General features: G+C 33.7%; 105 protein-coding genes and 2 riboswitches (2 of these 107 cut by a window edge). Of the genes, 36 read left to right on the top strand and 69 right to left on the bottom strand.

All coding sequences use genetic code 11. The features are described 5' to 3' along the window. The 15 genes from rlmN to ACWGOQ_RS03220 all read right to left on the bottom strand — a co-directional run. A protein-coding gene (rlmN, locus tag ACWGOQ_RS03290; RefSeq protein WP_452057128.1) for a dual-specificity RNA methyltransferase RlmN crosses the window boundary here: on the bottom strand, positions 1 to 755 show its 5' portion. Its footprint begins 286 nt before the window's first position; only the first 755 of its 1,041 coding nucleotides appear in the window; its start codon is at positions 753 to 755; its stop codon lies off the left edge, out of view. Positions 756 to 843: 88 nt separating this feature from the next. Next, positions 844 to 1,815, bottom strand: a complete 972-nt coding sequence (locus ACWGOQ_RS03285) for a chalcone isomerase family protein (RefSeq protein WP_452057127.1) — start codon at positions 1,813 to 1,815, stop codon at positions 844 to 846. A gap of 365 nt (positions 1,816 to 2,180) precedes the next feature. After that, complete coding sequence (queA, locus tag ACWGOQ_RS03280; protein WP_452057126.1) at positions 2,181 to 3,230, bottom strand: tRNA preQ1(34) S-adenosylmethionine ribosyltransferase-isomerase QueA; 1,050 nt, start codon at positions 3,228 to 3,230, stop codon at positions 2,181 to 2,183. A 79-nt stretch (positions 3,231 to 3,309) separates the two neighbouring features. Further along, positions 3,310 to 4,530 carry a 3-phosphoshikimate 1-carboxyvinyltransferase gene (locus ACWGOQ_RS03275; protein WP_452057125.1) on the bottom strand — a complete coding sequence of 407 codons (1,221 nt, stop codon included), beginning with the start codon at positions 4,528 to 4,530 and terminating at the stop codon, positions 3,310 to 3,312. Further along, positions 4,530 to 4,784: a hypothetical protein gene (locus ACWGOQ_RS03270; protein WP_452057124.1), complete on the bottom strand. Its 255-nt coding sequence runs from the start codon at positions 4,782 to 4,784 to the stop codon at positions 4,530 to 4,532. Before ACWGOQ_RS03270 ends, ACWGOQ_RS03275 begins: the two co-directional genes overlap by 1 nt. Further along, positions 4,784 to 5,110 carry a nucleotide pyrophosphohydrolase gene (locus tag ACWGOQ_RS03265; protein WP_452057123.1) on the bottom strand — a complete coding sequence of 109 codons (327 nt, stop codon included), beginning with the start codon at positions 5,108 to 5,110 and terminating at the stop codon, positions 4,784 to 4,786. The genes ACWGOQ_RS03270 and ACWGOQ_RS03265 overlap by 1 nt, the downstream gene beginning before the upstream one ends. 2 nt (positions 5,111 to 5,112) lie before the next feature. After that, on the bottom strand, positions 5,113 to 6,306 hold the full coding sequence (locus tag ACWGOQ_RS03260) for a DUF3858 domain-containing protein (protein WP_452057122.1): 1,194 nt from the start codon (positions 6,304 to 6,306) through the stop codon (positions 5,113 to 5,115). A 23-nt stretch (positions 6,307 to 6,329) separates the two neighbouring features. Beyond that, on the bottom strand, positions 6,330 to 6,782 hold the full coding sequence (dtd, locus tag ACWGOQ_RS03255) for a D-aminoacyl-tRNA deacylase (RefSeq protein ID WP_452057121.1): 453 nt from the start codon (positions 6,780 to 6,782) through the stop codon (positions 6,330 to 6,332). 51 nt (positions 6,783 to 6,833) lie between these two features. Continuing rightward, positions 6,834 to 7,787 carry a ribosome small subunit-dependent GTPase A gene (gene rsgA, locus ACWGOQ_RS03250; protein WP_452057120.1) on the bottom strand — a complete coding sequence of 318 codons (954 nt, stop codon included), beginning with the start codon at positions 7,785 to 7,787 and terminating at the stop codon, positions 6,834 to 6,836. A 50-nt stretch (positions 7,788 to 7,837) separates the two neighbouring features. Next, positions 7,838 to 8,920 carry a chorismate mutase gene (locus ACWGOQ_RS03245; protein ID WP_452057119.1) on the bottom strand — a complete coding sequence of 361 codons (1,083 nt, stop codon included), beginning with the start codon at positions 8,918 to 8,920 and terminating at the stop codon, positions 7,838 to 7,840. A 42-nt stretch (positions 8,921 to 8,962) separates the two neighbouring features. Beyond that, complete coding sequence (locus ACWGOQ_RS03240) at positions 8,963 to 9,811, bottom strand: prephenate dehydrogenase (protein WP_452057118.1); 849 nt, start codon at positions 9,809 to 9,811, stop codon at positions 8,963 to 8,965. Positions 9,812 to 9,832: 21 nt separating this feature from the next. Next, complete coding sequence (locus ACWGOQ_RS03235) at positions 9,833 to 11,020, bottom strand: pyridoxal phosphate-dependent aminotransferase (protein ID WP_452057117.1); 1,188 nt, start codon at positions 11,018 to 11,020, stop codon at positions 9,833 to 9,835. After that, positions 11,017 to 11,847: a prephenate dehydratase gene (locus ACWGOQ_RS03230; protein ID WP_452057116.1), complete on the bottom strand. Its 831-nt coding sequence runs from the start codon at positions 11,845 to 11,847 to the stop codon at positions 11,017 to 11,019. Before ACWGOQ_RS03230 ends, ACWGOQ_RS03235 begins: the two co-directional genes overlap by 4 nt. 465 nt (positions 11,848 to 12,312) lie before the next feature. Continuing rightward, the gene (kbl, locus tag ACWGOQ_RS03225; RefSeq protein WP_452057115.1) at positions 12,313 to 13,500 is read right to left on the bottom strand and encodes a glycine C-acetyltransferase; all 1,188 of its coding nucleotides are present in this window, start codon (positions 13,498 to 13,500) and stop codon (positions 12,313 to 12,315) included. A 59-nt stretch (positions 13,501 to 13,559) separates the two neighbouring features. Further along, positions 13,560 to 14,534, bottom strand: coding sequence for an NAD-dependent epimerase/dehydratase family protein (locus ACWGOQ_RS03220; RefSeq protein WP_452057114.1), 975 nt, complete (start codon positions 14,532 to 14,534; stop codon positions 13,560 to 13,562). A 184-nt stretch (positions 14,535 to 14,718) separates the two neighbouring features. On the opposite strand from ACWGOQ_RS03220, the gene ACWGOQ_RS03215 reads away from it, so the two are divergent. After that, on the top strand, positions 14,719 to 15,180 hold the full coding sequence (locus tag ACWGOQ_RS03215) for an Lrp/AsnC family transcriptional regulator (RefSeq protein WP_452057113.1): 462 nt from the start codon (positions 14,719 to 14,721) through the stop codon (positions 15,178 to 15,180). A gap of 74 nt (positions 15,181 to 15,254) precedes the next feature. Then, positions 15,255 to 16,148: a gliding motility-associated ABC transporter ATP-binding subunit GldA gene (gldA, locus tag ACWGOQ_RS03210; RefSeq protein ID WP_452057112.1), complete on the top strand. Its 894-nt coding sequence runs from the start codon at positions 15,255 to 15,257 to the stop codon at positions 16,146 to 16,148. A gap of 24 nt (positions 16,149 to 16,172) precedes the next feature. Here the strand turns inward: gldA and ACWGOQ_RS03205 are convergent, their stop codons facing one another. From ACWGOQ_RS03205 to ACWGOQ_RS03095, 23 genes are all read right to left on the bottom strand, one after another. Beyond that, entirely contained in the window at positions 16,173 to 16,577 is a 405-nt protein-coding gene (locus tag ACWGOQ_RS03205; protein WP_452057111.1) for a response regulator, read from the bottom strand. An 89-nt stretch (positions 16,578 to 16,666) separates the two neighbouring features. Further along, entirely contained in the window at positions 16,667 to 17,071 is a 405-nt protein-coding gene (locus ACWGOQ_RS03200) for a response regulator (protein ID WP_452057110.1), read from the bottom strand. Further along, on the bottom strand, positions 17,058 to 20,579 hold the full coding sequence (locus tag ACWGOQ_RS03195) for a PAS domain-containing protein (RefSeq protein WP_452057109.1): 3,522 nt from the start codon (positions 20,577 to 20,579) through the stop codon (positions 17,058 to 17,060). Before ACWGOQ_RS03195 ends, ACWGOQ_RS03200 begins: the two co-directional genes overlap by 14 nt. Before the next feature lie 307 nt (positions 20,580 to 20,886). After that, positions 20,887 to 21,636, bottom strand: coding sequence for a head GIN domain-containing protein (locus tag ACWGOQ_RS03190; RefSeq protein WP_452057108.1), 750 nt, complete (start codon positions 21,634 to 21,636; stop codon positions 20,887 to 20,889). After that, entirely contained in the window at positions 21,633 to 22,730 is a 1,098-nt protein-coding gene (locus tag ACWGOQ_RS03185; protein WP_452057107.1) for an acyloxyacyl hydrolase, read from the bottom strand. The genes ACWGOQ_RS03190 and ACWGOQ_RS03185 overlap by 4 nt, the downstream gene beginning before the upstream one ends. A 49-nt stretch (positions 22,731 to 22,779) precedes the next feature. Then, complete coding sequence (gene metF / locus ACWGOQ_RS03180; protein ID WP_452057106.1) at positions 22,780 to 23,733, bottom strand: methylenetetrahydrofolate reductase [NAD(P)H]; 954 nt, start codon at positions 23,731 to 23,733, stop codon at positions 22,780 to 22,782. Between the two features lie 34 nt (positions 23,734 to 23,767). Beyond that, positions 23,768 to 26,488, bottom strand: coding sequence for a methionine synthase (gene metH, locus ACWGOQ_RS03175; RefSeq protein WP_452057105.1), 2,721 nt, complete (start codon positions 26,486 to 26,488; stop codon positions 23,768 to 23,770). 3 nt (positions 26,489 to 26,491) lie between these two features. Next, the gene (locus ACWGOQ_RS03170; RefSeq protein WP_452057104.1) at positions 26,492 to 27,493 is read right to left on the bottom strand and encodes a homocysteine S-methyltransferase family protein; all 1,002 of its coding nucleotides are present in this window, start codon (positions 27,491 to 27,493) and stop codon (positions 26,492 to 26,494) included. Between the two features lie 143 nt (positions 27,494 to 27,636). Further along, a riboswitch (SAM riboswitch) is annotated at positions 27,637 to 27,744 on the bottom strand. A gap of 630 nt (positions 27,745 to 28,374) precedes the next feature. Beyond that, the gene (locus ACWGOQ_RS03165) at positions 28,375 to 28,941 is read right to left on the bottom strand and encodes a DUF998 domain-containing protein (protein ID WP_452057103.1); all 567 of its coding nucleotides are present in this window, start codon (positions 28,939 to 28,941) and stop codon (positions 28,375 to 28,377) included. 99 nt (positions 28,942 to 29,040) lie between these two features. Continuing rightward, the gene (locus ACWGOQ_RS03160; RefSeq protein WP_452057102.1) at positions 29,041 to 29,361 is read right to left on the bottom strand and encodes a 2Fe-2S iron-sulfur cluster-binding protein; all 321 of its coding nucleotides are present in this window, start codon (positions 29,359 to 29,361) and stop codon (positions 29,041 to 29,043) included. Between the two features lie 81 nt (positions 29,362 to 29,442). Further along, a complete protein-coding gene (locus ACWGOQ_RS03155; RefSeq protein ID WP_452057101.1) occupies positions 29,443 to 30,498 on the bottom strand; it encodes an NAD(P)/FAD-dependent oxidoreductase in 1,056 nt (351 codons plus the stop codon). Then, positions 30,485 to 31,087: a precorrin-2 dehydrogenase/sirohydrochlorin ferrochelatase family protein gene (locus tag ACWGOQ_RS03150; protein ID WP_452057100.1), complete on the bottom strand. Its 603-nt coding sequence runs from the start codon at positions 31,085 to 31,087 to the stop codon at positions 30,485 to 30,487. Before ACWGOQ_RS03150 ends, ACWGOQ_RS03155 begins: the two co-directional genes overlap by 14 nt. A gap of 21 nt (positions 31,088 to 31,108) precedes the next feature. After that, positions 31,109 to 31,876, bottom strand: coding sequence for a uroporphyrinogen-III C-methyltransferase (cobA, locus tag ACWGOQ_RS03145; RefSeq protein WP_452057099.1), 768 nt, complete (start codon positions 31,874 to 31,876; stop codon positions 31,109 to 31,111). Between the two features lie 51 nt (positions 31,877 to 31,927). Continuing rightward, positions 31,928 to 34,018, bottom strand: coding sequence for a ferredoxin-like domain-containing protein (locus ACWGOQ_RS03140; protein WP_452057098.1), 2,091 nt, complete (start codon positions 34,016 to 34,018; stop codon positions 31,928 to 31,930). Positions 34,019 to 34,127: 109 nt separating this feature from the next. Then, positions 34,128 to 35,375, bottom strand: coding sequence for a sulfate adenylyltransferase subunit 1 (locus ACWGOQ_RS03135; RefSeq protein ID WP_452057097.1), 1,248 nt, complete (start codon positions 35,373 to 35,375; stop codon positions 34,128 to 34,130). 79 nt (positions 35,376 to 35,454) lie between these two features. Continuing rightward, positions 35,455 to 36,432 (bottom strand): sulfate adenylyltransferase subunit CysD, encoded by a 978-nt coding sequence (gene cysD, locus ACWGOQ_RS03130; protein ID WP_452057096.1) that lies wholly within the window; start codon positions 36,430 to 36,432, stop codon positions 35,455 to 35,457. A gap of 3 nt (positions 36,433 to 36,435) precedes the next feature. Beyond that, positions 36,436 to 37,062 (bottom strand): phosphoadenosine phosphosulfate reductase domain-containing protein, encoded by a 627-nt coding sequence (locus ACWGOQ_RS03125; protein WP_452057095.1) that lies wholly within the window; start codon positions 37,060 to 37,062, stop codon positions 36,436 to 36,438. A gap of 26 nt (positions 37,063 to 37,088) precedes the next feature. Continuing rightward, positions 37,089 to 37,340 (bottom strand): DUF2061 domain-containing protein, encoded by a 252-nt coding sequence (locus tag ACWGOQ_RS03120; protein WP_452057094.1) that lies wholly within the window; start codon positions 37,338 to 37,340, stop codon positions 37,089 to 37,091. A 203-nt stretch (positions 37,341 to 37,543) separates the two neighbouring features. After that, on the bottom strand, positions 37,544 to 38,722 hold the full coding sequence (locus ACWGOQ_RS03115) for a trans-sulfuration enzyme family protein (RefSeq protein ID WP_452057093.1): 1,179 nt from the start codon (positions 38,720 to 38,722) through the stop codon (positions 37,544 to 37,546). Beyond that, entirely contained in the window at positions 38,719 to 39,144 is a 426-nt protein-coding gene (locus ACWGOQ_RS03110) for an OsmC family protein (RefSeq protein WP_452057092.1), read from the bottom strand. The genes ACWGOQ_RS03115 and ACWGOQ_RS03110 overlap by 4 nt, the downstream gene beginning before the upstream one ends. An 8-nt stretch (positions 39,145 to 39,152) precedes the next feature. After that, positions 39,153 to 41,567 carry a bifunctional aspartate kinase/homoserine dehydrogenase I gene (gene thrA, locus ACWGOQ_RS03105; protein WP_452057091.1) on the bottom strand — a complete coding sequence of 805 codons (2,415 nt, stop codon included), beginning with the start codon at positions 41,565 to 41,567 and terminating at the stop codon, positions 39,153 to 39,155. A 12-nt stretch (positions 41,568 to 41,579) separates the two neighbouring features. After that, entirely contained in the window at positions 41,580 to 42,542 is a 963-nt protein-coding gene (locus ACWGOQ_RS03100) for an alpha/beta fold hydrolase (RefSeq protein WP_452057090.1), read from the bottom strand. 84 nt (positions 42,543 to 42,626) lie between these two features. Next, positions 42,627 to 43,916: an O-acetylhomoserine aminocarboxypropyltransferase/cysteine synthase family protein gene (locus tag ACWGOQ_RS03095; RefSeq protein WP_452057089.1), complete on the bottom strand. Its 1,290-nt coding sequence runs from the start codon at positions 43,914 to 43,916 to the stop codon at positions 42,627 to 42,629. Between the two features lie 122 nt (positions 43,917 to 44,038). Continuing rightward, a riboswitch (SAM riboswitch) is annotated at positions 44,039 to 44,144 on the bottom strand. Positions 44,145 to 44,517: 373 nt separating this feature from the next. Between ACWGOQ_RS03095 and metK the strand changes: the two genes are divergently transcribed. The 6 genes from metK to ACWGOQ_RS03065 all read left to right on the top strand — a co-directional run bounded on the left by metK (position 44,518) and on the right by ACWGOQ_RS03065 (position 51,538). Then, complete coding sequence (gene metK, locus ACWGOQ_RS03090; RefSeq protein WP_452057088.1) at positions 44,518 to 45,774, top strand: methionine adenosyltransferase; 1,257 nt, start codon at positions 44,518 to 44,520, stop codon at positions 45,772 to 45,774. 173 nt (positions 45,775 to 45,947) lie between these two features. Further along, the gene (locus ACWGOQ_RS03085; protein ID WP_452057087.1) at positions 45,948 to 46,310 is read left to right on the top strand and encodes a hypothetical protein; all 363 of its coding nucleotides are present in this window, start codon (positions 45,948 to 45,950) and stop codon (positions 46,308 to 46,310) included. A gap of 197 nt (positions 46,311 to 46,507) precedes the next feature. Continuing rightward, on the top strand, positions 46,508 to 46,858 hold the full coding sequence (locus ACWGOQ_RS03080) for a hypothetical protein (RefSeq protein ID WP_452057086.1): 351 nt from the start codon (positions 46,508 to 46,510) through the stop codon (positions 46,856 to 46,858). Positions 46,859 to 47,106: 248 nt separating this feature from the next. Beyond that, on the top strand, positions 47,107 to 47,550 hold the full coding sequence (locus tag ACWGOQ_RS03075) for a hypothetical protein (protein ID WP_452057085.1): 444 nt from the start codon (positions 47,107 to 47,109) through the stop codon (positions 47,548 to 47,550). Continuing rightward, complete coding sequence (locus ACWGOQ_RS03070) at positions 47,532 to 48,566, top strand: hypothetical protein (protein ID WP_452057084.1); 1,035 nt, start codon at positions 47,532 to 47,534, stop codon at positions 48,564 to 48,566. The genes ACWGOQ_RS03075 and ACWGOQ_RS03070 overlap by 19 nt, the downstream gene beginning before the upstream one ends. Positions 48,567 to 48,637: 71 nt before the next feature. Then, positions 48,638 to 51,538, top strand: a complete 2,901-nt coding sequence (locus tag ACWGOQ_RS03065) for a patatin-like phospholipase family protein (RefSeq protein WP_452057083.1) — start codon at positions 48,638 to 48,640, stop codon at positions 51,536 to 51,538. A 121-nt stretch (positions 51,539 to 51,659) separates the two neighbouring features. On the opposite strand, the gene ACWGOQ_RS03060 is transcribed toward ACWGOQ_RS03065, so the two are convergent. The 6 genes from ACWGOQ_RS03060 to ACWGOQ_RS03035 form a co-directional block, all read right to left on the bottom strand. After that, the gene (locus tag ACWGOQ_RS03060) at positions 51,660 to 52,082 is read right to left on the bottom strand and encodes a DoxX family protein (RefSeq protein ID WP_452057082.1); all 423 of its coding nucleotides are present in this window, start codon (positions 52,080 to 52,082) and stop codon (positions 51,660 to 51,662) included. Between the two features lie 90 nt (positions 52,083 to 52,172). Continuing rightward, positions 52,173 to 52,682: a DUF302 domain-containing protein gene (locus tag ACWGOQ_RS03055; RefSeq protein WP_452057081.1), complete on the bottom strand. Its 510-nt coding sequence runs from the start codon at positions 52,680 to 52,682 to the stop codon at positions 52,173 to 52,175. Positions 52,683 to 52,694: 12 nt separating this feature from the next. Then, complete coding sequence (locus ACWGOQ_RS03050) at positions 52,695 to 52,826, bottom strand: hypothetical protein (protein ID WP_452057080.1); 132 nt, start codon at positions 52,824 to 52,826, stop codon at positions 52,695 to 52,697. A 628-nt stretch (positions 52,827 to 53,454) separates the two neighbouring features. Continuing rightward, positions 53,455 to 54,654, bottom strand: coding sequence for a hypothetical protein (locus ACWGOQ_RS03045; protein ID WP_452057079.1), 1,200 nt, complete (start codon positions 54,652 to 54,654; stop codon positions 53,455 to 53,457). A 115-nt stretch (positions 54,655 to 54,769) separates the two neighbouring features. Beyond that, positions 54,770 to 54,940 carry a hypothetical protein gene (locus ACWGOQ_RS03040; protein ID WP_452057078.1) on the bottom strand — a complete coding sequence of 57 codons (171 nt, stop codon included), beginning with the start codon at positions 54,938 to 54,940 and terminating at the stop codon, positions 54,770 to 54,772. Between the two features lie 944 nt (positions 54,941 to 55,884). After that, positions 55,885 to 56,991 carry an alkene reductase gene (locus ACWGOQ_RS03035; protein WP_452057077.1) on the bottom strand — a complete coding sequence of 369 codons (1,107 nt, stop codon included), beginning with the start codon at positions 56,989 to 56,991 and terminating at the stop codon, positions 55,885 to 55,887. A gap of 267 nt (positions 56,992 to 57,258) precedes the next feature. Between ACWGOQ_RS03035 and ACWGOQ_RS03030 the strand changes: the two genes are divergently transcribed. From ACWGOQ_RS03030 to ACWGOQ_RS03020, 3 genes are all read left to right on the top strand, one after another. Further along, positions 57,259 to 57,555, top strand: a complete 297-nt coding sequence (locus ACWGOQ_RS03030; protein WP_452057076.1) for a hypothetical protein — start codon at positions 57,259 to 57,261, stop codon at positions 57,553 to 57,555. Positions 57,556 to 58,043: 488 nt separating this feature from the next. Continuing rightward, positions 58,044 to 58,829 carry a hypothetical protein gene (locus tag ACWGOQ_RS03025; RefSeq protein ID WP_452057075.1) on the top strand — a complete coding sequence of 262 codons (786 nt, stop codon included), beginning with the start codon at positions 58,044 to 58,046 and terminating at the stop codon, positions 58,827 to 58,829. 6 nt (positions 58,830 to 58,835) lie between these two features. Further along, complete coding sequence (locus tag ACWGOQ_RS03020; RefSeq protein WP_452057074.1) at positions 58,836 to 59,450, top strand: deoxynucleoside kinase; 615 nt, start codon at positions 58,836 to 58,838, stop codon at positions 59,448 to 59,450. A 77-nt stretch (positions 59,451 to 59,527) separates the two neighbouring features. On the opposite strand, the gene ACWGOQ_RS03015 is transcribed toward ACWGOQ_RS03020, so the two are convergent. Then, entirely contained in the window at positions 59,528 to 59,815 is a 288-nt protein-coding gene (locus ACWGOQ_RS03015) for a hypothetical protein (RefSeq protein ID WP_452057073.1), read from the bottom strand. Positions 59,816 to 60,041: 226 nt separating this feature from the next. Between ACWGOQ_RS03015 and ACWGOQ_RS03010 the strand changes: the two genes are divergently transcribed. Next, on the top strand, positions 60,042 to 60,698 hold the full coding sequence (locus ACWGOQ_RS03010) for a DUF2461 domain-containing protein (RefSeq protein ID WP_452057072.1): 657 nt from the start codon (positions 60,042 to 60,044) through the stop codon (positions 60,696 to 60,698). Here ACWGOQ_RS03010 and ACWGOQ_RS03005 read toward each other — a convergent pair. After that, complete coding sequence (locus tag ACWGOQ_RS03005) at positions 60,695 to 61,942, bottom strand: 3-deoxy-D-manno-octulosonic acid transferase (RefSeq protein ID WP_452057071.1); 1,248 nt, start codon at positions 61,940 to 61,942, stop codon at positions 60,695 to 60,697. The two genes, ACWGOQ_RS03010 and ACWGOQ_RS03005, sit on opposite strands and share 4 nt — an antisense overlap. Before the next feature lie 209 nt (positions 61,943 to 62,151). Between ACWGOQ_RS03005 and ACWGOQ_RS03000 the strand changes: the two genes are divergently transcribed. From ACWGOQ_RS03000 to ACWGOQ_RS02970, 7 genes are all read left to right on the top strand, one after another. Beyond that, positions 62,152 to 63,960: a T9SS type A sorting domain-containing protein gene (locus ACWGOQ_RS03000; RefSeq protein WP_452057070.1), complete on the top strand. Its 1,809-nt coding sequence runs from the start codon at positions 62,152 to 62,154 to the stop codon at positions 63,958 to 63,960. Positions 63,961 to 64,105: 145 nt separating this feature from the next. After that, the gene (locus ACWGOQ_RS02995) at positions 64,106 to 65,275 is read left to right on the top strand and encodes a DegT/DnrJ/EryC1/StrS family aminotransferase (RefSeq protein WP_452057069.1); all 1,170 of its coding nucleotides are present in this window, start codon (positions 64,106 to 64,108) and stop codon (positions 65,273 to 65,275) included. A gap of 54 nt (positions 65,276 to 65,329) precedes the next feature. Next, positions 65,330 to 66,514 carry a hypothetical protein gene (locus ACWGOQ_RS02990; protein WP_452057068.1) on the top strand — a complete coding sequence of 395 codons (1,185 nt, stop codon included), beginning with the start codon at positions 65,330 to 65,332 and terminating at the stop codon, positions 66,512 to 66,514. A gap of 113 nt (positions 66,515 to 66,627) precedes the next feature. Beyond that, positions 66,628 to 68,229: a DEAD/DEAH box helicase gene (locus tag ACWGOQ_RS02985; protein WP_452057067.1), complete on the top strand. Its 1,602-nt coding sequence runs from the start codon at positions 66,628 to 66,630 to the stop codon at positions 68,227 to 68,229. 126 nt (positions 68,230 to 68,355) lie between these two features. After that, the gene (locus ACWGOQ_RS02980; RefSeq protein WP_452057066.1) at positions 68,356 to 69,309 is read left to right on the top strand and encodes an alpha/beta hydrolase family protein; all 954 of its coding nucleotides are present in this window, start codon (positions 68,356 to 68,358) and stop codon (positions 69,307 to 69,309) included. A 150-nt stretch (positions 69,310 to 69,459) separates the two neighbouring features. Further along, entirely contained in the window at positions 69,460 to 70,734 is a 1,275-nt protein-coding gene (locus tag ACWGOQ_RS02975) for a metal-dependent hydrolase family protein (protein WP_452057065.1), read from the top strand. Positions 70,735 to 70,828: 94 nt separating this feature from the next. Then, on the top strand, positions 70,829 to 71,278 hold the full coding sequence (locus ACWGOQ_RS02970; protein ID WP_452057064.1) for a TlpA family protein disulfide reductase: 450 nt from the start codon (positions 70,829 to 70,831) through the stop codon (positions 71,276 to 71,278). Positions 71,279 to 71,293: 15 nt separating this feature from the next. Here ACWGOQ_RS02970 and ACWGOQ_RS02965 read toward each other — a convergent pair whose 3' ends face one another. After that, positions 71,294 to 72,442, bottom strand: coding sequence for a T9SS type B sorting domain-containing protein (locus ACWGOQ_RS02965; protein ID WP_452057063.1), 1,149 nt, complete (start codon positions 72,440 to 72,442; stop codon positions 71,294 to 71,296). A gap of 278 nt (positions 72,443 to 72,720) precedes the next feature. Here ACWGOQ_RS02965 and ACWGOQ_RS02960 point away from each other — a divergent pair, with 278 nt between their 5' ends. Both ACWGOQ_RS02960 and ACWGOQ_RS02955 read left to right on the top strand, forming a co-directional pair. Next, complete coding sequence (locus tag ACWGOQ_RS02960; RefSeq protein WP_452057062.1) at positions 72,721 to 72,873, top strand: hypothetical protein; 153 nt, start codon at positions 72,721 to 72,723, stop codon at positions 72,871 to 72,873. Positions 72,874 to 72,885: 12 nt separating this feature from the next. Continuing rightward, entirely contained in the window at positions 72,886 to 73,182 is a 297-nt protein-coding gene (locus tag ACWGOQ_RS02955; RefSeq protein WP_452057061.1) for a hypothetical protein, read from the top strand. Between the two features lie 162 nt (positions 73,183 to 73,344). Here the strand turns inward: ACWGOQ_RS02955 and fabD are convergent, their stop codons facing one another. From fabD to ACWGOQ_RS02920, 7 genes are all read right to left on the bottom strand, one after another. Beyond that, on the bottom strand, positions 73,345 to 74,226 hold the full coding sequence (gene fabD, locus ACWGOQ_RS02950) for an ACP S-malonyltransferase (protein ID WP_452057060.1): 882 nt from the start codon (positions 74,224 to 74,226) through the stop codon (positions 73,345 to 73,347). 79 nt (positions 74,227 to 74,305) lie between these two features. Beyond that, positions 74,306 to 75,061: a LytR/AlgR family response regulator transcription factor gene (locus ACWGOQ_RS02945; protein WP_452057059.1), complete on the bottom strand. Its 756-nt coding sequence runs from the start codon at positions 75,059 to 75,061 to the stop codon at positions 74,306 to 74,308. Further along, positions 75,045 to 77,018 carry a tetratricopeptide repeat protein gene (locus tag ACWGOQ_RS02940; protein WP_452057058.1) on the bottom strand — a complete coding sequence of 658 codons (1,974 nt, stop codon included), beginning with the start codon at positions 77,016 to 77,018 and terminating at the stop codon, positions 75,045 to 75,047. The genes ACWGOQ_RS02945 and ACWGOQ_RS02940 overlap by 17 nt, the downstream gene beginning before the upstream one ends. A 136-nt stretch (positions 77,019 to 77,154) precedes the next feature. After that, a complete protein-coding gene (locus ACWGOQ_RS02935; protein ID WP_452057057.1) occupies positions 77,155 to 79,506 on the bottom strand; it encodes a T9SS type A sorting domain-containing protein in 2,352 nt (783 codons plus the stop codon). A gap of 87 nt (positions 79,507 to 79,593) precedes the next feature. Continuing rightward, positions 79,594 to 81,900 carry a cellulase family glycosylhydrolase gene (locus ACWGOQ_RS02930; RefSeq protein ID WP_452057056.1) on the bottom strand — a complete coding sequence of 769 codons (2,307 nt, stop codon included), beginning with the start codon at positions 81,898 to 81,900 and terminating at the stop codon, positions 79,594 to 79,596. Positions 81,901 to 82,055: 155 nt separating this feature from the next. Next, on the bottom strand, positions 82,056 to 82,907 hold the full coding sequence (locus ACWGOQ_RS02925; protein ID WP_452057055.1) for a fructosamine kinase family protein: 852 nt from the start codon (positions 82,905 to 82,907) through the stop codon (positions 82,056 to 82,058). Positions 82,908 to 82,913: 6 nt separating this feature from the next. Beyond that, positions 82,914 to 83,858 (bottom strand): dihydrofolate reductase, encoded by a 945-nt coding sequence (locus tag ACWGOQ_RS02920; RefSeq protein WP_452057054.1) that lies wholly within the window; start codon positions 83,856 to 83,858, stop codon positions 82,914 to 82,916. A gap of 80 nt (positions 83,859 to 83,938) precedes the next feature. Here ACWGOQ_RS02920 and ACWGOQ_RS02915 point away from each other — a divergent pair, with 80 nt between their 5' ends. Together ACWGOQ_RS02915 and ACWGOQ_RS02910 are read left to right on the top strand one after the other, a co-directional pair. Then, positions 83,939 to 85,021 (top strand): aminotransferase class V-fold PLP-dependent enzyme, encoded by a 1,083-nt coding sequence (locus tag ACWGOQ_RS02915; RefSeq protein WP_452057053.1) that lies wholly within the window; start codon positions 83,939 to 83,941, stop codon positions 85,019 to 85,021. A 101-nt stretch (positions 85,022 to 85,122) separates the two neighbouring features. Next, positions 85,123 to 85,419 carry an isoamylase early set domain-containing protein gene (locus tag ACWGOQ_RS02910; RefSeq protein WP_452057052.1) on the top strand — a complete coding sequence of 99 codons (297 nt, stop codon included), beginning with the start codon at positions 85,123 to 85,125 and terminating at the stop codon, positions 85,417 to 85,419. Between the two features lie 24 nt (positions 85,420 to 85,443). Here the strand turns inward: ACWGOQ_RS02910 and ACWGOQ_RS02905 are convergent, their stop codons facing one another. From ACWGOQ_RS02905 to ACWGOQ_RS02865, 9 genes are all read right to left on the bottom strand, one after another. Beyond that, entirely contained in the window at positions 85,444 to 85,725 is a 282-nt protein-coding gene (locus ACWGOQ_RS02905) for a DUF427 domain-containing protein (protein WP_452057051.1), read from the bottom strand. A 24-nt stretch (positions 85,726 to 85,749) separates the two neighbouring features. Then, a complete protein-coding gene (gene egtD, locus ACWGOQ_RS02900; protein WP_452057050.1) occupies positions 85,750 to 86,724 on the bottom strand; it encodes an L-histidine N(alpha)-methyltransferase in 975 nt (324 codons plus the stop codon). Between the two features lie 9 nt (positions 86,725 to 86,733). Beyond that, complete coding sequence (gene egtB, locus ACWGOQ_RS02895; RefSeq protein ID WP_452057049.1) at positions 86,734 to 87,900, bottom strand: ergothioneine biosynthesis protein EgtB; 1,167 nt, start codon at positions 87,898 to 87,900, stop codon at positions 86,734 to 86,736. Positions 87,901 to 88,003: 103 nt separating this feature from the next. After that, a complete protein-coding gene (locus ACWGOQ_RS02890; RefSeq protein WP_452057048.1) occupies positions 88,004 to 88,429 on the bottom strand; it encodes an energy transducer TonB in 426 nt (141 codons plus the stop codon). 26 nt (positions 88,430 to 88,455) lie between these two features. After that, complete coding sequence (locus ACWGOQ_RS02885) at positions 88,456 to 89,280, bottom strand: thymidylate synthase (protein WP_452057047.1); 825 nt, start codon at positions 89,278 to 89,280, stop codon at positions 88,456 to 88,458. 158 nt (positions 89,281 to 89,438) lie between these two features. Beyond that, positions 89,439 to 91,142 carry a NupC/NupG family nucleoside CNT transporter gene (locus ACWGOQ_RS02880; protein WP_452057046.1) on the bottom strand — a complete coding sequence of 568 codons (1,704 nt, stop codon included), beginning with the start codon at positions 91,140 to 91,142 and terminating at the stop codon, positions 89,439 to 89,441. Between the two features lie 48 nt (positions 91,143 to 91,190). Next, complete coding sequence (locus ACWGOQ_RS02875) at positions 91,191 to 91,808, bottom strand: bifunctional nuclease family protein (protein WP_452057045.1); 618 nt, start codon at positions 91,806 to 91,808, stop codon at positions 91,191 to 91,193. 86 nt (positions 91,809 to 91,894) lie between these two features. Next, positions 91,895 to 92,863 carry an electron transfer flavoprotein subunit alpha/FixB family protein gene (locus ACWGOQ_RS02870; RefSeq protein WP_452057044.1) on the bottom strand — a complete coding sequence of 323 codons (969 nt, stop codon included), beginning with the start codon at positions 92,861 to 92,863 and terminating at the stop codon, positions 91,895 to 91,897. A 53-nt stretch (positions 92,864 to 92,916) separates the two neighbouring features. Then, positions 92,917 to 93,663 (bottom strand): electron transfer flavoprotein subunit beta/FixA family protein, encoded by a 747-nt coding sequence (locus ACWGOQ_RS02865; RefSeq protein WP_452057043.1) that lies wholly within the window; start codon positions 93,661 to 93,663, stop codon positions 92,917 to 92,919. A 163-nt stretch (positions 93,664 to 93,826) separates the two neighbouring features. On the opposite strand from ACWGOQ_RS02865, the gene ACWGOQ_RS02860 reads away from it, so the two are divergent. From ACWGOQ_RS02860 to ACWGOQ_RS02840, 5 genes are all read left to right on the top strand, one after another. Beyond that, on the top strand, positions 93,827 to 94,804 hold the full coding sequence (locus ACWGOQ_RS02860; RefSeq protein ID WP_452057042.1) for a pyruvate dehydrogenase complex E1 component subunit beta: 978 nt from the start codon (positions 93,827 to 93,829) through the stop codon (positions 94,802 to 94,804). 123 nt (positions 94,805 to 94,927) lie between these two features. After that, positions 94,928 to 97,423: a DUF5686 and carboxypeptidase-like regulatory domain-containing protein gene (locus ACWGOQ_RS02855; RefSeq protein WP_452057041.1), complete on the top strand. Its 2,496-nt coding sequence runs from the start codon at positions 94,928 to 94,930 to the stop codon at positions 97,421 to 97,423. A gap of 191 nt (positions 97,424 to 97,614) precedes the next feature. Continuing rightward, a complete protein-coding gene (locus ACWGOQ_RS02850) occupies positions 97,615 to 98,145 on the top strand; it encodes an inorganic diphosphatase (RefSeq protein WP_452057040.1) in 531 nt (176 codons plus the stop codon). A gap of 111 nt (positions 98,146 to 98,256) precedes the next feature. Next, complete coding sequence (locus ACWGOQ_RS02845; RefSeq protein ID WP_452057039.1) at positions 98,257 to 100,662, top strand: sodium-translocating pyrophosphatase; 2,406 nt, start codon at positions 98,257 to 98,259, stop codon at positions 100,660 to 100,662. A gap of 74 nt (positions 100,663 to 100,736) precedes the next feature. Then, positions 100,737 to 101,735, top strand: coding sequence for an App1 family protein phosphatidate phosphatase (locus tag ACWGOQ_RS02840; RefSeq protein ID WP_452057038.1), 999 nt, complete (start codon positions 100,737 to 100,739; stop codon positions 101,733 to 101,735). Here ACWGOQ_RS02840 and ACWGOQ_RS02835 read toward each other — a convergent pair. Further along, a complete protein-coding gene (locus ACWGOQ_RS02835; protein WP_452057037.1) occupies positions 101,732 to 102,499 on the bottom strand; it encodes an XRE family transcriptional regulator in 768 nt (255 codons plus the stop codon). The two genes, ACWGOQ_RS02840 and ACWGOQ_RS02835, sit on opposite strands and share 4 nt — an antisense overlap. 167 nt (positions 102,500 to 102,666) lie before the next feature. Here ACWGOQ_RS02835 and ACWGOQ_RS02830 point away from each other — a divergent pair, with 167 nt between their 5' ends. The 4 genes from ACWGOQ_RS02830 to ACWGOQ_RS02815 are packed head-to-tail and all read left to right on the top strand — an operon-like array spanning position 102,667 to position 105,477. Further along, on the top strand, positions 102,667 to 103,047 hold the full coding sequence (locus ACWGOQ_RS02830; protein WP_452057036.1) for an endonuclease domain-containing protein: 381 nt from the start codon (positions 102,667 to 102,669) through the stop codon (positions 103,045 to 103,047). After that, complete coding sequence (locus ACWGOQ_RS02825) at positions 103,037 to 104,299, top strand: putative DNA modification/repair radical SAM protein (RefSeq protein ID WP_452057035.1); 1,263 nt, start codon at positions 103,037 to 103,039, stop codon at positions 104,297 to 104,299. The genes ACWGOQ_RS02830 and ACWGOQ_RS02825 overlap by 11 nt, the downstream gene beginning before the upstream one ends. A 9-nt stretch (positions 104,300 to 104,308) precedes the next feature. Then, positions 104,309 to 105,082, top strand: a complete 774-nt coding sequence (locus ACWGOQ_RS02820; RefSeq protein WP_452057034.1) for a TIGR03915 family putative DNA repair protein — start codon at positions 104,309 to 104,311, stop codon at positions 105,080 to 105,082. A gap of 53 nt (positions 105,083 to 105,135) precedes the next feature. Then, a complete protein-coding gene (locus ACWGOQ_RS02815) occupies positions 105,136 to 105,477 on the top strand; it encodes a hypothetical protein (protein WP_452057033.1) in 342 nt (113 codons plus the stop codon). Between the two features lie 58 nt (positions 105,478 to 105,535). Here the strand turns inward: ACWGOQ_RS02815 and ACWGOQ_RS02810 are convergent, their stop codons facing one another. Beyond that, on the bottom strand, positions 105,536 to 106,111 hold the full coding sequence (locus tag ACWGOQ_RS02810) for a nitroreductase family protein (protein WP_452057032.1): 576 nt from the start codon (positions 106,109 to 106,111) through the stop codon (positions 105,536 to 105,538). Positions 106,112 to 106,181: 70 nt separating this feature from the next. On the opposite strand from ACWGOQ_RS02810, the gene ACWGOQ_RS02805 reads away from it, so the two are divergent. Both ACWGOQ_RS02805 and ACWGOQ_RS02800 read left to right on the top strand, forming a co-directional pair. Further along, a complete protein-coding gene (locus ACWGOQ_RS02805) occupies positions 106,182 to 106,883 on the top strand; it encodes a methyltransferase domain-containing protein (RefSeq protein ID WP_452057031.1) in 702 nt (233 codons plus the stop codon). Positions 106,884 to 106,885: 2 nt separating this feature from the next. Next, positions 106,886 to 107,341 (top strand): hypothetical protein, encoded by a 456-nt coding sequence (locus ACWGOQ_RS02800; RefSeq protein ID WP_452057030.1) that lies wholly within the window; start codon positions 106,886 to 106,888, stop codon positions 107,339 to 107,341. Here ACWGOQ_RS02800 and ACWGOQ_RS02795 read toward each other — a convergent pair. From ACWGOQ_RS02795 to ACWGOQ_RS02785, 3 genes are all read right to left on the bottom strand, one after another. Continuing rightward, positions 107,331 to 108,452, bottom strand: a complete 1,122-nt coding sequence (locus ACWGOQ_RS02795) for a pentapeptide repeat-containing protein (protein WP_452057029.1) — start codon at positions 108,450 to 108,452, stop codon at positions 107,331 to 107,333. The genes ACWGOQ_RS02800 and ACWGOQ_RS02795 overlap by 11 nt on opposite strands. Positions 108,453 to 108,622: 170 nt before the next feature. After that, on the bottom strand, positions 108,623 to 109,429 hold the full coding sequence (locus ACWGOQ_RS02790; RefSeq protein ID WP_452057028.1) for a tetratricopeptide repeat protein: 807 nt from the start codon (positions 109,427 to 109,429) through the stop codon (positions 108,623 to 108,625). Further along, positions 109,426 to 109,998: an RNA polymerase sigma factor gene (locus ACWGOQ_RS02785; protein ID WP_452057027.1), complete on the bottom strand. Its 573-nt coding sequence runs from the start codon at positions 109,996 to 109,998 to the stop codon at positions 109,426 to 109,428. The genes ACWGOQ_RS02790 and ACWGOQ_RS02785 overlap by 4 nt, the downstream gene beginning before the upstream one ends. 386 nt (positions 109,999 to 110,384) lie before the next feature. On the opposite strand from ACWGOQ_RS02785, the gene ACWGOQ_RS02780 reads away from it, so the two are divergent. Together ACWGOQ_RS02780 and ACWGOQ_RS02775 are read left to right on the top strand one after the other, a co-directional pair. After that, the gene (locus ACWGOQ_RS02780; protein ID WP_452057026.1) at positions 110,385 to 111,722 is read left to right on the top strand and encodes a S8 family peptidase; all 1,338 of its coding nucleotides are present in this window, start codon (positions 110,385 to 110,387) and stop codon (positions 111,720 to 111,722) included. Positions 111,723 to 111,821: 99 nt separating this feature from the next. Next, complete coding sequence (locus tag ACWGOQ_RS02775; protein WP_452057025.1) at positions 111,822 to 114,584, top strand: CHAT domain-containing protein; 2,763 nt, start codon at positions 111,822 to 111,824, stop codon at positions 114,582 to 114,584. 100 nt (positions 114,585 to 114,684) lie between these two features. Here ACWGOQ_RS02775 and ACWGOQ_RS02770 read toward each other — a convergent pair whose 3' ends face one another. Continuing rightward, on the bottom strand, positions 114,685 to 115,343 hold the final stretch of the coding sequence (locus ACWGOQ_RS02770; RefSeq protein WP_452057024.1) for a T9SS type A sorting domain-containing protein. The gene runs 2,014 nt beyond the window's last position; only the last 659 of its 2,673 coding nucleotides appear in the window; its start codon lies beyond the right edge, outside the window — the gene reads right to left on this strand; it ends in the stop codon at positions 114,685 to 114,687.

The raw sequence follows: 115,343 nt of genomic DNA, 5'->3' as shown, positions 1-115,343 counted from the left end.
TACCAATACTCTAATGCTTCTCGAAGGTCGGTAAGTGGAAAGTTATCATTAAATGGCATGATACTGGTTCGTACTTCATCAATTGCTGAATGCAATGATACAGCCAATTTAAATCGCACCTTATCATCTGCCATTTTTTTTATCATTTTTGGAACTCCAGACGTAGAGACCGTGATTCTTTTGGGAGACATCCCTAACCCTTCGGGAGAAGTTATCTTACTTATTGCCGTTAACACATTATTATAATTCATCAAGGGTTCTCCCATCCCCATGAAAACAATATTAGACAACGGACGATTATGATACAACCGACTTTCATTGTCAATAGCTACCACCTGATCATAAATCTCATCTGGATTTAAATTTCTCATCCTTTTCAGGCGTGAAGTAGCGCAAAATCTACAATCCAGACTACATCCTACCTGTGATGAAACACAGGCCGTTGTTCTTGTGGGAGTTGGAATTAAAACTGATTCGACCACTAATCCATCATGAAGACGAACAGCATTTTTTATAGTACCATCTGTACTGCGCTGCATCTGATCAACTCTAATATGGTTGATCACAAAATTGTTTTCCAGTAACTGCCTAGTAGCTTTTGAAATATTCGTCATGCTCTCAAAACTATGAGCACCTTTACTCCATAACCATTCATATACCTGATTTCCCCGAAAAGCTTTATCCCCACTTGCTACGAAGAATTCACGAAGTTGCTCTTTGGTGAGCGCACGTATATCTTTTTTTTTTGCTTTCATTAGTTTGCAAAAGTATGCAAAAGATAGATGTCTCTCTCTACCTGAAAGCATAAACTATTTAAAGAATTATGTCTGGCGGATTTTATTTTTAGAATTTTACCGTCCTGAAATCTTCCCGTTTATCCTTACGTGAATTTCCAACACGTTTCCATTGGTGTACACCACCTCCTCCTCTGTACCGTACATTAAGAATGTCTATATCATCTTCATCTATCCAGATTTGACAATCTGATACTTTTCCACTTTTAATATCAGTAAATCTACCATCTGTATATTTTAGTTCGCTTTTATTCCTTAAACCTTTGAGGATAACCAATCCTTCGACTGGTTGATTTTTATCATTTCCTTCACATTGGTAACATACAGCATCTCTCTCTGATTGACGAAGCATTCTTTGTATTGATCCAAAAACCTTGTTTTTTATCATGTATAATTGAACGATATTGATCGCTACTCCGGTTTCTTTATCATAAGCTTTCCATTGACCCAATATCGGGTTTGCATCAAAAGATCCTAATAAATCTTCTTTTAGTTCAACATCTACTGGATTGTCACCTAACCAGATTTTAAACAGTGCTTGTTTAAATTCTAAACTATTTCTAACCGCTCCTAGTCTTTCAATATTTCGATATAATGTAAGGTTTTGATCTTTAGTGTAAACAATTTTGAATATTTCGTATTTATTAATTATATCTGGAAGAAGTTTAAGGAAATCTCTAATTTGATCCTCCATTAAATAACTATTACCATCCGTAGCTCTTTCTAATCCATTTCTGATAATTTTGTTCATCTCTTCATTAGTAATATCAGTAATTGTTTTTATGGTAAGTGCCATGGTAGCATTTTTTTCGGCAACCATAAGCCCATCCTCAACTCCATCTACTTCAAAATCGAGATATAATCCAATAGCATATAACTTTTCTCTTTCACCAGCTCCATTGAGCATTAACTCCTTATTTTCAAAAACGTCAATATCATTAAAATGAAGATCACCAACTTTGGTTTGTGAAAATGAAAAGAAGGTTATAAAAAATAAAACGATGTGTAAAATTCTACTCATAAATTATTGTTTAGTTCTCTTTTTTAATTTAAGGCATTCACAATAAACGATTAATATTTTAAAAAGAAGAATCAGAAATTCTTACTCTTATTTTTTTCGACAAAACACCTGATTAATCGTCGTAAAACCATCAGAAAATACGGAAAAACCGTAATTTTTTTCTCAAAAGATTCGCAAAATACTTATTATTTATGAAATAACCATTATAACTTATTAATTTTAAGATTTATACAACAAAAATATCGATATTATGCTGGACAGCCAATACAAAAAAACACTCTTATTTACAAAAGGTCAGTAAAGTAAAAACGCTATTTTATCTTCATAAAGTAGCGTTTTTATATAGTATTTTATAAAAATGCCGCTTATATAATTAACATAGCATCACCATAAGAATAAAACTGATATTTTTCTTTTACTGCTTCTTCGTACGCTTCCTTAATAAAATCGTGCCCTGCAAAAGCAGAAACCATCATTAGTAAGGTCGATTTTGGTGTATGAAAATTTGTAATCATACTGTTTGCTATACTAAAATCGTATGGAGGAAATATAAATTTATTTGTCCACCCCCTAAATTCATTTAATGTGCTATCAGAAGAAACTGCACTTTCCAGCGCCCTCATTACCGTTGTACCAACAGCACAAATTCTTCTCTTATTGGTAATTCCATTGTTTATAGCTTCTGTAGCTTTTGCGGTTATATACGCCTCTTCACTATCCATTTTGTGTTTTGACAAATCCTCAACTTCTACCGGATTAAAAGTACCTAAGCCAACATGTAAGGTAATTTCTGCAAAATCAACCCCTTTAATTTCTAAACGCTTCATAAGGTGTTTAGAAAAGTGTAACCCTGCTGTAGGTGCTGCAACTGCTCCTTCATTTTTTGCATAAATCGTCTGATATCGCTCTTCATCCTCTGGCTCTGCATCTCTTTTGATATATTTAGGCAAAGGGGTTTCTCCTAAATCTGTAAGCTTTTGTCTAAATTCATCATAAGACCCATCGTATAAAAACCGAAGTGTTCGTCCTCTTGATGTAGTATTGTCAATTACTTCTGCCACTAGGCTTTCATCATCTCCAAAGTATAATTTATTACCAATCCTAATTTTACGTGCAGGATCCACGAGCACATCCCAAAGACGCGTTTCTGAGTTCAGTTCACGTAATAAAAACACCTCTATTCTAGCCCCTGTTTTTTCTTTATTGCCATATAACCTGGCCGGAAAAACTTTGGTATTATTAAGGACCATAACATCTTTAGGCTCAAAATAGTCTATAAGATCTTTGAATTGCTTATGTTCAATTGTTTTATCTTTTCTATTAAGAACCATTAAGCGTGCTTCATCTCTGTTTTCTGATGGATACTCTGCCAATAAATCCTGTGGAAGGTCAAAATTGAAATGTGATAACTTCATTCGTGTTTGTTTTTTTGGAAATGCAAATATACAATCTCGACACAGGGGTTGTCAAGTAAATGACCATATATATTTTTACTTACAATACTTTAAAATCTAATTTCTTTAAATCATTCCAAAAATCAGGATATGATTTTGAAACTACATCTGCATCATTGATAAACAATGTTGTTCTAAGAGCAAGTGGGGCAAACGCCATTGCCATTCGATGGTCGTGGTATGTATCTATTCTGACATCTGGTTTAATTGATGAACTTGGTGACAACCTTAACGAATCTTGTGTTATAATGATCTCTCCTCCTAATTTTTCTATTTCTATTTTTAACGCTTCTAACCTATCTGTTTCTTTTATTTTTAACGTATGTAATCCCGTAAGATAGCAGGCTTTCCCTAATCCAAAGCAAGTAACTGCGATTGTTTGTGCAATATCAGGTGAGTTCGCCAAATTCAATTCTAAAACCTCTGTTGTACTTGATGAAGAAACTTTTTCTAAGACAATTCTATGATCATCAAAAGTAGTTTCTACTCCTAGTTTTTTATAAATAGTGGCTAGCGCCGAATCTCCCTGATAACTATTCTGTTTGTAACTCCCAAGCGTTACGTGCTTATCGTCTGATAACGCTACAATACTATAAAAATAGGAGGCAGAACTCCAATCCGATTCTACGACAATATTTTTGGAAGAAACTATTTCTTTTGGTTCAACAGTAATGATGTTATTTTCAAAAGTTCCTGAAACACCTACATCTTTTAGCAGACTTAATGTCATTTTTATATATGGAACTGAAGTAACTTTCCCTTCTAACTTGATTTCCAAACCTTGCGGCAAAGAAGGAGCAATTAGCATTAATGCCGAAATGTATTGACTACTAACATTGGCAGCCAAAGAAACACTATTAGTTATCGGATGCTTTCCTATAACCTTAATTGGTGGAAACCCTTCTTCTTTTTCGTAGCTAATTTCACATCCTAATTGTCTTAGTGCATCCACAAGAACTTTAATAGGACGTTCTTGCATCCTTTTGCTACCGGTCAATATTGTTTTACGACCCTTCAGCACCGCAAAATACGCAGTAAGAAAACGCATGGCAGTTCCCGCATGATGGATATCTACAACCTCATTTTTACTCGCTAATGCAGTTTGCATTAATTGTGAGTCATCGCTATTAGATATATTCTCTATCGCTATTTGTGGATAAAGCGCCTGTAATATTAACAACCTATTTGTTTCACTCTTGGATCCTGTGATTTGCAAGGAGTTACTTTTAATATTCGAAATGTTATTTAATTTCAAATTCATCATTGATTTGATTTGCGTTTTTTTAATTCAAAATAATATCCAAGAATCATCCCATACAATAACCCACCTACGATTCTGGATAATACATATCGTATCCAAAGACCATTATTTATTTTTTCATTTAGGAAAGTATCAAAGGCTAAACCACCATATTGCATGAAATGCTCAATGATACTAAACAAGACCACAAAAACAAGCCCTAACAATACTACGGAAACCCAATATTTTTTTGAAGAAACTATTGATGTAAACATTATTTTAGTTTATTGTTATTATGATGACGATCATGGTCTCTTTTTGTTTTAATATCAAGCTTTTTATCAAATGCTTCCTGAAGGTTTACTCCTGTTTGATTAGCAAGACACAACACCACAAACATTACATCTGCTAATTCTTCTCCTAAATCTTTGTTTTTATCGCTTTCTTTTTCACTTTGCTCACCGTATCGTCTAGCAATTATTCTAGCCACCTCACCAACTTCTTCTGTTAGTTGTGCCATATTGGTAAGTTCGTTAAAGTATCTGACTCCGTGATTTTTGATCCAATCATCGACTGCCTTTTGTGCATCTTGGATATTCATACTTATATTTTTTTAAGGACTACTTGTTCGTTTTCTTTTTGTATCACTTGATTATAAAACTCCTTAATTGTTGAGTAGTAGTTTGCCGGAATCACAGAAGCTGTAACAGTTTCATCCACTACAACCTGAATTACTCCATTTAACACATTAGATCTAAATGTAAATTTACCCATATCATCCGGCATTTTAAAAGCCAATGTTTTTGGGCACTCTACTACTTCATAACCTTCAGGTATTTTAATATTCACCATATATTTATTAGAAATACTATATCCAAAGTCTATTGGGTATTTTCTATCATCTGACTTAAATATATTTTTCTTATCCCTCAAAAATAATAAAGGAGAAAAGAATATTTCATCTTCAATCGTTTCAATTTGGTTTTCAATAATAAAATTGAATTTTTCACTCACCCCTTTCCCATATTCCTTGATACCTTTTACCGTATATGTACCTTCAATATTAACCAAAGAAAAATTTCCAAGAGTTACTTTTCCATTAGGTGCTAGATCTTTAAAAAAAGGGCTTTTATATTCTTTGAATAAAGCCCGAACCTTTGACAAAACATAGGTTATTTCCTGATCACCCTTTATAATTTCTATAGGATATCCATCAAATGCTCTCTCTTTTGTTCTTAGCGGGATTTTCTCCGGATTCACTACTTTATATGAAGCTGCTTCAACACTTAACTGATAATTTGCAATTGGAAACCAGGGTTCTATGAATGCTGTATTTTTACTCTCGAGTTCACTTTCATAAACCATCGTATATGGGTAATTAACTGGCGTATGATCAAAGTATATATATCGATTATCCCCAATAAGAGAGAATCCATCGTACACACTCCTATCACTGAAATCCTTTCTTTTAAATTTTTTAACTTCCTGCCCCAATGCATTGTAAACAGTTGCCCGCACCTTTTTTATTTTAGTATCCGGATCATAAGGCTCATAAGAATTCGCGTGGCGATCTCCATATTTATTTAATACCGTAACAATACGTTTTGTTTTCACAGTTATAGAATTGACCGCATTAATTTCTATTACAACATCCTCTGATCTTACAATAGCATTTGCATTTTGAGTAAGCATAGAATCGATAAGAACAGCTTGTAAACTAAGATCGTCCTGCGCATTATTACTCTCAGAAACACATAAAAAAACAGCAACTATAATTAGTTGTATTTTTTTTAGCATATAAAATTTATTTTGGGGGATTATTATTCTTTGTTTTTTGTATCTATTATAATAGTCACTGGTCCATCATTAAGAAGCGATACTTTCATATCCGCTCCAAACACACCAGTTCCAACATTTTTACCTAACTCAAACTCTAATTGCTTTATAAATTCTTCATACAAAGGAAGCGAAATCTCTGGTTTTGCCGCTTTGGTATAACTAGGACGATTTCCTTTGCGTGTACTAGCGTGTAATGTAAACTGACTTACTACAATTACTTCTCCATCTGTATCCTTGACACTTTTATTCATAACACCTTTATGGTCTCCAAAGATCCTTAACTTACTTATTTTACCCGTTAACCATACAATATCCTCTTTAGTATCTTGTTCTTCAATACCTATTAAAATCAAAAGCCCACGGCTTATTTGTGAAATCTTTTCTCCTTCAACCGTTACAGATGCTTTAGAAACTCTTTGAACAACAGCTCTCATTATATAGTGTCTTATAAGAATAAAATGTTACCACCAAAACGTGAAAAAATTTTAATCTTCATTGTCATAGTTGTTTTTTCTATAATGTTCTTCTTCTCCTTCTAGGATTTGTAGATAGCTTTTATATCTGGACCAGGGAATTTCTTCATTATCTAAAGCTGCCTTTACCGCACATTTAGGTTCGTTAATGTGAAGACAATTATTAAATTTGCATTGTTCTTTTAGTTCAAAGAATTCCGGGAAGTAATCTCCCAGCTCTTCTTTATCTATATCAACAATACCAAAACCTTTAATACCTGGGGTATCAATAATCTTGGCGTCAAAACTAAGATCATACATTTCTGCAAAAGTAGTAGTATGCTGACCTTGTTGATGCTGATCACTAATCGCTGCTGTTTTAAGAGATAAATCGGGTTCGATTAAATTAACCAATGTTGACTTGCCTACTCCACTATGACCGGAAAACATACTGACTTTTCCATTCATCAAAGATTTCACCTCGTCAATATTTTTACCAGTTTTTGCTGAGATACCTATGCATTCATATCCTATTTCTCTGTATAAAGCGGCTAAATATTTTATTTCTAAAAGCTGTTCTTCATTGTAGGTATCAACTTTATTAAATAGCAATACTGCTTTGATATCATATGCCTCTGCCGTTACTAAAAAACGATCGATAAAGGTTGTAAACGTAGGAGGATTATTAAGCGTAACTAATAAAAAAACCACATCAATGTTTGAAGCTATGATGTGGGTTTGCTTTGAGAGGTTTACCGATTTTCGGATGATATAATTGCGGCGCTCCCGGATATTTTCTATAACACCTGTTTCGCTATCGTTATTGGTTTCTAATTTAAAATCCACCCTATCACCGACGGATACAGGATTGGTACTTTTAATACCTTTTATTCTAAATTTACCTTTTATCCGACACTCGTAGACCATACCGTTATCTGCTTTAACAGTATACCAACTTCCGGTAGATTTATATACAGTTCCTGTCATAAATGCAAAGATGCAAATAAATCTCTACACCCAGTAAATATTATACATATTTAAGATTGTACCACTTTTTTCTGATGGTTGATCGACTCCTGATGTATCGCTTTATAGATCCTTAAAATAAATTCCTCGCTCAATCCTTTTTCTTCTCCTTCAAGAATCATTTTGCCTAAAATTTCATTCCATCGTTTAGATTGTAATATAGCAACATTTTGTTTTGCTTTTGCCTTACCAATCTCATCAGAAATCTTCATTCGTTTTGATAAAACGTCCAACAACTGGTTGTCAGCAACATCAATTTTTGCGCGTAATTCACTCAATGTTTTCTGGTATGCTTCATCCACACCAATTTCTTTCCGAATTTTTAAGTCTTTCATATACTGAATTAGAGTATCTGGTGTAATTTGTTGCGCAGCATCACTCCAGGCGTTATCAGGATCATAGTGTGTTTCTACTATTAACCCATCAAAATTGAGGTCTAACGCGGTTTGTGAAAGGTCAAATATCAAATCTCTTCTTCCTGCAATATGCGAAGGATCTAAAATTAGTGGTAAATCCGGAAAGCGATTTTGCAAATCAATAGGTATCTGCCACTCCGGAATATTACGATATTTAGTTTTTTGATACGTTGAAAACCCTCTATGTATTACCCCCAGATTTTTAACATCACACGTATAAAAACGTTCCACGGCTCCTAACCAAAGTGATAAATCCGGGTTGATAGGGTTTTTTATCAGCACAGGATTGTCAATTCCTTTACAGGCCTCTGCAATATCCTGAACGATAAAAGGAGAAACGGTACTCCTCGCACCAATCCATAACACATCAACTCCGTGTTCTAATGCCAATTCTACGTGATGAGGATTTGCCACTTCGGTAGCAATTTTCATTCCTGTTTCTTCTTTAGCACGTTGCAACCATTTTAATCCTAAAGCTCCCACTCCTTCAAAATTCCCAGGCCTTGTTCTTGGTTTCCAGATTCCAGCACGCAATACTGTGGCATCAGAGTCTTTAAGTTGATGTGCTATTTTGACTACCTGTTCTTCGGTCTCAGCACTACAAGGTCCTCCTATTACTAATGGGTGATCTAAATTATAATCATCTAGCCAGTTTCTTAACTCTTTCTTATTTTCCATCTCTATTTTATTCTCTATTAGTATTTATTTTTGGTAGTTATTTTATGAAATTCCTTTCAAAATTGTTTTTATATGGTTTGTATCTTCCATTTCTTTATAAATTTCGACAAAATTATCTTCTTCCATTAATTCCTTAAACTGTGTAAGATTTGCTATATATTCTTTCAAGGTTTCAATGACATTCTCTTTATTATGTTTAAAGATTGGAGCCCACATCTCTGGAGAACTTTTTGCTAATCGGACAGTAGATGCAAATCCGCTCCCCGCCATATCAAAAATATCTCTTTCATTTTTTTCTTTCTCAATTACAGTTTTTCCTAACATAAAAGAACTGATATGCGATAGATGCGAAACATATGCTATATGCTTGTCATGAGAAGCTGGATCCATATATCGAATTCTCATTCCTAATCTGGTAAAAATTTCCATTCCACGTTCCTGTAATTTAAATGCTGTTTTTTCTACTTCGCAAATTATATTGGTTTTACCTCGATACAGATTAGCTGTAGCTGCATTTGGTCCTGAATATTCTGTCCCCGCAATAGGATGTGCTGCTAAATAATTTCTTCGGTTAGGGTGATCACTGACAGAATTACATAATTTCATTTTAGTAGAACCAACGTCAAAAACCAAGCACTCATCATTGATTTTATCTAAAATTACCGGCAAAAGTTTTACGGTGACATCTACCGGAATCGCTGTAATTACTACATCTGCTTTCTCTAATGCTTCTAAATTTGATTTTTTATCGATCAGACCTAAAGAAATAGCTTCATCCAGATGCTCTTCACTTTTATCAATACCATAAATCACTGCTTCATTAAAAGCGGCTTTGATATCAATTGCAAATGATCCTCCAATTAACCCTATTCCTATTACGAACACTTTCATTCTATTTAGCGGTTATGACTTTTAATTAATAATATGATTATTTGACAGTTGCAATTTTTCTGTTTTAAACCTTCCAATTGCCTCTTTTATGTTTTCTTTGGTAACACATAGTGAAAAACGAATGTACCCTTCTCCATTACTTCCAAAGATATCTCCAGGAGTTATAAATATGTTTTTGTTATATAAGATATCATCAATAAAATCCATTGCATTAACTCCTTTAGGAAGTTTTGCCCAAACAAACATTCCTGCGGCAGTTTTATCGTAAGTACATCCTAGAGTTTTTGCTAATTCCCAGATCAACTCTCTCCTTTCCCTATAAATCGTGTTCATTCTTGTATACCAACTGTTCGAAATATTTAATGCGGCAATTGCTCCTTTTTGGATTCCTAGAAACATCCCACTATCCATATTACTTTTTACTTTAAGAATAGCATCAATTTTATCTTTACTGCCACTGACCATTCCTACTCTCCATCCTGCCATATTGAATGTTTTGCTCAGAGAGTTAAGCTCTAATGCTACCTCTTTGGCTCCATTAATAGATAAAATACTTATTGGACTATCGTTTAAAATAAAACTATATGGATTATCTTTTACCAACAAAATATTATGCTCACTCGCAAAATCTATTAATTTTTTAAACAATTGGATATTTCCATTAGCACCAGTTGGCATATGAGGATAATTAATCCACATAATTTTCACTTTGCTTAAATCCCTTTTGGATAGCAGGTCAAAGTCAGGCTCCCATTTATTATCAGCTACTAAATCATAAAGTACTGGTTTTGCACCGACCAGATTGGTTACTGATGTATAGGTTGGATATCCAGGGTTGGGAACTAAAACTTCATCTCCTTCATTAAGGTACGCCAAGGATATGTGCATAATCCCTTCTTTTGATCCCATTAAAGGCAAAATTTCATTCTCAGGATTTAACGTTACTTTATATTTATTATGATAAAAATCTGCAATAGCCTGCCTTAACTCTGGTAAACCCTGATAACTTTGATACTTATGAGCACCATCTACAACTACTGCGTTTTGTATTGCTTGCACTACTTTTTTTGGAGGATCTAAATCAGGACTACCGATAGCCATGTTTAATATAGGTTTTCCTGAAGCTGCCAAAGCTCTTACTTCACGTAGTTTCTTAGAGAAATAGTATTCCTCGATTGTTTCTAGTCGTTTTGCCGTCTGAATCCTCATCCGTTCTGATTTTTATATTCTCCTAAAATTTTTAGTTCTAACGCCATAATTTTTAATATGGAAATTGCTTTTTGATAATCTCCATACTCTCTGAACGTTACATCGATAAAGAATGAATATTTCCAAGGCATATCAATTACTGGTAATGACTGAATCTTAGTAAGGTTTAATTTACAATCACTCATGACGTTAAGTACAGCAGCCAGGCTTCCTCTTTTATGATCCGTCAAAAACTTTAAAGATGCCTTATTAATTTCTCCTTTATCAACTCCAGACCCTTCATTTGTATGAAGTATAAAAAACCTGGTACTATTAGATCTAATTGTTTGTATCTCTCTGGCCAAAATTTTGAGTTGATATATGTTGGCTGCTGTTTCTCCAGCAACAGCAGCTATCCCTTTTAATTGCTGTTCCTGAATTCTTTTTGCCACATCTGCAGTATCAGCATCCTCAACTAATTTTATGTGCGGTTGTCCTCTAAAAAATTCTTTGCATTGTAATAATGCCATTGGGTGCGAATACACTTCTCTTATATCTGAAATCTCCTGTCCCTTAAGCGCCATCAAACAATGATGAATTGGAAGAAAATACTCCCCACATATCGTTAGATTGTGTTCATCAATATATGCATAATTGGGAATGATAGATCCTGCGATAGAATTCTCAATAGCCATAACTCCATCGGTGCTTTTCTTATCCTCTAAACTATGCACCAGTTCCTGAAATGACAAACATTCATCTATATCCACATCATTACCAAAATAAGCTTGTGCAACTCCGTGGTGATACGAACCTTTTATTCCTTGTATGGCAATTTTCTTTTTCATTTGCTCTTTCTATGGTTTTCTAATAGTTACACTTCGACTATTTTTGTTTGAGCTTGAAACCAAAACGTTCCTATTTTGACACGAACAAGAGTATACTTGATAACTTATTTCAAACGTTTTAAATTTTTATCTCAAAAAAAAAATCCCGAATTTTCATCGGGATTCTAGTTTTATAAATTTTGCTTATTTACTTACATAGTGAACCCGATCTTGCTTTTAAAATAAAAGAAGAAAAAATAAAATTGGTTCCAAGTAAACAAATTATTCATTGTTGTCGGTACTTAACTGTGTTGCTAAAGTAGCTAAAACTATTACTTTATAAAATAAATTTTCATTTTTTTCATTGATGTACACCCATTATCATTAAATATCAAATTTTTGATTAAAATCAATGAAATATTTTAAACAAATAATTGAATATTATACGAATCTTCTACGTTTTTAAACACTAACAAACGTTAGTAATTATAGCACTCCCAGTTCTTTACCCACTTTGGTGAAAGCTTTTACTGCTTTTTCCAGATGCTCTCGCTCGTGTCCTGCTGATAGTTGTACTCTGATTCGGGCTTTTCCTTTCGGTACGACCGGATAGAAAAAACCAATAACATAAATACCTTCTTCCAATAATTTGGCAGCAAACTCTTGTGCCAGGGTAGCCTCATATAGCATCACCGGAACAATTGGATGATCTCCTGAGACAATATCAAATCCTACCGCGCTCATTTCTGATCTAAAATATCTGGTATTCTTTTCCAATTTATCTCTTAGCGCTGTTGAAGAGGTTAATAGATCTAATACTTTTATGGACGCTCCCACTATTGACGGTGCTACGGTATTAGAAAATAAATAAGGTCTAGAGCGTTGCCTTAACATTTCTACGATTTCTTTACGGGCAGCCGTAAATCCTCCAGAAGCTCCACCCAACGCTTTACCATAAGTTCCTGTAATAATATCAATTCTCCCCATCACATCTCTATATTCGTGAGTTCCACGACCGGTTTTGCCAAGAAAACCTGTAGAATGACATTCGTCTATCATAACCATTGCTTTATAAGTATCAGCTAGATCGCAAATTTTATCTAATTGGGCGATTGTACCATCCATTGAAAATGAACCATCTGTTACAATTAGTATTCTTCTGGATCCTTTTGCTGATTCTAATTGCTTTTTCAGATCAACCATATTGTTATGCTCATATCTAAAACGTTTTGCCTTGCATAAACGAATACCATCTATAATAGATGCATGATTTAATGAATCTGAAATAATGGCATCTTCTGCAGTAAGAATGGGTTCAAAAAGACCACCATTAGCATCAAAGGCAGCAGCATACAAAATGCAATCTTCCATCCCCAAAAACTGCGCTGTCTTTTTTTCTAATTCTTTATGAATATCTTGGGTACCACAGATAAACCTAACAGAAGAAAGCCCATATCCATGAGAATCTATTGCATCTTTACCAGCTTGTATGACATCTGGATGGGATGACAGTCCTAAATAATTATTAGCACAAAAATTCAATACGTGTTTTGAGTTTGTAGTGTCTATCTCTGCCCCTTGAGGAGTTGTTATTATCCGCTCAGACTTATATAATCCTGCGGACTTAATATCATTCAACTCTTTTTGTAAATCGTCTTTTATATTTGAAAACATGAGTAGCTTATTATTTTATATTCTTATTATTCACTTTTTAATATTCGGTCAAATACGTTCTAAAGCATTAAAATCTCTTTATTTTTGGATCCCTTTTTATATTTTTCCTGTAGCTTTTGAATCATTACTTCTGTAATATCCTTCAGATTAAATTCAGATTGCCATCCCCAATCCTTTTTTGCAGAAGCATCATCAATTGATTTTGGCCACCTCGAAGCAATCTCTTGTCTAAAATCTGGCTTATATGTGATTTCAAAATCCGGATATAATTTACGAATTTCAGCAACAACTTCTTCTGGTGAGAAACTAATTCCTGCAATATTATAAGAAGTCCTTATGGTGATGCTTTCTTTTGGCGCTTCCATTATCTCAATTGTTGCCCTTATAGCATCCTCCATAAAAATCATAGGGAGTGTCGCATCTTCTTTTAGGAAACAATTAAAATCTTCTTTTAGTACTGCTTTATGATAGATGTCTACGGCATAATCCGTTGTTCCCCCTCCGGGTAATGATTGATAACCGATAACCCCAGGATATCGAATAGATCTTACATCTAGACCATATCTGAGAAAGTAATATTGTGCCCAATTCTCTCCGGCAGCCTTACTCATACCATACACCGTTGCAGGATTAAGATATGCATCACCTGGTGTATTCTCTGATGAGGCTCCTTCTCCAAAAACTGCTATAGAACTTGGAAAAAACACGCGATCTATATTATTATTTATTGAAACTTCCAGCACATTGAACAACGTTTTCATATTGATTTCCCAAGTGGTCAGGGGTGTTTCTTCTCCTTTGGCTGACAGGATCGCTGCCAAATGATAAATCTGAGTAATACCATATCTTTCTACTACCTCCTGAATTCTACCTCTATCAGTAGCATCAATTATTTCAAATATTCCTTTATAGTTACCATTTGCTCTAATATCAGAAGCTATCACATTTTCAATTGTGTATTTTTTCTGAAGCTCTTTAGTCAACACTGAACCCAATTGGCCATTAGCACCAATTACTAAGATTTTTGTACCCATATCCCTTCTTAAAATTTTAACACTATCAAGCGTTATTTACTCACTAAAATAATCATAGCAACTTTTATATCCGAAGATTACAAAAAACTAAGTAATATTTCCTTTAAAGTTATGTTTTAAAAGCTATATTTACTTGAATCATATAGTTAATATTATGCTATGAAGTAATTTTTCAACTAGATTTATGGAACAATTAGACAAAACTGATACTACAATTCTCAGAATACTGCAAAGAGATTCAAAAAAAACTGCTAAAGAAATTGCTGTCATTCTTAATCTAACTCCGTCTCCTGTTTATGAGCGGGTAAGAAGGTTAGAGAAGCAGGGCTATATAAAAAAATATGTAGCGATTCTAGATAAAAAATTAATAAACAGATCGGTTACTACTATATGTCAGGTATCTATGCGTTACCATAATGAAGCTTTTATTGAAAAATTTGAAGAACAAATCCAAAATCTAGATGAAGTTCAGGAATGTTATCATATGGCAGGACAGGTAGATTTTGTTTTAAAAATCCACACACAAAGTCTGGAGGAGTATCACTATTTTGTGAAGACCAAACTTTCTAAAATCGAAAATATTGGCGTCCTAAATAGCACATTTGTTTTAAAAGAAATTAAACATACGTCTGAATTTTATATATAAACTCAAAACATAAATATCATAAAAACTCGTTCTCCATAGTAACTTTATTGTCTATTTTTGATAAAAAACATTTCATGTCTATTTCCGTTTCCAATATTTCTAAGCTTTACAATGAGCAACATGCTTTAAAAGAAATTACTTTTGAAATTAAGCAGGGCGAAATTGTTGGGTTTTTAGGTCCTAACGGAGCTGGTAAATCTACGATGATGAAAATCTTAACTACCTACCTAGAGCCTTCTGAAGGAAAAGCGTTAGTAAACGGTTTTGACATAAAAACCCAATCGATTGATGTACAACGAAACGTAGGCTACTTGGCTGAGCATAACCCATTATATTTAGAAATGTATGTTAGAGAATATTTATCTTTTAATGCTCAGATTTATAAAGTTTCTAAATCCAGAATTGAAGAAGTAATTAAATTGACCGGTCTTTCTCCCGAAGCAAACAAAAAAATAAGTCAATTATCAAAAGGATACCGGCAGCGAGTGGGATTAGCCTGTGCGTTATTACATGACCCAAAAGTATTAATCCTTGACGAACCAACAACTGGTCTGGATCCAAATCAACTAGTAGCTATAAGAGCACTGATTAAATCGGTTGGTCAGGAAAAAACTGTTTTCCTTTCGACACATATTATGCAAGAGGTTGAAGCGATTTGTGATAGGGTAATCATTATCAATAATGGTGAAATTGTAGCAGATAAGAATCTAAATGAAATGATAGATCAAACGGATCAAATTGTAGAAGTAGAGTTTGATTATCGAGTTGAAGAAGCTTTCTTATTAAAACTTGACAACGTGAAAAATGTTAAAAACGTTCAGGGATTTGTTTATCAACTTACTTTTAATACCACAACCGATATGCGTTCTGCTGTTTTCGATTTTGCTCATGATCACCAATTGAAAATCCTTCAGCTTTCGCGAAAAAACAAGAATCTGGAAAGCCTGTTTAGAGAACTAACCAGTTGATTAGTTAAAGTAAAGTATAAAATTTTAGTTGGTTTCTTCAAAACCCTGCAACAGCCCTTCTAAGGTCTTTGTTGAAACTGGTTTTACAATGTAATCACTAACAATCTCATACGATCTAGCCTTAAAAACATCTTCTGGGTTGACTGATGAAGACACTATGTAAATTGTGATTTTCTCTTTACACGGAATTTTAACAAACTCGTCTAAAAATTGCCAGCCATCCAAAACAGGCATATTGAGATCTAATAGAATTATGTCTGGCAACTGTTCTTTGGTCACTATAATTGACTTCAGATTATTAAGAGCATCCAGTCCATTTTTATATACTATAACACTTTCGCAGAAATTCATCATTTCCATTAACCTCTTTATTCCGTACACAAAAACAGGGTCGTTATCTAATATATAGACTAAATCTATTCTTTTCAATTTATAAGATTTTATTATGTTACTTGAAACAAAGGCATTTTAGGTTTTAAAACATCTAATAAAAACAATAATAAATGAGTTTACAAAGGTTAATTGTTTGGTTCAAAATCATTCAGAATATCTTTTAGAACATCGATTGATATTGGTTTTACGATATAATTACTGACCATCTCATAGGATTTAGCACGTAACGTATCTTCTGGATCGACCGAAGAAGAAGCTATGTAAATAGTTATCTTTTTTTCACAAGGTATTTTTGTAAACTCGTCCAAAAACTGCCACCCATCTAGAATTGGCATATTTAGGTCCAAAATAATAACATCAGGTAAACTCTCTTTTTTTGATATAATGGCCGAAAGGTTATCTAATGCCTCCTGACCGTTACGAAAGACCATAATGGTGTTACAAAAGTCTATTACTTGCATGACTCTTTTGACTCCAAACACAAAAATAGGATCGTCATCGATAACACAGGCTACATTAAATTTTTTCATTTTTTAAGTATATTTCAAAAGTTGTTCCTTCATTCACCTTACTTCTGGCTTCTATTTTCCCACCCAAGGCTTCCACTTGATTCTTAGTTATAAACAACCCAATTCCTCTAGCATCCGGGTTATTATGGAACGTCTTATACATACCAAACAACTTATTCCTGTGTTTTTTTAGGTCTATCCCGATTCCGTTATCTGCAATACTTATTACAGAAAATCCATTTTCTGTAATAACATCAAAACTAATATAACTCGGTCTATCCAGAGATCTATATTTAATACCATTGGTTATAAAATTAAGAATGATACTATCTAAATACGCTGGTATAGCCATAACAGAAATACCTGAAGAAACATTATTTTGAATTTTGACCTCAGCATCAATGGCAATTCCTGCTACTGTTTTGATCACATCATCAATGGCTTTTTTAAGTTTAATAGCCACTAAGTTTTCTCCGATGGAGTTGTTTATTAAAACTACTTCATTAAGATGTTTAATAGTATCAGAAAGATTACTTGAAGCCGTTTTAAAAAGTTGAATAACTTCTGACTCATTCGCTTTTGGGTTTTCTTGTAAATAAATATCCAATAACATCTCAAAATTACCAGAATGCGATTTGAGGTTATGAGATACAATGTGTGCAAAATTTCTTAATCGTTTGTTTTGATCCTCTGTAAGTCTTAGAATGGATTTAAGTTCTTTCTCCGCCTTTTTCATCTCACTAATATCAGTGGCCATACCTAGATACCCAATAACAGTTCCCCTTTCTCTAATAGCAGTCACTGTTAGTTGGACAGGAAATTGAGTGCCATCTTTTCTAACGTACGTCCATTCTCTGGTAAAATGACTCTCTCTATCTGCTATCGCAGTAAAAACATTAAACCCTTCAATATTTTCACCCAAGGATTGAGAAAGTTCGGCACCGACCGCTATCATTTCACTTTCTAAATGAATAATTGCAGGACTTTGTTTGCCCACTAATTCATCTTTACTGTATCCTAAAAGATTTTCTGACCCAGTATTAAATGAAGTAATGAGACCTTTTGCATCGGTAGAGATAATACCTACATTATTACTTGCATGAAGAACTCCTTCTAGTTTGGCTAATGCATTTTCCATTCTTTTTCGAGCAACTTCCCTTTGCGTTATATCGCTAACTTGATTTATAAAATACAAAGGTTTATTTTTTTCATCTTTCACCATAGAAACAGAAAGTTTCACATAAACAATATCTCCAGTTTTGCTCAGATATCGTTTATCTAAGTGATAGAACGGTCTTTTTCCTTCTAACAATTCCTGGTGTAGTTTTAAATCTTCTTCTAAATCCTCTGGATGGGTAATAGACTGAAAATTCATTATGGTCAATTCTTCTTTCGTGTAGCCTAAAATGTCACAAAAACTTGAATTTACCCTGATCCATTGACCTTTTAAATTTGTAATTGACATTCCGATAGCTGCATTTTCAAAATTACCTCTGAAAGCTTCTTCACTCACCTGTAATTGTTCCTGAGTTTGTTTTCTATCCGTAATATCGTGCATAGCTACTACTGCACCAGTTACTTCTCCTTTAGGACCGATGAGCTGCGTAGCGTTTGTGATGACATGTCTTTTCTGATTATCCTTGGTGGTGATTACAATTTCATAATCATTCACATCCTCTCCTTTCAGCCCTCTTAAAAGAGGGATCTCTTCCTGTTTCAGAGGTGTCTTTGCATCATCTTTGAATAGTCCAAAATAGTTAGACCATTCTGACGTTGAGACAGATTGATCCGGTAATCCAAACCAACTTTTTGTAGTTTTATTAAATAATGTGATATTTCCTTCTTTATCGCAGGAACCGACACCTACATTGATGTTATCTAAAATTGCTTCCAAAAAAATCTGACGTTCCTGATTTAGTGCCTCTACTTCTTTAATTCTAGTGATATCGTGCATGGCCACAACGGCTCCTTTCACCTCCCCATTGGGTCCTATTATTTGTGAACCATTAGTGATTACTTTTCTAAGCGTTCCAGATTTAGGGATTATAACGATTTCTTCATCTTGTATATATTCTCCTTTTAAGGCTCTCAATAATGGAATATCTTCTTCTTTTAATGGTGTAGTTCCATCAGGTTTATACAAGCCATAATATCTGGACAACTCTGAAGGAGGAACTGGTTCTGGCGGTAAACCATGCCATTCTTTGGTCGCCTTATTAAATAGACTTAATTTACCATTTTGATCACAGGATACAATCCCTACGTCGATACTATCTAAAATAGCTTCCAAAAAAATCTTGCGTTCCTGATTGACCTCTTCCTCTCTTTTTAGTTTAGTGATATCTGCAGTATGCATTAGAATTCCTCCTATTTTACCTTCTTTATTATACCAAGGTCTAATCTCCCAAGATATCCACTGTTTAGATCCGTCCTTTCTTATGAAACAATCTTCATCTTTTCTGAGAACATTACCTTTTAAACATTCTTGATGATCCATTTTCCACTTTTCATCAATTTCAGGAAAAATCTCGTAATGTGATTTCCCTATAATATTTTGACCATCGATATTGTAATCTGTAAACCATCTTGTGGACGCAGCCAAATATTTCATTTCGGTATCAAACATGGCTATTGCACTGGGTGCCTGACTTACAAATAATCTATTTTTCTCTAAAGCTTTCTTATTTTGTGTGATATCGACTTGGGATCCTACTACCCATTCTGGATTGCCTTCATCATCCCAGCTTGTTATTTTCCCTTTTATCAAAACCCATATCCACTCACCATTTTTATGCTTCATTCGGATTTCGCACTCATAATTGGGTGTACGCCCTTCATAATGTTCCTGTAATACCTTTGTAGATTTTGTGTGATCTAATGGGTGCATAAAGTTTACCCACGTACTCAAAGAAACTGGCTGTAGTTCTAATAGGGAATACCCCATAAGATTTGCCCATTTTTCATCAAAAACAACATCTCCTGTTCTTAAATTCCACTCCCAAGTCCCCAAATTCGAACTGTCCATAATATCTTCATACTTATCTAGCTGTTTTTGAAGATTTTCTTCTGCCCTCTTTAGTTTGGTTACATCTGTATGAGCACCAATCATACGTATAGGTTTTCCTTGATCATCTCTTATTGCAAGTCCTCTACAGCGTATCCAAACGGTATGCCCCAATCTATGAGTATACCGAACAATCTGATCATATGGATACGAAGGATCTTGTGTATGCTTTGTAAAGTTATCTATTGCATTATTTAAATCTTCCTGATTAATTATATCCTGCCAGGCAGATGCTTTATGAGGCATTTCATTTGGATCATACCCTAAGGTGGTCCAAAATTTTGTATTCATCCATTCATTTTCAGGATTATTAAGATCCCAAAACCAAAGACCATCTAATACAGAATCCTGAAGAAAATTAAAGATTTTTTCATCTTTCTTGATAAGATCATATAGCTCCTGCTGTAGGTAATTTTCATTTAGTTGTATATAATCTCTAGAAGTAGTTTTTTCACTAAGGGCCATATCAATTTTGTTAATATTCAAATAATAGATCTAAGGGGTGCTTAAATTTAGGTAATATTAACAATTAATTAATACTGTTTTCCATTTAAAAAGTTATGGTTTTACCGTAACTGTTTAAAAACTAACTTTTATATTTACGTCATATCATTTTAAAACAAAAAACTGATAATCAATATTTTATATTTAAAAAAACATTTTTAAAATATAAAATTCCATTAAAACAAGTGCGATTTAGTTAAAATTTTATCCAAAAACCCGTTCGGGAAAAATCCCTAATTACGTCAAATTGGAGGAAAAATGTAAGAAATTATCTAAAAATAAGTCTTCCCGTAAACAATTCTTGAACTTCAACGATATTTGGTTTATTTTCAGCGATAATATCACCAGTACTCAGTATTTCTCCTACAATAGATTGTTGTGGATTAATAATAATTTTATTGGTTCCTCTATGCAAAATGTCAACATGTTCCGCAATGAGTTCCGCTCCTTCGAAACGACCTGTTCCAGAGAAAAAGCCAACGCTTAGATCCACAACACTTCCCTCTATAAAAAAAGAAGCAATATTATTACCTACAACGGACAATCTTTCAGCATTAATTTCTAAAGTAAAAGTACCTGTAATATTTCCTCCAGTATCTTCGTTAAAATCTTCGGACAGTAATCGCAATGAAGGATATGTTAAGACTCCATCTGAAGAAATATCAAATTGTGTAGCACTTCTAATTTCAGTAATATTAGGAGCCGTAACAAAAATTTTGGTTTGATTAAAATCTCGTACAAAATTACAGTCGTTTGTATTACTCAACACCAAACGATCTCCCTCGACTATTGCCGACACTTCATCTAACAAATTGTCACCAGTTTCTATAATAACAGAAGTATCTGCACCTTCCCTAAGTATTAATTCAACGTTTGGATTCACTAAAATTCTTGTAAACTCAACAACCTCAACTTCTTGTCTTACAATATGCCCGGTTCGTTGAAAACAATCGATAGCATTTTCTGTATCACAAGCTAAGAAAAATAAGCACCCTATTATAAAAATTGCTCTTTTCATAACCTATATCCTATTGAAAATTCTACTGCTTCTGCCTTTGCAGCGTGTGATCTTACGGTAATTGATCCAAAAATATTATCATTAAAATAATATCTTGTACCAAAACGATTATACACTTGTCCTTCGAAATCGTATGGATAATACACATAATACCCTAACTGTGTCAAAATCGATATCTTATTAATTCGTAATTCATGTCCTAAAAAAACACCAACTCTTTTCGAATCTTCATCGCCAGTTGTATTATCCCCTATAAAATTTCCTGTAGCTCTATAATCAATAAATCTTTCTAAGGCTTCTGAAAAAAATAATTCTGCTCCTAACTGAACACTACTTTTTTTATTCAATCTCTTATCGGCAAATGCTGCAATTGTATAAAATGGATGCTGACCAGATCCCACAACATCACTTTCATTAATTCCACTGCGAAACATAAAACCGTAAGAAATAGGTTCCAAACTTTTAATATCTCCTTTTTCTTTTTTACTATATTCTGGGTACATACTATCCAAGACATAATTAAACCCTGCGTTAAAAACTAGCGTATTTGTGCTTTTATTAGGTGCTTTAAAATTAGCATTAGAATAATGAATTACCCCAAACCCTAACTGCACCCCAAGTCCACCTATTAAATTTTCTTTTTTTAGATTTAACATTGCAAAGGTAGAACTCATAAAATGGGACCCGTAAGCTACGTTTCTAAAATTATTATCTTCATCATATGGGTTGGTATTGTAAGCTAATCCCTGTCCAAGTCGAAGCATTAAAATTCGCTTAAAAAAATAAAAATTATAATGAGCGTAGAGTCCGAAGTTTTCTCCTAAAAACTCATTATCCATATCTTGATAAATAAATGACACTCCATAATCGGGAGAATTATACAAACGCTGCCAGTCTTTGTTTCCAAAGGTCTTTCGGTTTATCGAAAAAATAACTCCAGAAGGATGCCCTGTAATCAAATGAGAGATGTCTGGATTATGTTTTAAGATTGTCCCGTAAAAGTTATTGACATCAAAGCTATAATATCTCTTATCTTCTTGAGATTGCACTACACAACCTAGAAGTACTAGTAATAAACAAATTTGTTTTATCATTCCGGCAAATGTAAGATAGCCCTATAAGGTTTCCAAAACCTATCAGGTTTTAAAATACATTTGCAGCAATTTTCTCAATGTTATCTGATTTTCCCATGGAATAATAGTGTAAAACGGGCACTCCATATTCCATTAACTCCTTGGATTGTTGAATTGCAAATTCTACACCTACCTCCCGGACTTCCTTATTTGTTTTACAGCCTTCTACAGCTCGTACTAATTCATCTGGCATATCTAATTTAAACACCTGAGGTAAGAGCTGCAAGTGTCTTTTTACTGCAACAGGTTTGATTCCTGGAATAATAGGTACTGTAATGCCTGCTTCTCTTGCTTTCTCTATAAAGGCAAAATATCTTTTATTATCAAAAAACATTTGTGTCACTACATAGTCTGCACCAGCATCAACTTTATCTTTCAATCTTCTAATATCAGAATCCATAGACGGTGCCTCCATATGTTTTTCTGGATATCCTGCTACTCCGATACAAAAATCAGACTGGTTATCACTTTCTATTACTTCATGAAGAAATCGTCCATTGTTCATATTGACAATTTGCGTTACCAGTTCGTTCGCATAGCTGTGTCCTCCATTTGTAGGGTTAAAATACTTTTCTTCTTTCATCGCATCCCCACGAAGGGCCATCACATTATCAATCCCCAAATAATGACAGTCTACCAGTAGATACTCGGTTTCTTCTTTTGTAAAACCACCACAGAGCACGTGCGGAATAGTATCGACATTATACTTATGGGTTATTGAGGCACAAATACCAACAGTTCCGGGGCGCATGCGGGTTAATTTTTTGTCCAACAACCCCTCTTTATCGATATAAATAAATTCTTCTCTAGATGTAGTTACATCAATAAATGGAGGCTCAAATTCCATCAACGGATCAATATTATTATAGAGCTCCTGAATGCTTTTCCCTTTTTGTGGAGGTATCAATTCGAAAGAAAACAACGTCTTTCCATTTGCATTTTTTATGTGATCTGTAACCTTCATTTAATGTATAGTTCTTAATTGGTAATTTCTTATTTTAATCAATAATATTGGGGCTCAACCATTTTTTAGCATATTCAAAATCAACATTTTTTCTTTCTGCAAAATCTTTTACCTGATCTTCTTTTATTTTGCCTAATCCAAAATACTTTGCTTCGGGGTTTGCAAAATAGTAACCTGATACTGAAGCTGCAGGCCACATTGCTAGTCCTTCTGTTAGTTCTACACCTATTTTTTCTTTTACCCGTAACAATTCCCAAATAGTAAGCTTTTCTAAATGATCTGGGCAGGCTGGATATCCCGGGGCAGGTCTTATTCCTTTATATGATTCTTTAATCAACTCATCATTAGAGAGTTGTTCCTCGCTTGCATATCCCCAATCACATTTACGTATTTTATGGTGTAAATATTCTGCAAAGGCTTCTGCTAAACGGTCTGCTAATGCTTTGATCATAATAGCGTTATAATCATCGTGGTCTTTTTCATAAGCTTCTGCCAGCTCTTTGGTTCCGAAACCCGTAGTAACACAAAAACATCCTATATAATCCTGTTTCTCTGATTCTTTTGGGGCTATAAAGTCTGCCAGTGCAAAATTTGGTTTCCCGGCGTGTTTTTTTAGTTGTTGTCGAAGTGTTCTGAATACAAAATTTTTATTGTCTCCATTTTGATTTTTCTCATTGTGACTATATATCACTTCAATATCATCATCATTCACTGTATTCGCTTCAAACAAACCGTAAACGGCCTTCGCTCCTAATAATTTTTCTTCTAATATTTTTTGCAATAACTCTTGTGCATCTTCAAAAAGAGAGGATGCTTGTTCTCCAACAACTTCATCCGTCAAAATTGCTGGAAACTTACCATGTAAGTCCCAGGATCTAAAAAAAGGTGTCCAATCTATAAAGGGTTCTAATTTTCTCAAATCACAATCTTCTATTACTTGTACTCCTATTTTTTTTGGTTTTTTGATTTCTGAAGATGACCAGTCGATCGCATACTTATTTTTTCTTGCTTCTTTTAAAGATAGGTACTCTTTTTGTTTTGTTCTTTTTAGAAAACCATGTCTGAACTTTTCGTAATCTTCCTTAAGCGCTCCTATATATTTTTCATTGCTTCTTTTATTCAATAAATCTCCTACGACAGTAACCGCTCTTGATGCATCATTAACGTGAACTACAGCATTTTTATATTGTGGATCAATTTTTACAGCGGTATGTGCTTTGGAAGTAGTTGCACCGCCAATAAGTAATGGAACTTTAAAATTTCTTCGCTCCATTTCTTTTGCTAAAAATACCATTTCATCTAGTGAAGGCGTAATCAAACCACTTAATCCAATAATATCGACATGCTCATCAATAGCAGTTTGAATAATCTTTTCTGGAGGAACCATTACTCCTAAATCCACAATTTCATAATTATTACACCCTAGCACTACAGAAACAATATTTTTACCTATGTCATGAACATCACCTTTTACAGTAGCCATTAAAACTTTTCCAGCTGATCCGTTTCCTTTGGCTAATTGAGGGTTTTTCCTCTTCTCTTCTTCTATATAGGGTAATAAATGTGCTACTGCCTTTTTCATAACTCTGGCAGATTTTACAACTTGTGGTAAAAACATTTTACCTGATCCAAAAAGATCCCCTACCACATTCATACCCACCATCAAGTTTCCCTCAATTACTTCGATCGGTTTATCCGCAGCTAATCTTGCTTCTTCTACGTCTTGAACAATGTATTGATCAATTCCTTTAACCAGTGCTCTAGTAATTCTATTCTGTAAAGGTTCTTCTCTCCAGGAAAGATCTGCAGTTTTTTCCTTACTTGTACCTACTACTGTTTCTGCAAAATCCAATAATCGTTCGGTAGCATCATCTCTTCGATCTAAAATTACATCCTCCACATGCTCAAGCAAATCTTTTGGGATATCATCATATACCTCCAGCATAGCAGGATTTACAATTCCCATATTCATTCCAGCTTTAATAGCATGGTATAGAAACACCGAATGCATTGCTTCTCGCACCGGGTTATTTCCTCTAAAAGAAAAAGAGACATTACTAACACCTCCACTTACACTGCAATGTGATAGGTTTTCTCGAACCCATCTCGTAGCTTTAATAAAATCAATCGCATTTTTTCTATGCTCTTCCATTCCTGTTGCTACAGGAAATATATTGAGATCAAAAATGATATCCTCTGGAGGAAAATTCAGTTGATTCACCAAAAGATCATATGACCGTTTGGAAATTTCGATTCTACGTTCATAATTATCAGCCTGCCCAACCTCATCAAAGGCCATAATGATTACCGCAGCTCCGTATCGCTTAATCTTTTTAGCGTGAGCAATAAATTCTTCTTCCCCTTCTTTAAGACTAATAGAATTCACCACACATTTTCCTTGTACTACTTGTAAACCTGCTTCGATGATATCCCATTTAGAACTATCAATCATAATAGGAACTCTGGCAATATCGGGTTCTGCCATGATTAGGTTTAAAAACCTAACCATGGCTTCTTTTCCATCAATTAGACCATCATCCATATTGATATCGATCACCTGAGCACCACCTTCTACCTGATGTCTTGCTATTTCTAAAGCTTCATCAAACTTTTCTTCTTTTACTAAGCGCAGGAATTTTCTGGACCCGGCAACATTAGTCCGTTCACCAACGTTGATAAAATTGGTTTCTGCTGAAACGATCATAGGTTCCAGTCCGGAAAGTTTCAAATATTTTATTTTTTGCTCCGTACTCATAATCTAAGCTTGAACAGTTAATGTTCTAGGTTTATAATTCTTAGCTAAATCTGCAATTGCTTTTATATGTTCTGGAGTAGTTCCACAACAACCTCCTATAATATTTACCAGACTTTTATCCAGGTATTCTTTAATCTGATCCGCCATTTGCTCAGGTGTTTCATCATATTCGCCAAAAGCATTTGGCAGTCCTGCATTAGGATGGGCAGATACACCGAAATTCGCTTTTTGAGCTAACACCTCGAGATGGGGCGTTAATTGACTGGCTCCCAAAGCACAATTAAAACCAACGGATAACATAGGAATATGCGATACTGAAATCAAAAAAGCTTCTGCCGTTTGGCCAGATAACGTTCGTCCGCTTGCGTCTGTGATGGTGCCGCTTACCATAATAGGTATATCTATATTTCTTTCATCCTTTACCTCTTCAATAGCAAATAACGCTGCTTTTGCATTCAACGTATCAAAAATAGTTTCTACCAAAAGAATATCAGACCCACCATCGATCAATGCTTCTACTTGTTGTTTATAAGCGATTCTAAGTTCATTAAAAGTAACTGCTCTATAACCCGGATCATTTACATCAGGTGACATGCTTGCTGTTCTATTTGTAGGACCAATAGATCCTGCTACAAAACGAGGTTTATGGGGTTCCTTTTCTGTAAATTCATCGGCGACTTCTTTTGCTATTTTAGCAGATTGATAATTTAGTTCGTACACCAATTCCTCCATCTTATAATCGGCCATTGCAATTGTAGTTCCAGAAAAAGTATTAGTTTCTACAATATCCGCTCCCGCTTCAAAATACAATCGATGTACTTCTTTTATTCCTTCAGGTTGAGTAATACTTAATAGATCATTATTTCCTTGAACAGGAACTCGCCAATCCTTAAATCGTTCTCCTCTAAAATCCTCTTCTGTAAACTTATGACGCTGCAACATAGTTCCCATGGCGCCATCAAGCACCAAAATTCTTTCTTCCAATATTCTTTTTATATCCTTCATTTCTACCGTTTACCATTACTATAGAATGTTATAAAACATACTATTTGACAAGCTTTGGCTAGTCATTTCTCCCTTTGAAAGGGAATTCAATTAAAATTAATTATATCAAGAAAAATAAATGGAAATAGCTAAAGCTATAGTCATTGTTATCTATTTCGTTTTACAACGAATAGAATGTAGCACCTTCTTTAAGAGATAAAGGGTTGCTAAGGTATCATAGGGTCTATTCCCTCCACCTTTCTTGATAACGTTTAATAATTATATGAACCAAACAGATTTTTGACTGTTGTTATAATTACAAATTAAAGGCATAGCCTTTTGTTTTGCAAGTTTATTTAATGATTTTACGAATTACTAAAAATATTAAATCTTTTTATAGATAAAACATATTGAACAGGGGATCGCTCTTTTTACAATTCAATTTCATAATACAAGTTTTATATTAAAAAAATGTCATTCGTAAAATCTCCAGAATATATTAGTCAACATGATGAATGAAACTTTTCGCTTACAGGTGATGTTACTTTAGATACTGCTTGGCTCATATATAATCTGAACTAGTAAATAATGTTTATGAAATGGCTAATAAAATGAAATAATCATTCAAAAATTAGATAAGCCGTCTATATATTTGTGGTTAATTGAAGGAGATATCCTATATGGCAATCGTGCTACTACAGTAAATATTACCATAAATCTCCTGAGTACAGAAAATAAAGGCCAGCTTTATATTTATGCGCATCACAACGGTGAAAAATGGAAATATCTAAATATCATCTTTAAAATTAAAAAATCTCAAAAAGAGATGATTAAACTCTTTGAAGAATAAACTTTAATTAAACTTCAGCTAAGTTTATTCACTAAATTGAACAAGGAATAGGTTATAATTTGTTCAGGTTAAATAAGTAATAATTACAAAGCAAAAACCATCCAACAAGGATTATTGCCAGTAAACGTTCGTAAGCCCCTTCGTAAGCTTCGGGAACAAACTTAAACATTGCCAGTAAAATAATTATAGACGTTCCAACTATAACGTGCCCTTGATACCACTTTTGAGATACTTGTCTAAATTTTGATATCCAAAGAATCATTGAAACGAAATAGCAAATTGCAATGAATCCAACAGCGACTAAATGAATTATAGTTCCTGGCTCACCGATAAGATTATTGAGCTCTGCTAAAGAAATGACACCAATAGCCATTAAGATAAGAAACAGAGAACCAACTTTTAATTTGACCTTAGTGTGATCAAATATAAAAAGTGCTACAGAAGTTGCAATAACTCCGATTCCGAATAGGCTTAATCCGATATCTTGAATATATGCATATTTACCATGAGCTAATTGACTTATAGTATTTCTTAAAGGATTGTGTTTCTCAACAACAATAACTCCAATGATATCAGAAATGAGAACCGCAAAACACCCTAACCCCCCTATAATTGACAAAAAACGAATGTATTTCTTATGTTGACTTTTCATTAGGTTATCTCTCTATTCTTAATCCTATATAATTTATAATACTATGGTATCTCTATATGGGTTCTACTAAGATTCAGGAGCTAATTCAATCTCTAGCCCATCTAATTCAAGGGTTATTGGAATCTGGCAACCTAATCTGCTATTGTCCTCAACGTAAAAAGCCTCTGCCAGCATGAGGTCTTCATCCTGACTCATTTCAGGAAGCTTGTGATCAGACAAAATATAGCACTGGCAAGACGCACACATTGCCATACCACCACAGGTTCCTTCTACCGGAAGTTCGTATGCTTTACAAACTTCCATAAGGTTCATCGCCATATCAGTAGGAGCTTTTATTTCATGAATTTCTCCTTCTCTATCTTTGATTTTTATTGTAACGTCTGACATTTTTTATATTTCGATTTACAAATATAACAAGACCTCACTGGTTTGTAAAATCAGTGAGGTCTAAAAATTGATAACTGTATATTATACTATCGCCTTTACAACTTCCTTTTTAGCTTCTTTTTTGGAGCCATCAAATCCTTCAACTCCTCCGACAGTAGTGTATTTCATTACATATTTTTTATCTGGGAAAATTCTTTGATAAGCACTCTGACACATAATAGCTGCTTCGTGAAATCCTGAAAGAATTAACTTCAATTTTCCTTTATAGGTATTTACATCACCGATCGCATATATACCGGGTATATTTGTCTGATAATCATACGAATTATCCACTTTTATGGCATTTTTTTCTATTTCTAATCCCCAACCTCCAATAGGTCCTAGTTTTGGAGACAAGCCAAACAATGGAATGAAATAATCTGTGTCCAAGCTAATATCCCCTTGCATTTTATGTTTGATACCAACTCCAGTTACATGATCATCTCCTTTTATTTCTTTTACTTCAGCTTCGGTGATTAAGTTTACCTTACCAAGCTTCATTAGTTCTCCTACTCTTTCTACAGAATCCAACGCACCTCTAAATTCATTTCTTCGATGCACCAAGGTAACTTCACTAGCAACATCTGCTAAGAAAATAGTCCAATCTAAGGCAGAATCTCCTCCTCCAGCAATTACTACTCTTTTATCCCTATATACTTCGGGGTCTCTAATAATGTACGCTACCCCTTTATCTTCAAAATCAGTAATATTGGGAATTGGAGGTTTACGAGGTTCAAAAGAACCCAATCCTCCAGCTATTGCAACCACAGGTGCATTATGTTTAACACCTCGTAACGTAGTAACAACAAAAGTTCCGTCTTCAAGTTTTTCAATGGTTTCTGCTCGATCTCCTAACGTAAAACCTGGCTCAAAAGGTTTTATCTGTTCCATTAAATTATTTACTAAATCTCCTGCGAGAATCTCTGGAAACCCTGGAATATCATATATTGGTTTTTTAGGATAAATCTCAGAGCATTGGCCGCCTGGTTGTGGTAATGCATCAATAAGATGTGTTTTTAACTTAAGTAATCCAGCTTCAAAAACGGTAAATAAACCTGTTGGTCCCGCTCCGATGATTAGAATATCAGTCTTGATCATGTTCAACTTCTTTTTTTCCTATTAATCCTTTGGTAAATTCATTAAGCGTTTCCACTTTTTCTTCGAAATCACCTTTTATTGTTTTTCTATATTCATTTAAATTTTTGACCAGATCATCAATGTTTTCAGGAATTACTCCTTCAAAAAACTGACGTAGTCGTTTTGCTGTTGTAGGTGACTTTCCGTTTGTCGAAATTGCCACCTTAACATTGCCTTTGGTTACAATACCACCCATATAAAAATCACAATATGGAGGATTGTCTGCTACATTCACCAACTTACTTCTTTTCCTACAGTCTTTAAACACTTGTACATTCACTTCTGGAACATCTGTAGTAGCAATCACAATATGCCTCCCTTTCAGAAAACGTCTGTGATATTTTTTTTTGATCATTTCTACTCCAAATTTATTTGCTAATACAATAGTATCATCTCTATACATTGGTGAAACCATTGTGACTTTAGCATCCGGACTAGATTTTAATAAGAACGTTAGTTTTTCTTCCGCTACATTTCCACCTCCTACAATTAAAATTTCGAGATTTTTAACTTTAAGAAAAACCGGATATAAATTATTTCTTTCTTCCATCTTTACAGCTATCCTGAACTATCAAGATACGATTTCTTCTTTTACTTCTTTATAAATCGAAGCTAATTTCGCTCTTTGCTCAACTACATCACCGATTACAATAATAGCTGGTGATGATATTTTTTTTTCTAAAACTACTTGTTCTATAGTTCGTACTGAACCAAACCCAAACTTCTCATTTTCAGTTGTCCCATTCTGTATTATAGCTACTGGAATGTCTTGTTTATTTTCGGCAGCAAAGATACTAACTATTTCTTTTAGCTTGCTCATTCCCATCAAAATTACCACAGTTGCATTGGATTTTGCTGCCAGGCAAACATCTTGTGATAATTTATGAGATTTGGTTGTTCCCGTAATTACCCAAAAGCTCTCTGAGGAACCTCTTTTGGTCAAAGGAATACCTTGATATGCAGGAACTGCCAATGAAGATGATATTCCTGGTACCATATGAGTTTCCACTCCAAATTCCTGAACATAATCAATTTCTTCTGCTCCACGACCAAAAATAAATGGATCTCCTCCTTTTAATCGTACTACGTGTCCGTGACTTTTAGCTCTGCTGACAATTAGTTCATTGATTTGTTCTTGTTGATATGCATAACACCCTTTCCTTTTACCTACAAAAATCTTTTCGGCATTGGGTGCATATGCTAGCAATGATTCATTGATGAGTGCATCATACAAGACCACATCTGCAGATTCTAATGCTTTGATTGCTTTTAGTGTAATCAAATCCGGATCTCCTGGTCCTGCTCCAACCACTGTTAGCTTTGGAATTTTAACACTCATTTATATACTTATTACTCTTAATTCAACTATTTTATGACTCCTATAAAGATATTATACCTTTTCTACTTCAGGGGTTCTAAAAGCCTGCACTTTTTGTAAAAATTGCCCTGCTTTTTTGATGTAATCCTCTGCAAAATCCTTGCTCGGTGCATTTTTTTGAATCTGATATATCAAATCTGCGAATGTTCCGTTAAGATTGATCTTTTCACTAGCCACAAATTCTGTATCAAATTGACTTATAATACTCGCATGTGTATTTGTCTTTTTGTTCTCTGCAAGTAATAATGCTTTAGCAGAATTCACTAAAGAACTGTATGCGTGGTATATTGCATCAGAGTACACTTCATTTTCAAAAGAAACTGTAGCATTGGCTATTTTCTCTTCACTCTCTAAGAACAATGTAGCAATTAGATCGATTACTACTCCTGCACATTCTCCAATTCCGATTGCTTTTACATACGCTGAATCTGTCCCCCAATCAATAAAATCTTCTTGGGTCAAATTATCTACATTGGATAAATCAGTAAGAAAGTTATAAAAATACTTTTCTCCTTTATCTTCATAATACTCCACAAAAGCTTTACCATTTGCATTTTCTTCAAAATCGTTCAGAATTCGACGTAAAGCTTCTGGTCCTCTTCTACTTGGGATTTTAACAACCTTATCTGCAAAACGACCCTTTCCATTGCCAAGATTACCTCCACCTAACAAAACTTGCAATGCTGGTGCTACTAACTTATCTTTCGTTCTCACTGACATTCCCTGAAAACCTATATTTGCCATGTTATGTTGACCACAGGCATTCATACATCCACTGATTTTAATAACCAGATCTTCTTTTTCTAAATACTGTGGATATTCCTTTTTTATTACACGTTCTAACTCTTCAGCAATACCAGTACTACTGGCAATGCCTAAATTACATGTATCGGTCCCCGGACAAGCTGTTATATCTATTGCTTTGTTATAGCCAGCTTCTACAAATCCAAGCTTCTTTAGTTCTTGGTAGAAAAATGGAAGTAATGCTGAATTAACATAAGGAATTAGAATATTCTGACGAAGGGACAATCGTATTTCTCCAGCAGCATATTCTTCGACTAAATTTGCCAATAGCCTAGCTTTATCCGTATAAAAATCCCCTAATAAAACTTTAATTCCAATAGCAACATACTCTTCTTGCTTCTGTTGGATGATGTTGGTAGATTTCCACAAATCAAAAGCTTTTTGATTTTTAATCTCCACTTGTGGCACTTCTACAGCAACAGGGACTGATGGAGTATATGATTCTGCATCGATTACAACCGTTTTTTGAGCAATTGCTTTTTGTTCTGCTTCTACTAATTCTTTAAATCTATCTACACCAATATCTTTCACTAAGAATTTCATTCGTGCCTTAGCCCTGCTTTTACGCTCACCGTACCTATCAAAAACCCTCAAAACTCCTTCCATCAAAGGGATAATTTTATCCGATGGTAAAAAACTATACAATTCGTCTGCGTGTCTTGGCTGCGAACCTAATCCTCCCGCCAACATCACTTTAAAACCCCTTACTCCATTGTCGATTTTGGCAATAAAACCTAGATCATGCATATAAGACAATCCAGTATCTTCTTCAGTACCGGAAAAGGATACTTTGAATTTACGCCCCATTTCCTGACAAATAGGGTTTCTTAGAAAGAAACGAAACAGTGCATCTGCATATGGCGATACGTCAAAAGGTTCTTTTGGGTCGATGCCTGCAGTTTCTGAAGCGGTTACATTACGAACTGTATTACCGCATGCCTCTCTAAGCGTAACATCATCTCTTTCTAATGCTGCCCAAAGTTCAGGAGTTCTATTAAGTTCTACATAATGAATTTGTATATCTTGTCTTGTAGTTATATGCAATCTCCCTCTAGAATATTCATCCGAAACGTCACAAATTCTCCTTAACTGATTGCTTAACACTTTGCCGTATGGAAGTTTGATACGAATCATCTGTACACCTTCCTGACGTTGTCCATATACTCCACGTGCCAAACGAAGGCTACGAAATTTTTCTTCATCAATTTTCCCTTTATGAAATAGCTCTATTTTATTTGCTAATTCAATAATGTCTTTTTGGACAATTGGGTTTTCTATTTCGGTTCTAAAACTTTGCATTTTCTTTCGTATTTCAACCTTTAAAAAAAAGGATATATTTATAACTTTTGTATAAAGGTTTTTTAATTCTAAAAATTCTTGTTTTTTCTTATCGGTAAAAGACTTTTATCTATTGGATAAAACCTACTCCTGATGTATTGTTGGTTTGAGAATCTATCAGTATAAACGATCCAGATACTTTATTCTTATGATAAGAATCAATAGCCAAAGGTTTACTTAGTTGTATCTGAACTTTACCTATTTCATTAAGACTCAATGAATTTTTAGCAGTATCTTCTCCTGAGAAATCAGTAGCGACCATTCCGTTAATGTTTCTCACTTTAGCCAAAACCCTACTGCTTCCGCTTTGGACAAAATAATTTGTTCCCGGATTCAAATCGCTACTGTCCATCCAACAAACGGTTGCGGTCAGTTGTTTTTCTACTCTGGGTTTTTCTGAAGACTTTACGATCATATCTCCTCTACTAACATTAACATCATCCTCTAATGTTATTGTACAAGAGCTTCCTCTTCCTGCTTTGTCAAACTTTTCATCAAAAAAGAAAATTTCTTTTATTTTGGATGTTGTTAACGAGGGTAAAACTGTCACCTCATCACCTACAGAAAGATCCCCTCCGTATAGTTTTCCTGCATATCCTCTAAAATCATGGAATTGATCTTTTTTAGGTCGAATTACCGTTTGTATCGGAAAACGAACTTCAGCTTTTTCATACACATCTTGTGCATCTAATTCTTCTAAGTGTTCTAATAATGTTTGACCATCATACCAAGGAGTGTTTTCGGATTTAGAGACCACATTATCACCCTGTAGTGCACTGACAGGAATAAAGGTAATATTTTGCTCTTTATATTCACTTTTTGCTATTAGTTTTTCGAAATCAGCTTTAATTGTTTCATATTTTTCTTGAGAAAAATCAACCAAATCCATTTTATTAACAGCTACAATTACATCTTTCACTCTCAATAGATTGTTAATAAAGAAATGACGGTATGTTTGTTCGATCACTCCTTTTCTGGCATCAACCAAAATAATAGATGCTTGAGAAGTCGAAGCGCCTGTAACCATATTCCTCGTATATTCTATATGACCTGGCGTGTCTGCTATGATGTAACTTTTTGTTTTTGTAGAAAAATAAATATGAGCCACGTCAATAGTAATTCCTTGCTCTCTTTCTGCAACTAAGCCATCAGTTGCTAAGGAGAAATCCAAATAATCAAAACCATTTGCTTTGCTTCGCGTTTCAATTGCTTCTAATTTATCGGTAGTTAATGATTCTGTATCATACAAAATACGTCCAATCAAGGTACTTTTACCATCATCTACACTTCCTGCTGTTGCTATTTTTAATACGTCCATTTCTTTTTTAGTTGATTGTTAATAGTTGATAGTTGATGGATAAATTTATTAATCAACAACTGACAACTATCGGCTTATTTTAAAAGTATCCTTGTTGTTTACGTTTTTCCATGGCAGCTTCTGATCTTTTATCATCGATACGCGCCCCTCTTTCTGAAATCGTAGATTTTCTGATTTCAGCAACTACTTTGTCTATAGTAATTGCATCAGATAGTACTGCTGCAGTACAAGACATATCGCCAACGGTACGAAACCTCACCAATCTTTCATCCACCAATTCATCATCTTCTCTATGCACTATTTCATCTTCTGCAGACCAAATCATACCATCTCTAATAAAGGTTTTACGTTTATGGGCAAAATAAATCGAAGGGATTTCGATCCCTTCCTTTTGAATATAACTCCAAACATCTAGTTCTGTCCAGTTACTAATTGGAAATACCCGAACATTTTGACCTAAATCAATCTTCCCATTTAAATGGTCAAACAATTCTGGACGCTGATTTTTTTCATCCCACTGGCCAAAATCATCTCTCACAGAAAATATACGTTCCTTAGCTCTTGCCTTTTCTTCATCTCTTCTTGCGCCTCCAATAGCTGCGTCGAATTTAAATTCTTCTAAGGCATCTAATAGTGTTGTAGTTTGGAGGCTGTTACGACTTGCGTATTTTCCTTTTTCTTCAATTACTTTACCTTGATCTATAGAGTCCTGAACTTTGCGAACAATTAATTCTACACCAAGTTCTTTTACAAGACGGTCTCTAAACGCTATGGTTTCAGGAAAATTATGCCCTGTATCGATGTGTAGTAATGGGAAAGGAATTTTACCTGGATAAAATGCTTTTTGAGCCAATCGAACTAAGGTGATAGAATCTTTTCCTCCGGAGAAAAGTAATACTGGTTTTTCAAATTGTGCAACAACTTCTCTAAAAATATAAATAGCTTCACTTTCTAAAGGATTTACATTTAAAATCATTTTTTGTTCTGATTTTATCGATGAACCATTGAGCTGGCCTGTTTTTTTTTCTAGTACTTCCATGCTATGCTTTTGCTTCATTTATTAGTTTGTATGAATCCCACATTCTCGATTATCTAAAACCTTTGTCGGATCGAAATACTTAAATTCGTTTGGCAAATTATGCTGTTCTAAATACACCTCTAATTCTGCATCACTATAATAATAAAACGGACTTACTTTTAATACTCCGTCATTTCCCAAACTTAAAATATCCAAAGAATCTCTTAGGGCAGTTTGTCCTTTTCTAAGGTTAGCAAACCATACATCAGGCTTAAAATCGGCCATAGCCCTTTTAAATGGTTCTAGTTTTACTTGTTCTGTAAACAATGCATGTTTCGGATCTTCTATGTCAGGAATTCCTAATACAGCATCCCGATGAGCTGCTGTTTGTTTCGGAACATATAATTGAATATTAAGTCCTAACAAATTAATCACTTCTTCTGCATGTTTATATGTATGAGGTGTATTATAGCCTGAGTCGCACCATATTACAGGAATATTAGAAAATGACTTAGCACAAACACTAAGGATAGCAGTCTCAAAAGGTCTGAAATTAGTGGTAACCACTGGGTTTTGTGCATTTAAAACAGCCCACTGAGCAATCTCTAATGGTGTTTTATCCTTTAGTACATTATTCAGGTTCGCTATTTCTTTTTCGGTAAACTTCATTTTTAGAATTCTTTTTAAGGTAAAAATCATTTTCCCCATTTGATACGATTCCAGAGTCTTTCGTGAAAAAAATAAAGAATCATTTTTGTTATAAAATCTATAGATGCTATTGAAGTAGCTAATGCTATTTCACCAATAAAAACATAAGAAACTATGAGTGTATCTAATGTACCAACTACTCTCCAGCTTACAGCCTTTGCAACACTTCGCAACGGTTTTTCTGAAGCCCTATCAGTCTCGTACGATGTTTTTTTCGTCGCTACTTTATCTAATATCATTTGATCTAAAATCATTTTTCTTTAAAAACCTATTACCCTATCGGATTAGTAGATTATTATAACAAATGTATAGATAAAAATCTATTTTTTAGTCTTAAAAAGACTAAAAAATTACATGAAACAAAAAAATTATGATATTATCAATAAAAAGCCTAGTGATTTAGTAGATTATTACAGTTCACACCAAAAATGATTAAAAAAAATTAAGTTTTTTCTAAAGCCTGCTCTATGTCAGTAATAATGTCATCGATATGCTCTAGTCCTACAGAACATCGCACCATCCCATCGGTAATACCCACAGCCAATTTATCTTCTTTTGCTAATTTACTGTGGGTAGTAGATGCAGGATGTGTAACAATAGTTCTTGTATCCCCAAGGTTAGCAGAAAGTGAGCACATTTTAATATTATCAAAAAAAGTTTTTCCTGCTGCAACCCCTCCTTTTACCTCAAAAGCTACGATATTACCTCCTAATTTCATTTGTTTTTTTGCAATTTCATATTGCGGATGAGATTTTAGAAAAGGATACTTTACCCAATTCACTTTAGCATGTGATTCTAAAAATGCAGCCAATGTTAAGGCATTCTCACAATGACGATCTGCTCTAACCGCGAGTGTTTCTAAACTTTTTGACAATATCCATGCATTGAATGGGGATAAGGCGGGTCCTGTATTACGCGAAAACAAGTAGATCTCTCGGATTAACTCTTTTTTCCCAACAGTAACTCCACCTAATACTCGTCCTTGACCATCAATTAATTTTGTGGCAGAATGGATTACTAAATCGGCTCCAAATTTTATTGGATTTTGTAAATACGGTGTTGCAAAACAATTATCAATAATCAATAAAAGATCGTGTTTTTTAGCAATCTTACCTAACAGCTCTAAATCTAATAGATCAACTCCTGGATTTGTAGGGGATTCTGCATAAATAATTTTGGTATTCGGCTTAATCAGAGATTCCACTTCATCAAAATTATTCACCGAAAAATAGCTGGTTTTGATATTCCATTTTGGGAAATACTTTGTGAATAAAGAATGTGTTGAACCAAAAACCGATCTTGCAGAAACGATATGGTCTCCGGCATTTAATAATGCAGCAAATGTAGAAAATACAGCTGCCATTCCGGTAGCAAAAGCATATCCATCTTCTGCTCCTTCTAGTTTACAAATTTTATCCACCAACTCAGTGGTATTGGGATTGCTAAAACGACTGTACAGGTTTCTATCTTTCTCCTCAGCAAAAGCTGCTCTCATTTCTTCAGCATCCTCAAAAACAAATCCCGAAGTAAGGTACATGGGAGTAGAATGTTCTAAAAATTGAGTTTTATCTGTTTGCGTTCTAACCGCCTGTGTTTCAAAATTTGGCATTTTCGTACTCATACTTCTTTGTTATTCACTACCACTTTATAAATTATAGTAGCTGTTGGTTCCAGTGTTTTAGATACGGAACAATATTTTTCAAACGATAATTGTGCTGCTCTTTTTGCTTTTTCTGGAGCTACATCTCCTTCTAAATATACGGTGACGGAAATCTCTTTAAAAGGTTTTGCTCCGTCAACTTCTACTCTTGATCCATCTACCTCTGCTCTATAATCAGTAATTTCCTGTCGCTGTTTCTTCAAAATAGAAATCACATCAATCGCACTACATCCTGCTACCCCCATTAAGACATATTCCATTGGACTTGGAGCCAGATCATGTCCTCCCACTTCTGCTTTGCTATCAATATATGTTAAGTGTCCTCTTTCGTTTTTTAATTCGAAATGATAATCATTATCTATTCTCTTCAGTTGTATTTTCATCTTTTTATTTATAATCCTTTTTCAGTTAATCTTAGTATATCTCCAAAAACTCCTCGAGCAGTAACCGCTGCTCCTGCGCCAGCTCCTTGTATAACTATAGGTTGATCGCCGTATGATTCTGTATAAATTTCGAATATAGAGTCGGAACCTTTTACTTGTCCTAACGCACTACTTTCAGGAACAGATACTAATTGAACATCTAAAATTCCTTTTTCTTCAAATAAATCTCCGTGTAAATCTCCGATATATCGCAGTACATGGTTTGGTTTCTGTGCTGACTTTATTTTTTGATACACCAAATCTAATTCTTTTAATCTTTTTAAAAATACTTTTGCTTCTCCTCCTCTGAGATTCTCTGGGATTAGATTGTAAATATTTACATCCTCAAACTCATTACTAAGGTCTAGTTCTCTGGCTAAGATTAACAATTTTCTTCCCACATCATTTCCACACAAATCTTCACGAGGATCTGGTTCTGTAAACCCTTTATCGATAGCCTCTTGTAATACTTTACTAAATGCTTTTTCTTCTTTAGAAAATGTATTAAACAAATAGCTCAAAGATCCAGAAAAAACACCTTTAATTCTAGTGATGTTTTCTCCGGAGAGGTGTAAAAGTTTAATCGTATCTATCAAAGGTAAACCTGCACCTACGTTGGTCTCATAAAGATACTGTTTTTGATATTCTTGCAGTTTTGACCTCAACTCTTTGTAAAACTTAAAACGTAAGGTGTTTGCCACTTTATTAGAAGAGACTAAATCAAACCCATGTGTTACCAAAGTAATGTAGTTCTCAGTAAATTCGTGGCTCGCGGTATTATCAATTGCGATCAAATTTTCTAAATGATGTTCCTCTGTAAAACGAATTACATCTTTTATTTCATAAGAGCTTCCTTCTTTGATATCTGATCTCCAGGAATTTTTAATGCCATTTTTATTTAAAAGTATTTTCTTTGAATTTGCTACTGCAACAATATTTAGGTCGATTTTTTTTCTTTTTTCAATGTCCTTGGCAGATTTCAAGATCTGATCTATCAAAGTCCCTCCTACCAATCCGTGTCCAAATACAACTATATTTATTTTTTTTGCTATTCCAAAAATTTCTCCATGAATTACATTAAGTGCTTTATGCAATTGATTTTTATATACAACCAAGCTGACATTCTTTCCTGAGACCGTATTATTAAATAGTAATGGTATGACTTGATTCTTAATCAACGCATTGAAAGGCTTATGAAATGTGCTTAAATCCTGTCCTATAATAGAAATAACAGATACTTTATCTTCTACCGTAATTGTATTTACATCTCGCTTGTAAAAATCAGATTCAAACTCTTGTTCGAGAACTTTTTGAGCCTTTCTTGCCTTCTCTGCTTCTACAACCAATCCTATTCCTCTTTCTGAAGAGCCTTGAGAAATGATACTTACACTAATATTTTTTTGGGCTAATGCTTTGAAAATCCGTGCATCGACACCCACTTTACCTAACAAACCTCTTCCTTCTAAATTAATTAAAGAAACGTTCTCTAACACCGAGAGGGATTTGATTCTGTTCTCATTATTTTCTGCAGTAATTAATGTTCCTTTATTTTTATCATCGAAGGTATTTAAAATCCTTAAAGGAATATTTTTTTCTATCAGCGGAATAATTGTCTTTGCGTGTAAAATATTGGCACCAAAATAAGCCAATTCATTTGCCTCTGTAAAAGATAGTTTTTCAATTTTTTTTGCATCAGATACTAAATCGGGATTTGCCGTATAAATGCCACTTACGTGTGTAAAATTTTGCAGTTCTTCTGCATTCAGATAATTAGCCAATAAAGCCGCTGTATAATTACTTCCGTTTCTACCTAAGGTAGTAGTTTCATTATTAGTGTTTGATGCAATAAAGCCTGTTACTATATTAATGGTCGATCCATTGTATTTTTTAAAATGCGCTATCACATTTTCTTTGGACAGTTTGTCCAAAGGTTGTGCCTCTCCAAACGCACCATCTGTTTTAATCAACTCTCTACTATCCGTAAAGTGCGCATTGACTCCTCTTTCTTTAAGGATGTGGGTAATAAGTTTTGCAGAAATCACTTCTCCCTGAGATAATACTTGATCCTTAATTCTTTTGCTGTAATCCCCTAATAGAGAAACTCCTTCAAAAAGCTTATCCAAGGTATTGAACTCAGCATCAGCATAAAAATTGATAAAGTCACCCAACTGATATTTCTTAAATGATTCTAATTGTTCTCGGTAGCTCTCATTCTTTACGGCTTTATCCAAAATAGCTTCTAACTCATCCGTAGAATTCCCTCTTGCAGAAAGAACAACCGTTATCGATTCGCCATTATTAACCTTATTTTCGATGATATCAACCACCTTATGGATTCCTTTACCATTTGCCAGTGATTTTCCTCCAAATTTTAAAATTTTCATCTTTATTTTATTTTAAAACACCTCCCGCAATAATGTACTGAGTTGGTCAAATTCTATAAGAAAGGCATCGTGTCCGTGAACAGAGTTAATCAAGTAATGCCAAACATTATGTTTCACCTTTTTTAATTCTTTAAAGGTAATTTCATCTTCTGCTGCAGTAAAAAAGCCATCAGAATTGACACTTATGATATGAATATTAGATTTTATAGCACCAGCAACGTCTGTGAAACTCCCTCTTCCTTTTGTTATATCTATATTGGCTAGTATGTGATTTAGTTCTTTATAGGCTGAAAGCGAAAATCTTTCATTTAGTTTTTCTCCATGATGAAACAACCAACTTTCTACATTATACATGCTCTTATTCTCATTATAACTTCTATCAAACTTATGTTTAAACGATTGAGGAGATCTATAAATAAGCATAGCATGTAATCTTGCATCGTGTACAGGGTTTTCAGAGTTCAATAAGATCTGTTTTTGCACCAGGCAATTGGCTTTTAACCAATCAGTAGATTTCCAATCTGTGGCTACCGGAATTAAATGCTCAATCAAGCTAGGTTCTAAAGCGGCAAGCTCCCAAGCTATTCCTCCTCCTACAGAACCTCCGATAGCAGCATGAAGTTTTTTTATATCAAGTTGCTGTAACCCTTTTGCAAAAATCATAGCGACATCTCTGGCAGTAAAAATTGTATACTCTGAAATTAAATTTTTCTCTTCTCCATCATAGCCATTACCTGGAATATTAAATGACAAAACAGCATATTTTTCTGTATCAATACACTTCTCTTTTCCAATCAACCCATTCCACCATCCATTTGGACCGCAAACACTAGAATTACCTGTTAATGCATGATTAACCAAGACGATTGGAGCAGTATCCAACGGTTGTCCAAACACCTCATAGAATAGTGGCATTTTTTCGATCTTTAGTCCTTTTACGGTAGTATAATTGGTTATTTGAACTTTTTGGAGCATAGATTAAGTTACTTCAGAAGAGTTCTATAACTCATTAACGAATATGTCGTCAACGAGCCAGAAACTCTATGTGTACATGTTTGATTATTTTACTTTTTCTGTTACTTTGACAAAAGCGTTTTTTAGATCGGTTTTCAAATCTTCAACATCTTCTAAACCAACAGAAAGCCTGATTAGATCCTGAGTTACACCTGTTGACTCTTGTTGTTCGAGATTTAATTGTTGATGCGTAGTACTAGCCGGATGAATAATTAATGACTTAGAATCTCCAATATTTGCAAGTAGGGAGAAAACTTTGGTTTCGTTAGCTACAGTTTTGGCAGAATCGAATCCTCCTTTGATTCCAAAAGTTATGATACCACTTTGACCTTTGGGTAGGTATTCTTTTGCAAGTTTATAATATTGATCACTCTCTAACCCAGGATATTTAACCCACGCTACCTCATTCTGATCTTGTAACCATGTAGCCAAAGACAACGCATTTTCACTGTGCTTTTTTACTCTGATTTCTAGCGTTTCTAAGCCTTGTAAAATCTGGAAAGCATTAAAAGGACTTAATGCTGCTCCGTGATCCCGTAGTCCTTCTATCCGTGCTTTAGCTATAAATGCTGCTGGACCTAATACGTCGTGATATACCAACCCATGATATCCTGGAGAAGGTTCTGTGAACTCGGGAAACTTACCGCTAGACCAGTCAAAAGTTCCGGCATCAATGATGACACCACCCAGAGAAGTCCCATTTCCGCTAATATACTTTGTTAATGAATGAATAACAATGTTAGCTCCATATACTATTGGATTCAATAAAGCCGGGGTTGCCACGGTATTATCTACAATAAGAGGTACCTTATAGGCATTTGCTTCCTTAGATATTGACTTGAGATCCAATACATCTAACTTTGGATTACCCAGAGACTCTACAAAAAAAGCTCTCGTATTTTCTTGTACTGCATTTTTAAAATTTTCAGCACTTGATGGGTCTACGAACGTTGTTGTGATTCCAAACCTGGGCAGTGTAACACTTAAGAGATTATATGTTCCGCCGTATAAACTACTGGAAGCAACAATATGATCACCAGACTTCAGCAATGTCAGCAATGTAGTATTTATTGCAGCTGTACCCGATGCAGTTACTACTGCGGCAATCCCTCCTTCTAGAGTAGCTAGTCGTTGTTCTAAAATATCATTAGTGGGATTATTTAACCTGGTATAAATAAAGCCGGGTTCTGACAAATTAAACAAATTAGCCGCATGATCCGAATTATTGAACACATACGATGTAGTTTGATAAATAGGAACTGCACGTGTTCCTCCATTATTTTTCACGTCATGACCTGCGTGTAAAGCTTCTGTTGCAAATTTTTGTGCACTCATAATTCTCTGTTTTAAATTTTAAACAATTGATAAAATTCAAATACATCAAACACTCTGAAGGTGTATGGTATAGAAAATTAAAAAGAAAGGAAACGAAAATTACAAACAGTGTAATTTGTATCGAGTTATCTTTTTCGTCACTGACGAATAGAATTTAGCACCTTCTTTACGAATAAAGGGTTGCTAAGGTTTCATAGGGTCTATTCCCTCCACCTTTCTTAATAACTTACTAATATGTATAAGAAACTTCGGAACAAATCTAGTAATATTTTTTTTAACTACGAACAATTTTTAAAGCAAATTGTTCGTAGTTAAAAAAATACCCTCAAAAAGAGATTTTTATTGGAAAAAAATTAATGATACGTTAAATACTTTCGGATATTATCATTTTTTTTACCTTTGCCGAAATAGTAAAAGGGATAGATTTGACTGATTGCAACCCTAAAGAGCTGAAGATAGTAGTATTCATCACAAAATATTGTATCGCCTCAGCAACCAAATGCTAAAGCAGTTCGATATTATACGGTTCTGGTCGAAAGCTTCTTTATTGCAATCTTGTCTCAACAATTTATTATAGTTTATTCTACAAAAACAACAAAGAATGGCATATTTATTTACTTCGGAAAGTGTTTCTGAAGGACATCCGGATAAAGTAGCAGATCAGATTAGTGATGCTTTATTAGATAACTTCTTAGCTTTTGATAAAGATTCAAAAGTTGCTTGTGAAACTTTAGTAACCACAGGACAAGTAGTCCTTGCCGGAGAGGTTAAGTCAAAAACGTATCTCGATGTACAACAAATTGCTCGAGAGGTAATTAATGAAATAGGATATACCAAAGGAGCCTATCAATTTAGTGGAGATTCTTGTGGTGTAATATCACTTATTCATGAACAATCCCAAGATATCAATCAAGGGGTGGATAGAGAAACCAAGGAAGAGCAAGGTGCAGGTGATCAGGGAATGATGTTTGGATATGCTACCAAGGAAACTGAAAATTACATGCCATTAGCATTAGATATTTCTCATAAGATTCTTATGGAATTGGCTAAATTAAGAAGAGAAGGTACTGAAATTCCTTACTTACGTCCTGATTCTAAAAGTCAGGTTACTATAGAGTATAGTGATGATAACGTGCCGCAGCGTATTGTTGCCATCGTCGTCTCTACCCAACATGATGATTTTGATATTGATGACAACGTGATGCTGTCCAAAATCAAAAATGACATCGTTTCCATTTTAATTCCAAGAGTAGTTTCTCAATTACCAAAATATGTTCAGGATTTATTTAATGATCAGATAACATATCATATCAATCCTACCGGAAAATTTGTAATTGGAGGGCCACACGGAGATACTGGTCTCACCGGCCGTAAAATTATTGTAGATACTTACGGAGGTAAAGGAGCCCATGGTGGGGGTGCTTTTTCTGGAAAAGATCCTAGTAAAGTAGATCGTTCTGCAGCCTATGCATCAAGACATATAGCTAAAAATCTAGTTGCTGCTGGAGTTTCCAGCGAAGCATTGGTTCAAGTGTCTTATGCTATTGGGGTCGTAGAACCGACTTCTATCTTCGTAGATACTTATGGGACCAGTACTTTAGGTATTACAGATGGAGAAATCGCAGAAAAAGTAGCTAAAATATTTGATATGAGACCCGCTGCAATAGAAGAACGTCTTAAATTACGAAATCCTATATACAAAGAAACTGCTGCTTATGGACACATGGGAAAAGAGCCAAAAATTATTACCAAAATTTTTGAGAGCCCTTATTCTGGTAGAGTAGAAAAAGAAGTAGAATTATTTACCTGGGAAAAACTTGATTATGTAGATCAGGTAAAAAAAGCATTCCAAATCTAATTTACCATTAATTTAGCGTAAATTTATAGCCTCCAATATATTATAGAATATTTTTAGTATAAAATGCATTTAATTTTATTGTCAGATTCTATAAGAAAACCTACGAATACTAAATTGTTAAAGAAACTGTTATGTAAATAAATATCTTTGACATCAATAATTAAATTATCGAAATGAGATTAAGAATTGGAATCGCTTTTACGTTTTTTTTTGTTCTTAGTTTATCCTACGGACAGGATTACAAAAACCACACTAAATCCATTAAACAAGTTGATATCAAAATCGAACAAGGTCATTATAGTGCAGACAATTCTGTTTCCGCAGATATGCTGATAATTGAAAACCCTGGTCAAGTTGGTATAAACCAAGATTATACTTCATTTACTGAAGAAGAGTGGATAAATACAAAAAGGCAAATACAGGAAAATAAGAAAAGAGTTCATACTAATAATGAAATTCGTGTTACCAAAATCGTGGATACAATTTTTCTAACAGCTCCTAGTTTTCATGATTCATCGCAACTATCTGGTTGGTAGACCCGTAATAGCTTATTTTATAGAAAAAGACTGCCGTAAGTGGCAGTCTTTTTTTGAGTTATGTAAGGCATTTACGAAGACAATTCTAAGTTTAGGGGGTAAATCCTAAATAAAAAGGGTTGTTTTCCCTCTGGTAACATTCTATATTAACTCTTAATTTAGCCCCTGTAAATCAAACGATTATAAAATAAAGAGTTATGAAATTGAAAATAGTTTTAGTTTTAGTTTTGGTATGGGTTGGTCAAAGTGCATTCGGACAAGCTTACGAAACCAAAAATAAATTAGAAGATAATAACAATCAAAAAGAACTAACAGTAAATCAAGCTGAAAATAAATCGATAACTTCTATTTCAAAGAGCGATCAATTATCTATGATTAATGATGTGTATTTTAGTGATAAGGAATGGGAAAAAACAAAACGACAAATTCGAAGAAATAGAAAAAGAATTGTAAGTAGCAGGAATGGTATTCATACTACTAAGAAATTGGACACTATTTATTTAGAGATAAAAATCCCCACAAATAATTCAAGAATTACCGATTGGTAACATATTTCTAAATCCATTATTAAAACTCCTAGTGCCAAAAAAAATGTTTTCAAATGAAAATAGGTGTATTTACCTGTCACAAATATTATGGTATTAATGTAATTTAGGTTCGGATTTTATTTGTAGATTGAATCTGTTTTATACAGTTTGCTATAATAATATTTAATCTCTTTTGTTACACTTGGTATTATTTTATATATGCCCAGGCAACAAGAAACAGGAAGTTAACAACTTAAAACCGTACCATCATGCCAAAATCAAACTATTGTTTAATCGATCCGGATGGAGGCACTCTAAAAGTTAGAGTAACTGCCAACAATGGCATTAGATCAGGATCTGTTTTCATTTTATGGGAACTTCAGAATGGAAAATGGGAAAAGAAAGAGAAATTCAACGTTATAACAGGAGATGATGGAGTTGATGAATTTATTCTTCTAGAAAAACCTGATGACATCGAAAATGATTCTCTTGCATGGTCTATCAATACTTGCTCTGCTATTAGCAATGTTATTCGTGGAGAATTTAGTATTACTATTATTCAGGATGGAAAAAACCGTTGGAAAAAAGATTCTTCTCGTCTTATTCCTAAATGTTCAGATGGAAAACAACTCAAATTTGGAAGTCACGTTATTTTTAAGCATTTGATTTCAGAACATATTTCAACATCAAACTTATGGAAAAATATAGAATAAGTTCACACATATTTATATTCTTATTAATGTTCATAGGATATTCTCAAGATACCGAACAACCTGGTGACAATCAATATGCTTACTCATTTAAATTAGACTACAATGTTCCTGAAAGCCCTGCTTTTGCCGTTTTGGATGCCAACCCTACTACAATTATGCGCGCAAGTACTCCTCAAGAAATCATTACACATTTGGCCAGTAATTTTTTAAGCGGTAATGAAGTAAGTCCTGGATTAGCACTTGATTTCAATCCTTATTTCACTTTTGGTGGAAGATTAAAAAGCGTAAAAGAATACAGGAATAGTTATGGAAAAAGATTTCTAGCAAATCTTCAATTGTCTTTTGCGACTATTAATTCAGTAAATTTTCCGGATGATCTTTTATTTTCCGGAGGTATTCGAGCAACATTATTTGATAGCAAGGATATTATTTTTGACGAACAATTAGGGAAAGATATTGATAGTGCATTACTTCCTGATGATGATGAACCAGGTCCGATGAACGATAACGACCAGGGAACCATTGTAGATAATCCTGCACTAAAACAAGCATATATAAATGCCAAAACACGTTATATAAATAAACCAGGAGGTTCTCTAGCGCTTGGTTACGCAATTGCAGGCAGAGCAAGAGATAATTCATTTAAAACCGATAGTATTGTTACCTATAGACATCAAGCGTGGTTAGTAGGACAATATGATTTAGGAAGAAGTAGCATGAGTATTAATGCTATGGTAATGTATCGATACGATCAGACTCCACAAACTACTGATAATGATGGTTTGGTTAGCGGTATAGCTTTACGAAAATATGGAAAGAAACTAATTATTTCTGCAGAAATCTATCATGACAGTATGAAAGAAAGTATCGATTTTGGTGGGTATGCAGAAGCTTATCTTATACCAAGTATTACGTTATTTGTATCACTCAAAAAGGAAACCAATAATATTACCGGTGATGAAGAAGTACTATTGAAACCTGGTATTAAGTGGAATTTTAGTCAAGCAAAAAAATAATATCTCCCCAGAACATAACAAACCTCCCCAAAGATTTTAAAATAACTTTAAAAAAAGTAACATAACAAATCATGGGAAAAACACTGCGTGTCTGTCTTGCTATGGGAGGAGGAGTTTCATTAGGCTCTTTTTCAGGTTCAGCATTAACTGAAGCATTAAAATTATTGGTCCTTTACGGAAAGGATAATGACAAAAACGAATATGATCAAGTAATCGTAGATGGAATGAGCGGAGCAAGTGCAGGAGCAATTGCTTTAACAATCATGTTAAAATGTCTTATTGATTACCATGCTATGATACCACTGTATAGCGATCAACTTACAGAAAATGATCTTTTGGATGAAATTATCCTAACATATTTTGGAGGAGATCGCTCTAAAGCAGAAAAACACAGAAAAAAATTTGAGACCTTAAAAGCGCTACAACTCGCTCAAAAAATTCAATATAAATTATGGGTAGAAGAAGTAGACTCGGTAAAACTTTTTGGCCATAAAACCCATAAGAATTATGTTGCAAATCCAACAGAATCATTCTCTTTATTAGATAGAAAATTATTAGAAGATTTAACAAAAAAGTATCTCATGGCATCCGATGGTGTCGATATTTCGAGAAGACAGTTATTAGATCCAAAACGAGTCATTTTTGCCTGTTCACTCACTAACCTTTTACCGATAGAGCTTAATTTAAACAGAAACGGTAAGATACATACGGATAAGTTAAATAAAAATGTTTTAAAATCTGTAGGATCTAAAAATCATGCCGAACTAAGAGTCATAGATTTTGTTTTTGACCAAGAAAGTATAGCTGATGATTATAAAGAAACAGACTCGAGATGGTTAAAATTTTGCACCAATCCCGATGCAAATATTCCTACGCATTTTAATATGACAGATACATCAGCTTGGGCAACTATTTCGGCTTCTGCATTGGCTTGTGGAGCATTTCCAATCGCATTTGAACCTGTACTTCTTAAAAGATATAAGCAAGAATTTACTAAAACAGAATGGCCGTCATCATTTAATGAGATACGTAAAGAAATAGTGGCATATCAAGAAAAGAGTTCAGAAAATAAAGAAAATTTTATTTGTAACAGTATTTTTGCAGAAAACGATAATTCCAAGTTAGACTACTGCAGTTTTAATTTCCCTTATATTGATGGAGGAACTTTTAATAATGAACCTATTCGAGAAGCTTTTAAAATTGGGACTTTTCAGGATTTTGGACGTGCTACTGAAAATGAAGAACGACTGATTCTATTTGTAGATCCTATCGTTAGAAAAGAGCAATACGACTCATTTAAAGTTTCTGCTTTCTCTCCGGTTAAGGTCACTAATAATGAAGTTTCTTTTAAAAAGGAACTAGGCAAACTCTTTGGAAATACCTCAAGTATTCTTGGTGTTCTCACAAATCAAGGAAGTATCAAAGAAGAACACAAAATAATTGATATAAAAGAAAATTTTGAGCTAAGAAAAACAATTTTTAATTATCTGGACGCTAATACCGATATGAGTAGTAATCTGAATATTGAGATTATCGCTACTGCTTTCAACAAAATTGCAAAAAACTTAACTAATGGCATAATCTCTTTGGGAACCAGAGATCCTATGGAATATTTTTTAGCCGAAATCAAAAAGAACTGTGAAGACAAAGACGGTAATCAGAAGGCTTGTCTTCAAATACTTAAAGAAGACCTAACAAAACTAAAGGTATTGATCGACAATAAAATAAAAAAGTCAGAAACTCTTAAAATTGATGATGCCTACAAAATATTAAACTTAGTAAGTAAAGAAGATAAAAATGGTTTTGCCCAAACAGTTTTTAAAGTGATTGCTGATTTTGCACTGAACACCGACGGTAAGAATGAAAATGCGTTTCGCGCGGCTATTCTTCCTATAAATAAAAATCTGGACACCATAGAATTGCCAGGAAGTGAGATTGAAGCATTTGGAGGTTTTGCTTCGTTAAAAGCCCGAAAATATGCCTTCGAATTTGCTCGTTTAAGCACACTTTTATCGCTTAGAGCAAATACTGGGGGATTTAGACCTAATCGCCCTTTTATCGCAAATCAAGTATTAAAGCAAATTGAGAATGAACTAACGGATAAAATTAAAAATATTCTGTTTTTTAATGATGGAAAGCAATATGCAACAGAATTAGAAAACCATCTTTTTAACCCTTCCATAACCCGGGTAAAAGGAGTTTTATTAAGTAATAAATACCTGAAATTTATTCTACTCAAAGTTCCATTTGTTGCAACTTCCTTATTGGGTGCTGTAGCTATGCCATTCGTTTCTATTGGATTATTTACTCGTGCTATTTTTAAAAAATCACCGTGGCGTGGGTCTAATATTGTAAGAAATTTGATTAAAAAAAGTGTAGACCAAATCAATTACTTACCATTAGAACCTGTTATAATCTCTATACTTAGTGATACAGAACTAAATAGGACGCTTCTTATACGCTGTTCTGATCAGAAAATAAAAAAACGAAAAGCAATAGTACATAAGATCATAAGTTTTGATCATAAAATTAGATATCAATACTATTTTCAGGTGTCACTATTAGAATATATTAAACAAGAGAACGCTATTTCTCCTGATACCATATCCCAAAATGCCATATCTTTAAAAATCAACTCTCAATTGATACAACGACTGGGGTTATCCCTTTCTGGTAAAGTAAAAATGCCTAATGATATCGATGGTAACTTAAACCCAGAAAACAAACGCATCGCAATTGAAAAGAATTATACTGATATTATCACAGAAATGCGGATTGACAAAGTTAATCTGCCGTTACTGAACAATGCGATTAATGATCCATCGACTACGCTGCATTACTCCCTAAAAAATATTAATTATCATGTAAATCCATTACTGGAAATTGATCTACAAAAATTAACAGAAGGATGGTACTTTAAAGAACAAACGGAATCGCTAGATAAAAAACTACAACGTGAAATAGTTCTATAATCCTATATCTAATTCAGAAATAATCAGGCATTTTTGTTTCAAATGGTATTCCTATTAAAGTAAAAATCCAGCATTGATATTGGATTTTCTGTTTACAAATTTGTTCTTGAAGTCATTCTTTTCATTGTTGCATCTTTAGGTAGTAATCTACAGAATGTTTTCCGGAACCGTATAATAGAAAAAAGATACACAATAGAAATACTACACTGGCAATAACCAAATTCGCTACGTTCATTTCTCCAACAAAATTAATAAGGATCGCACCAATTAAGAGAGGTAATTGCGCGGCAACAGACCAGCGGGTCAATAAACCAAAAGCGATTAGAATTCCACCAATTAAATGTGCTGGAGCTACATAATGGATGACGATCATACCACCTGCAAGATTCTGAACTGGTTTTAACAGGTCTACTAATATCTGACTATTGCTGATAAAATTTATTCCCTTTAAGAATAAAAATACACCTAATGCAATTCTAAGAAGATCTAACGGATAATACGTATGGGCATTCGCCCATTTATTTAACGACTTTATAGTTGGCATAACGAAAACATGTATTGATTAGACCACTATAAGATACTGATTTTTAATGTGATAAAAAATATAAACTAAATAACCAGTCATTAAATTGAGTTACAACCCAGCAGCGACAGAAGTTATTTTGTCTAATGCTGCGCTTATTTTATTTTGGATTTCACTAGCTCCTTCAATTCCGTGACGCTGTTGTAAATACAATGGATCATTATAGGAAATTCTAACAATATTATGACCATCTTGCCAAACCATAATTTTCTGAGGAAGATCTAATCCAGTTGATTGGGCATTTTGCATCAACGGTGTGCCTAATTTTGGATTTCCAAACATAACAATTCTTGTTGGGTTTAATTCTAATCCCACAGAAGCTGCATTTGTTTGATGGTCTAATTCTGCAATAATTTTCAGGTTTGGATTATCTTGGATTACATCGATGAGTGCACTATATGTATCTTCAAAATTTTTGTTGCTTTCTTTCGTTATAATTCCTTGTTTTGTTGAAATTTCCATACGCTCTAATTCTTTTTGTGAATTAGACGTATCCTTCACGACTTGATTACAGGAAATCAAGGTTGATATACATAGAAAGCTAAAAATCAATTTTCTCATTTTGAATCAATTTTAGTATAACACCTGATTATCATTATGTTTATACTTACAATTATTGCTGTTAATATACCATATAACTTTCACATTGTCACTAAACTCATCACTTTTATCTACTCCAACATGATCCAGATATACTTGTGTCATTTCTCCGGTAGTTCCTAAAACAGAATGCCAATAGTGAGTTTTTACAAGATTGATATGATCTTGCTCTCTGGATGGTTGCTTGCTCCAAAAATTCTGGACAACTGAGCATATACGTATTCTTTATTACTTGTCAAAAACTCTCTTTAAACCACCCTTTTTATACACGCTATACTGCTCCCATCCAACTCGTATTTCGCATCCCTGATGACATGCTTTTTTAAGTCATTTATATCGCCAGACAAAGGATTACCATCACTATCATTTGCATACATAATCTACCATCCTTTAACATCATCCTGAATACCTTCCTTTTGTGTTGTGGTATTACACGAAATCAACAAACACCTAAAAAGAGTAGTATAATTTCCCTAAATTAAATTACTTTTGGTTTAAAAATAACTTGAAACCAAAACAAGTTCTAATTCCGTTTTAAGATTAACGTAGTGTTGGCAGAGAAACTGGTACGAATGTAATTTTGTTCGAGACTAAATAAATACTGAAAAGTTTATTCGTTTCTGAGCTTAAATTTTCAATAATTATAATTCTTTATAAAATATACCTGCTTCTTATAAAAACCAACCTCTATTTATTCGCTGTACTATGTTTTTTAACGTTTTGAACCTCTCTTTTAAAAAAATTTATAGTTTATCGTTTCTAATGGTGATTGTATATATACAGCAGGATTTTTTAGCTTTACTTCATACAACACGATATATTTTCCGGTGGGCATATTATTATGGAATAAATTTATCTTAGTGTTATCATCCCATTTATTTATTTTGTATTGTTCGTTCTCAAAAGCAACATAATTGTCGTCAAAAGGATATTCATTTTCGTCAATGACTTGTGTATAGTCTCTTATCCAAGATACCGGGTACAATTCATTTTTTGCAGAGATATAAATAATATCGATACTATCAATTCGTAAAATAATATTAGAATCTAATTTACTCAAAAAACCTCCACTATGAGCGTATCCTGCTTCTTCTTCAGAAAGTAAATTATCAAATGTTACATTTTTTTGAGGCATCATTTTGTGTTGGTATATTTTTTGTAGCGAATCCAACGGTACAAAATTCTTTAATTCCATATCTACTTCTCTTTTAATTGAACTAATTTCAGGGATTTTCAACCATTTTAAATTTGTAGTTAATACGTAATTTTGATTTATATTTTTTGATAGCTCTGTCTCACTTTTCCAATTATCAAGCTTAGAAATTATATATTCATCACGATAAATATCATTTATCTTCATCCCCCTTTTTTCTAATATCGTGTCGATCACTCCTTGTTGAACAACTTTTTCATCAAGATAATTTAATTCATGAAATATTTCAATCCCATTTTTGGTTTGAATTTTTATAACCTCTAGGCAATCATTAGGACAATTAGGTGCACCTGTAATGACTTGTAAGGTATCTATGGTATTAGGAATTTCTCTAAATACTAACTGATCAGGATACTGATCAGCTCTAAAACTCAATTTGTCATTTTTTAAAAGAAAAGGGATTTTACTATATTTTTCACCCTCTTTATGAGAAAAAAAAACATTTACATGCAAAGTAACCTCCTTCAAAAAAGCGTGGATCGTATCTAGTTTAATTATAGAATCGGTATGATCTGTATGATATATATCATTCATTTTTTTTGAGCTATCAGTTACACTTTCTAATTTTGTATTTTTAACTGAGTCTTCTCTATTTAATGGATCGTGAGCTTTTAATGAAGACCTAGAAGCAGGTTTTTTTTTATCATTACTTTCCGTTTTTTGTGCACAGGAAAAAAGTAAAATCATTAACAGAATGTATGGTATTGTTCTTTTACTCATAAAACTCAAGTGGTTGATTTTTTATCAACTATTTTTAATTATTCAAACTTAGATTTTAATATACTTTCCTTATTATGGATTATGGATATACCCTATTTTTTTACAAACAGTACATTCAAAAATCATAAAAAGTACATTCGGCATATGTTGACTTATCAGGACCAAATTGAGTATGATAGAGATCATCACCTTCGTACAAACAGATTTGATAATAAAAACTATTGGCTTCAGTATCTGCCTCCTGTTTTACAAAATCTTGATGTTCCCAAGTTCCAATAAACTTCATAAAATCATTGCAGTGTACCAACCCCTTTGCCCCTTACCAAGCTCTAAATGCTGGGGTATTGCTTAACTCTTCAAGTTTAGAACGATCCAAGCAAAAAAGATGTTCTTCTACTTTATGTTCAAAACGACACTTTTTTTCATAAAACATTGTTAACAAGCTGTTTCCCCTTCATACTTACTTTGATATGATGATATTGAAATCATTCGGTTCTACCTTTGGCGCATCTGTTTTTCCGCAAAACAACAATCTTCATCATAGTTATCAAAAATACTTTCTTTAAGATTAGCTTTAAAATATTTTAGATTGATAGATTTCATCATATATGCTGTTGAGCAACATAAGATGAATTCAAATTTAAATTAAAAAGAACATAAGTATTACACTGTTTTCCGTGAAAAGAGTTTAAGTTAGATAATTATTTCTTTTATGATGAATGGGTGTTAAAAACAAGGCGAAATCTGAGTACATCTACGTACTACGTAACCAAGGTATTATTTGCTAGAGATAATCATAATTACAAGTTATATGTTTTAGTTAAAATCCAGAATCTTAGTTGTACTGCATATCTTGAAGTACTATTAAATAATTCGTTAAAGCTATATCTACGGATATTTTCGGTATCCAAAAGATTCGTTATTAAGTTGCAGACTGAGGGTTCTGTGGCAGGGTGACTACTTTTCTGTTATCTTCTAAAAACTGTTTTTACTTAATCTAACTGCTATACCATTCCAATTGATTATGAAAGGCATACTCTAATTATAAAAAAACCAGTTACAAATCATTGTAACTGGTTCTTTACTCTTATTTTCTTGCTCTTACCACTGGATAGTTAAAAACTATCAAAGAGCCAGTCTATCGACTTTTATTTCTTGGCCGTTGGCTGGATTCATTGTCTCGAATCTGTTAATTGTTTCAGTATCCATGACAATTTTTGCATTTTTCCTTTATTCATTTGGGATTAAATCTCTTGTTACCGCATCATAATCTGTATATCCTTCCTCCCCTTGCGTATAAAATAAGTCTTCATTCCAATCTGCAGGCTCGATTTTTTCTCTGAATCGCCCAACTAAATCCGGATTAGATACATATAATTTACCAAAAGCCACTAAATCCGCATCTCCATCTTGTAATACTTTTTCCGCTTTATCCCGGTCAAAACCTGAATTGATTATTAGTGTCCCTTTATATTTGGGTCTATACCTTTTGGCAATATGTTGCTCAGCATACGAAATATCGGATACATCATTAAAGGGTTCCGATAAATGGATGTATGCTAAATCGTATTCTTTACTTATGCGTTCTATAATATAATCAAACGTAGGAATAGTTTCTTTGTCCATAGTCATTCCAAAAATTCCATGTAGCGATGGATTAAATCTTGCTCCAATTCTGTTTTCTGGAATTACCTGTTTTACTGCATCTAGAATTTCAAAAAAGAAGCGAGCTCTATTCTCTTTACTCCCTCCATACTGATCCTCTCGGGTATTACTAGTACGGTTAAAAAATTGATGAATTAAATATCCATTGGACGAATGAATCTCAATACCATCAAATCCAGCTTCGACAGCATTTTTTGCAGCCAAACGGAAATCATTTACAGTCTCTTTAATTTCTTCTAATGTCATGGATTTTGGTGTTACTGTATCCTTAAAACCGTCTGCCGTATAAGCCTGTGCATTAGGATTAATAGAAGACGGAGCTAGCGGCAAATCACCATTATGAAAATCTGGATGTGATATTCTGCCGACATGCCATAACTGAATAAATATTTTACCTCCAGCATCATGCACTTGTTTCGTAACTTTTTTCCATCCTGCTACTTGTTCCTGTGAGTGTATTCCGGCAGTATGCACATATCCCACCGCTCTTTTAGATATCTGTGACCCTTCTGTAATGACAAGTCCGGCAGTCGCTCTTTGTGCATAATATTCTGCATGCAGCTCGGTAGCTGCGTTTTCATTATTTGCAGCCCTATTTCGGGTCATTGGAGCCATAATTACTCTATTAGGAAGCTCCAAGTCTCCCATTCTATAAGTTTCTAATAATTTCATTTCTATCGCTTTTTTTTTGATTATACTATATTGTAGAATATTTTGATTTATAAATTTTCAAAAGATTTTACTTCATAATTTACACTTTAAAGTACGCTTCTATTCAGAAGAAGATTGTGTTCAAATCATATTTATGTTAACTCAAATGTTTAAAAAATTGAGGGAAAAAAATATCAGAGCATACTTTTGTTTTAGCAATAATATTTTGATGGATAGCGATAAAAAAATATTAAAATTCTGTTTTAATTGTAAGAATAAAAACAACATATGATGAAAGAAAAAAAGAAGAGTGCGTATAATCCCGAAATCACAGAGCAGGACAAAAAAGTATTAGGAGATAAGGCTGGAAACCTTCATACCGGAAAAGGTCAGGATCACGAGTTGAGAAATAGAGAACGTTCAGTTGATTTTACAGGCAAAGAACTTGACGTTCCCGGAAGAACTTTGCCAAAAGATAAAACTGGTCAAAAATTAAAAGATGAAGAAAATCAGTTATATAGTCAAGGAGGAACCGGAAATGAAAATTTAGAGAAATCTCAGGATTCTATTCATCCTAATAAGTAAACACATGTATCAAAGTTATGAAATAGTAATACACTTTAAAGGTCTTTCTAAATCAGAGAGACCTCTGGGTATATAAGTTAAACGCTGTCGTTGTTTCAATTTATTCGGTGATAAACAGTGTAGCATCTTCGCTTTATACCATTTTTTTACCAATCCCATCACAAATTTATTTTTTTTTATATATACTGATGTTAAAAATATGATCAAAGACACAAAATCGATGCTTCTATATCAATTATAAGATGATGCATAATCTTTTCGTACTATAATAATAGTCACACGCAAACTTGAAAAATTTACTTCGTTAAAAGTAAGTATCATTGACCATTCGATTGACACCTCTGATTGTTACTTTTTTGTAAAAAATGATTATACTGCCACTTTTTATAAAGAATATAATCACAAGACAGTACCATCTGGATTGTAAAGATCAGCGCGGTTAGCTACAAATTAGTTTGTTAAACCCGGATTTTGTACTTTGCTGGTTTATGAAAAATGTGATCTTCTTTTTAATCTTATGTGGATATATGCATCACAGTACTGCTCAGAGAAATGTAACTGAACAAGAAGCTATCGCATTGAAAACGGATAAATTTATAGGGATAGACTCATTTGGTGCGATATATTATACTAAGGATAATATCTTCTATAAAAAGTGGAATAATCAAGAGTGGCTGTTCGGGGATTTTATTTTAGGAAAACTTACCCAAGTGTCTATTTTAAACCCCTTAAAAATTGTTTTGTTTTACGAAACCTCGAATACGCTGGTTTTAATCGATAAATATTTATCCGAGATAAACAGGATAAATTTTAATTCTATTAATGAATTTAAAAGCGTCTCTTTCGTTTCTCCTGCAAACGACAATAGCATCTGGCTTTTTGATAATAACACACAGCAATTAGAACTATTTAATACAAATTCTAATAAAACAATGATTACTACACAACCTATTACAGAACTTCCGATAAAGCTGCGTAGTAATTTTAATTATTGTTGGATACTTACTTCAGAGACACTTTCGCAATTCAATATTTATGGAAGTTTATTAGGTAGATCTGAGAACCAAGGATTTATAGATATGAGAATTACTCAGGATGATTTGATCCTTCTAAAGGAAGATGGATTATACTATCGGACTACAAAGACGGGAGAAACAGAAAAAATAAATCTTCCTGAAATTCCTATAAAACAGTTTTATGTTACTAATGAAATCCTTTATATTTACGACCAAAGTAAGCTTTACAGTTTTGATCTAACACCCCAAAAAAATTAATCAACTATGCACGTAGCCATTGCAGGAAATATTGGTGCCGGAAAAACAACATTGACCAAACTATTGGCCAAACATTATCGATGGGAGCCCCAATTTGAAGATGTATTGGAAAATCCTTATCTAGAGGATTTTTATAATAAAATGGAGCGATGGTCCTTTAATCTACAGATTTATTTTCTTAATAGTCGATTTAGGCAAATTCTAGAAATTCGGGAAAGTGGTAAAGATATTATTCAGGACAGAACCATTTATGAAGATGCGTACATTTTTGCACCAAACCTACACGCTATGGGATTAATGACCAATCGTGATTTTGAAAATTACAAGTCACTATTCGACCTAATGGAGAGTGTAGTAGAAGGTCCTGATTTACTCATTTATTTACGCAGTAGTATTCCAAACCTGGTCTCACAAATTCATAAACGAGGTCGCGAATATGAAAACACCATCAGTATTGACTACCTCAGCCGATTAAATGAACGATATGAAGCCTGGGCGCACGAATATGATAAAGGCAATCTGCTTATCGTAGATGTAGATCATCTTAATTTTGTAGATAACCCTGAGGATCTTGGAAAAATTATAAACCGCATCGATGCAGAACTAAACGGATTATTTTAAAATTAACAAAGGCCTTTCTATATTGAAAGGCCTTCTTCTTTTGCAACTTAAATGAGCAAGTTTTTTCTTATAAACTTTTACGATTTTTGCGCTCCTTCAGTTTCTGTTTCCTCTTTTTCATCTTCGTTTACAGCTTTTTCTAACGATGTATCAAGCTCTTCTCCAGCCTCTTTAACCGCCTGTTCTGCTTCTTTTTCAATCTCGGCTGCTTCTTGAACAGCTTCGTCAGCAGCCTCTTCTACTTCTTTTTGTAGTTCGCTGGTTTCTTCTGTGGCATTTTCTGTTTCTTTATTTGTATCTCTACAAGAAACAAACATTACATTTAAAGTAAATAAAAACGCTAAGGCTAACATTACTTTTTTCATAATATAAAATTTTAGTTGTTATTATAGAGCTATAACGGTATTCTAATGAAGCTATTTTCTATTACCTTGGTAATGTTTTCACAAAAAGTCTTAATTTTTTTAACATAAAGAATTACGGATATTTATGTTACATTTCCTGTGAGAAGGATCGTAAAATCAGTAACAAATTTGGAGATAGATTATTTATTCTTCCTATTAGATCTTATTTTGCAAATAAAAATAACAGATGAGTTTCTACAAATTATACGATTTTCTCAGAGATCTTCAGGAAAACAACCATAAAGAATGGATGGATGCTAATCGAAAACAATATCATGAAGTCCGGGATTGGTATATTGGATGGCTAAATGACATGAATCAAAAACTATCTGCTATTGATCCTGACTACTATGATACTCCTGGTAACAAAGCAATCAATCGTATTAATAACAACTTACTATACCATCCTAACAAACCTACTTACAAAGATCACTTTGGCGCAGGTCTAGATCAAAAAAATAAACAAGGCGATTTTTATATTCATTTAGGAACTTCTGAATCCTTTATCGCTGGGGGTTACTGGAAACCAAAAAATAAAATTCTAAAAAGTATAAGAGAAGCCATTGATTATAACGGAGAAGAGCTTCTGAATATAGTTCATAAAAAGAGTTTTAAGGAAACTTTTGGAGCTCTGATCGAGACCGAAGAAAAGCTCACTACATCGCCCAAAGGTTTTTCTAAGGATCATCCCTATATCGATTTGCTACGGCATAAAACCTTTGCCGTAGAACATCGTTTGACCCAAGAAGAAGTAATGCAAGACAATTTTGAAGAAAAAATAATAACTATTTATAAAGAAATGTTGCCGTTTAGAAGGTATCTCAATAAGGCAATAACCGTTTAGGTTATATCTAATTTCTTCATCAAATACCGAACGATCATATCTGTTGCACCAGTATTACTATTGATGAAATGTCCGGCGATCATGCCAGTTTGTTGTCGGAATCTTTTATCATTTATTAATTTGTAAATAATTTGACTAAATTCTGACGAGTTGGATATAGAAAACAACCCAGCCAATTTCTGAAGTTGCTTGGCTTCTCTGAATTTTTCAAAGTTCTGACCAATAATTATCGGTATTCCAAAAGTTGCAGGTTCCAGTATATTATGCAATCCTGCAGTTCCCATTGCACCACCTACATAAGCAATATCTGCATAACTATACACACGAGACAAATAACCAATGGTATTTACAATAAACACCTGATATTCAGGCAAAAATTTTGCTTCTTTATCTGAAAAAAGTATCATTTTTTTAGTTATTTTTTGCTTTAATTTCTGCACACTATGACCCTTTATTTCATGTGGGGCTATGATAAAACAAATCTCTTCGGGAGCTTGATTTACAAAATCCAAATACACCTCTTCATCTTCTGGCCAGGAGCTACCAATAACGATACACATTCGATCACCAATAAAATCAGAAATAAAATCCACATGATTATCCATTTCAATCTGGTGCGAAACTCTATCAAAACGGGTATCGCCACTTATTGTTACATTCGTAAAACCTGTTTGATCCAATAGTTTTTGAGAAATAGCATCCTGTACAAAAAAGTGAGCTACTTTTTTTAAAGCATTTCGCATAAAACCTCCATACCATTTAAAAAATGCCTGATCCTCTCTAAAAACCGCAGATATAATAGTGACAGGAATCTTATTAGCATATAACTCATTTAAATAATTAGGCCAAAATTCATACTTTACAAAAATTGCCAGACTGGGATGTACCAACTTTACAAATTTTCTCGCATTTGTTTTCGTATCTATTGGCAGGTATACGATACAATCGGCCAGTGTACTATTCTTTTTCACCTCATATCCTGAAGGAGAAAAAAATGTAACTAATATTATATGAGCAGGATACTTTTCTTTAATTAATTCCATCACAGGAACTCCTTGCTCATATTCTCCTAGAGAAGCGCAATGAAACCATATCACCTGATCACTTGCTTTTATATTCCTTTCTAATACATCAAAAACCGTTCTTCTTCCCTTTACAAATAAGGAAAGTTTGGTGTTTATCGTGCCGACAACAGGAAGCAATGTATTGAATACTGAAATAAGAAGATTATAAAAAAAATTCAAGAGTTCTGATTTTATATGCTGCTAAAATACGGCTCTTTGGATAAAAAAACCGTCAAAATTTACTTCCAAAAAAACATCTTTATCTAATTCGTAAAAAATTCATCAAACTCTATTTTTAGTAAAAAAACGCTATGAATTTTACATTTTTATCAAAATTAATTCAATAAAATTGTTAAATTAACACCTATTATCACACAAACTCATATATTATGAAATTAAAATTTACGTTAATTACATTATTTTCTTGCGCAATATTATTTTCACAAAACTTTCTGGAACTACAACTTCCAAAACCAGATAACCTAAGCCCGTTTTTTATCGGCCCTCTTTTAAAGTCTACTATTCATTATGGTGCTACACCACCAAATTATAATGGAAAAGTGATTCTTTTTAATCATGGGTATATTGATCTCAATCAAAATCAGTTTTTATTCGACAACTCTTTTTACCAAAGAACCTATGAAGAAGGGTATCAAGCCGTTTTTGTTGCGACTACCAGAGGTGGTGGCATATGGGTTAACGGAGAATTACTAGCGGAATCAATTGATATTATTACAACCAAGTTTGATGTTCCTGACGTCTATATCATAGCACATAGCAACGGAGGAAAAGCTGCGGAAGCGGCGATGATCCAGTATGGAAAAAAAGATAAAGTACGACAGGTTTTCGCACTAGGCACACCTTATTGGGGAACCTATCTAGCCGATATTTCTCAGATGCCTTGGCTAAACTGGGCTTGGCGTTTAACTGGCCTAAACGAAGGAGCACGAACATCAACTACGTATTATTGCAGAGATGTTATACGAACCTATTTGGATAATAATACGAATAACCAACCTGAAAAATTTATAGTACTAGGAGCTTCTGGTTATTTTAACGGATCTAATCTCCTGGCAAGAGCTGCATTTACGACTACTGGCGGAATTTTACTTCCGGTTCAGGGAGTAAATGATGGTGTGGCTTCCTATCGAAGTACACGAAGACCCGGAGCAACATATGTGTTCCGAAAAAATGATTATCGTGCTTTTTTCGATCATATTGATGTTAGTTTAGGTCAATTTAGTTGGCCTTATGTAAAACCATATTTACAAAATCGTTCTCAAAAAAGTAATCATTCTTTAGATACCAAAATTTCTGACAACTATCGTACTACCAGTAATTATTACATCATACATTCTGAAAACGAGTATGATCAGGTTACGCTGGATAAAAATGCAACTATTGCAGTTGCTGAAATCATTCATGAAAACCCAACCGCAGAATTTCAGGCTTTTGACAGAAGTCAAAAACAAATAAACATTTCAAAAACATATAGTGATCAGGATCACAAAACAGTAATTCCTTTTTCTTCAACAAATATCGATTTAAAAAGCGCGTCTCGTTTTGCTGGATTTATCAAACAAAATAATGGAATCACCATGTCTTTAGAACATCAAGTAACAGAAGACCATCCTATATTAAAAGTGGATGTTCTATCAGACAAAAAAAATGACGAGCTACTTTTAAATACCGAAACACGAGGGATTATCATCAAAACTTCTAAAATTGATGGAACCCCTTTACAAAATGACCCTGAAATCATTATGTTCGATAAAAAAAATAGTAGTTTTTATTTTGATACAAAAAATTTGGCCGAAGGGATTTATAGTTTATTTCTTACCTCAGAAAGCAAGGGTAATTTTAAAAGAAACATCATTTCAGGATTTGTTGTTGGAGATATTCATAAAGCGTTACGTACAAAAGCACGTATAGATATTATTGATACGAAGGAGAAATTAATACAGATCACTCCTAATTCGGTAAGAAACGTAGCACTATTATCTCTAAAAGGCTATGATGTTTCTGACAAATTATCACTAAATGTATATGATATTACAGGTAAAAAGATATTGAATTTTGTTGTCACTCCAAACAAAAAACAGACGTATGATATCTCTGAAAAACTACTGTCCTTATCACCTGGCATATATCTGTTACAGGTTAATGGTATAAAAACTATAAAATTTGTAAAAGAATAAGATTATAAATATCTGAAAACAAAAGCTTTTGACAATGTGATACCTTTTTGATCATATTCGTTAATAAAAAGTAGATCAAAACCTGGGATCACATTGTCATTCGCATCATTATTTTGTACTTTCGTCGGGTTACAAAACTCATCCTATGAAGAAGATTCAAATGGTTGACTTAAAGGGTCAATACCAACACATAAAAGAGCACGTGGATGCAGCTGTTCTTAACGTTATCTCATCTACAGCTTTTATCAATGGCCCAGAAGTACATAATTTTCAAAAAGAACTAGAAGAATATCTAAGTATAAAACATGTGATCCCGTGTGCTAATGGGACAGATGCTTTGCAAATAGCAATGATGGGATTAGGTCTAAAACCAGGGGATGAAGTCATTACGGCAGATTTTACCTTTGCGGCTACTGTAGAAGTAATTGCATTACTACAACTAACCCCCGTATTAGTGGATGTAGAACCGGATTCTTTTAATATAGATCCGGATGCTATTCGAAAAGCAATTACACCAAATACAAAAGCAATCGTTCCTGTTCATTTATTTGGACAAGCTGCCAATATGGATGAGATTATGACTATCGCCAAAGAGCATAATTTGTATGTAATTGAAGATAACGCGCAGGGTATCGGTTCTAGCTATAAATTTGAAAATGGAGAAGTTGCTAAAACAGGCACCATTGGTCATGTTTCTTCCACTTCTTTTTTTCCTTCCAAAAATTTAGGCTGTTATGGTGATGGTGGTGCTATTTTTACGAATGACGATGATCTGGCACATACCATTCGCGGAATTGTCAATCATGGAATGTATGAACGTTATCATCACGATGTCGTAGGTGTAAATTCTCGATTAGATTCTATACAAGCTACCGTGCTGAGAGCTAAACTACCACATCTTGATTCATATAATATTGCCAGAAGATCCGCAGCAAGAAGGTATAACAAAGCTTTTGAAGGAATCGCCAATATAATAACGCCAAAAGTTAAAGGAAATAGCTGTGGCACTGGAGAGGATGTAATTTGTAACACTTGTAACTGTCATGTATTTCATCAGTATACGCTTCGTATCGTTCACACAGATCGAGATGACTTAGTACGTCATCTTCAGGATATAGGAATCCCTTGCGGAGTTTATTACCCTATTCCTTTACATAGCCAAAAAGCATATCAAGATGACCGTTATAATGAATCAGATTTTCCGGTTACAAATCAACTAGTAAAAGAAGTAATCTCATTACCAATGCACACCGAATTGGATGATGAGCAAATCAATTTTATTACAAAAAATATTATTGATTTTATTACAAAATAAATTTAAAAGCTACTTAGCTTAAACCAACTAACAAACAACTTATAAACACTTATAATGAACTCATTTTGTATTTGTTATAATCTTGTAGATCATAATAATTTACCTGGCATTCCTCCACTACCAGAAGCGTATATTGTACCTGTAAATGATGAGCGCTTAGGGTATGTCGAAAAACAAGCAACTCCTCAGACGCTGGCAAGTTTCAAAATACCTTATATAGAAACACCACACGAGCAATTACTAGAAATATGTGCTAGTCTGAAAATCCCTATATTAGAACAACAATTCAGACCAGCCAAAAAACGAAAAACATTTGGCATAAAGGATATCCTGAAAGAACCTAAAATTAAAGAGTTAGTGATCAACCATGTGCATAAAAAGCTTTCTGTTTTTTATGCATTATTAATTGAAAACAAGTATGCTCTTATTCACAATGCACAAAGAAAAGATCCATTTGAGGTACACAGGTTATCCATTGGTGACAGTACTCTTAATCCGATTTTAGAATTTACTAAAACAGCAGAAGGTATTGAGTATGCTTTTACTTTAAAAGAGAAAGAAAAGATTATAATTCCTCAAAATCATAGCATTCAGATATTACTTAATGAACCTTCCTGGATCGTAGTTGATAAATCTATCTATCACATAAACAACCTAAATGCCAATAAATTAAAACCTTTTTTCAGTAAAGAAAAGATTACCATTGCCAAAAAACATATTAAAACCTATCTTACTAAAGTAATCGTACCCGTTATTAAAAATGTAGATGTGATAGCCAATGGTTTTGAAATTTTAATTGATAAAAACATAGCATCTTATGGAATCGAAATTATTAAAGATTTCATAAAAGAAAAGTATGTTGTAAAAGTAATCTTCAACTATGACCAAGCTACTTTTGACTATAATAGTATCAAAAAAACTTCATCTGACGTATATTTTGAAGAAAATGAAGAAATCCAGATCACACAAACACAGAGAGATTCTAAAGCTGAAAAAGAAATTATTAAACTGCTAGAATCAAAAGGTCTAGTAATGAACACGAACCTATTATTGGAAATCGACGGTTCTGAAGACCCATTAGCAATTTTCAATTGGGTACATAACAACCTAAACGAATTGAAAAAAGAAGGGTTTGAGATCAAACTACCCGATGTAGAAAATAGAACGGTAAATCTTGATGCACATGAGATCGAGATTCAAAACAAAAAAAAAATGACTGGTTCGACGTCAAAGGAGTAGTTGTTATTGGTGATCAGAAAATTCCGTTTTCTAAATTTATTAAGTACATCAAAGAAAACAATCGTTTTTTTCTTATTGATGATGAATCTGTCTTCATTATTCCATTGGAGTGGATGACACGGTATAAGAAACTAGCAGATTTTGGAAAAGTAAAAGATGATAGCATTCTCATAAATAAAGGCAATTACACACTTTTAAAAGAAATAGTGCCTCCCCAAGAGATAGAGATCACTACGACAATAGATATCACATATCTGCCATCACCTAAACTAAAAGCCATCTTGAGACCTTATCAGGAAGAAGGCGTGAAATGGTTTGTGAAACATTATCAAAATCAGCTGGGAGCCTGTCTCGCTGATGATATGGGACTAGGAAAAACACTACAAACCATTGCTGCATTGGTTTTTTGCAAAGAACAGCTTACGCCATCTTCAGAAGATACCAAAACAGTTAGATTAGACTTGTTTAGTGATCCTTTAGAAATCAAAACATATTTAAAAGCACTTATTGTACTGCCATCTTCTCTTGTTTTTAACTGGGTACAAGAAATATTGAAATTTGCCCCCCATCTTACTATTACAAGATATATAGGAAGTGATCGAAAGAAAATTATTCCGTACTTAGAAACCTATGATATCATATTAACAACATACACTACATTGTCAAAAGATATTACAACGTTACAAAAAACAGCATTCACCTATATTGTTACTGATGAAAGTCAACAAATTAAAAACAAAGAATCCAAAATATTCAAAGCGATTAACCAGATCAATGCAACACATAAAATTTCGTTAAGTGGTACACCCATCGAAAATTCGTTATCAGATCTTTGGTCGCAGATGGAATTTATAAATCCTGGCATGCTGGGAAGTTATTCGTTTTTTAAAGATCACTTTAAAATTCCGATAGAAAAACATCAAAATTCAGCACGTATAGAAGAACTCAAAATACTGATAGAACCTTTTATACTAAGACGTACAAAAGAACAAGTAGCGAAAGATTTACCTGAATTATCAGAGCAGATTATCTATACAGAAATGCTCGACGCACAGCAAACAGCATATGAATCCCTAAAATCTGCAGCGCGAAACTTATTACTAGGCATTGATACTATTTCTAGTAATAAAATTCATGTACTAAACACCTTGGCCAAGCTCAGGCAATTAGCAAATCACCCTAGGCTATTAAATATGACTACACAAGATCCTTCTGGAAAGTTTAAGGATGTTAGCTCATATTTGGACACCTTAGCTAAATCGAATAAAAAAGCACTGGTATTTAGTTCTTTTGTGTCTCATCTCAATATATATGAGGAATGGTGTACCTCTCAAGACATTTCTTTTCTAAGTCTCACAGGTCAAACTAAAAACACCGACAGAGAAAAAATTGTAAATGAGTTTCAGGAAAACGACTCCATTTCGTTGTTTTTTATATCCCTAAAAGCCGGTGGTGTAGGTCTGAATCTTACTAAAGCTTCCTACGTAATTTTATTAGACCCTTGGTGGAATCCTTTTATCGAGAAGCAAGCAATTGCCCGAGCGCATCGTATTGGACAACAAAACAATGTTATGGTCACGCGTTTTATTACTAAGAATACTATCGAAGAAAAAATTCTTCAGCTACAGGAACGAAAACAACATCTCTCTGATGAAATTATTGATATTCATACAATTCCGGACTATATAGAAAACGATTTGGCGGCACTATTATAATACTTTTGAGCTTTCGGATGACGTATTCGCTATCACAAATACAAAAAGCCTCACTTCATCTACACAATATACTTTGTAACAAAATTAACGACAAATCGTCTAGTAAGCATAAAACAATCACACATCATGAAACATATATTATTCCTATTTATTTGCATTATACATCTATGTTCTTGTACTTCTCAAGAATCCATTATTGTAAAAAAAAACAAAATTAACCTACAAAACTATTCCAAATTATATACGGATGCTACGAAAACAACATTCATTGATAAATTTCATTTTTTAAAAAATGTTACTATTTATGAAGTAATGTATTTGAGTGACGGATTAAAAATTCAATCATTTGCAGCAATTCCGAAAAAAGAAGGAAAGCATCCTGTAATCATTTACAATAGAGGTGGCAATCGAGATTTAGGAGCGCTAAACATAAAAACTACTATATATAGATTCGCTAAATTGGCTAATGAAGGTTATATTGTAATTGGTTGCAATTATAGAGGTTCTGGAAAAAGTGAAGGAATGGAAGAGTTTGGAGGAAAAGATGTAAATGATGTTCTAAACCTAATCATAGCAATCAAGGAACTTCCAGAGGCAGACCCTACCCGTGTAGGCATGTATGGATGGAGTCGTGGTGGTATGATGACTTATCTTGCGTTAACTAAAACCAATACGATTAAAACAGCTGTTGTTGGTGGAGCAAGATCTGACCTTAGAACGATTGAGCGGCCAGAGATGGAAAAAGGAGTGTATGCCGAACTAATACCTAGTTATTACAAAAACAAAGAAACGGAGCTTCAAAAAAGATCTGCAATATTATGGTCAGATAAATTTTCACCAAAAGTTCCTATCTTCCTTCTACACGGTAATTCTGATTGGAGAGTAAAATCCACGAACTCTTTAAAACTTGCATTAGAATTCGAAAAACATCGAATTCCATATAGATTAAAAATTTATGAAGGCGCTGATCACGGCATTACTCAATTTAGTAATGAACGAGATAAAGACGTTATAGATTGGTTTCAGAAATATCTAAAAAGTAATGCTGCATTACCAAATATGGAGTTTCATGGGAGATAAAAGATAAAGAGTAAAGTAATAAAGCCCACCTTTGTTTCTAAAAGAAATCATAATCTGTTTATCAGTTACAGTATTTTATTTTAAATTGTTGGTCTTATGATTTAGCACAAATTCATTTACAAACAACTTCACACAATTGATACACTACTTATGAAATTCTTTTACACACTACTTTTTGTTCTAATAAGTACAACACTTGTTGCACAAGACACCTATCTCCATTGCGGAAAATTAATTGACACAAAAACAGCTAAGGTCTTAACAGAAAGAACTATTGTTGTCTCTGGTAATAAAATTATAAAAGTAGAAGTTGGTTATAAAGAAGGAGAAAGTAGTGATGTTATTATCGATCTCAAAGATAAAACGGTCATGCCGGGACTTATTGATATGCATGTGCATATAGAAAGTGAATCTAATCCAAAAGCATATTTAGAGCGCTACACGAATAACGAAGCAGATGTTGCCTACAATTCTGTCGGATTTGCTAAAGCAACATTAATGGCTGGATTTACAACAGTTAGAGACCTTGGAGGAAGTGGTGTCAATATCTCTCTAAAAAAAGCGATTGCACAAGGGAAAATTGAAGGGCCAAGAATATTTACTGCTGGTAAGTCATTAGCGACAACTGGGGGTCATGCAGATCCTACGAATGGAGGAAACAAAACCCTAATAGGCGATCCCGGACCAAAAGAAGGTGTCGTAAATAGCGAAGAAGATGCTAAAAAGGCAGTGAGGCAACGATACAAAAATGGAGCCGATTTAATAAAAATTACTGCAACCGGTGGAGTCCTAAGTGTAGCTAAAAGCAGTTCGAATCCGCAATTTACTATAGAAGAAATAAAAGCCATTTGTAAGACTGCAAAGGATTATGGATTTCATGTAGCCGCCCACGCACACGGAGATAAGGGAATGCAAAGAGCCATTATTGGTGGAGTGAAAACTATTGAACACGGAACCCTGATGAGTACTAAAACCATGGATCTAATGAAAAAAAACAAGGCTTATCTGGTACCAACGATGACTGCAGGAAAAGAAGTTACAGAAAAGGCAGCTATAGAGGGATACTATCCCGATGTTATTGTTCCCAAAGCTTTAGAAATAGGTCCACAAATTCAGGATACATTTAGGAAAGCTTATAAACGTGGAGTGCGTATTGCTTTTGGTACAGACGCGGGCGTTTTTAAACACGGACAAAATGCCAAAGAATTTGGATATATGGCGGAAGCAGGAATGCCTGCTATAACAGCGATACAATGCGCTACTATTGTAAATGCAAAAATCTTGAATATGAACAAAGAATTAGGACAAATAGCACCCGATTTCATAGCAGACATTGTAGCAGTAAATGATGATCCTACCAAAGAAATCAAGACGATGGAAAATGTAGTTTTTGTCATGAAAGAAGGTAAAATCTATAAACAATAATTTTATATAGAAATATCCCCAATTTTAAAACGAAAGATTTCTGAAAAAAACAATTCAATACATTGTTCTTCTGGCCGTACTACTATTTGGTGTATTGTTTTTATATACCCAATGGACTGTTACTAATAGAGGAGATACTGCTCCTGATTTTGAAACCTCTTTGGTTGATGGAACACCTTTTAAACTATCCAACTTGCAAGGAAAATATGTACTCTTGGATTTTTGGGGATCCTGGTGTTCTCCTTGTATAAAAGAAAGCCCCCAATTAGTAACACTTCACAAAAAGTACCCTGATGACTTAACCATTGTAAGCATTGCATTAGAAAAAGATAGCGAATCCTGGAAAAAAGTAGTTGCCAAATATGGATATGCCTGGAAAAATCAGATAGTAGACCAGAATCGGTTTGTACTGTTATCTGATATTGCAAGAAAATATGGAGTTTCAGAAATACCTACTAAGTTTCTAATATCACCCAAAGGAAACCTAATCGGAAAATATTCCCTTAAACAGATTGACAGCGTATTATGTAAAAGTAAGTTTTAATGAATTTTTCACTGACTATCTGTTTATATACAGGTATCCTGCTCTATTTTTAGCTCCTTCAATATTCAATTTATAAAAATAAGTTCCCGCAGGTAATTCTGATTCTTTGTTAACTGTTGCCCTACCTTCAGAAATACCAGCAAAATTTTGATTTTCGTGATATGCTTCTTTCTGAAAAACCAACACTCCCCATCTGTTATAAATGAACAACTCATTATCAGGGAATTTTGATAAACCTTGAATTTTAAACGTATCATTCATCCCATCTCCATTTGGAGAAACTGCTGTGAAAATTTCTAAATCACCATCCAATAACCTAGTCGATGATCCAAAAGTGAGCACTTCATAATCATCTGGGATTATTGCTTCTGAAGAAATCTCACCCTCTTCCATACTTCCTATCACCATCGCATTTCCTAAATTAACCCACTTTCGAAGGGCTTTGTTCCATCCCACCACTCTTAAATCTTCTATGTCCTCTACAAGTGTTGGTATATTACTATTACTATCCCAAGTTAAAGTAACTTTAGTTTCCTTATTACCTTCTAAATCCCAAAACTCAAAAATGCTAATCCCGAACAATAAATCTTCGTACGCTTCGGTATCAAAGGTATCTGCAAAGAAATTTGGTGCATTTGGATTTTCAAAAAAGTACGCAGCTCTCGAACTTTCAGTAGCAGCTTCACTCTCAATTTTTATAGGCCTTACCCTATAATCATCTCCTACAGGAAAAGAGAAATCTAAATTTCCGGTTAAAGAAGCATACCCATCAACGTACCTATCATTATTTTCTCCTAAATATGGAGCATCATTTAGGTAGTCTAATGTTACATTTTTTGCATCTCTGTTCGTTAATACCCGTCCATTTACAAATTCTTGAAAATTAGCAACTCCTACCCCTACTTCTAAAATCATATCTTCTTTAACATCAATTTCCAAATCATAAAACACTGGTTTACTTTCTCCAGAAACAGTCAAACTATTATCATTATAAAATCCAACCTTTCCTACATTATTATCAAACTCTCCATTATTAATGACATCTATATGGAAACCTATCTGACCTGCAGAATGAACCCGAACACTACCGAAATTATGAAAAGCTTCCTGAGCAGATCCTGAAAGACTAAGTAATGCTATTATGATGGTTTTAAAATTTGACATTCTGTTATGAGTTTTAGTATTTATTACTGTAAAGATAATAGAGGGAACTCTGTAGAATTAGGTGTTTTGGACAGGACAACGGTTTGTACCTACGAGTGGAAAAACATACCTGTTGAGCTATTTTTTTCTTCGTTGAATTGAAATAAGTGTCGATCAATGGAAATTATTTATCGATGAATTGAATATAAACTAAAATCTATTGTTTTAAATTAGATCAGTAGCAGTGTCTTAATTATGAAAAGATGTTATATCAGCAAAAAAAAATAAATTAACGATTTATGATATACTCTATTATTAAACTAACAGGGATAGCTCTTTTCTACACCCAATTCATTTTTACACAAGAATCTAACCTTTCAATATTAAAAAATTTTGTAGGCAAAGAATGGAAAGCCGAGGGTACTTGGGAAGATGGTACTGCCTATAAATAGGAAACAATTTTTATGTTTGACTTGAACAACACTTTGCTTATTGCAAAATCCAAAGGATTCACAGACAAACAACAAACAAAATACGGTTGGCGTAATCACGGTATCCGAAAGTTTGACACAAAAATGAAAACCATTAAATTCTGGGAGTTTGATGTTTTTGGAGGAGGAACAAAAGGAACTGTAACAACAGATGGGAAAAACATCATTTACCGATATCAATATAGAGAATCCTTGGTAACCGATTTTTGGGAGCATGTAGATAATCACACCTATAACTTTAAGGTTGAAGATTATGAAAAAGGAACCTGAAAACAACTGTATTTAGCAACCCTGTTTAAAGCAACAAAAAAAGATAATAATGGTATAGATTCTTCTTTATAATAAATCAGATGATCATACATAAACAAAGAGACTGAATGATTCCTTTTTTAACTTGATATTCAGCCTCTTTTTTATAGATTATAATGTATTTTAGATTGATGCAGCTATAGTTTCCATAGATCTATCTACTTTTTTCACCAATCCTGATAGTACTTTCCCTGGACCTACTTCTGTAAATGACGTAGCTCCGTCCTTAATCATATTTTGAATACTTTGCGTCCATTTTACCGGAGCAGTTAACTGTGCAATCAAGTTCTTTTTAATTTCTTCTGGATCGGTAACAGCGGTTGTAGTCACGTTTTGATAAATCGGACACATTGGTGTATTAAAAATTGTTGCTTCGATAGCAGCTGCTAACTCTTCTCTTGCCGGCTCCATTAATGGTGAGTGAAAAGCACCACCAACTGGCAATACCAATGCTCTTCGGGCTCCTTTTTCCTTCATTAGTTCACACGCTCTTTCTATCGCTTCCACTTCCCCCGAAATCACTAATTGACCAGGACAATTATAATTTGCTGCCACTACGACTCCTTCAACCTCTTTACATCCCTTTTCTACTACCTCATCATCTAACCCTAAAACGGCAGCCATTGTAGAAGGTTTTAATTCACAAGCGCTTTGCATCGCTAATGCTCTCTTAGAAACTAATCTAAGTGCATCTTCAAAATTTAATGTTCCGTTAGCCACTAAAGCAGAAAACTCACCAAGAGAATGACCTGCTACCATATCTGGTTTAAAACTATCTCCTAACACTTTACTTAAAATTACCGAATGTAAAAATATCGCTGGCTGAGTAACTTTTGTTTCCTTTAACTCATCAGCAGTACCTTCAAACATGATTTTAGTTATTTCAAAACCTAAAATATCATTGGCTTTATGAAAAAGTTCTTTTGCAATTTCTGAATTCTCATATAAGTCCAGTCCCATTCCTGAAAATTGAGCCCCTTGACCTGGAAAAACATATGCTTTCATGTATTGTATATTTAAAATTTTGACAAAAGTAAGTATAAATACCAAGAGTAATTCATTCAAAAAATTGTTTTTAAAGAGCTCATTTAATTTTAAAACTTTTAAAAAAATTAACTTTTCTAGTCTTAGAAATTGATAATTTTTTACCGTCGTCCATTACTACAAATCCTCCATCAGACTTACTAATGCGTGTTATATGATCCTTATTGATTAAACTAGAATTATGAATCCTTAAAAAACCAAAACTCTCTAGTAGATACTCGTAATATTTTAAATTCTGCGAAGCAGTAATATGCTTGTTTCCCTTTAACGTAAGCTGTGTGTAACTCCCATCAGCCAAACAATATAATATAGCGCTTATGGAAACAATTTCATACCCATCAAAAGTAGGAATAGAGATCTTATTAAACTTATTCTTTTCTAACTTTAGTTGTTCTATCAGCTCCTTAGCATTATTCGCAAAATATCTCCGCTCCAAACCTTCTAAAAGACGATCTATAGCTTTTTTAAAATCATCAATATCAATAGGTTTTAAGAGGTAATCTAATGCCATAAACCTAAATGCTTCTAAGGCATGATTATGAGCCGACATAAAAATTATCTCAAAATCTATTCTTGCAAATTTTTCTAAAAACTCGAAAATACTTCTAGTGCCAATTTGTATGTCCAAAAAAGCAACATCAATTGTATATGATTCCAAAAGGGTTTGGGCATCATCAAAAGTCTGGGCAGTACCTACAATTTCAATTTTCGGATAGAATGTTACAATTAATGATTGTAAATTTTCTATTCCGTTTAATTCATCATCAACTATAATTGCATTAATTATTTTTGTCATACATATTTTTTAATGGTAGAATTAAAATACTCCTGGTTCCTTTTACCTCATGGCTTTGATCAAAAAGATCTTCAAAATAATATTTCGCCTCTTTATATCCAGATTTTGCCAAAATCTCTATTCGTTGTTTAGTGTTAATCGAGGTAATCCCTATAACACCTTTCGGTTTAGACATTTTTATTTTTTGCGCTTCTATTCTTCCTATACCATTATCTTCTATAATAATCTTCAGGTTACCATTATAAGGTTCTATTGTTAAAAAAACGTGACCTCCTTCTGGTTTATTACTAATCCCGTGGATAATTGAATTTTCTATGATAGGTTGTAAAATCATTGCAGGAATATAAGGGTTTTGCTCTTCGATATTGGGATCCACATCTAACGTAAACTCCAATTTATTTCTAAATCGTATTTTTTCTAAATCTACATATACCTTTATAAGGTCTAATTCCTTTTGCAGTCTGATAAAGGAATAATTCGAATTATCCAAAATCAACCTAATGGATTGAGAAAATTTGCTCAGGTAATTATATGCGCTAAACTTATCTGACTTTAGTATAAAATTTTGCACCCCATTTATTGTGTTGAAGATAAAATGGGGGTTCATTTGTGATCGTAATGCAAATAATTTCATAACGGAAATTTGCTTCTGCTTTTCTGCTAGGTACACACGGTTCCGATAGGCATATAATACAATCGTTCCTATGATAGCAATCAAAACAATACTCACAATCCAAATAATTCTTTCGATATCTGATTCGAATTCTTTTTTATCTTCTGCTTTCTCTTTTGATAAAGAAGCATAAGCAACATCTTTTTGTTCAATTACTTTTGAAGATTCAATTTTCGATATTTGTTCTGAAAAATTTTTATCGAGTAATTTAGATTCTAATGAGGTGAATTTTTCGTAAAATGAGAGTGCTTTCTTGTAGTTTTCTGTTTTTTTATGATATCTACACAAATCCTTATATGCATCTATAATCCCGGTTTTGATATTATACTCTTCTGCTATAGAAAGGGCTATATTTAGATTATGTTCGGCTTTTTCATAGTTTCCGGTATCTAAATATATATTTCCTAAAGTACGATATGTTTGCGCTACTCTACTATCAAATAATTTATCTGGTTTAATAGCTAAAGCTTTTTTCGCATAGGTGAGGCTTGAATCATATTTTTTTACCTTATAATAATTAAACGCCAGATTGTTATAGCACGTTTTCTTTTGATTCTGATATGTGAGATTTTTATCAAGTTCTTTATTCAGTATCTTTTTATATAATACAATAGCATTTTCGTAGTTTTCTAACTGTGTTTGTATAACAGCTAAATTTATATAGCTGGTTATTTCTCTATCTTTCTCGCCTAGACATATTGCTACTTCTAGTGCTTCTGAAAACATAGCAACTGATCTATCATTTTTGTTGAGCTTAGCATATAAAATCCCAAGTCTATTTAATACTCTATGTTTTTCTACTGAAGGCTCTTCATCTTTGAAAAAGTAATACGCTTCCATTAGACTGCTTAGTGATTCTTTATAATCAGTTTTTCTTTGAAATACTAATCCTATATCTGATTGAATATCTGCAATCAAAAAATCATCGTTCTCATAACCAGCAATACGTTTTGCTCTATTAAAATAGTTAAGTGCCAACTCATAATCTTCAGAATACATAAAAACGACACCTAATCGCTTGAGGCTACGCGCATATAAACCATAATCTTTATATTTAAGTGCTAGATCCTTTGCACTTTCAGCGTACTGCAAAGAAGTGTCCATATCTACATCTTTATAATACAAACTAAGATGATAGGACGCCTTCACTTTTTCTACATCCTCACAGGTATTAAAAATGGTTAACAGACTATCTCTTACATCAGCCTTTTTCTTAATTTGAGTCTGCGATATACCTACCGCTACAAAAAGTAAAAAAAAACAGCGTATGTGTTTATGATACATTCCCAACTCGATGTTTTGTGTGTTTCATATCAAACCTACGCAATTTCTTGAATACCATAATAAAGTAAATAAAGCAGATGTGTTTTCTCCATCTGCTTTGTTAACTATAATTTTATTAAATGTATTGCTTTATGTTTTATTCTTTATACATTTTTATTGTCTTACTTTTATTATTTTCTAATGAGAGAATATCAACTAAATACATTCCTTTAGGAAGATCATCTATAACAATGCCTGATTTAATATTATCTATTTCCGAATGAAATGATTTTAGCACTTTTCCTTCAAGGCTTATAACGTTAATAGACAGTGATTCATCCTCTGTATTTTTAACAAAAAATGAATGCGACACAGGGTTAGGGTACAGCATTATCGATTTACTGGTTATATCTCTACTCCGATTTTGGTCACAAGAAAGATCTCCAAAATCAAAATTACCATTACAATATAACCATTCTGAAGAACCACATCCTGTCCTACTAGAGTAATCTTCTGTTTGATATAAAGTATCACAAATTTTAATCCAATCGATATAAGCGTTTAAATCACACGTACTATTGTTATCATTTACAAAAGCTACTTTAATGTTTTGACCTTCTTTATAGTTAGTATAGCGATACACTTCAATATCATTAGTCAGCGTAAATGGAGCTACCGATTGATTATCCAGGAGAATTTCTATTTGCTCACCTGAACAGTTCCCTTTTGCCCCTACTTCTAACACCTGAGTATTCGAACTACTAGAAACTACATCAATGTTAGGCTTATTAAGATTATCCAAACGGTTATTCCAATTTCCTCCTACAGGAGTTATAAATACTTGAAACTGATACGTACCATCACCTAAAGGAATGCTTTCTGGTATAGAAACTGAAACATTTATAGTTTCTGCTCCTTTAGAAATCTGTATTTTATTTGTTTGATAGACTGTATACGGGCTTGTATCTAATTGAAAAACGGTTACGATATCTCTATTTTCTTTGGCTTCATAGGATACCGATACCATAGCTTCTTGCCCTTTTTGTACCTGATTTGGCACAGAGGTAGCAAGAATTTTATCCTCCAGTGTATTCACAACTCCTTCAAATTCTTTAGCTCCAATATCAATAGATGATCCTATTACAGGTCCAAACCCTACAGAAACACCTGCGTCAATAGCTGGGCTACTAGACCTCAATTCCATATCCTGAATAGGAAAATTATTATTTTTTGTTGGATTATATAATCTGGCAGAAGCTCCATTTTCATTAAATGGATTTGATGTAGTTGCCAACAAATTGGTTTGCGATTGGCCTAAACCTTGAACATTTTTCAACCTTGGATCTGTTACAAGGTCATTAGAGCTTATGGGTTCTGGATTTCCATTGATATTCCAATGTATGTTTTGATCATAAGTGATATTTTCATCTTCATATCGAGATATTGTCGATTTTGAAGCATTAGAATTATATAAAATATTGTTTTTTACACGTGCATTTTTCACCCTTCCTATTGATAATTGAGAATCGCCTACAGCAACAGGATAAGCTGGATTAGCAATTCTTGTACTTTGTGCATTATCGAAGAGGGTATTGTTATAAACATCGACATTATTACTAGAAAACACGTTTATTCCCTGACCTCCATTGCCGTAACATATATTTCCGATCAATAATGTTCTACTGTCATACGGAATTCCATTTTCTTTTTGATCCTGGATGTGATCATCCACAATGATTCCGTTACCATCCGTAATTCTATTACTTCCTCCTTGAAAACCTCGAAGATTCACGTTGTATCTAGAAACATTGTCTTTATAAATAATTCTATGATTTGGATACTCCGGAAAGCTATTCACATTCAAATTTGCAGGTTGATACGATGAAATTCCACTATTTCCATTACGACTTTGATATGCACAATGCTCTACCAAGTTCCCTTCTATTAAAATTACTTCTGACCCACCAATGGCAATTCCATTTCCAGGAAAATCGTGCACATAATTATTACGAACAATAATATGATGAGAGCCATTGTCAATTCCGATGGCTCGTCTTGCTCTCCATAATTCAAACCCAAAAGAAGGATTGTTTATCATCTCCTTCACATCTTCATTGGCTGGAATAAACTCTAAGTTTTCTATAATTACATATGAGGATCCCAACAAATCAATTCCTTTTACTGAAGCTGAAACTACTGTAGGCAGTTTTCCTTGTTCATCTGGTACTCCTGAAAAAGTTATATAATTTTCTTCTGATCCGGAGATTGACATAAATATTTCACTCCAAGGGCTATTATTTCCACCCGTATATATTCCTGGCAGGATTCTAACAGTGTCGCCTGCATCTACAGAATTTACCGCTTTCTGAATTGATTTAAAAGCCGCATTTTGATCTAATCCCGAGTTATTATCATTCCCGTTCTGAGAACTCACATAATATGTTGTTTGTGCACTTACAGAAAACCCAAACAGCATATTAAAAGCTATCATTAATTTTATTTTTTTCATCATCTTACATATTGTAAACAATTTATATACTGGCTTTAAAAAGAAACATTAAGTGTAATTACTTGATGTTTCTTTTCAGCCTATCAATTAATGATTGTTTATGATTATTTTTTTGGTTTCCGAGGTTTTGGTAGTACGATCATATATTCTTAGAATATAAAACCCATTAGTAAGATGTCCTGTTAGAATAGTATTGGTATCAGAGACATTATTTGCTTCATACACCTTTTTTCCTTCCAAATTATAAATAGATACCGTATATAACTCAGAACCTTTTATGATCATTTTGTTATCAGTAACTGGATTAGGATATACATTAAAAATATTCTGAATACTCTCATCAGAAGTTTTGTTGTCACAACCGGGACTTCCAAAATCAAAATTGCCGTTACAGAATAACCACTCCGAATTTCCACAACCCGTTCGGGAAGCTGTATTTTCTGTTTGATATCTCGTTTCGCATACCTTAATCCAATCTATATATGCATTTTTATCACAATTATCTACACTACCATCATTTATAAAGGACACTTTTATGTTCTCATTATCATTGTAGCCTTCGTAGGTATACATCGAAATATCTGTTGTCAATGACCATTCAGATACTTTTTTACCATCGAGTAATAGTTGAATTTTTTCTCCGCCACAATTGCCTTTTGCTCCTATTTCAATAATTCCATTCTGACTGGAATTAGTACCATTTCCAAAATTAATATATCCGTTACAGTGAATGAATTGTGTAAAACTTCCGCCACCACAAGTTCCATCCCAAGCTCCTGTGTTTTCTGATCTGGATTCTGCTTGAATTTTTTCTCCGTCAATTTCTAACCAATCAATTTCTACATCTCTTCCTGTATCGTCATTAATAAAGGCTACTTTAAAGTTTCCTGAAGTCTCAGCAAGTGAAATGTTATAATTAGCAAAATTATTAGTTAATGTTATAGCATCTCCAATTGGCGTATCATTATACCGAACTTCGATTTTTGCATTATTAGTTCCTTTTGCTCTTACGATTATATTTCTTGTATTTTCTATACAATCAATACCAGTTTTAGAAATTGTATGCAATCTTTCGTTCCAATCTCCACCTTGTGGTGTGATAAAAATTTGAAATTTATAATCATTATCAGCTACAGGAGTATTTGCATCAATAGGAATTTCTAATCCGATCGAATCTGCGCCTCCTATTACGTTTATTCTTTTTGATCCATAAACGGTGTAAGGACTTCTATTTAATTGAAAAACGGCTACAATATCTCTCCTAGCACTAGAAGAATACTTTATTTCAACAAAAGCTTTCCCTCCTTCAATCACCTGGTCAGGCGCTATAAACGACTTGATGATATCCTCATCTGTTCCTCCTGTATCATCACAAGCAGTTGGAAGAGTATTTACTGCTCTAAAATGATCTCTATTCCATCTGCCTTCTACAGTCAAATCATTATTATAATTCCAGTTACCATTTGGACTCGCTGACCTTTTTAGGGATGAGCTCATCTCATTTTTATTACTTAATGACCACTTACAATAACTAATATCATTAGTATCCATCCATTGTTCCCAGCGATCCCATTCTGCAGCATCCAGATTATTATTAGGTCCGTAATTGGTTCCTACCCTACCACATTCTGTCATAAACAAAGCTAATCCCTTGTTAATTGCATAATTTGCTTTATCTCTAAGGGATTGTTTATGTGCTCCGGCATATGCGTGAAGGGTATATGCAATATTACTTACAGGATTATTATTAATATCGGTGGTTAAAGGATTATCTGCAGCTGTATCTACTCGTTGGGAATAAAATGGAGTTCCTACTATAATGATATTATCTGGATCGTTTGCTCTAATCTCTGCAATAACTTCTCTTGAATATCTTTTTATCTCGTTCCATGTACCAATTGAATTTTCATAATCTCCAATAGGTTCATTCCATATCTCGTAGATGATATTAGGATAAGCTCCATATTCTTGAGACATCTGTCGAAAAAATGTTTTAGCTTCATTTTTGTAATTAGGGTGTGCGTGAAAATCTATAATGACATACACCCCGTGTTCTATAGCAGCATCTACTACTGCTCTTACCTGATTAACAGATCCTACCGGATCATCAATATAATCACCTCCGCCCCCACGAACTCCCATAGCAGCTCTTACGATTTCTACTTTCCAATCGTCTCGTAGCCATTTTAACGCATTACTATTCCAATATTCTCCTCCTTCCCATTGATGCCAGAAATAACTCATTCCTTTCAACTGAGTATTTCTATTACATTTATCCTTTATTTTCGTTCCCTCTACTCTTAATTGTCCGTGTCTTTCTACAATTGTTTGGGCTGACAACTGAAATATCGTGAATAGCATCATTACGATCATTAATAGGTTTGTTTTTCTCATAATAAAGATTGATTTGTGTTAGACCTCTAAAATAAAAGCTAAAACGATCGGTAGAAATGCTCAATTTGATGAACGACCATTCTCAACTAATAGTTGACCGTTATAAATTTGCAATTCGTTTTAATAAAAGAACAGAAAAAATAGTAAATCAAGAATTAGGAGTATTTTCTAATGATGAATTGAATTTTTGGTAGATAAGAGTCTCCAAAAAGATTTAGATGCACTAATAAATAGTACAATTGCCAAATTTCAAGTCTTGGTTTCCAACCGTCTATTAATGGAAAAATCTCATTATAGGACGCAAACAATTCCTGATCAAAACCTCCAAAAAGATGCATCATTGCAATATCCATTTCTCTGGGAGCATACGCTACAGCAGGATCTAGTAAACAAGGAGCACCTTTGGCATCAACCATAAAGTTACCATTCCATAAATCACCGTGAATCAAACTTGATATTTCTTTAGGGATTTCAGTTTCTATAGTTGCATAAAACATATCTAAATTTTTAAAGGCGAAGCCTTTTTCTACAGCCATTTTAAATTGCGGTTGTAATCGCTGGCTTATATAAAATTCAGAAGCAACGGTATGTTTCATATTATACTGTGGTAGACTACCAATATAATTATCACTTTCAAAACCAAAATAAGGTGAACTAATCTTATGTAAATCTGCTAATTTTTGTCCGAACACAGTCCAAAAAGTGCTTGTTTGCTTTCCTGTTTCTATATATTCCAGCAGTAAAAAAGAATCCTCCTCGTATTTTCCATAATGCAGCACCTTTGGAATGGTAAAAATAGTTGCTTTTCTTAACTCCTGTAATCCTTTTACTTCTGCTTCGAACATTACTGGAAAACTGGTCGCACTATTTAGCTTAACAACCAATTTTCTGGTATTTAATTCTAATATGAAGACCTCATTAATATCACCTCCCGAAAGCGGTGTTAACGTTGTAATTTTTTCAGAAAAGCGGTTTTCAATGTGTGCTATGAGTTTTTTTGAAAGCAAACTAAATTACTTTTTTTTATAAGTTACATAGGTAAAAGCGTACTCATGTCGCTCATCAGCACCGTGCATTTCTTTATTTTCAACGGTCCAGATTTGGGAGTCAATCTCAGGAAAAAAGGTATCTGCTTCAAACGTACCATGTACTCTTGTAAGCTCTATGCAATCGGCATATTCCATTCCGATTTTATAAATTTCTCCGCCACCAATAATAAATGGCTGCGAATCATTTTTTGCTATTTCTAACGCTTTCTTTATCGAATGTACAACTAATGCACCTTCTGGTTTGTAATCAGGATTTCTTGTAATCACAACGTGCGTACGATTTGGTAGTGGTTTTGGAAATGATTCAAAAGTTTTGCGTCCCATAATAATATGGTGCCCTGTAGTAAGTTGTTTAAATCGCTTGAAATCATCTGGTAAATGCCACACCAGATCGTTATCTTTACCTAAAGCATTATTTTCTCCGGCCGCCGCAATCATCGTAATTTTCTGATCAGATTTTGGAACTATCGGGGTTTCACTAATCTTAGGGTGTTGTTTTTTGATAAACTCTTCTTTCTTTCGAATTAGCTCTTCTTTTGGATACATTAAGTCTACGTCCTTTTGTATTAGCTCGATTTCTGCTTTTTGTTTTGCTATTAAGCGTTCCATCTGGTTACTTGTCCATTGAGCCCCCATAAACTTATGAAACAACCAAACATTACAAAAGTGCAATACAAAAAGAAATGCCCAGCAAATAACCACTATAACATACCAATTCGCGCCAAAAAACTTGATTTCTTTACCAAACCCGATAAGTAAATTAAGAATGACCAAAAATCCAGACCCGACTGCAAATACTATAAAATGCTGGAACAGTCTTTTCTTTTGAACAACGCGTTTGCGAGCGTGCTCGTACAATTCACGTTGTACCGGATCAATTTGTGGAGTTTCTTTTCTTTTTGAAAACATTTTAATAGTATCTTAGTAATGCTTGGATTAATTTATCCTAGTAAATATAACTGTTTTGCTAAAAAGCACTAAAATAACTTATGAAGAATTTAAGAAAAGAATTTCCTGTCCTTTCGCAAAATACCTACCTCAACACAGCATCTTCCGGGTTATTATATGATTCGTTACTAAACTACAGACAAGAACAAGATCTCGATTTTCTCATTGGTGGAAGCATGTTTCGAGATCAGCAGGAAAAAATGTTAAATACTGTAAGAAAATCAATTGGCACTTTTCTGGGTTGTAACCCAGAAAACACTGTTCTCACTCCAAACTTTTCTCTGGGTTTTAATACGGTAATCCAAGGGTTAGAAAAAAACAAAAAAGTACTGCTTCTTGATGAGGACTATCCGTCAATAAACTTTGCTGTTGTTAATAAAGGGTTTGAGGTTTGCTACGCTACAATAAATTCTTTATTAGAACAACAAATCGAAGAAGCTGTAGCTATACACAAACCAAATATTTTTGCTTTTAGCCTGGTACAATATATTAATGGTATTTCAGTCGATCTTGATTTTATAAGACAATTAAAACTTAAAAATCCAGACCTTCTAATCATAGCTGATGCTACCCAATTTTGCGGAACCAAGGTTTTTGATTTTAGTACATCTGGAATTGACATTTTGGGTTGTAGTGGCTATAAATGGCTATTAGGTGGATATGGTAATGGTTTTATGTTATTTAAAGATGATGTCATGGATCATATCACTCCCAATTCTTACAAAAAAGCCGCTTCTCGTACTGAGTATGATTATTCATATACACATTTACGTGCCAGATACGAATGTGGTCATCTGGATACATTGAACTTTGGTAGTCTACAATATTCTCTTCAATTTCTTTCTGAAATTGGACTTTCGACAATCGAAAAAAAGATCCAAGAATTGACTGCTTACACAAAAAGTGAATTAACAGGTTTAAATTTGATCGACAAAGATGTGATCAAAAGAACTAATCACAGTTCTATTTTTAACATAAAGGGAGATCAAAAAATATATAACTCGCTAAAAGAAAAAAACATTGTTACTTCACTTCGGGGTGATGGTATAAGAATAAGTCTTCATTTTTATAATACCAAAGATGATGTTGTCAGATTAGTCGAAGAACTATATCGTTATCGTTAATAACTTACTGAAAATCCGATAGTTTACTCTTTATTTTTTTCATGTTTTGTACTAATTTCACTTAAAATTTATTAATAGACACATAAATTAAAACTAAAGTCATGGCAATATCTAAGCAATACTTAAAGTCAAAGCCTATTTGTAAAGTAACATTTTCGGTTCCAGCAAAGGAAGCTACTTCTGTAAGTGTAGCAGGAGAGTTTAATGAATGGGATACTGAAGCTACTGTATTAAAAAAGCTAAAGAATGGCACATTTAAAGGAACCTTAAATCTTCCTAAAGATCAAAAGTTCGAATTTAAATACGTTGTAGATGGACGATGGACCAACGAATCTGATGCGGATGGATTTCAGTGGAATGATTTTGCCGCTGCAGAAAACAGTGTACTAGTACTTTAAAAAATTTCGTTGGGGTTGTAGTTGTTATTCTACAACCTCAATTCCCTTCCAGAATGCGACGTAATTTTTTATTTGTTTTGCCAAGTCACTAGTTTCTGGATAATACCAAGCGGCATCCTTATTTTCTTTACCACTTACGTCTATCGTATAGTATGATGCAACGCCTTTCCAAGGGCAATTGGTATGGGTTTCGCTTGACTTAAAAAACTCCTTTTTAATGGATTCAGGAGGAAAATAATGATTGTTTTCAACCACCTTGGTTTCATTACTTTCTGCAATCACCTGATTATTCCAAATTGCTTTCATAATTTCAGTTTTAATTAAAAAAAACTATTCTGATTTTTTGAACACATAATTTTTATAATAGTGGTTTTTATCTGTAAAGGACTCTAATATGTTTAGCCCTGATTCTTCTGCCAACCACTTCACTGTATCGTCATCATATTTCTGAGAAATCTCTGTATGTATACTTTCCCAAGCCTCAAAATGGACTTGTAATGATAAACTATCAATATCGACTGTTTGTTTTTTGGTGCTAACTAGATAACTTTTTGCCGTGCCACTTTCTGGATCATACACTTCCCAATGTGTAAATGCATCGAGATCGAAATTCCCTCCAAATTCTTTATTGATCCTTGCTAAAACATTCTTATTAAATGCGGCAGTCACCCCTTTTTTATCATTATAGGCATCTAAAACTTTTTGAGGATCTTTTTTTTGATCGAAACCCATAAAGATCAGATCATCTGGGTGCATAGCAGCATGAAGCTTTTTCAAAAACTGAATAGCTCTGGGGTGCAATAAGTTGCCGATATTAGACCCTAGTACCATAATCACTTTTTTGCGATTACTAATATGCTGTAATCTATCCAAAACTTCGAAATACTCTCCTATTTGCCCCTGAACATCCAATTGTGGTAATTCTTTAGAAAGATTTTTGACCAACCCATCAATTGCATTTTCACTGATATCGATCGGATGGTACGTAACAGGGTGCTTTTGATCAAGTAATTCGTTTAGTAACACCTTGGTCTTTTTACCATCTCCAGCACCTAACTCTATGAGATCAAAACCCTTTTTATCCATATCAAAACTCTTAAGGATATCTTTTTTATGCAACTGAAAAATATCATATTCTGCATTGGTAAGGTAATACTCAGGCAGCTCCATGATCTGTTGAAAGAGTTTATCACCTATTTCATCATAAAAAAATTTAGACGATAAATATTTAGGAAAAGTGGTAAGTCCCTCGTGTACTTCTTTACCAAAAGCACAAGTCAAGACATTTTGATCTTTTGAATTCATGTAGTAAGATTATTTATTTTTTACTAATCGCAATCCATTAAATTGCCATCTTAATTGTGGATGGAAAAAATTGCGATATGTAGCTCTTGTGTGATTCTTGGACGTCGCTACAGAACCGCCTCTAAGTACTTTTTGATTTACCATAAACTTACCATTATACTCGCCTAGGGCTCCCGGTGCTTTCGTATAGTTGGGATATGGCACATAAGCACTTTCGGTCCACTCCCATCTTATACCCCAATCAAAGTATGCTTGAGCAGCTTCCCATTCAAACTCTGTAGGTAGTCGTTCTCCTTTCCATTGTGCAAAGGCAAAAGCTTCATAATAGGAAATATGTGTTACTGGAGCATTATGCTCTAAAAGTTTCAATCCTCCTAATGTATATTGATAAAAATCTCCATCAATTTTGTGCCAATATAATGGTGTTTTTATATTTTCGTTCTGGATCCAATCCCACGCTTCTGCGTGCCATAAGAGACTATTTTGGTATCCTTTATCATTAATAAACTCTACGTATTCTTTATTCGTAACCAGCGTATCAGCTATACTATATTCCTGAAGAAAGACTTTGTGAATTCCTAATTCGTTATCATAACAAAATTCTTCTCCTTTATAACCGATCGTGTATATCCCTTCTTTCATAGTGTGATATGCCACAGAAGGTGTTGTCTTCGGGTTTTCTAAGAATGCATCATTATACTTAGGAAACAAGGGATTATTTCCCAAAATATACTTAATATCGGTTAACAATAATTCCTGATGCTGTTTTTCGTGATGAATCCCTATTTCTACAAGACCTCTAACTTTCGCGTTATCGATTTGAGTTAACAAAGAATTTAAGTGGGTGGTTACATAATCTCTATACTCATACACTTCGCTTACTGTTGGTCTAGAAAGATTTCCTCTATCCGTTCTAATTACTCTTTTTCCAATGCTTTCATAATAACTATTAAAAACAAATGCAAAATCTTCATGAAACCGAGCATACCCTGATTTATATTTAGTAAGAATAAATTCTTCAAAAAACCAGGTAGTATGGCCCAAATGCCATTTTGGAGGAGAAACATCAACTATAGGTTGAACCACATAATCCTCGACTTTCAGTGGAGAACAAATTTCTTCTGATCGAGTTCTGGTTTGTAAAAAGGAAGAAAGTATATTATCAGTAATTACCATAAAAAAAAGTGTATTCGATTTACGAATACACTCAAATTTAATGATTATTATCCTTTTGTAACTTTATAACAAAGTTAATCCAATGTTAAATGTCTCTAATTATTTACTTAGGCTTAATGAAAGTTATAGGTACTTCATAAGCAATCGCAATGGGCTTTTTACCCCATTTTCCAGGTTTCATCTTAGGAATTGTCCTTATGATTCTAACGGCTTCTCGTTGCAAGTATCTATGACCACCTTTTACATCGATCACTTCAGACTTTCCCTTATTATTTACAATAAACTCTACAGTTACGGTACCCTCTAACCCATCTTTTTCTGCAATTTCAGGATATCTGAAATTTCTAATAATATGGTTTCTCAAATTATTATCAAAACATTTTATAGGGCCTTGTCTGGAGTCTTTACATTTAGGCCATATTGGAGTAATCCCTTTTTCATTGGCATTTTCTTTAGACAGAATAATATTATCCTGAGCAAATAAAAATGATGAGGATAACATTATTGTAATAAGTAGTAGTTTCTTCATTGTATCTTCAGTTTAAATTTTGGGGGTTAAACTGCAACTGCACCTTTGATATGGGGATGCGGATTATAGTCTTCCAACACAAAGTCATCAAAAACGAAGCCAAAAATATTTTTTACCTCCGGGTTTATCTTTATTCTAGGTAATTTTTTCGGCGTTCTTGACAACTGTAATTCTAATTGTTCTATATGATTATTATAAATATGAGCATCACCAAATGTATGTATAAACTCCCCTGCTTCATATCCACATACTTGTGCTATCATCATAGTAAATAAAGCATAAGATGCAATATTAAAAGGAACTCCTAAAAAAATATCAGCACTTCTTTGATACAATTGACAAGATAATTTTCCATCCGCTACGTAAAACTGAAAAAAAGCGTGACAAGGTGGTAGCGCAGCTTTACCATTTGCAACATTTTCAGAAAAAGATTTTGAAGTATCCGGCAAAACACTTGGATTCCAAGCTGAAACCAACATTCTTCTACTATCAGGATTGTTTTTTAAAGCATCTATGATCTCCTTAATTTGATCGATTTCATCACCATTCCAATTTCGCCATTGATAGCCATAAACTGGTCCTAAATCTCCATTTTCGTCTGCCCATTCATTCCAAATACGGACACCATGTTCTTGCAGATACTTAACATTGGTATCGCCATTAAGAAACCACAACAATTCATAAACGATTGATTTGAGATGTAATTTTTTGGTAGTCACCATCGGAAAACCTTCACTCAGATCGAACCGCATTTGATATCCAAAAACACTTTTTGTACCAGTACCGGTTCTATCTTCTTTTTCATTGCCATTTTCTAGTACGTGGCGTACCAGATCAAGATATTGCTTCATACTCCCTTTCTAAACTTTCTAATGGATTATTTACACTTTATTAATTCTCCTCAAATATACAAAAAATAGGGTTCCTGATATCCATTAAAAGCTGGATTATGAAATAGTTATAAAACCTTTTTTAGAATTACATTTTTAATAAGAAAAGAGTCTATTTTTTACCCAATAATCATTCCGGCTATGGTAGCTGATAATAATGATGCGATTGTTCCTCCGATCAGTGCTTTCATACCAAACTCTGATAGTGTTTTTCGTTGCCCGGGAGCAAGTGAACCAATCCCTCCTATCTGTATTCCTATCGAAGCAAAATTTGCAAAACCACATAACATATAGGTAGCCATAATAACCGATTTATTATAGGTTAAATGAGTTACATTTGTCACATTTTTTAAATCTGCTAATTGTATATAACCAACAAACTCACTAGCTACTAGTTTTATTCCTAGAAGTTGACCCATTAAAGCTATATCTTCTTTAGCAACTCCAATCAACCACATTAATGGCGCAAAAATATATCCCAAAATAAGTTCTAGGGATAGACTTTGGTACGCTGTATTTGATGCTATCCAAGTATTTATAGAGGTAACGTCTCCAACCCATCCCAAAATTCCATTAAACATGGCGATAAAAGCTACAAATACCAATAACATCGCCCCAACATTTACAGCTAGCTTTAAACCTTCAGTCGTTCCGTTTGCTATAGCGTCTAAAATATTAGATCCAATTTTTTCTGAAGAAACATATACGTCTGTATTAATTTCTTCCGTTTGCGGAAATAGTATTTTAGAGATTACTATGGCTCCTGGAGCTGCCATTACTGATGCTGCTAATAGGTGTTTTGCAAATTGCAATCTTAAAACTGGGTCGTCTCCTCCTAAAAACCCTATATATGCTGCGAGTACAGCTCCTGCAACGGTCGCCATGCCACCAATCATAACCAATAGCATTTCAGACTTATTCATTTTTTCTAAATATGCTTTAATTAGTAGAGGTGCTTCCGTTTGACCTAAAAAAATATTCCCTGCGACACTTAAACTTTCTGCTCCAGATATTTTTAGTGTTTTGGTTAAAAGCCAAGCCAAACCTTTTACTACTTTTTGAATAATACCTAAATAAAATAATAAGGAGGTTAAGGCTGAAAAGAATATAATTGTTGGTAATACTTGAAAAGCGAATATAAAACCAAAAGTATCCATGTCTACGACCAAACCTTCAAAAAGAAATTTACTTCCTGCTCTAGTAAAATCTAAAACACTCACAAATAGGCTTCCAACCCATTCAAATATGGTCTGAACAAAAGGTATTCTTAAAACTCCAATGGCAATAATTAGTTGAAACACGACACCTAATCCAACAGTTTTCCAGTTGATGCCCTTTCTATTACTACTAAACAAAAAAGCTATAATTAATAACACAGCCATTCCTAAAACACCTCTCCATAGACTTGTAAAAGAAAAACCTTGACTAGGTATCAACCGCTCACCATCAACTAAAGGTGGAATTTCTGTTCCTTGTTTTTCTGAAATGAGGGAATATGAAAGGTTATTTTTTGATAAAACCAAAGTAGAATCAGTGATACTATGTATTTTGTATTTAATAATTGAATCTTCAGCTTTGTCAGGAAAAAATAGCAATACATTATTTTGAGCCAGATAATCTCCTTGCAACTTTTCTGATTCATTATTAAATGCATATGAAAAAAAACCTTTATCTAAAGTCAAATAATCATTATTCCCAACTTTCCACAAAGTTTCTGGTGTTCCTTCTATATTTTTTAAAATCCATTTTTTTTCAATAGATTGAGCCGATACTATGGTAACTGCGAATAATGATAATAGGAAAAATAGTAGTCCTTTTTTCATAAAAATAGAGGTAATATTATAACATTTAAAGGTGTGTGGTAAATAGGATTAACCTCGTTTTGAAATTTCATCTCTAATTCTTGCGGCCAATTCATAATCTTCATTAGTAACAGCTTGTTCGAGCATACGATTTAATTCTTCCAGAGATAAATCCTGATAGCTGGCTTCTTTTCCTACCATTTCGACACCCTCTGAAACCAACTCGTCCACCAGGAGGCTTTCAGGATCATCTTCCCCATCTTTCTTTGGGTTTACTTTTAGATAAATCCCTGCTTGATCCAAGATATTTTTGTAAGTAAATATAGGTGCTTGAAAACGTAAAGCCAATGCAATTGCGTCACTAGTTCTTGCGTCTATAATCTCCTCTATTTTATCCCGTTCGCAAATAATACTAGAGTAAAAAACTCCGTCCACCAGCTTATGAATAATCACTTGTTTAACAACTACTTCAAATCTATCAGCGAAATTTTTAAACAGATCGTGCGTTAGCGGACGAGGAGGTTTTATTTCCTTTTCCAATGCTATTGCTATGGATTGTGCTTCAAAAGCACCAATAACAATTGGTAATTTTCTCTCTCCATCCACCTCGCTTAAAATCAATGCGTAAGCACCATTTTGGGTTTGACTGTACGATATTCCTTTTATGTTCAGACGAACTAAACTCATAGTAATTTCAATAAAAAAAGGCTGTTTGAACAAATGGGCTTTTACCTAAGTTCAAACAGCCCTTGATTGGGCACAATTTATGAAAATTATGCGTTATTCGCTTTAAATTCCTTTAATTTTTCGATTAACTGGGGTACTACTTCAAAGGCATCCCCAACAATTCCATAATCTGCAGCCTTAAAGAATGGTGCTTCTGGATCATTATTGATTACTACTTTTATCTTACTGGAATTGATACCTGCTAGATGTTGAATAGCGCCCGAAATCCCTATAGCAATATATAAATTAGTGGCTACTGGTTTTCCGGTTTGACCAACGTGTTCTCCGTGTGGTCTCCATCCCATATCACTAACTGGCTTAGAACAAGCAGTAGCTGCCCCAAGAACATCAGCAAGTTCTTCTATCATTCCCCAGTTTTCTGGTCCTTTAAGACCTCTACCGCCAGAAACTACAACTTCCGCATCTGCTATGGATACCTTGTCTGTTGCTTTATCAACCGATGTTACATTAACTGTAAAATCTTCTTCAGAAAGTGATGGCTCAAAAGCTTCAGTAGCAGCTGCACCTGAGGCCTCTTTTAATCCAAAGGCATTATTCGACAAACCTATTAGTTTAACATCTGTTGTAATCTCAGTGATATTGAATGCTTTATTTGTAAAAGCGGATCTCTTTACGGTAAACGGGGAAATACTTTCTGGTAAGGATACAACATTAGAAGTATATCCAGCATTAAGATGTACTGCTAACATTGATGCTAAAAATTTACTATCAGCACTAGAACTTACTACTACTACTTTGGCACCTTCTTTTTCTGCTGCTTGTTTTAAAGAATCTGCATATGCTTTGGCATTGAAAGTAGCCAACTTATCATTTTTAACGGTTAACACCTTGTCTACTCCATAGTTACCAAGCTCACTACTATCTTCCACATTAAAGCTAACAGCAGTAACTGTAGTGCCGAGCATATTAGCTACCTCTTTTGCATAAGATGCTACTTCGAAGGCCGCTTTCTTTAATTTTCCTCCTTCACTTTCTGTGTATACTAAAACTGACATATATACTATTTTTTATATTAAACCTATTAATAATTAGGTATTTATTTAGACTATTATATTGCTTTAGCTTCGTTATGTAATAACTCTACTAATTGACCTACGTTATCTGGAGAAACCAGAGTAACCTCTCCTTTGGGAGCTGGTTTCTCAAATTTAACAGCCTTTGTTTCTGGAGTAGTTTCTACAGGCTCTACAACTGTTAACGGCTTTTTACGAGCCATCATAATTCCTCTCATATTAGGAATACGAAGATCACTTTCTTCTACTAATCCTTTTTGACCTCCAACAACAAGTGGCAATTTAGCAGTTGAAGTTTCTTTTCCTCCGTCAATCTCACGAATAGCAGTTGCTGTATCTCCTTCTATTTCCAACCCGATACAAGTATTTATAAAATTAGCTCCAGTAAGTGCGGCAAGCATACCCGGCACCATACCACCGTTGTAATCAATTGATTCTCTCCCCGCGATTATCAGGTCATATCCTCCATCCTGCACTACCTTAGTCAACTGTTTTGCCACATAAAAACCGTCGGTAGCCGCAGTATTTACTCTAATCGCATTATCCGCTCCAATTGCCAAAGCTTTTCTTAGTGTTGGTTCTGTTTCAGCACCTCCAACGTTTACTACATCGACAGATGCACCTTGTTTTTCTTTAAACCACATAGCGCGCGTCAAACCAAATTCATCATTTGGATTGATAACAAACTGTACTCCGTTAGTGTCAAACTTAGTGTCACCTTCTGTAAAATTAATTTTAGAAGTTGTGTCTGGCACATGGCTAATACAAACTAATATCTTCATTTTATATAGGTATTTTTTGAGAATTTAATAATAAAAGCGAAAGTACAAATAAAATGTCGAATTTACTATGCACGCATAATAAATTTTTCATAATTCAATGATTAGTAAAGGGTATTATTGCTACTTTTGCCTTTCGTGTAGCACAAAAATAATTATTTTATAAATGAAAACGATACAATTCAGAGAAGCAATTTGCGAAGCAATGAGCGAAGAAATGCGCCGAGACGAATCCATATATCTTATGGGTGAAGAAGTGGCAGAATACAATGGAGCTTATAAAGCTAGTAAAGGAATGCTTGATGAGTTCGGCGCAGATAGGGTAATTGACACTCCTATCTCTGAACTTGGATTTGCCGGTATTGGTGTTGGTAGTGCTATGAATGGTAATCGTCCTATTATTGAATTCATGACATTTAACTTCTCTTTAGTAGGTATTGATCAAATTATCAATAACGCTGCAAAAATGCGGCAAATGAGTGGTGGTCAATTTAATATTCCAATCGTTTTCCGAGGTCCTACGGCATCAGCCGGACAATTAGGCGCAACCCATTCTCAGGCTTTCGAGAATTGGTTTGCGAATACACCGGGCTTAAAAGTAGTTATTCCTTCCAATCCTAAGGACGCCAAAGGTTTATTAAAATCAGCTATTCGTGATGATGATCCTGTCATTTTTATGGAAAGTGAACAAATGTATGGAGACAAAGGAGAAGTGCCTGAAGGAGAATACACCATACCATTAGGAGTTGCAGAAACCAAAAGAGAAGGTACAGATGTGACCATTGTTTCTTTTGGGAAAATAATTAAAGAAGCCTATAAAGCGGCAGATGAGCTGGCTAAAGAAAAGATATCTTGTGAAGTTATTGATTTAAGAACTGTACGCCCGCTGGATCTGGATACGATTTTCGCGTCAGTTAAAAAAACAAATAGATTGGTCATTCTTGAAGAAGCATGGCCGCTTGCTAATATTGCATCTGAAATCACCTATCAAGTACAATCCAATATTTTTGATTATCTGGATGCTCCTATCATAAAAATAAATACGGCAGACACTCCCACACCTTACTCCTCTGTTCTGTTTGAAGAGTGGTTACCGAATAGTAATGATGTTGTAAAAGCTGTCAAAAAAGTAATGTATAAATAAAATGAATCCCGTTCCTTTACGTTTCATTAAATTTGCATTTGTTTTTAAAAATTTAAAAGTGGCCTAAATATTGTAGGCTACTTGAACTTCACATCAATTATTACACATTTATAAAGATATTAGATGAGATATTGGGTTTTAGGGTTTATATTTTTTGCTGTTAGCAACTCCTTCACTTTTGCACAAACCAAAGTTAGTGGTTACGTTTATGATAGCAACAAACAAGCTGTTCCATTTGCCAACATTGTCTTTGTAAACTCCACCATAGGAACTATTACCGATGAAAATGGTAAATTTTATATGGAATCGGATGAAAGTTATAGCAGTATAAAAATTTCATTTCTTGGTTTCGAGACGAAATCTGTTAAGCTCACTAAACGAACTACTTATGGCATGGAAGTGGTTTTAGAGGAAGAAGCTGCGTCCTTAGATGAAGTAGTTATATACAAAGGAAAAACCTCTAAAAAAAATAATCCCGCTATTGATATTCTGCGAAAGATTTGGGATAATAGAAGAGAAAATGGTGTTAAAAAATTCAAACAATACAACTACGATAAGTATGAAAAACTAGAGTTTGACCTTAATACTATAGATAGCGCACTAGTAAATAGTAGGATTTTTAATGGTATGGAGTTTATTTTTGAAGATATCGATACTTCACGAATCTCTGGAAAAACATACTTACCTATCTTTCTGAACGAAGCTATCTCTAAGGTATATGGTGACAACGAGCTTAATGAGATAAAAGAAGTTCTTAAAGGAAATAAAAATGCGGGATTTAGTGACAACCAGACCTTAATCGCTTTTGTGAAGGATTTATACTCTGACTATGACATCTATGACAATTACCTAAAATTTTTTGATAAAAGTTTTACCAGCCCGTTATCCAGAACGGGGATAAGTGTATACAACTATATCCTATCGGACAGTGCCTATATAGGAGACAAGTGGTGTTATAATATCATTTATTACCCTAGAAGAAAAAACGAGCTTACTTTTAAAGGTGATTTTTGGGTAAATGATACTACATGGGCAATTAAAGAAATTAATCTAGAGGTTACCAAAAGTGCCAACATTAACTGGGTAAAGGATTTATATATTGAACAAGAATTTGATGTATTGAACGACTCTATCTTTTTAATTACCAAGGACTATTTTCAATCCGACTTTGCGTTTAACAAAAAAGAAAAATCCAGAGGGGTTTACGGTAAGAGAACAACACTGTACGACAACTATAAATTTGACCAAAAGAAAGACAAAAAATTCTACCAAAGTCAGGTAGATCCTTACAATCAGGACATTTATAATAGAGATGATTCCTTTTGGTCCAATGCAAGGATGGAAGAATTGAATAAGGACGAACAGAAAGTTTATAAACTGCTGGATACTTTAAGAACAGTAAAAGCTTTTAAAAGGCTATATAATGTAGGAACCATATTAGCTACGGGATATGTAGAATTTGAGGGATGGGATTTTGGACCTTTATTCTCTACTATTGGTTATAATACTATTGAGGGATTTAGATTAAGAGCCGGAGGTAGAACGTATTTTACAGCAAATGATCAATGGAGGATAGAAGGCTACGGCGCTTACGGTTTTCGAGATAACAAATTTAAATATGGCATTTCAGGAAAATATCTCGTGGACAGAAAATCGAGATTAATTGTTTCTGCTGGTAACCGAAGAGATGTAGAACAGTTGGGCGCAAGTCTCACCAACACGAATGATGTAGAAGGTCGAAGTTTGGCATCCTCCTCAATCGTTGCAACCGGAGATAATACCAGACTAACCTCAATCAATCTATCTGCTTTTTCTATGCAAATAGAGCCAAGAAAAAACTTCACAATTGGAGTAACTGGTTCATATAGAACCCTAAAACCCGCCGATAGAAACTTATTCAGTCTTGATTTTTTTGATCCAGACACTGGTGAACTTAAAAAAGAGATAAAGCAAGCAGAAATTTCAACTACTTTAGCCTATTATCCAAAAAGAAAAACCACGGGTTATGGAGTAGACAGAGTCATTATAAATGATGGAGATTATGCACAACTTTTCCTAAACTACGCTGTAGGTCTAGACCATATTCTGGAAAGTGATTTTGAATATCAAAAGCTTCAGTTTTTCTATCGCCAACCTTGGAACATTGGTGGTTTTGGAGTTCTGAACAGTTCTATTGAGATAGGAAAAACCTTTGGAGAGGTTCCGTTAGGACTTTTAAGTGTTGTACCAGGTAATCAAACATACCTCTCTATTCAGAACACCTTTCCTTTACTAAACTTCTATGAATTTGTTACCGATACGTATGCTTCTGTTCATATGGAACACAACTTCAACGGAAGAATTTTTTCGAGAATACCGTTGCTTAGAAAATTGAACTTACGAGAACTTGTGGGCATTAGAGGTGTATGGGGCGAAATTTCTGACGAAAACATACTCTTAAGTCAGCCATCTAATGAAATACTAATTGCTCCAGACGATGAAATATATTGGGAATATAGTCTAGGAGTAGGAAATATCTTCAAAGTCTTCCGAATTGACTTCCATTTTAGAGGGAATTATTTTGATAACCCTGATGCTCGTGACTTTGGGGTAACTGGTTCATTTGGTTTCTACTTCTAAAAATTAACTGCAAAACTATTTTTTGTTTGTTACCATATTTTACGTTTCCAGATCAAATTAATTTTTACGAAAAGCTTTTAGATTACCTTATCATTAAAATTTGGCTTGAAAACATATAATTTTTGATCATATATTTTAACCAACCCCTTGTAATACTTATATTTGCCGCCATTAAAAATGAGAACAATACTATGAGCGCAGCAACTCGCGAAAGTTTCGATGTACTGATCGAAATTCCAAAAGGAAGTCGTAACAAATATGAATACGATTTTGATATAAAAAAAATTCGTTATGATCGCATGATTTTTTCATCTATGATGTATCCTGCAGATTACGGTTTTATACCAGAGACTTTAGCATTAGATGGAGATCCATTAGATGTTTTAGTACTAGTAACAGAGCCTACCTTTCCTGGTTGTGTTATGGAAGTAAAGCCTATAGGTGTTTTCCATATGGCGGACGAAAAAGGTCCCGATGAAAAAATTATCTGTGTACCAGTAGCTGATCCTATTGCCAGCCGCATAGCCGATTTACAAGAATTAAATCCACACCTTATAAAAGAAATTGAACATTTTTTCCAAGTGTACAAAGATCTTGAAAAAAAGAAAGTTGATGTTGGTGGCTGGGGTAATATTGACGAAGCCAAAGAAATTATCAAATCCTGTGTGAAGCGATTTGACGATTTAGAAGACAAACCTAAAGGTTTATTTAGCATCTACTAATTTAAAGTATAAAAATCTTTAAAAAGCGCAATATTTTTGATTAAATATTGCGCTTTTTATATTTAGATGAATTCACTACTTTTAGCACCTAATTAACTAAAAACACATTTAATGGAATCAAATATGATTTACATGCCAATCGTTTTGGCATTTCTAGGGCTAATTTATATGCTTATTAAAAAATCTGAGGTAATGAAACAAGATGCCGGTGACGGTAAAATGAAAGAAATTTCGGATCATATTTATGAAGGTGCCTTAGCTTTCTTAAATGCTGAATATAAACTACTTGCAATATTCGTGGTAATAGTAAGTATATTACTTGCGATCGTATCTTTTATCGTACCGACTACTCACTGGTTGATCGTAATCGCTTTTATATTTGGAGCTATTTTCTCTGCTTTTGCAGGTAATATAGGAATGAAAATTGCGACCAAAACTAATGTTAGAACAACGCAAGCTGCTCGTACAAGTTTACCAAATGCACTTAAAATATCTTTTGGTGGAGGAACCGTTATGGGTCTTGGCGTAGCAGGTTTAGCTGTTTTAGGCTTAACAGCATTCTTTATATTCTTTTTTCACTTTTTTATGAACGGAGAATGGACCAACACAATGGATATGACCATTGTTCTTGAAACATTAGCAGGATTCTCTTTGGGAGCTGAATCTATTGCACTTTTTGCTCGTGTCGGTGGAGGTATTTACACAAAAGCCGCAGATGTAGGAGCCGATTTAGTAGGAAAAGTGGAAGCTGGTATTCCAGAAGATGACCCTCGCAATCCTGCTACCATTGCTGATAATGTAGGTGACAATGTGGGTGATGTAGCCGGTATGGGTGCTGACTTATTCGGGTCTTATGTAGCAACGGTACTGGCTGCAATGGTTCTTGGTAATTATGTGATTAAAGATATGGGAGGAGCAATTTCTGATGTTTTTGGAGGTATTGGTCCAGTCTTATTACCAATGGCAATCGCTGGTGCAGGAATTATTATTTCTATTATTGGTACTATGTTGGTCAAAATTAAAAGTAATGAAGCTAAAGAAGCTCAGGTTATGGGAGCTTTAAATATTGGTAATTGGACATCAATTATTTTAGTTGCAATTTCATGTTTTGCTTTGGTAAATTGGATGTTACCAGAAACAATGAATATGAATTTCTTTGGTGAAGGTCTTATAGAGATTTCTGCAATGCGCGTATTCTACGCAACGCTGGTTGGTTTAGTAGTAGGAGCTGTAATTTCATCTGTGACGGAATACTATACTGGATTAGGTAAATCACCTATTCTTAAAATTGTGCAACAATCGAGCACAGGTGCTGGAACGAACATTATCGCTGGTTTAGCAACAGGTATGATTTCCACATTTCCCTCTGTATTATTATTTGCTGGAGCGATTTGGGCATCGTATGCCTTTGCAGGATTTTATGGTGTAGCACTAGCTGCTTCTGCCATGATGGCAACAACAGCCATGCAATTGGCAATCGATGCTTTTGGACCTATTGCAGATAACGCTGGTGGTATAGCAGAAATGAGTGAACAAGAGCCAATAGTAAGAGAACGTACTGATATACTAGATTCTGTAGGTAATACTACAGCTGCTACAGGAAAAGGATTCGCTATTGCATCCGCTGCATTAACATCTCTAGCTTTATTTGCTGCTTATGTAACTTTTACAGGAATTGATGGTATTAATATTTTTAAGGCACCCGTATTAGCAATGCTATTTGTTGGAGGTATGGTACCCGTAGTATTTTCTGCACTAGCAATGAACGCAGTAGGAAAAGCTGCAATGGAAATGGTACAAGAGGTTCGTCGTCAATTTAGAGATATTCCTGGAATTATGGAAGGTACAGGAAAACCAGAATATGATAAGTGTGTCGCTATTTCTACTAAAGCATCTCTAAAAGAAATGATGTTACCTGGACTATTGACTATTGGATTCCCATTAGTAATAGCATTTGTTCCATTATTGTTTGGAATGAATAAATTAGCGATCGCAGAAATGTTAGGAGGGTATATGGCCGGAGTTACCGTGAGTGGTGTCCTTTGGGCAATCTTCCAAAATAATGCAGGTGGTGCTTGGGATAATGCCAAAAAATCATTTGAAGCTGGTGTAGAAATTAACGGAGAAATGACGTATAAAGGTTCTGAAGCCCATAAAGCGGCGGTAACTGGTGATACTGTTGGTGATCCTTTCAAAGATACTTCTGGACCATCTATGAACATCTTGATTAAATTGACATGTCTTATCGGACTTGTAATAGCACCGATACTTGGAGGGCATACTTCTGAAACAGCTCTTGCTACTAATGAAATTGAAGTAATTGCTTCTAAATATCCATCGAATGAGATTGAAAAAAAGATTGAAGTTGAGATGCGTATGGAAGATGATATCGCAAATGCTGTAGTGACTATTAAAACCACTCAAAACGGTAAAACAACTACTGAAACCAAAAATTTAAAAGGAACCGAGGAAGAAGTGAAGGATCGTATAGAAAAGATCAAGGCTTCTCTAAAATAATTTTTAAAACCGCTAACATTAAAAAACCTCGCTTATTAGCGGGGTTTTTTATCTTTACGAATAATTACTGATCTATGTTTAAAAAAAAACCGCTTCGAATTAACTCTTATTTAGGTTACGGTACTGTGAAACGTCTACGAGCTACGGGTAGAGCGTTAGAGGATGAAAACATAAACTTTGACGGAAATACAAAAACATTAAAAACACTATATAATATCTTTAGGCAGTTTGAAAGTGACGAGATTAAAAATGCCTGTGTTAAACTTAAATTATCTGATGGAACAACGTTTACCACAAAAACTGATCAGGAAGGATATTATAATTTTGATGAAATTTTGTCCAATGCTGAAGCCTTAATAGATGAAAAAAAATATATTTCTTATTTGCTTTCTTTTGAAAACATGGGTGGTAAAAAAGTTATCCAATCAAATATATTTAAAGGAAAAATGCTAGTCCCTTCTTCTAAAGCAACATATGGAGTGATTAGTGATATTGATGACACAATTTTACATACAGGAGTTGCATCATTATTTAAATGGAGAGTTATTGCCAATACCTTCTTTAAGAATTTTGACAGAAGATTGCCGTTAGAAGGAACCGTACAATTCTATCAAAAATTAAAACTTGGTCAAAATAATAAGCCAATAAATCCAATCTTCTATGTTAGTAACAGTCCTTGGAATTTATATGATTATCTATCAGCTTTTTTAAAAAAACATTATTTCCCAGAAGGGCCTATCTTATTAAGAGACTTTAGAACCCCTTTTGATAAGACACCAAAGCCAAAAATACCACATAAGCAATCAGAGATTATAAATTTACTGAGTGTATATCCTGATTTAAAATTTATATTAATTGGGGATAGTGGAGAAAAGGATGCAGATATTTACACCGAGATCGCAAAGAACTATCCCGGTAGAATATTAGCTATTTATTTAAGAAGTGTAAACCACAGGAGAAAAGAAAAACGAATTACTAAAATAATAACAACCTTTACTACGACTCCAATTCTTCTTGTAAGTTCTTCACAGGAAGCAGAGACTCACGCAAAGCAGCAAGGGTTTATAAGTTAGTTCTTCAAGCTTCTAACTTCAGAAGTAAGTGCAACCATTGCATCCTGTAATTGTTTAATACCCGTTGTATCAGGATTAGAATCTATATTAAAACTGAGTTTGCTATTAACCTCCCATAGCTCTAAAATTTTGTGTGTTTGAATGGTATAGGGTAAATAATCAACATTCAGAGAAATTAATGTTAACATGGATGAATCCTCATTTTTTCTTACTTTTTTAACGACCACACTATCCTGTAATACAACTACATAAAGCGCATTGCTTCTTACATCCGAAAGGTTATTGATGGCTTTTCCAATTACCCACTCTTTAGGTTCTAACACCGGCAGCATACTATCTCCTTCTACCTGAAAACCCCGATATGTAGCATTTCTATATTCTGGAAGAGGAATATCAAACGCTGGCAACTGCTGATACCAATCCACATCCTGTACATTGTGTGGATACCCCGCAGCCGCTTTGACATTGACCAATACAATATTCTCATTATCCTGAGGGTCCACAGTTACTACTTTTGGAGCAACATCTCCATTGTGTAACAGTATTTCTTTTTGATCACTTTCTCCAAACAACCAAAGAGGATTTACACCGAATTCCTTAAGCAATTTAGATACTACTTTTCCAGAAATTTTGGTTTTCCCTCTTTCTATATCCGCTGTAGAATTTTTAATATTTAAAACCTTTGCAAAATCAGATTGTGTAAAATGATTTTCTTCACGGATTGATTTAAAGCGTTGAATGGTTTGGTTAGTTAAATTATCCATACAACTTCAAATTATTTATTCATAGACATTATCGTTAACTTATTTGGGATAATTCCTTAACAAATATACTATTTTTTGGAATATTTCCAATTTTAACACTGCTTGATTTTTATTTTATTGGAATATTTCCATAAATTTGGAAAAATTACTAGCAAATCTAAATCTTTATGACATCACCGATCCCTGTACACCAACCCGAATCAGAAAATATAATTCGATACTCATTAAATAATTCGATCCCAGCAACTGAAAAACTTTATACCACTTTAAAAGACAAAGGTTATTTTTTCAACAGAAATCATTGCATCAATAATTATACTTTTGACTTTTATTCGCCGCAGTTAAAAATTGCAATTGAAGTTGATGGCTACGCACACGAGTTTACAGATGTATATAGTCAGGATGAACCTAAAAAATTACACATAGATTCTTTAGGAATAACCGTTTTACGCTTTACCGATTATCAAATACTCGTAGATATAGAAGAGGTTATAAGAACCTTAAAATATTTAGTAAAGTCAGCTAAAAACAGAAAGTATGTCGTTTAACAGGATACGTGAAAAACTTTCCATCCTAGCAGATGCCGCCAAATATGATGTCTCCTGCGCCAGTAGTGGTGGCAAAAGGAGAAATACCAAAATGGGTTTAGGTAACAACACGGGGATGGGAATTTGCCATAGTTACACCGAAGATGGTCGTTGTGTGTCTTTATTAAAAATACTCCTGACCAATCACTGTATTTTTGATTGTGCCTACTGCGTTACCAGAAAGAGCAATGACATTCAGCGAGCCGCTTTCAAGATTCAGGAAGTGGTGGATCTTACTATTAATTTTTACAGAAGGAATTACATTGAAGGATTGTTTCTGAGTTCTGGGATTTTCAAAAATTCTGATTATACGATGGAACGATTAATTGCGGTTGCAAAAAAACTTAGATTAGAAGAAAATTTTAATGGGTATATTCATCTAAAATCAATTCCCGGTGCGAGTGATATTCTTATGAGAGAAGCAGGTTTGTATGCGGATCGGCTTAGTGTTAATATAGAAATCCCTACTATATCAGGACTACAACTTCTTGCTCCAGATAAGAAGCACGAGGATTTCATAAAGCCCATGCAAAAGGTAAAGAATGAAATCATTCAATACAAGGCGGAAAGAAAGGTCATCAAAAGTACACCAAGATACGCTCCTGCCGGTCAAAGCACCCAAATGATTATCGGAGCTACTGGAGAAAGTGATAAAGACATTATGAATGCTGCAACGTATTATTATAAAAAATTTCATATGCGTAGGGTATATTACTCAGGTTATGTTCCTGTTATGACCGACAATCGTTTACCTTCGTTATCTACAGAAGTACCAATACTTAGAGAAAATCGATTATACCAAACGGATTGGTTATTACGGTTTTATGGATTTTCAGTGAGTGAACTGCTTAATGATCAATATAAAAATCTAGAACTTGATATCGATCCTAAATTGAGTTGGGCACTGCGAAGTTTGCACCTATTCCCCATTGATATTAATAAAGCAGATAAAACAACATTAGCCAGAATACCGGGCATCGGAATGCAATCTGTTTCGAAAATACTACAAGCTAGAAAATTTAGAAAATTAAACTGGTCACACTTAAAAGCAATCGGGATCGCGCTAAACAGAGCTAAATATTTCATTACTTGTGACTCAAAAGAATTTCATCATGAAGATTTTACTCCTTTATTTTTAAAAAATAAAATTCTAAACAATTCCAAAAGTAAACATGCTAAGCATTTTTCAAATCAATTAAGTCTTTTTTCTTAAAAATTATTGATGAACCCTCAAACTATTTTAATGTATGACGGAAGTTTTGATGGATTTTTAACCTGTGTATTTACAGTATACGAGCAAAAAACAGTAAATCCCTATATCCAAAAAGAATTCCAGTCTACTCATCAATTGTTCTCTGTTTCAGAAACAATTATCACAGATGAAACAAAATCTAAGAGAGTTTGGAAAGGTATCAAAACGAACATATCATCCATACAACAAAAAATGCTCTTTAAAGCTTTTTTAAGTGAAATTAAAGGAGTGGAAAACACATTACTTGCTTATATTCAAAACATATTTGACACCCAAGAATCAAATCTAATCGATTATGGTAATAATGATATTCTTAAAATCACCCAAGTTGCCAAAATGGTTGGTAGAGAGAAACATCGTATGGAAGCTTTTGTCAGGTTTCAAAAAACCAAAGATGGTATTTTTGTAGCAACTGTAGAACCTGACTTTAATGTGCTTCCTTTAATAGTTCATCATTTTAAGGATCGATACGCAGATCAAAAATGGCTCATCTATGATATTAAAAGAGCTTACGGAATTTATTACAATCTTTTTAAAGTGGATAGTATAACTTTAGATTTTTTTTCGAAACTCCGGACCAATATCGATAAGGATACTTATGCCGATAGTGAAATAGATTTTCAACGTCTTTGGAAAACCTATTTCAAAAATGTTACCATTGAATCCAGAAAAAACTCAAAGCTTCACTTGCAACACCTTCCAAAACGATACTGGAAATACTTGATAGAAAAAAACGATATATAAAATAAAATGTTAAATTTGCCGTTCGATAACCCAATTAACTATATCTATCAATTATGAAAAGATTATTTTTAGGAGCAATCGCTCTAATGTTAACAGTTTCGGTAACCTCTTGTAGAGATACAAAAAAAGCAGAAGATGCTGCTGAAGAAACTGTAGAAGAAGTAAAAGACGCCGCAGAAGAAGCGGTAGAAGAGGCAGAAGAAGCCGTAGAAGAAGCAAAAGAAGCTGCAGAAGATGCGATTGAAGATGCAGAAGAAGCTGTTGATTCAGTAAAAGCTGCTGCTGGTGAAGCAGTAGAAAATGCTAAAGAAGCTGCTAGTGACGCTGTGGATGCTACTAGTGACGCAGTAAAAGAAGGAGCAGATAAAGCTGCTGCTGCATTGAAAAAGCAATAGTATACCAAACTAAAAACGTAAAACCCTCTCGAAAATTTTCGAGAGGGTTTTTCTTTTTCTAATCATGCCACACTACCTTCTCTGCAATCGAATTGCGTTTAGAAGTTAAATTTTCTTCCTTATCATAATTTCCTAAGTATAACAAGCCCAAACAACGTTCTCCTTCTTCAAAATCGAAAAATTCATTCATATATTGTATTAAAGAGGGACTGCTCCAATAACAACCTACCTCATTCGCAGAACAAGTAAGCCACATATTCTGAACTGCCATGGCTGTGGCCGCGATTTCTTCCCATTCGGGCACTCGTTCTTTTAGATCACGTTGCATACATATTACAATAATTGCACTGGCAGCTTTGCACTTATTCTTGATTTTTTTATGTTTAAAAGGAGAAAATGTTTCTTCAGGAGTTATATCCGTATACGTATCAGATAAAAAAGTTCCCAAACGATCTTTTGTTTCTCCTCTTACGACCTTAAACCGCCAAGGTTCTGTTAGACGGTGTGTTGGAGCCCAGTTTGCATTTTCCAACAACACTTTAATGAACTCTTTCGAAACAGGTTTTTCATTATATTGAGAAGGAAAAATTGATCTTCGCTCTCTAATAATCTGATTTAAATATTCATTATTCATGCATTTTACGTTTTTACTGTAAAGTTATTATTAATATTGAGACCAATTATATAAATCTACATTATAGATCTTGAATTTTCGTAATCGTATTCATAAACCCGAGCAACTTGACAATTTATCTTTATCTGGTAAACTGTTATCAGACACTTTAACTAGCCTAAAGTTAATCAATACACTTTTTGGTAACCATAGACAGCTCACAAAAAGTGCTTTACAATATTGTTTATCAAAAGATAACAAACAATTTCGCATTGTTGATGTAGGTTGTGGCGGTGGTGATAGTATTCGAAATATTTCTAAAGAATTTGGTAAAAAGGGGATTCGTGCCTCTTTTTTGGGAATTGATGGCAACCCACAAAGCATTGCCTATGCTAAAAATAAATATGCCAGATATGACCATATAGAATTCAGAACTGCAAATATCTTGGATGACTCGTTCTCAATACCCGAATGTGACCTCATCATAAGTAGCCATTTTGTCTATCATTTTAAAGATAATGAGGTAACGAATTTTATAAAAAAAGCTTCGAAAAAAGGAGTTGAACATCTTATTTTTAGTGAATTGAAGAGAAGTCGAATGGCTTATTTTTTATTTAAGTTTTCAAGTGTTATTTTGCCAATTTCCAGTATTGCGAAAAAAGATGGTTTACTGGCCATACAAAGAGCTTTTACTATAAAGGAGCTTAAAAACATTTTAACTAAAAGTGATACAAAAAAATATACTATTTCTAAAAAATTTTGGTTTAGAACTATAACAACAATTGACCTCTAATTATGAAAGATACTTTTTCGGAAACTTTGAAAAAACTAAAAGAAACTCCAAAAACTTTGGTACTAACCTATATAGTTGTCTATTTTTTATGGGGTTTAGGGATGAATGAATTCGGTACAGAAATGGAAATCGCCAGATTTTCTCATTGGTGGCAAATTATTACTTGTTATATTTTGTATATGGTTCCTATTTCGATTATCCTAAAGAGTTACAATTTCTTCAATCAATACGCCTATGGACTAGTGGCAATGGGAATCCTGGAGTTCTTGGGATATTGGCTACAGACCTCTTATGCATATCCTAATAATATGATTGACCAATTATTCAACCCTCAAAACTTCAGTCTTGGGATGGCCTTATTTTTTGCTTTGTATTTTCCTGCGGGAAACTGGTTAGTTGCTAAGGTGCACACGATACTTTTCAAAAAAAATCAGATGCAATCAACATCTACCTTATGACCAGAATGAATTGCTGTTTCCCCTGTTTTTTGACGCGATACTTACCTTCAATTGCCTTAGCGCCCTTTAAATCCAGAGAGTCTTTGACATATACTATCCAATCTTGTCGGTGTACGATTGCATTATCCAGCACAACATCGGTTAAATTAGCATCCTCTAATTTGGTGCCCCACAATGTAGCTTCGGTTAAATCTGCTTCGGTAAGATCTGCTCCATATAATTTGGCATTGGTTAAGTCAGCACTTAACAACTCTGACTTCCTGAGGTTAGCGTTTGTAAAATTAGCTCTTTTCAGAATGGCATCAGAAAGATTTATTTTTTCCATATTCGCCTCTACAAACTCGCTTCTTTCTAAATTAGCTGCAGGCAGATTTACTTCTGATAAATTAGAGTTACTTAAATTAACATATTTGAGATTTACTCCTCTACCCAAAAATATATCTTTAAAATAGGTATAACTAAAATCTGATGCATCCAAAATTTCTCTATAGGATTGATCGGCCAAATTGCTTCTGATCAAACTAAACAACAGCTGTCCTTTTTCTGGACTTATTTTCTTATCGATAAGTTCACCGTCTTCTTTATATTTATACGGTTTCATTGCCCTCGAAAGACTCGCTATTCTTGCTTCCAAAACCGGGCTGATATTACGCTCACTAGAACCCTTATATTTTAATTCTTCACTAAGATCCGAAAGTAAATTATCCATGATAAACACTAAAGAAGATCTTCTTTCTGCTTCAATCAATTCGTTTTGATTATCTACTAATCGATTCTGATTGATAACAAGTGTGGTTTGGTATATTAGTATTAAGGATGGAATCAGTGTCACAAACAACCCAAAAAGACCAATTCTTGTGATACGCCATATAATATTCGAGGACACATCAGAAACAGTATCAACGGATACCGATTTGGTTTCCTTATATTCGGTAATAGCATTGTTGATACTTTGTTTTAGTCTAATACCTATTAAGGGTACACTAGACTTTTTAAGAATCCAGAAACCAATATTTCTTTTTTTCTCTTTTCTTTTATTGATTTGATCCAGTCGATCCTGAAGTTGCTGCTTCTCTTTCTCTAACTGCTCGATTTGTTCTTGCTCAGTCACTTTATGTTAGATTTTGGGATTTTAGAAGTTCAATATATTAAAGTTATATGATTCATGCTAAAAGAAACACATAACTTGTACCATATGTGTATGTTTTTATAACGTTTATATACGTTTACACTTCTACTACTATAGTTGGGTTATGAATAATCAGCCTATGGTTGTAATAACTAATCCAGTTCTTTTAATAGCTTTTTTGCCTCACGTTTCCTAAAATTTACAGCACTTTCAATATGCAATTTTAGTCGACTTCTTGTGTTCTTCAAATCCCCTAATTTTAAATAAGACAATGCCAAATACCAATCTGCCTTGGGTGCATCCAGCGTATTGCTGTTACGCAATTTTGTAAACGTATGGATTGCAGCTTCATTTTGATCCAGTTCCAACTGAATAACACCAGAATATAACAGGATCTGAGGGTTCATTTCTTGATCATTATCCAACATATACTTCTGAAGTAAGCTTAAGGATTCTTCGTATCTTTTATCTCTAAACAATCTTTCTATGTTTGTCAAATCATCAGCACCATCCCTAAGTGTTAATGACGGAAGGTCATCCCAATCTTTATACTCCGCATACAATTGATCTCCGTTTACGCTTTGATTGAATTGGTTTACTAGAAACAATCCCACCACAAAAACTGCAGCTATAGCTCCAACATATATAAATATTTGCTTTATTTTGGATGAATTTGGCTCTTCAAAATATGATTGTTCTGCCTTAAGAATCGCTTCAGAAATTGTTTTTCCATTATCACTTTTCAGAAAACGATCATACTGTTCAACTTTTTTATAAGTTGCTTTTCTATCGATTAACTCCCAATTTTTTTCATCATACACTGTATGCATCTCTCGATAAAGTTCTAACTTTTCTTTTGCAGCTAGATCCTTATCAATTTTTTTTAGAAAAATGGCCTCTTCCACCTTGGTCATTTCGCCATGTAGGTATTTTTCTATATCCTGTTCTAGTGTATTCATAACTCTTTTAATTCGTTATAACGAGCATCCGAATGTATGGCTTCTTTCAACTTTGATTTACATTTAAAAATACGTTGTCTTACTGTATTTTCTGTAGCATATCCTAACTTTTCTGCAATCTGAACATAAGGAACTTTATTAAAGAAAAATGCTAGTATCTCTCTACAGTTCTGTGATATTTCTAATAATTTTTCCTGAAATAACTCCCATTTTTCTTGTTCGTATGCTGCCAAAGCTATTTCTCGTTCTTCATGTACAAGATCCATAACCCCTTCATTTGTTACCCACGATTTCGATAATTTTGCAGCTCGCCTCCATAAATTTTTACAAATCGTAACAAAATATCCATCAAAACTAGAGGTGATCTTAAAACTCTTGTCCTGTGCTCTGGCTGATAATTGTAATAATGCTTTTTGCATAACATCTTTAGCATCATCCTCTGATCCATCGTGGCTACATATATACGCCTTAATTTTAGGATATAACCTACGATATATTTCTCTAATACCTTTATCATCGCCCTTAATCAGGCTTTGTAATAAGTAATCATCATGCTTCTGATTTGTCATGTAATTTTTAAGTGACTATAGCATGTTGTCTAACATACTTTCTATATGAAGAACACAAACTTAACGATAATTCATGAAATTTGATGAGGGGAATAAGCCTGTTTTTTTATGGGTTAACTATTCTTGATTCTATGTTAATTTATAAAAAAAAAAAAATTCCCATTATTATCACTTGTTTCTGCCTTAAGTTAACCCGCTGTTTAACAACATAATAAATCCAAAAAAAATACAATTCACTAGCTAACTACAAAAGTTGCTAAAATAAATTTTAGGTTTTTGGGTAACATTTCTTCTATTTTCGAATCCGTTGTATGAATATCAACTAAAAAATGTGGCTTAGTGCTATATCATATGCATTTGCACATTTAAAAAACAATTTAATTATCATGAAAAAAAGTATTGTAACCGTAGCATGTGTATGCATTTCATTAATAGGAATATGGGGATGTTCTATAGATGAACATATTACAACTCAAAATATTGAGTTGAACGAAGTTTTAGAAAAAAGTACTCCAAACAATCCCATAATGCCTGAAATCATTAGAAATCAAGTAGTGGTAAAATTTACAGACGCTACTTTAAATGAAACTCAAAAAAAGAATCTTCGCGAGGATCTTGAGCGAGATTATGATTTTAAAATATTACAAAAAGAGGTTTGTGACTGTGATCCTCAAGGACCTGAATTATGGACAATAGATACCATATTTGCTGATTTTAATGGTGTACAACACTTAGTGGAAAATTTAGTAACTAATCTAGAAGATGATTCAGGAGACGAAGAAGTTGAAGAAGGTAGAGCTATGTTTGATTATCAATTCTACATACATATTGCTCATAAGACTTTATCCGGTCATTACAGTAGTCGTTTAGAAGACAAAATACTCTCATCTAGCAATCCTGATTATGTAAATATTGCAATAGTAGATACAGGAATTGATTATGATTATTTTAATGACCCAATATTATACAGCACAAGAGGCGCATCTAATGGAAGTTTTGGAGATTCTGGTTGGGATTATGTAAATCATGATAAGGATATGAGAGATGACAATGGACATGGTTCTAAAGTGGCAAAAATCATTAATTCAGAATTAACAGCTAATCAAATTCCACATCAATTATTATCTATAAAAGCCTTTAACGAGGATGGACGTGGTAGTTACTATGATATCGTTTGTAGTTTGAACTACATTTCCAAATTAAATAATATAGATGTTGTAAATATGAGTTTTGGATGGTATGGTTTAAAAAAACAAAAAATATTAAAAAACAGCATTCAATCTATGGAAAACACTGTACTATTTATTGCTTCTGCTGGTAATCGAGGATTGAATGTTGATGAAGAAATCGCTCATTTTCCATCAGGATATGCAATAGAAAATCTTTTGGGAGTTGGGGGTTATGAAATTGAGGTCAGTGAGCAAGTGGAAATGCCTGATTTACTTGATTTCATGTCCATCATAGAATCCAATTATGGACCATCGACTATTGATATAGCTGCGCCGATAGACGGATATCATTATGTAATGTCATCCGATTCAAATCTTACAATTGATCCTATAGGAACCTCTTTTTCGGCAGCCTATATAACGGCGGTTGCAGGAAAGCTCTATGACAACGAAAACACTTCATTACAACTTAATAATGCTATACTAAATAGTGCCTATAACGTACCTGGATTACAAGATTATATTCAGCAAGGTAGAGTGGTAGTTAAAAGATAACTTAAAAGCATATGTTCCTACGTTTGAAAATTTAAAACAACAAAATCGTAAATATAGTTTCATTGTTTATGTAAAGTGTAATTTTCATATTTTTAAAGTATGAAAATTACACTTTTTTTCTTGGTACTAAGTATTATTCCTCACACTCTATATTCGCAACAAGACAATGATGAGTTTACTAAACTATTGAAATCATCTATAGATCTGGAGTTGAAAGAACACAAATTAGATTCTTTCTTTGAGTATAAAAAAGATCAGTATAGCATAGCTATTGCAGATCACTATCATGATTACGGAGTCTTTCTATTTAAAAAATGGAAAAAAACTAAAAAAAAAGAAAACCTTCACAAAGCAATTTTATTTACAAAAAAATCCTTGGTAATTAAGGACAGTTTACAAATTAAATTACCCAAATCATTGGATAAAACACTATACAATTTAGGTTATTACAATTCTAAAATTCAGGAATACTTTACCGCCATAACTTATTTCATAAGATTATCTAAAATAGGACAACTTGATAAAAAAATAGTTGCACATTATGAGCTTTCTACAGCGTATAAAAATATAGGAGATTACCATAAAGCCTTGATCACTATAGAAAAAGCTATTGAGCTATGCCCAAATGAATCTAAATATGATAAAAAAAGAGTTAATTTCTATTTGTTCAAGGCTGATATATATTCTTCTATGGGATATAAAAAGTATTCTAATGAAATTAAATCAAACCTTCAAAAAGCAGATTCGATACTCAAATTAGTTTCATATAACTCATCAAAACAAAAAAACAGAATATTTCAAACAGAAGGTAACCGACTTTTAAAAATTGAAAAATATCAAGCAGCTATAAGAAACTTTTCTCAAGTTCTAATCACATTAAATCCTATTGATTCTATCGATAGATCGCAGGTTCATAATAGTTTAGGGCTTGCATTCCTCAATCTAAAACAATTAGATAGTAGTAAATTACATTTGGAAAAAGCTACGAAATATAATCAAAGCTATACGCCTGCCTACGAAAATCTTGGTGATTTTTATATAGCCAAAAATGAGTTTAAAAAAGGATTATTGCTTTATCAAAAAGCAATACAATATTCTATTGATCCAAAAAAAATATATGATTATAAAGACAGTATTAAAAGGGAAGACTTAGCACTAATATCTAATAAATATTATACCCTAAATCACCTTATCCAAAAAGCAAATGCTTGGATTACCTATTACCATTATGATAAAAATCAAGATCATCTTACACAAGCTTTAAAAACATTTAAAATTGCAGATCTGTTAGTAGACATCATTCGTTTTGAGAGTACGGAGTATAAATCCAAACTATTTTGGCGAGAACAAGGATCCAATTTATATATCAAAGCTGTAGAAACATGCTATCTGCTTAAAAAAAACAAAGAGGCCTATTATTTTATGGAGAAAAATAAGGCCTTGTTACTATTAGAAGATATCACCAATGAACAAGCCAAAGAAAACACCAAGCTTCCTTTGGAAATAGCAAAACGAGAGTTTGCATTAAAACAAGCAATCTATCTTTCAGAAAATGAATTAAATAATTCAGAAAAAACAACTAAAGACAGCATCATCTCGGTAAAAGATAAAGTCTATCATAATAAAAACCTGTATGAAAAATTTGTAGATTCTATAACTAAAATATACCCAGAATATGCCGCTAATAAAAAGAAAATAATCGTCTTACCGTATAAGACATTTAGTAAAAAACACATTTCAGATAAAGAAGTGGTGTTACAATATATTTTGGATAAAAATCAAGGGTATGGTTTGCTTACCACATCCAACAAATCTATTTTTTTTGAGATAAAAGATGTCCCTAAGCTTCAGCAAAATATTAGGCTATTGCGTAAGCAGTATTCTGATTGGTTTCGTACTCAAGAACAACTAACTGCCTATCAAAAAAACGCGAATCTCATATTTAAAAAATTAATACCTCAACAGGTATACACCCAACTTAAAGAAAAGAAAGTCACCATCATCACTGATTATACATTGCAACAAGTCTCTTTTGATGTGTTAATCACCTCAGAACAATCTGATAAATATTTGATACAGGATACTGAGATACGGTATGCGTATTCGATGTCATATCTGGATCGTAAAGACCAGATAAAAACTACGCCTAAACATTCTTTTATAGGCTTTGCCCCTGTAACCTTTGCTACAAATGAACTCGGAGATCTTACCCTAAGTAAAAAAGAAGTACTCTCGATTTCGGATTTATTTAATGGAAAAACTCTAATAGAAGAGAAGGCAACCAAAGCTAATTTTCTAAATACAATTGCTGAATATAAAATTATACATCTTTCTACACATGCAGATATTCGTGATGCTATAGACCCTTGGATAGCATTTAGAGATGAAAAGCTAACGCTACAGGAGATTTATGCCACTAAGAATCAATCTGACATGGTAGTACTAAGTGCTTGTAAGACATCCTTAGGAGAGCTAGAAAAAGGAGAAGGTGTAATGAGTCTGGCTCGTGGCTTTTTTCACTCTGGAACGAAAAGTGTAATCTCATCTTTATGGTCTACCAATGATAAATCGAACCAAGAGTTGATGATTGATTTCTACAAAGGCATCAACCAAGGGCTTACTAAATCTACCGCCTTACGAAATGCTAAACTACACTACATAAACACGCACGATGGTAGTGAGCTATCTCCTTTTTATTGGGGTTCTTTGATATTGATTGGAGATAATGCTCCTGTAGAACCATCTCAAAATTTTTCTATTTGGTATTGGCTGCTTATTTTTTTTACAATAACAATCGTTTCTTTGTTATACTCTTTTAGAAAGAAAAAAGCTCTAAGTATTGACAATCTACTTTCTAAATAAAATCAGTTTATAAACCCACTAAAGATTTAGAGTATTATTCTTTTTTAAAAGCATTACTCTAAATCTTTAGTCGGCTTATTATTTTAAATCGTTTCAATAGTTATTTCTTATTTGCAACAATTATTTTACGTGTTTTCACATAACCACTTTTATCAGAAAACTTCATAATATATATACCTTCTGCATAAGAACTCATATCAATTTGGTGGCTATTTTGTTTAACCTTTTCAGAAACTAATTTAACTCCTTTAAAATCAAAAATTTCAACAGCAACTCCATCTGTATCATAAATATTGGATTCAATTTTTATATATATTTGATCCGATACTGGATTAGGGTATAACGTAATTACATAGGGATTAACTTTGTCTATTCCTTGAGACAATAATGTATTATCTGTACTTTGCTTATTATGCAATTCATTACTACGATACATACTAGATAGTTCGGGCCATTTTTCGTAATACAAAAAATCATATCGTTCATAATATTTTAATGCTAGTACATGTTTTTCATTATGTGGTGTTGCTTTTACCGTTAAGTAATCATTTTGAACCCCGTTTAAATACCAATTATCAAGCCTCCCTGTTCCCGAATTATTCCAATTCTGCTGAAAATCAGTTCCATTATAATCCGCAGTTGCTGACCAAGTATTGTTAATATTCAAAACCTCATCTGTTGGATCTTGATCAAAATTACCTATCAATATTTTTTGTTCATTATTTAGAGGTAATATCTGAATATGTGCAAATTTTGAGT

Source organism: Aquimarina ulvae, assembly GCF_053613295.3.
Note: the sequence above shows the minus strand (reverse complement) of the source record. Positions and strands in the feature narration are given on the sequence as shown.

Bases quoted from the DNA above. Each gene is read 5' to 3' on its own strand.
- rsgA (WP_452057120.1), bottom strand. From the start codon at position 7,787: ATGACAGGAACTGTATATAAATCTACCGGAAGTTGGTATACTGTTAAA.
- ACWGOQ_RS03060 (WP_452057082.1), bottom strand. From the start codon at position 52,082: ATGCCAACTATAAAGTCGTTAAATAAATGGGCGAATGCCCATACGTAT.
- ACWGOQ_RS02855 (WP_452057041.1), top strand. From the start codon at position 94,928: ATGAGATATTGGGTTTTAGGGTTTATATTTTTTGCTGTTAGCAACTCC.
- fabD (WP_452057060.1), bottom strand. From the start codon at position 74,226: ATGAAAGCATATGTTTTTCCAGGTCAAGGGGCTCAATTTTCAGGAATG.
- ACWGOQ_RS03240 (WP_452057118.1), bottom strand. From the start codon at position 9,811: ATGAAAGTGTTCGTAATAGGAATAGGGTTAATTGGAGGATCATTTGCA.
- ACWGOQ_RS02960 (WP_452057062.1), top strand. From the start codon at position 72,721: ATGATATACTCTATTATTAAACTAACAGGGATAGCTCTTTTCTACACC.
- ACWGOQ_RS03220 (WP_452057114.1), bottom strand. From the start codon at position 14,534: ATGGGTACAAAAATCTTAGTAATTGGTGCTAATGGCCAATTGGGTTCA.
- ACWGOQ_RS02825 (WP_452057035.1), top strand. From the start codon at position 103,037: ATGTCGTTTAACAGGATACGTGAAAAACTTTCCATCCTAGCAGATGCC.
- ACWGOQ_RS02980 (WP_452057066.1), top strand. From the start codon at position 68,356: ATGAAACATATATTATTCCTATTTATTTGCATTATACATCTATGTTCT.
- ACWGOQ_RS03285 (WP_452057127.1), bottom strand. From the start codon at position 1,815: ATGAGTAGAATTTTACACATCGTTTTATTTTTTATAACCTTCTTTTCA.
- ACWGOQ_RS03020 (WP_452057074.1), top strand. From the start codon at position 58,836: ATGCACGTAGCCATTGCAGGAAATATTGGTGCCGGAAAAACAACATTG.
- ACWGOQ_RS02915 (WP_452057053.1), top strand. From the start codon at position 83,939: ATGAAGAATTTAAGAAAAGAATTTCCTGTCCTTTCGCAAAATACCTAC.
- ACWGOQ_RS02780 (WP_452057026.1), top strand. From the start codon at position 110,385: ATGAAAAAAAGTATTGTAACCGTAGCATGTGTATGCATTTCATTAATA.
- ACWGOQ_RS02800 (WP_452057030.1), top strand. From the start codon at position 106,886: ATGAAAGATACTTTTTCGGAAACTTTGAAAAAACTAAAAGAAACTCCA.
- ACWGOQ_RS03200 (WP_452057110.1), bottom strand. From the start codon at position 17,071: ATGAAAAAATTTAATGTAGCCTGTGTTATCGATGACGATCCTATTTTT.
- ACWGOQ_RS03125 (WP_452057095.1), bottom strand. From the start codon at position 37,062: ATGAAGTTTACCGAAAAAGAAATAGCGAACCTGAATAATGTACTAAAG.
- ACWGOQ_RS02985 (WP_452057067.1), top strand. From the start codon at position 66,628: ATGACACGGTATAAGAAACTAGCAGATTTTGGAAAAGTAAAAGATGAT.
- ACWGOQ_RS02860 (WP_452057042.1), top strand. From the start codon at position 93,827: ATGAAAACGATACAATTCAGAGAAGCAATTTGCGAAGCAATGAGCGAA.
- ACWGOQ_RS03110 (WP_452057092.1), bottom strand. From the start codon at position 39,144: ATGAAAATACAACTGAAGAGAATAGATAATGATTATCATTTCGAATTA.
- ACWGOQ_RS02840 (WP_452057038.1), top strand. From the start codon at position 100,737: ATGTTTAAAAAAAAACCGCTTCGAATTAACTCTTATTTAGGTTACGGT.
- ACWGOQ_RS03170 (WP_452057104.1), bottom strand. From the start codon at position 27,493: ATGAAGGATATAAAAAGAATATTGGAAGAAAGAATTTTGGTGCTTGAT.
- ACWGOQ_RS03155 (WP_452057101.1), bottom strand. From the start codon at position 30,498: ATGATCAAGACTGATATTCTAATCATCGGAGCGGGACCAACAGGTTTA.
- ACWGOQ_RS03000 (WP_452057070.1), top strand. From the start codon at position 62,152: ATGAAATTAAAATTTACGTTAATTACATTATTTTCTTGCGCAATATTA.
- ACWGOQ_RS03075 (WP_452057085.1), top strand. From the start codon at position 47,107: ATGCCAAAATCAAACTATTGTTTAATCGATCCGGATGGAGGCACTCTA.
- cysD (WP_452057096.1), bottom strand. From the start codon at position 36,432: ATGAAGCAAAAGCATAGCATGGAAGTACTAGAAAAAAAAACAGGCCAG.
- ACWGOQ_RS02775 (WP_452057025.1), top strand. From the start codon at position 111,822: ATGAAAATTACACTTTTTTTCTTGGTACTAAGTATTATTCCTCACACT.
- ACWGOQ_RS02870 (WP_452057044.1), bottom strand. From the start codon at position 92,863: ATGTCAGTTTTAGTATACACAGAAAGTGAAGGAGGAAAATTAAAGAAA.
- ACWGOQ_RS02815 (WP_452057033.1), top strand. From the start codon at position 105,136: ATGAAAAGATTATTTTTAGGAGCAATCGCTCTAATGTTAACAGTTTCG.
- ACWGOQ_RS02975 (WP_452057065.1), top strand. From the start codon at position 69,460: ATGAAATTCTTTTACACACTACTTTTTGTTCTAATAAGTACAACACTT.
- ACWGOQ_RS03150 (WP_452057100.1), bottom strand. From the start codon at position 31,087: ATGGAAGAAAGAAATAATTTATATCCGGTTTTTCTTAAAGTTAAAAAT.
- ACWGOQ_RS03270 (WP_452057124.1), bottom strand. From the start codon at position 4,784: ATGTTTACATCAATAGTTTCTTCAAAAAAATATTGGGTTTCCGTAGTA.
- ACWGOQ_RS03095 (WP_452057089.1), bottom strand. From the start codon at position 43,916: ATGAGTGCACAAAAATTTGCAACAGAAGCTTTACACGCAGGTCATGAC.
- thrA (WP_452057091.1), bottom strand. From the start codon at position 41,567: ATGAAAATTTTAAAATTTGGAGGAAAATCACTGGCAAATGGTAAAGGA.
- ACWGOQ_RS03115 (WP_452057093.1), bottom strand. From the start codon at position 38,722: ATGAGTACGAAAATGCCAAATTTTGAAACACAGGCGGTTAGAACGCAA.
- ACWGOQ_RS02940 (WP_452057058.1), bottom strand. From the start codon at position 77,018: ATGTATCATAAACACATACGCTGTTTTTTTTTACTTTTTGTAGCGGTA.
- ACWGOQ_RS02920 (WP_452057054.1), bottom strand. From the start codon at position 83,858: ATGTTTTCAAAAAGAAAAGAAACTCCACAAATTGATCCGGTACAACGT.
- ACWGOQ_RS03080 (WP_452057086.1), top strand. From the start codon at position 46,508: ATGAAATTGAAAATAGTTTTAGTTTTAGTTTTGGTATGGGTTGGTCAA.
- ACWGOQ_RS03135 (WP_452057097.1), bottom strand. From the start codon at position 35,375: ATGGACGTATTAAAAATAGCAACAGCAGGAAGTGTAGATGATGGTAAA.
- egtB (WP_452057049.1), bottom strand. From the start codon at position 87,900: ATGGTAATTACTGATAATATACTTTCTTCCTTTTTACAAACCAGAACT.
- ACWGOQ_RS03070 (WP_452057084.1), top strand. From the start codon at position 47,532: ATGGAAAAATATAGAATAAGTTCACACATATTTATATTCTTATTAATG.
- ACWGOQ_RS02990 (WP_452057068.1), top strand. From the start codon at position 65,330: ATGAACTCATTTTGTATTTGTTATAATCTTGTAGATCATAATAATTTA.
- ACWGOQ_RS02885 (WP_452057047.1), bottom strand. From the start codon at position 89,280: ATGAAGCAATATCTTGATCTGGTACGCCACGTACTAGAAAATGGCAAT.
- ACWGOQ_RS02835 (WP_452057037.1), bottom strand. From the start codon at position 102,499: ATGGATAATTTAACTAACCAAACCATTCAACGCTTTAAATCAATCCGT.
- ACWGOQ_RS02905 (WP_452057051.1), bottom strand. From the start codon at position 85,725: ATGAAAGCAATTTGGAATAATCAGGTGATTGCAGAAAGTAATGAAACC.
- gldA (WP_452057112.1), top strand. From the start codon at position 15,255: ATGTCTATTTCCGTTTCCAATATTTCTAAGCTTTACAATGAGCAACAT.
- ACWGOQ_RS03160 (WP_452057102.1), bottom strand. From the start codon at position 29,361: ATGTCAGACGTTACAATAAAAATCAAAGATAGAGAAGGAGAAATTCAT.
- ACWGOQ_RS03045 (WP_452057079.1), bottom strand. From the start codon at position 54,654: ATGAGTAAAAGAACAATACCATACATTCTGTTAATGATTTTACTTTTT.
- metK (WP_452057088.1), top strand. From the start codon at position 44,518: ATGGCATATTTATTTACTTCGGAAAGTGTTTCTGAAGGACATCCGGAT.
- ACWGOQ_RS02880 (WP_452057046.1), bottom strand. From the start codon at position 91,142: ATGAAAAAAGGACTACTATTTTTCCTATTATCATTATTCGCAGTTACC.
- ACWGOQ_RS02945 (WP_452057059.1), bottom strand. From the start codon at position 75,061: ATGACAAAAATAATTAATGCAATTATAGTTGATGATGAATTAAACGGA.
- ACWGOQ_RS03040 (WP_452057078.1), bottom strand. From the start codon at position 54,940: ATGAAGTTTATTGGAACTTGGGAACATCAAGATTTTGTAAAACAGGAG.
- kbl (WP_452057115.1), bottom strand. From the start codon at position 13,500: ATGTTTTCAAATATAAAAGACGATTTACAAAAAGAGTTGAATGATATT.
- ACWGOQ_RS03245 (WP_452057119.1), bottom strand. From the start codon at position 8,920: ATGGAAAATAAGAAAGAGTTAAGAAACTGGCTAGATGATTATAATTTA.
- ACWGOQ_RS03025 (WP_452057075.1), top strand. From the start codon at position 58,044: ATGAAAAATGTGATCTTCTTTTTAATCTTATGTGGATATATGCATCAC.
- ACWGOQ_RS02790 (WP_452057028.1), bottom strand. From the start codon at position 109,429: ATGAATACACTAGAACAGGATATAGAAAAATACCTACATGGCGAAATG.
- ACWGOQ_RS02910 (WP_452057052.1), top strand. From the start codon at position 85,123: ATGGCAATATCTAAGCAATACTTAAAGTCAAAGCCTATTTGTAAAGTA.
- ACWGOQ_RS02830 (WP_452057036.1), top strand. From the start codon at position 102,667: ATGACATCACCGATCCCTGTACACCAACCCGAATCAGAAAATATAATT.
- ACWGOQ_RS02965 (WP_452057063.1), bottom strand. From the start codon at position 72,442: ATGTCAAATTTTAAAACCATCATAATAGCATTACTTAGTCTTTCAGGA.
- ACWGOQ_RS02810 (WP_452057032.1), bottom strand. From the start codon at position 106,111: ATGAATAATGAATATTTAAATCAGATTATTAGAGAGCGAAGATCAATT.
- queA (WP_452057126.1), bottom strand. From the start codon at position 3,230: ATGAAGTTATCACATTTCAATTTTGACCTTCCACAGGATTTATTGGCA.
- ACWGOQ_RS02785 (WP_452057027.1), bottom strand. From the start codon at position 109,998: ATGACAAATCAGAAGCATGATGATTACTTATTACAAAGCCTGATTAAG.
- ACWGOQ_RS03085 (WP_452057087.1), top strand. From the start codon at position 45,948: ATGAGATTAAGAATTGGAATCGCTTTTACGTTTTTTTTTGTTCTTAGT.
- ACWGOQ_RS03215 (WP_452057113.1), top strand. From the start codon at position 14,719: ATGGAACAATTAGACAAAACTGATACTACAATTCTCAGAATACTGCAA.
- ACWGOQ_RS03055 (WP_452057081.1), bottom strand. From the start codon at position 52,682: ATGAGAAAATTGATTTTTAGCTTTCTATGTATATCAACCTTGATTTCC.
- ACWGOQ_RS02930 (WP_452057056.1), bottom strand. From the start codon at position 81,900: ATGAGAAAAACAAACCTATTAATGATCGTAATGATGCTATTCACGATA.
- ACWGOQ_RS03185 (WP_452057107.1), bottom strand. From the start codon at position 22,730: ATGATAAAACAAATTTGTTTATTACTAGTACTTCTAGGTTGTGTAGTG.
- ACWGOQ_RS03030 (WP_452057076.1), top strand. From the start codon at position 57,259: ATGATGAAAGAAAAAAAGAAGAGTGCGTATAATCCCGAAATCACAGAG.
- metF (WP_452057106.1), bottom strand. From the start codon at position 23,733: ATGAAGGTTACAGATCACATAAAAAATGCAAATGGAAAGACGTTGTTT.
- ACWGOQ_RS02955 (WP_452057061.1), top strand. From the start codon at position 72,886: ATGTTTGACTTGAACAACACTTTGCTTATTGCAAAATCCAAAGGATTC.
- ACWGOQ_RS03265 (WP_452057123.1), bottom strand. From the start codon at position 5,110: ATGAATATCCAAGATGCACAAAAGGCAGTCGATGATTGGATCAAAAAT.
- ACWGOQ_RS02935 (WP_452057057.1), bottom strand. From the start codon at position 79,506: ATGAAAAAAATAAAATTAATGATAGCTTTTAATATGCTGTTTGGGTTT.
- ACWGOQ_RS02875 (WP_452057045.1), bottom strand. From the start codon at position 91,808: ATGAGTTTAGTTCGTCTGAACATAAAAGGAATATCGTACAGTCAAACC.
- ACWGOQ_RS03230 (WP_452057116.1), bottom strand. From the start codon at position 11,847: ATGAAAAAGAAAATTGCCATACAAGGAATAAAAGGTTCGTATCACCAC.
- ACWGOQ_RS03190 (WP_452057108.1), bottom strand. From the start codon at position 21,636: ATGAAAAGAGCAATTTTTATAATAGGGTGCTTATTTTTCTTAGCTTGT.
- ACWGOQ_RS03065 (WP_452057083.1), top strand. From the start codon at position 48,638: ATGGGAAAAACACTGCGTGTCTGTCTTGCTATGGGAGGAGGAGTTTCA.
- ACWGOQ_RS02845 (WP_452057039.1), top strand. From the start codon at position 98,257: ATGGAATCAAATATGATTTACATGCCAATCGTTTTGGCATTTCTAGGG.
- ACWGOQ_RS03275 (WP_452057125.1), bottom strand. From the start codon at position 4,530: ATGAATTTGAAATTAAATAACATTTCGAATATTAAAAGTAACTCCTTG.
- egtD (WP_452057050.1), bottom strand. From the start codon at position 86,724: ATGAATTCAAAAGATCAAAATGTCTTGACTTGTGCTTTTGGTAAAGAA.
- ACWGOQ_RS03010 (WP_452057072.1), top strand. From the start codon at position 60,042: ATGAGTTTCTACAAATTATACGATTTTCTCAGAGATCTTCAGGAAAAC.
- dtd (WP_452057121.1), bottom strand. From the start codon at position 6,782: ATGAGAGCTGTTGTTCAAAGAGTTTCTAAAGCATCTGTAACGGTTGAA.
- cobA (WP_452057099.1), bottom strand. From the start codon at position 31,876: ATGAGTGTTAAAATTCCAAAGCTAACAGTGGTTGGAGCAGGACCAGGA.
- ACWGOQ_RS02820 (WP_452057034.1), top strand. From the start codon at position 104,309: ATGAACCCTCAAACTATTTTAATGTATGACGGAAGTTTTGATGGATTT.
- ACWGOQ_RS03195 (WP_452057109.1), bottom strand. From the start codon at position 20,579: ATGGCCCTTAGTGAAAAAACTACTTCTAGAGATTATATACAACTAAAT.
- metH (WP_452057105.1), bottom strand. From the start codon at position 26,488: ATGAGTACGGAGCAAAAAATAAAATATTTGAAACTTTCCGGACTGGAA.
- ACWGOQ_RS02890 (WP_452057048.1), bottom strand. From the start codon at position 88,429: ATGAAGAAACTACTACTTATTACAATAATGTTATCCTCATCATTTTTA.
- ACWGOQ_RS02850 (WP_452057040.1), top strand. From the start codon at position 97,615: ATGAGCGCAGCAACTCGCGAAAGTTTCGATGTACTGATCGAAATTCCA.
- ACWGOQ_RS03260 (WP_452057122.1), bottom strand. From the start codon at position 6,306: ATGCTAAAAAAAATACAACTAATTATAGTTGCTGTTTTTTTATGTGTT.
- ACWGOQ_RS03140 (WP_452057098.1), bottom strand. From the start codon at position 34,018: ATGCAAAGTTTTAGAACCGAAATAGAAAACCCAATTGTCCAAAAAGAC.
- ACWGOQ_RS03100 (WP_452057090.1), bottom strand. From the start codon at position 42,542: ATGCTCCAAAAAGTTCAAATAACCAATTATACTACCGTAAAAGGACTA.
- ACWGOQ_RS03050 (WP_452057080.1), bottom strand. From the start codon at position 52,826: ATGACACAAGTATATCTGGATCATGTTGGAGTAGATAAAAGTGATGAG.
- ACWGOQ_RS03035 (WP_452057077.1), bottom strand. From the start codon at position 56,991: ATGAAATTATTAGAAACTTATAGAATGGGAGACTTGGAGCTTCCTAAT.
- ACWGOQ_RS03015 (WP_452057073.1), bottom strand. From the start codon at position 59,815: ATGAAAAAAGTAATGTTAGCCTTAGCGTTTTTATTTACTTTAAATGTA.
- ACWGOQ_RS03120 (WP_452057094.1), bottom strand. From the start codon at position 37,340: ATGATATTAGATAAAGTAGCGACGAAAAAAACATCGTACGAGACTGAT.
- ACWGOQ_RS03235 (WP_452057117.1), bottom strand. From the start codon at position 11,020: ATGAGGATTCAGACGGCAAAACGACTAGAAACAATCGAGGAATACTAT.
- ACWGOQ_RS02865 (WP_452057043.1), bottom strand. From the start codon at position 93,663: ATGAAGATATTAGTTTGTATTAGCCATGTGCCAGACACAACTTCTAAA.
- ACWGOQ_RS02995 (WP_452057069.1), top strand. From the start codon at position 64,106: ATGAAGAAGATTCAAATGGTTGACTTAAAGGGTCAATACCAACACATA.